The organism is Listeria sp. ILCC796 (assembly GCF_900186175.1).
Taxonomy (GTDB): domain Bacteria; phylum Bacillota; class Bacilli; order Lactobacillales; family Listeriaceae; genus Listeria; species Listeria goaensis.
In genome coordinates, this window is sequence record NZ_FYBV01000010.1 from 1 (window position 1) to 115,343 (window position 115,343).

Below are 115,343 nucleotides of genomic sequence, written 5' to 3' on the forward strand. Positions count from 1 at the left end.
TAAGTATCAGTTAAGTGATAACAAAGCGGCGGCGGTTCTCGCACTGGACAAACAGGCGGATAAAGTGGTGGCCAATTTAGGCACATTGATCGCCCAACTAAAACGCGGGAGCATCGACGTATAGAAGGGGTAGCGAAGAACTCCTGAGAGAATTAAAGTTAACGATTGTACAAGAATATCTAGTTGGAACAGGTGATGTGGATTATGTTGCCGATGAAACAACAAGACGAACCAGACAAATTGGTTGGCAAAGTTTGCTAAAGGAAGCAATCTACCACATGAAAAAGTAGAGTGGGAAAAGCCACTCTACAGAAGTCTAACTTTTGGGAGTTGCAAGATGCCGCAACTCCTTTTTTTATTTCAATTTCAATTTCTGCCCAACATAAATCGTGTTGCTTGTTAGTTTGTTGAGGGACTTCAATTTGGTGACGGAAGTTTTGTTCTTTGAGGCAACACCCCATAACGTGTCACCTTTTTTTACGGTGTAGCTTGCTGTACTTGGTTTTGAACTAGACGGTGTGTTAGCGGATTTTGAAACGATGAGCTTTTGCCCAACTCGTATGGCGTCTGACGGTAGTTTATTCCAAGACTTAATATTTGCGACAGTCGTTTTGTTGGCTGTTGCGATTTTCCAAAGTGTGTCACCTTTTTTAACGGTGTACGTGGCAGTGGTTGAACTTCCGCTTCCGCCGGTATTTGTACTACCTGCGCTCACTTTTAAAACTTGTCCGACACGAATGGTATCGGATTTTAGGCCGTTCCAAGCTTTAAGATTGGCGGGTGTCGTTTTGTATTTTGTAGCAATTCGCCAAAGCGTGTCGCCAGAAACTACTTTGTATGTCGTGGCCGATGTATTGCTGCTACCACTAGGTGTGCCTTGTTTTATGACGAGTTTTTGCCCGATGTGAATGGTGTTGCTCTTTAAGTTGTTTAATGATTTTAAATTCGAGACAGACAATCCGTGGCGCGTAGCTATGCTCCACAAGGTGTCGCCTTTTTTCACAGTATAATAAGTACTGCCGACGATGTTTCCTGAACCTGTTCCGCTTCCGGGTGTGTCGTACTGAGTTAAGTTATAAGTTTTGATCAGGTTGTTTAGTTTGACGGAGTAGCTTGTGTCGGTTGCGTATGTTCCGGTCAGTGCTTGGGTGGCGCCGAGATAAGATGATGTGTTGCTTTTCCAAGCGCCGGCATAGTAGTTCGGGTTCCATGACGGACCGTTTCGGATGACGCGCGCATAGTCCTGCAAAGATTCGTGGTATGACGGATATTTGCGGAAATGAGCGTTAATAGGATAATAATTGCCATTGCCGTCATCTTCTAACGTTTGTTTTAAAACGGATTGTCCGTTGTATGTGCCTTTTATGCCGAATAAATTGTAATTTGGCGCTGAACCGAGGGCGCTTGTTCCGTAGGCGCTTTCTAGAATCGCTTGTGCAATCATGACGGAAGCATACAAGTCATTTGCAGTAGCAATTTGGGAAGCACTTAAACTAATCTGATTGATAAAACTTTGAACCGAAGCTGTGCTTTTTAGTGTCGTTTTTTGAAAGTTACTAAACGTTGCGCCTGAAGAATAACTTACGAGTGGTTTAACGGAAACCGTTTCTTTTCCTCCGGTAGCGGCACGCTGATTTTCTAATGTTTTCGCAGGTGTCTTATCGTTTTGACTGTTGTTTGCGACTTCATCTGCACTCACTACAGTTGAAAACGCAGGGACTAAAGCTGTACTCGCGATAGCTGTAAAGCTTGCAACTTTCGCTCCTGTTTGTAGAGCGCTTTTCTTTTTATTTAACTGTCCGTTTTTGCGGGCAGCTAAAATCCTCTCTTTTCTTGTTTTGTTCAAACATGGTCACTCCTTTTGAGGGAAATCTTCCCGGGCTAGGTACACTAATTTAGTTATCATTATCCCATTTTTCCCTTTCAGTTGCTATTTCAAACAGATTACAGTTCTGTGATTCTGCAGACTATTAGTCAAAAGAGGACACCTCTTGAACAACATTTCATCCTCTGCTATACTTTTGTTAAGTAAGTACTTGCTTTGTGTGCAAGGAAGGAGAAAACAAGTGATTACGAAAGAGTCAATTATGGAGGCAACGCTTAAAATGCTTGCTCAAAATGGCATTAAAGGTTCCACTACGCGCCAACTCGCTGAAGCGGCGGGAATTAATGAGGCGACCATTTTTAAAAAATTTAAAAGCAAAGAAAATTTGATTCATATGACTCTTGAATTCCAATTTGAGATGATGCAAGAGGAAATCAATCGCTTTTTTGAGCGCGATTTTGAAGACAGTCACAGCTTTTTAAAAGAGGCCAGTGAATTTATTCTCGCTCTTTATGATAAATACCAAGCGTTTATGGTTATTTCGGTGAAAGAAATGGGCAGTAAGGACATGAAATTCATCAATCCGACCATAATTGAATATTTATATCTAAAAGTTGGGGAGAAAATTAAGCAATTCATGCGCGAAAAAGAGAAATCGGAACAATCGGAAACAATTTCCCTTGTTTTAAACAGTGTGATCTTATTAACGATGGTTGAGCGGGTCAATGATACGATTTATGCGAGACCGCCTAAAATTACGATTAATGCGGAACTTTTAACAAATGTTTTGGATAAATTAATGAAATAGAGGCGAATGGGAATGAGAATAGTGAACAATGGACCGAAAATCGCGCGTGAACGTCAGACGGTTACGGCAATGATTGAGCTATATTGCAAGAAAAACCATCATACGCCGTGCTTATGCGATACTTGTCAAGACTTGCAAAATTATGCGATGAAACGTTTGGATTTTTGCCGTTTTGGTGAAGAGAAAGGCACGTGTGAGAAGTGTAGTGTTCATTGCTACCGCGCCGACTATCGCGATAAAATCAAGCAAGTTATGCGCTTTTCAGGTCCGAGAATGCTGTTTCACCACCCAATTTGGGCTGTTCGCCATGTAATTAAGAATATGAGGAGTTAAAAAACGCCAGGGAGACCTGGCGTTTTTTATAACATCGCTTTATAAAGTGATAAAATGTCCTCTAAACTAGTTTCACGCGGATTTCCGCCAGTGCAGACATCTTTAAGGGCATCTTTTGCAATGGCTTCTAAATCAGTTTCTAGAACGCCGAGTTCGGTGATGTTTTGTGGGATGCCAACTTGTTTGCCGAGTGATTTCACGGCTTCTACGGCTTTTATGCGAACCTCTTCAATTGGGGAAGCTTCAACATTTGGAATGTCCATGACACGGGCAATTTCTCGATATTTTTCCCCCGTAAAGTCTTTGTTGTAGTCCATCACAATCGGAAGAAGTGCGGCGCAGGCAACTCCGTGAGGTACGTTATACCAAGCGCTTAGTGGGTGAGCCATGCCATGAACGAGGCCAAGCCCCACGTTTGAGAAGCCCATTCCAGCCATATATTGACCGAGCGCCATTTTTTCGCGTGCAGCTGAATCACCGTCTACAGAAGCAGGAAGGGCGTGACTAATTATTTCGATGGCTTTTAAGTGCAAGGTGTCGGTTAGCTCCCAAGCCCCTTTTGTAATAAAACCTTCGATGGCGTGGGTTAAAGCGTCCATTCCTGTTGCGGCACAAAGCGCTTTCGGCATGCCCATCATCATGTCGCTGTCAATAAAAGAGCATACAGGGATATCGTGCGGGTCGACGCAAACAAATTTGCGGTTGTTGGCCTCGTCAGTAATCACATAGTTAATCGTCACCTCGGCAGCAGTTCCTGATGTTGTCGGGACAGCCAAAATTGGCAAGCTCGGGTTTTTAGTTCCAGGTTCTCCCTCTAGGCTTAAAATGCCCGCGTGTTCTGGATTTGCGTAAATGATGCCAAGTGCTTTGGCCGCGTCAATTGGGGAACCTCCCCCGAGCGCCAAAATGTAGTCAGCGCCAGACGCTTTTAGGGCAGCGACGCCGGCGTTTACGACCGCTAAATTAGGGTTTGGCGTGATGCCATCAAAAACCGTATACGGCAATTGGTGTTCATCCAGAATGTCCGTTATGCGTTTGGCCACGCCCGCATCAACTAGGCCGCTATCCGTCACCAAAAAGCCTTTTTGAAATCCACGTTTTTGAACCTCATCCGCAATTTTATAAATCGCACCTTTCCCAAAATACGAAGTTTCATTTAAAATCATGCGGTTTACCATAAAAATCCTCTCCTTTGTTCGAAATATCACAAAAAACAATGCGCGAAAGGGCCGCAACTGGCGACCCGTAACTCGCTAGGCTAAATAAAATACTTCACGTAAATCTTTTGTGACAGGACTGTTATCCTCATTTGTTTTCATTATCTGCGCCATGTATGCCCACCATTTTTTGCAAATTTCAGTGTCCGCGATTTTGTTGTACCGCGAAAGATCACTGACCTCCAGATACGCAAATAAAATGTCGGTGTTTTTGTCCAAAAAAATGGAGTAATTACTTGCCCCGTGCGCTTTTAATGCGGCTTCAAGCTCAGGCCAAAGCTCGTCGTGGCGTTTTTTGTATTCCTCTTGCTTGTCTGGGTACAAATACATGAGTTGTGCAATGCGTTCCATGTGGATTCCTCCTTATATGTTCAAATAACCGGCTTTTGGGGTGACGCCAAAGCGTTCGCCGAGCAAGTGCAATTGTTCATCGGTAATCGTTTGTAAAACGTCGCCTTGTGCGCGGACAATCGTGTAAACTTGCGCGGCTTTTTCTGCGGTTTCAATTAGACCGAATGTTTCGTCCATCGTTTCGCCGGCCCCGTAAATACCGTGATGCGGCCAAACGACGAGGCGAGTTTCCTTCATCTTTTCCGAAGTCGCCGTGCCAATTTCGTTCGTCCCCGGGATAAGCCAAGGAATGATGCCAACACCATCTGGAAAGACGACCAGACATTCTGTACACATTTGCCAAAGTGTTCTGGTGAAGAGGCGTTCATCTAAATTGTGCGTGAAAGTCATCGCCAAAAGATGCGTCGCGTGACAGTGCATGACAACGCGATTATTTGGGTTGACAGCGAGGCGCGCGATATGGCTCATAAAATGAGAAGGAAGTTCGCTTGTTGGCACAGCTCCGTTTTCAAGTCCCCAAAGGAGGTCTACGCTTCTCCCGTCATTTGCAACGCGGATAATACCAATATTTTCGCTAGGCGCTTTTCGCACATTTTTGAAATATTTGCCTGATCCCGTTACTAAAAAATATTTGCCGATTAGAGCACTGCCATCAAAATCCATTGGAATGTTGCGGACAGTTTTGCTAGCATCCAAATAAGGCGCGATTTCTTCCTCGAAAAGCAAGTAACTAATATTTCCGCCGTTTCGTTCATCCCAGCCTAGGCGGTACAAATTGCTTGCCGTTTCGACCATTTCTTCTACAAAAGGGGCAGTTTCAATTTTGTTTACTATTTGATTCACCATTTTTAAGACTCCTATCGTTCTAAAATTGCGTTTCGTTTTAACAGCGTACTTTCTTCGTAATCACGCACGTCCGTAAGCCAGTTAAGCCCAACTGGAACGCCGTTTTGCTCGCAGAAATAATTCCATACATCCCCGTAAGGAAAGTCTTTTAGTTCCTCTGTGAAAACTAAACGCGATGTAAAGTCGTTTGCAAGCTCCATTTTTTTCAAATCAGCGGTCGGTTCAAGGAGTGCTTTTAAAAGTGCTTTTTGGGTGTTGCGAACGCCGACAACCCAGGCAGCGACACGGTTAATCGTCGCATCAAAGAAATCGAGCCCGATATTTGTAATCGGCAATAAGTCATTACGCACAAGCTCACGGCCAATCTCGACAAGCTCATCGTCCATGAGCACAACATGATCGCTATCCCAGCGCACTGGCCGGCTTACATGGAGCATAACCCCTTTGCTGAATAAAGCTAAGGAGGAAAGTTTATTTGAAATGACTTCGGTTGGATGGAAGTGCCCAGCATCTAAACAAATTAATTTATCACGTGTTAAACCGTACCCCATATAAAACTCATGAGAGCCAACTGTATACGCTTCAGCGCCCAAACCGAAAAGTTTGCTTTCCACTGATTCTTGCGTGAAATTTTCATCCAATTTTTCCGCAAAAACTTCATCAAGTGCCTCCATTAGGCGTTTCCGAGGTGTCAGACGGTCAATTGGATTGTCTTTCATACCATCTGGAACCCAGAAATTGTTAATGCTCGTTTGCCCTAATTCGCGCCCGAAATATTCCGAGATTTTCCGTGAACGTTTCCCGTGCTCAATCCAAAAATCGCGAACCGTTTGATCAGGAGAAGCAAGCGTATAATTGTCTTTAAACATCGGATGCGAAAAGAAAGTCGGATTGAAGTCGAGTCCAAGCCCGTGTTCCTTCGCCCAGTTCACCCAACCTTCAAAATGTTTTGGCTCAATCTCATCTAAATCCACTTTTTCATCCGTATCCACGTACATCGCGTGCAAATTCACTTTATGTTTCCCGGGAATTAACGAAAAAGCCTTCTCTAAATCAGCGCGGAGCTCATTCGGCGTTGTCGCCACACCAGGGTAGTTGCCCGTTGCCATAATGCCGCCAGTCAGTTCGCCGCCAGGATTTAAAAACCCTTTCACATCGTCGCCTTGCCAGCAGTGCATCGAGATTTTGATTTCTTGCAGCTTCCGAAGAGCCGCCTCCGTATCTACACCAATCGCCGCATAACGGCTTTTTGCGCTCTCATAACGTTTTTCTACTTCACTCATTGATTTTCCCTCCTAAAATTAAATCGCTCGTTTTTGGAACATATTTTTTTATATGAAAAGAAGAACGAACGATGTTTCTTGCGTGAGACATATTTTTTAAGACGCCTTTTGTTATCATTTGCACGCATAAGTTCCCGGTGGCCGTCGCCTCGCTTGGTCCAGCGTAAACGGGAATGCCCGCAAGATCAGCTGTCAATTGGTTCAAAATGGCAACATTACTGCCTCCGCCAACAATGTGGAGCGACTGAACTTGTTCGCCGGTAATTTCAGCTAGCGTCTTTAGTGCGTCCCGGTAACAAATGGCGAGGCTCGAATAAACACAGTTTGTCAGCTCCCCAATTGACTCCGGCACCGGCTGCCCATTTTCCCGACAATAATTTTGAATTTCTACAATCATATTTTCCGGATTGTTAAAACGGGCGTCGTTCACATCAATAACGCTCGTAAAATACGGATAACGATTTGCTTCCTCAGCCATCTCCGCAAACGAAATCGAATGCCCCGCCTGACGAGCAATTTCCTGCACAATCCAAAGACCCATAATATTTTTCAAAAAGCGATACGTCCCGTATGCGCCCCATTCATTTGTATAATTTTCCTGAAAGGCGCGGTCGCTTGTAATGGGCGCAGATAATTCCGTGCCAAGGAGTGACCATGTTCCACTACTTAAAAAGGCGGAATTACTACCAGTAAGCGGCGTTCCAACGACTGCTGAAGCGGTATCATGCGTCGCCACTGTAATGACCTCGCAAGTTGGAATGTCGAATTCGTCGTACCATTTTGGAAGCAATTCGCCAAGCGTCGTTCCCGCATCCGTCAATTTGGCAAACTTGTTCGGGTCGATATTTAAGTGGGCGAGAAGCTCAGCGTCAAACAATTGTTCCCGCAAATTAAGCATTTGTGTTGTAGACGAATTCGTCGTTTCAGCGACCATTTTACCCGTTAATACGTAGCCAATATAATCAGGGATGAGCAAAATTTTGTCTGCCTTCTTAATTTGGTTTTTGTCCTCCGCGTACAATTGGTAGAGTGTATTTAATTCCAAAAACTGAATCCCGGTTTTTTTGTAAATAAAGTCTTTTGGGTAAAGCGCGGTCATTTCGGTCATTTTATCCTCGGTCCGTTTGTCGCGATAACTAATCGGATCGGCCAGTTTCTGCCCTTCCTCTGAAATCAAAACATAGTCGACGCCCCACGTGTCAATGCCAAGGCTACACTCTGCGATGCCTTCTTGTTTTAATTTCGTAAGCCCGGCGAAAATTTCGCGAATCAATTGGTCGATTTCCCACCGGTCATGGCCATCTCGGAACGTAAAACCATTTTTAAATCTGTGCACCTCCCGTAAAACGAGTTTATCTTGCGCGATTTCTCCCAAAATAAGTCGCCCGCTCGATGCCCCAATATCAACTGCTACATAGTGTTTCACATCAATCACTTTCCTTTGCAAGAGTTGCTTTCACTTCTTTTTTGTTTAAAGCGCCGTAACGTTCCTCCGTGATATCATCAAGTGTCCGCCCGCGAGTATTTGGTGTCCAAATGACGCCAATGAATAGCGAAATAGCGAGTAAAACAATCATGATAGTTCCTGCTACAGTGAAACCAAGGTTGGTGAGAATAACTGGGAAAATAATCGACCAAATGCCGGCGCTTCCGCGAACGATAAAGAACATAATGCCTTGGACTCCGCCGCGGTACTGCGTCGGGAAGAGTTCGGTTGACCAAAGTGCATAAAAAGCTTGCGCCCCGATGCCTGCTGAAATCCCCCAAAGGATAACGAACGTCCAAAGACCAACCCAAGACATGCCAACATAAGTAAGTACAACCCATGAGGCAACAGCCATTGCGGCTCCGACGAAAAATAACCATCTGTGACTGACACGGTCGCCAAATTTGGCAAATCCGAAATAAGTAGCTGCGGCTGTTAGAATCCATAAAACAGCTTGAAGTAAGTTTGCTTGCGTATTTGTAAGTCCGCCAACTGTTTCATAAACAAACGGCATGAAAAAGCCCATTGCACCAGCAACCAAGTTCCAAAACATGTAAACGCCAACTAAAAATAAAATCGATTTAATGTTTATCATATTTGAAAAAGCGTGTTTGAATGGATGCGACTGTTTTGTGCCCGCCGCTTTTAATTTCGCTTGCTCGGCTTCCCAGTCTTTCGATTCATCTAAACGGCGTTGCAGCGACCAAGCTACAATAGCTACAATAAGTAGTGATAAAAATAGTAAGCGGTTTCCAAAAAGCCCAAGTGGCGAAACTAAAATGCCAAGTGTAAAGATAATCGCTGGGCCACATGACCAAGCAAATTGTGAAATGCCGATATTTCTAGCTCTAATTTTCGGGTTCGCCATTTCAGAAATATACGTCCACGAAGCGGGAACGCCTGCCCCAACAGACAATCCAGTAACTAAAAATCCAAGCAATAACATCGTAAAGTTCATCGCAAACATAATGATTGCAACACCTAAAATGTAAACCAGCATATTGTATGTGTAAATGAATTTCCGACCATATTTATCGGCCAAATGACCGCCAATTAACGCTCCAAAAGCAGAACCAAACGCATTCGCACTCACCGCACCTAGTAATCCTACAGCAAAACTATCTAAACCAAATTCGCTGGCCCATAAAGTTAAGCCACTTGCACCTGCAACAATACAACCTGAGTCTAAGTAATTTGTTAAGGATACCGCGATGGTTCCTTTTTTGCTCTCCTTTGCAACTGTACTCATAATTAACCCTCCTACGTATTTTTGTTAAGCGCTTACTTATAATATATTCTTGAATGATTGCGTTTACAATAACGTAGGATTATAATAATAGTATCAAATATACAGGTGGTGAGCATCGTGGATGAGGTCATTAAATCAAGGTTATACCGCATGAACAGTAAAGAAAAGGTTCAAAAAGAAACAGGCGATTTCATCATGGATTACCCGAAAAAATCGTTTTCTGAAAAAGATGGCAATATGAATTTGCTAAATGAATACTTTTTTCGAAATAAAGACATTTACATCAGTAAACATAACCGCTTTGCCGATTATCCGAACCACTCTCATCAATTTTTAGAGCTCAATTATATGCTCCGCGGACAGTGTCATCAAACGATTGAAGGAAAACCCGAAGTTTTAAACAAAGGGGAACTTCTGCTACTCGACAGTGGTTGTCATCACTCAATCGGAGCGATGGGCGAGGAGGATATTTTGATCAACATTCTTTTTCGGGATAAAAATATTAACCTAGAGTGGCTGACCGGAATAAAGAAGAAAAACAGTCTCGTGTATGATTTTTTGTTAAACTCCAGCGTTTCTGGCAACCGTATGAAAAAATATATTATCTTCAAAAGCGCCAATATCCCGCACATCCAGCAAATTTTAGATCAAATTATAACCGAATATTTTCGTGATGAAGAATTTTCAACCAAAATTATCACACTATACTTGCCGATTTTATTTACTGAGCTCGTCCGAAAATGTGATACTTACTTGTCGGATGAGGTGCGCAGTTTGCACTCGGAAACGGACAACGTAGCGCTTAATACGCTACACTTAATTGAAAAAGAATACCGTGATATAACGCTTACAACAGCTGCTGATACGCTCGGCTACAATAAAAATTATTTAAGCAATGTCATTAAAAAGAAAACGGGCCAAACATTCACCGAACTGGTCAACAAACAAAAAATTTTCGCCGCCAATTTATTAATCGAAACAACGAACATCCCCATTAACGCTATTATCGAACAAGTCGGCTTCCAAAACAAAACGCATTTTTACTCGCTCTACAAAACAAAATATGAAGCGCTCCCGTTAGAAAGGCGAAAAAAGAAAGTATCTCCGTGATACTTTCTTTTTTTGAAAAGCTATTGACAAATAAAATGCAAGCGATTACAATGAAGTTGGTATTAAAAATATATTTAGCTGTATCTTTTTAGGAGGTGTCGCCATGGAGTACAAAGACATATCGCCGGCTATTCAAAGCGAGGAGCAGTTGCGGTTTCTTGTGCAAGAAAAAACAGCTAGTGGTGAAATCGATATGCCATCGGAACGCGCGCTTGAAACAGAGCTAGGCGTAAGCCGGACAACGCTCAGGCGGACGCTTGATACGCTTGAAAAAGAGGCCATCGTGCAAAAAAGAAATCGCAAAGGCATGGTCATCAACACGAAACAAACCATTAATATTTTGAAAATGAATTCAATGAGTAGCCAGCTCCCCGGTGAGCAAATCATTACAGTGGTTTCAAATGAAGTAGCGAACGGGGTTCCTGAAGTCAACCAATTTCTTGGACTCGATTTAAATCAGCCGGTTTTCAAATTAATTCGTTTGCGGGAGGTTTCTGGAAGGCCGTTCTCTTTCGAAATATCGTACGTAGACATTCGGCGATTTGCGGGTATTGCGGCAATCGATTTTAACAATAGATCGCTCTACCATGTTTTAGAAAAGGAATTTAAAACGCGGCCAACCTACGGGCGAGAAGAGTTGCGCTTTGTGTCGGCGGACGAGGAGCTTTCAGATAGCTTGAAAGTCCCGCTTGAAACGCCGCTTTTCGAGGTTGTGAGTAAGGCGTTCGACCAAAATGATGAGCCAGTGGAATATAGTAAACAGTATCTTATTGGTAATCAAATTAAATATAAAATCAACGCGAAACATATTTTTGATTACTTGGAGGATGAGTGAAGATGGGCGTAAAACAGCCACTTTTTGAGAAAATCGCGCAAGAAATAAAAGAAAAAATTAATCGCGATGAATATAAAGCGGGAATGCTAATGCCAAATGAAACGGAATTGCAGGACATTTTTTCGAGTAGCCGAACTACGATTCGCCGCGCGGTGGATTTACTTGTAAATGAAGGGCTTGTTATGCGAAAAAATGGTGTCGGACTTTATGTGCAGCCAAAATTAACCGCGCAAAACATTCTAGAGATGACAGGTGTTATGAAAAATAACACCAATGAGGACTCGAAAAAGGAAATAAAAGACTTTTATGTGCGTAAAGCAGGGAAGTTTTATGCGGCAAAATTAGGCGTTAAGGAAAATGAGCTTATTTATTACATTAAATTTACTCAAAAAAATGAGCGCGCAACAACGCTAGACATACTTGTTTTACCAATGCGTTTATATCCTGATTTACAAGCGAATGATTTTCAAATTATTAATGTCATAGAGCTTGTCAATTCAGGTAAATATAAATTGTTTGAGCTTGAGCAGGAACTTCAACTTATTTTAGCCGGTAATGAGCAAATAAAATCAATGCATGTGCAAGAAAATGCCCCCGTATTCAAATTAAGTAGCCTGTTTTTTGCAGAAAACGGAGTGCCCATTGCCATTCAAAATCGTTATGAAGATGCCCAGTCAACCAAATATGTAGTCGATTTTAACTAAGGAGGAAGAAAAAATGATTCAATTTCTACGAGTGGATCACCGCTTGCTTCATGGACAAGTAGCGGTATCCTGGTTTAATGCACTAGACGTAAACACGATATTGGTCGCCAATGATAGCGTTGCCGCAGATGATTTTCGAAAATCTGCCATTCGTTTGGCTAAACCTGAAGCGGCGAAGTTAGTAATGAAGAGTATAGAAGAGAGTGTCCAAGCTATTAATTCCGGAGTCACAGACAAGTATAACTTGCTCATTGTAGTGGAATCGGTTGAAGACGCTTACAAACTAATCGAAGGCACAAATGGCAAAATTCCAATGTTGAATTTAGGTGGAACGAAGCAGCGAGAAGGCACGACCAATTTTTCTAAGGCGGTAAATCTGACGGCGAACGAAGTTGAGCGCTTGAACGATTTGAAAAAACGGAATATTGACATTTTTATCCAACAAGTACCGAACGAAAAGAAAGTCACTTTTGAGGCATAAACTTAGAAAGAAGGGCTAAATTATGGAAAATATTGTAACAGCAATTTTGTTGGCACTGGTTGCAATGCTTGCAAATGGAGAATACTTACTTGGTTCATCCATGCTATCAAGGCCACTTGTAACATGTACGCTCGCAGGTCTTATTATGGGGGATGTTCAGATGGGCATCATTATGGGAGCCACTTTAGAATTAGCGTTTGTTGGTTCCTTTTCCATCGGTGCGTCGATTCCGCCGGAGATTATTTCAGGCAGCATCTTAGGAACTGCTTTTGCGATAGCGACTGGGGAAAGCACAGCGGTAGCATTAGCGCTGGGGATTCCAATCGCTTCCCTTGTTTTAGTCGTAAAAAATCTCTGTTTTATCTTTGTTCTACCTTATTTTGTGCATAAAGCTGACCGCTATGCTTTGGAGGGGAATTCCAGTGGGATAAGTCGAATGCAGCTTCTGGGAGGCTTCTTATCCATTAACTTGCCGATAGGGATTATCGTCGCGGTTTCTTACCTTGTCGGGAGCCCTGTTATTCAAACAGTTCTTGATGCTATTCCGCAATTTGTTATTACGGGTCTAGGGATTGCGACAGGACTTCTTCCCGCTTACGGTTTCGCGTTACTACTTAAACTAATGATTAATAAAAAGAATGCGGTATTCTTTGTTTTCGGTTTTGCTTTAGCCGTTTACTTAAAAGTACCTGTTACTGGTGTTGCGATTTTTGCCGCTTGTTTAGCGCTAATTTTAACTGGCTATGCGACACTCAAAAATGATAATTCGCCAAAAAATGACCAGACAAAACCAGCTCTTGCAAATGATGGGGGGATTAACTATGAAGATGAAGAATTCTGATGTACTTACTAAAAAAGATTTGATGAAAGTTTTCTGGCGCTCATTCACAATGGAATGGTCGTGGAACTATGAGCGGCAATCAAATCTCGGTTACGGATTTTCAATGTTACCAGCACTAAATAAGATTTTTAAAAATGACAAAGATCAAAAAATCGCTTCTTATCAAAGGCATTTAGAGTTTTATAACGTCACACCGTGGCTCTCTACATTTCCGCTAGGGATTTCAATCGCGATGGAGGAACAAGCTGCCAAAGAAAAAGATTTTGACACAGACTCCATTAATAATATTAAAGTGGCGCTCATGGGCCCATTAAGCGGAATTGGCGACTCGTTCTTTTGGGGAACATTACGCGTTATTGCAACGGGAATCGGGACTTCACTTGCCCTGCAGGGAAATATTTTAGGCCCCATTCTGTTCCTTCTTATTTTCAATATTCCGGCTATTCTGACTCGTTATTACGGTTTGTTTGTCGGCTATAATATTGGAGCTAACTTTATTGAGAAAATCCAAAAGACAGGTTTAATGGATAAATTATCTTATGGCGCGTCCATTATTGGGTTAGGTGTTGTTGGCGCGATGGTAGCCACCATGGTAAGCATAAATATGCCGTTTAAATTCGGTACGGGAAAAGAAGCCGTCAGTATTCAAAGTATTTTTGATGGCATTGTTCCAGGGATTCTAGCGCTTGGCTTCACTTTCTTCATCTTTTGGCTAGATAAAAAAGGACTTAAAGCGCATTGGATACTCCTTTTAATCGCAGGAATTGGAATTTTAGGAGCCTTTACAGGATTATTAAAATAAAGCGGGTGAAAAAATGAAAAATATGGAACATTATATTCATGCAGAACCAGAAATATATACAAATATTATGCGAAATCGCAAACAAATTTTAGCAGAAATCATTCAAATGGAGCATAAAACGTATCATTCCATCGTCATTTTTGCTACAGGATCAAGTTCGAATGCGGCTTTCGGGGCACAACTTTATATGAGCGCGAAACTAGGTATACCCGTTTATATAGAAGAGCCGTCTATTTCTGGAAATTACATGCTTCATTTGGATAAAAATACGTTATATGTGGCGATTTCGCAAGGCGGCCATAGTTATTCTACCATCCATCTTGTGGAAGAAATTCAAAAACGAGGCGGTACAATTTTTACGGTGACAAGTGATGTGACTAGTCCAATCGCAAAAGCGGCTGAGCACGTCATTGAAATGGGCATGGGCATTGAAGAAATGCCATATGTGACGGCAGGCTACAGCGCGACGATTCTCATCTTGAATTTACTGGCGCTTGAAATGGCATTAGCAACTGGAAAAGTAACGACCGAACAATATGAATTTGATTTGGCTGAAATGCAAAAAATCGCTACCAAATTGCCAGCGCTTATCACGAAAGCGACCAAATGGGTAGACGAACGCACGCCTGAATGGTTAAAGGCGAACCGAATTTTCTTTATTGGCTACGGAAGCACGTATGGTGTAGCGCGCGAAGGAGAAACAAAAGTAACCGAAACCATTCGAATTACGGCGTTTGGCAAAGAGTTAGAAGAATACATGCACGGACCATATATTGGTTTATCTGCAGATGATTATGTGATTTTCTTGGAACCGGAAGGGATACTTTTGGAACGCGCGGATAAATTGAAGGAGTTTTTGCAAGGACATGTTTCGCGTGTAGAGACCATTTATGCGAATGGGGACAAAGCTAAACGTGGAGATTTAGCGCTGGACATTCAAACAGAGGAACTACTCGCCTCGCTATTTATGACGGTGCCTGTTCATCTGCTCGCGTTTAAAGTGTCGCAGGAAAAGGGCATCAATTTGGAAAAATCCGCATTCCCGGAATTTGACACAATTACAAAATCGAAAATTTGAAGAGAAAGGCAGGACTAGCAATGCTAAAATTTGACGAAGGAAAAGTATTAAAAAATATGGAGGGGGCGTTAAAATTACGTCCGCAAATTAATGAGGTTATTGATCATGTCTTTAACCGAGGCTTTAGTAACATATGCTGGTTAGGTATTGGAGGCACTTACGCGTCAGCTATGCAGGCGGTTGTGCACATGAAAGAGAGAACGGAGCTTGAAACTTTTTATGAAAACGCCGCCGTGTTTCTAACGACAGGGAATAAGCGAGTGACGAAAGATACGTTTGTTGTGGTTTCATCGGTCACAGGTAGCACAGAAGAGGTTGTGCAAGCCGTCAAAAAGTGTAACGCGCTTGGCGCAACGGTTCTTGGTTTCATTGATAAAGCCGATGCGGAACTAGCTTCGCTTGTTGACCATTTAATTTCCTATCCGCTAAACGAACAATTGAAATTCTTCATGGTGGGGGACCGCTTTATGCATTTGGCTGGCGAGTTTGCCGAGTATGACGAGTTTTATAATGAAATGGATCAACATTTTGCAAAAGGCATTGTTGAAATTGAAAAATCCGCCGACGCATTTGGGCGTGAATTTGCCGAAAAACACCATCGCGATGACATTCATTATTTTGTAGGCGCCGGGAACCAGTGGGGCGCAACGTATTCCTACGCCATGTGTTACTGGGAAGAGCAGCACTGGATTAAAACGAAATCAATTGAGGCGCATGAATTTTTCCACGGCATGTTCGAAATTGTTGAGCGTGATACACCAGTAACGATTTATGTAACCGAAGATAGCCAGCGCGCATTAAGTGAACGAGTCGCCCGTTTTATTCCACAAATTTGCGGCAACTATACAATCATCGATGCAAAAGACTACGCTTTGCCTGGCATTTCAGAAAAATTCAGAGGCATCTTATCCCCGTTCATCATTCATGCTGTAAACAACCGAATTGATGTGCATATCGAGCGTTTAAATCGCCATCCAATGGAAATCAGACGCTACTATCGTCAATTAGACTATTAAAAAGGCGGTTTTGAAAATGACAGCAATTTTTGTTTGCACGCACGGGAATGCCGCAGAAGAATTAATTCGCTCAGCGGAAATGATTTGCGGCACGCAGAAAAATACCAGTTTTGTCCCATTCGAAGTGGGAGAAACGCCTGAAAACCTACAAAGCAAAATCATGCAGGAAATCAGCAATTTAAATGTAGAAGAAGGCGTTTTATTCCTCACTGATTTAAAAGGAGGCACCCCCTTTAATGTGCTAGTCACGCTTCTTCTGAATTTTAGTCAGACAGAACTTGTAACGGGCGTGAATATACCGCTACTGCTAGAAGCATTTATAAACCGAGAGAGCTTACCGCTAAACGTGTTAGCGAATCAAATTATTGAAGCGGGAAAACAAGGTGTTTATCAATATGTGGCGCCGGTCGATCAAATGGAAGATGATTTTTAAGTTCGATAAATTAAAAAGAAGCAAGCCAGTTGGCTTGCTTCTTTTCTTACCTTATTTTGTACGATATAACTCAACAATTTCTTTTGCTAAATCCTTGAAAGTGATAGCGTTCATTAAGTGGTCTTGAGCATGAACAAGAAGTAGTGATACTTCTGTTTTTTCACCACGAGCTTCACCTTGGATTAAAGCAGTTTGAGAATGATGAGCCTCGAGTAAAGCGTCTTCGGCAAGTTTAATTTGCTCGTCAGCTTTATCGAAATCTCCCTTTTTAGCGGCATCAATTGCGAGCATTGCATCGCTTTTAGCATTACCACCAAAAACGATTAGCCCCATAATTGTTTGTTCTAGATTTTCAGAATTCATGTTCAACACGTCCTTAAAGTGTAGAGTTCAAGTTGAAATTATTTTGCTTCCTCAGCAGCAGCCTCTTTTTCACGTTTAAGCTCTTGAACTTGAGCCATTTTCGCGAATGGAAGGTAGATAATAACAGCGACAACTAAGTTCACTGCGGCTAAAATACCACCTGACAAGCTTTGTGTTGCTAAGGCACCACCAATAATTGGCGGAGTAGTCCAAGGTGTGATAACTGTTGCAGCTGGAACAAGTCCAAGTACAGTTGCAAAGTAAGCAATTGTTACAAGAATCATTGGTGTCAAGATATAAGGAATGAAGAAGATTGGGTTTAACACAATTGGTAAACCAAACATCATCGGTTCATTAATCATGAACACACCTGGTGCAGCAGATAATTTAGATACTGTCATGTAAGCTTTATGTTTACGAGCTACTAGGAAAATCGCAATGATAAGACCTAGAGTCGCCCCTGTACCACCTAAGTTTACGAAAGAATCGAAGAAAGGTTTGTTAACGATATAAGGGATTTTGTCGCCTGCTTCTAGAGCTTTTACGTTAGCTTCGATTGCAGGAACGTTAATTGTTTGCATAAATGGATCGATGATGTTTGCACCATGCAAACCAAAGAACCATAGGAATGAAGAAATAAATGCTAATAGTAAAGCAACTGGCAACGAGTTAGCAAGACCCATGAATGGTTCTTGAACAAGTTTGTAGAATTCGCCAACTAAATCTGTAATACCTGCAGCTTGGAAGAAAGCTGTAATTAAAGCGAAAATTGAAACGGTAATCATCGAAGGGAATAATGCAGCAAATGAACGAGCAACTGCTGGTGGAACCCCTTCAGGCATTTTGATAATCAGTTTTGAGTTTCCACTTAAACGAGTGAAAATTTCAGTTGAAATTAAAGAAATAATAAGTGCTAAGAATAAACCAGCAGATCCAAGACCCGCGACACTTCCAGCCCCGTCAGTAACGGTAACGAATCCAGCGCCGATTGCAAAGAAAGAAGCTACAGATACGACACCAGAAGATAAAGCATCTTTGTCATAAGATTTGGCAAGGTTGTAAGCTACTGTAAAAGCAATAAAAAGACCTAAAATAGCGAAAGTACCAGCCCAAATGTTACCACCGAAGGCTTGCCATTTTCCTTCCCCAAAAATGTTATTCATCATCGGGATATAACCAGGGATTGGTAAGTTGTTAATTAGTACGGCGAACGAACCGAGAATCATTAGTGGCATTGTCGCGATGAAACCATCACGCACGGCTACTAAATGACGTTGTGCACCGATTTTAGCTGCGTATGGAATGAAGTGCTTCTCCATAAATGCAATAAAACCATTCATTTAAAAAATCTCCTTTTTTGTGGCCTTTAAAAGAACCATTAATTTATAGTAAGGGTTGCCCCTTTGCTAACAAAATTATTTCATTAACTCTTTAGCTTGTTCTAAAACTTTGTCGCCTTTCATCATTCCGTAGTCAATGCTGTTAATCACGCCTAGTGGAATACCTTTTGGCTCTAATTTTTTCTTCATGTTTCCTTCTAAGAAACGAACTTGTGGACCAAGTAGTAAAACATCGATTTCATCTAAGTGTTTATCAGCTTCCGCTTCAGCAACAGCAAAGATTTTTGCTTCCATACCTTCCGCTTCAGCAGCTTTTTCCATTTTAGTTACAAGCAAGCTAGTGGACATACCAGCGGAGCATACTAACATAATCGTTTTCATTGTAAACCCTCCTATAGGTTGAATTCTTATAGTTATAATATATGCAAAAACCGTGCCAACTTTTTGAAACTATGAAACCGCTATATAATAACGTTTTCATTCTGTAGAAATGTGTACACAATGTGTGTGATGTGTGTAAACTTTACACAGACTACCCCCTTTACAAAATCTTTATACCCTAATAAATAGATTTAACACCGTCTTTATACCTTAACTGATAGGATTAGGATAGAAAAAGGAGTTGAGAAAAATGAGCGTGGTCATTGGTGTTCTAGGTGTGCTAGCCCTTATTTTGATGGCGTATTTATTTTACGTTTTATTCCGAGGTGAAGACTTATGAGTCAAGCGATATTAAAAGATGTTATTTTCATTGTTGTCTTAATTGGTCTGGCGATTCCTCTTGGACGTTATATGTATGCGGTAATGCAAGGCCGGCATACTTTTTTATCGCGTGTTGTTGAACCAGTTGAAACGTGGATTTATAAAGGGATGGGTGAAAATAGTACGGCGAGTATGTCGCCAAAAAAATATGCTCTTTCGGTGTTAATTTTTAGTGGAATTGGGTTTATTTTTTTGATGGCCATTTTAATGATGCAAGGATTTTTGCCGCTTAACCCAGAAAATATGAAAGGGATGTCAATTGGGTTGGCGTTTAACACGGCGGCGAGTTTTGTATCAAATACGAATTGGCAGGCCTATGCGGGGGAAACTCAGTTGTCCTATTTTTCGCAAATGATGGGGCTGACCGTGCAGAATTTTGTGTCGGCAGCAACTGGTATTGCCGTTTTATTCGCATTAATTCGTGGGTTTATTTTAAAAAAGGAACATACTATAGGTAACTTTTGGCAAGATTTGACGCGGATCACGCTTTATGTGCTGTTGCCGCTATCAATCGTGCTTTCGATAATTTTAGTTTCTGGTGGCGTTGTGCAAAATTTATCGGGCTACAGTGTTCAGACGACGCTTCAGGACGGGGTAAGTCAAATCATTCCGATGGGACCAGCGGCGAGTCAGATTGCGATTAAGCAGCTTGGAACAAATGGCGGCGGGTTTTTCGGAACCAATTCGGCGTTTCCGTTTGAAAATCCTACGGCAATTACGAATTTTTTCGAAATGCTGGCGATTTTAATTATCCCAGCGGCGCTAGTTTTTATGTTCGGTCATGCGGTTAAAGAGCGGGGGCAAGGAAAAACCCTATTTTTAACCATGATAATTGTTTTTGTAGTGGCGCTTGTTGGCATCACGGCGGCGGAATATCAAACTGTTCCAAATTACGCTGGTGTAGACGTGAGTGCGGGGAATATGGAAGGCAAGGAAGCGCGTTTTGGGGTTGCGGATTCGTCACTTTTTGCAACGTCAACTACGGCGGCATCGAATGGCTCAGTGAACGCGATGCACGATAGTCTGACGCCGCTCGGAGGCTTTATACCGCTGTTCTTAATGCAACTCGGGGAAGTGATTTTTGGCGGAGTTGGTAGCGGGCTTTACGGGATGATTGCTTTTGTCATTTTGACCGTGTTCATTGCAGGACTTATGGTCGGGCGGACTCCGGAGTACTTAGGCAAAAAAATCGAACCTTATGATATGAAAATGGTCTGTCTGATTATCCTTGGGCCGCCACTATTCACGCTTTTCGGCACGATGTTTGCGGTGATGATGCCAAGTGCTACGGGTTGGCTGACAAATAGCGGCGCGCACGGCTTTTCGGAAATCTTATACGCTTTTACTTCTATGGGAAATAACAATGGGAGTGCGTTTGGAGGCTTTTCGGCCGATACAACCTTTACGAATTTGATTGGCGGAACCATCATGCTCATTGTGCGTTTCTTACCGCTTGTCGCTGCGCTGTTCTTAGCGGCAAACTTGGCGAAGAAAAAGCCTGTTGCAGCAAGCAGTGGCACGCTAAAAACGGATACAGGGTTGTTTGTTGGCCTTTTAATTGGCGTAATTTTCTTAGTCGGCGCTTTAAGTTTCTTGCCGAGCCTGGCGCTTGGTCCAATTGCCGACTTCTTCACTACAAAATAGGGGTGAGTAAAAATGAAACAAGAAATCAGTCAAAAAAATGTATATATGGACGCGACAAAGCAATCTTTTAGAAAACTTGCGCCTAAAATTCAAATTAAAAATCCAGTCATGTTTGTCGTTTATCTTGGCGCCGTTTTAACGACCATTTTATATTTTTTAACGTTCATAAATATTGGTGATGAAGCGCGGTGGTACACATTTGTCATTGCGATGGTACTCTGGTTCACCGTTTTGTTCGCCAACTTTGCGGAGGCGATTGCAGAAGGCCGCGGCCGGGCACAGGCGGATAGTTTAAGGAGTGCTAGGAAAGATGTTTTGACGCGGAAGTTGAAATCGGCTGATAACCACGAAGACTTTACCGAAGTTTTATCCAATACTTTGAAAAAAGGCGATGTGGTCATTGTCGAAGCTGGTGAGCAAATTCCGATGGACGGCGAAGTGATTTTTGGTGCGGCTTCGGTGGACGAAAGCGCGATTACCGGTGAATCGGCACCCGTGATTCGGGAATCTGGTGGCGACAGAAGCGCCGTGACAGGCGGGACAACACTAGTTTCGGATTCGCTTGTCATTGAAATTACGACAGAAGCGGGTGAAAGCTTTTTAGATAAGATGATTGCGATGGTAGAAGGCGCTGCGCGGAAAAAAACACCGAATGAAATTGCGCTACAAATTTTACTCGTGACGCTAACGATTATTTTTCTAGCCGTTTCGGTGACTTTACTTCCGTTTTCCGATTTTTCCAGCAAACTAGCAGGAAATGGCTCGGCCGTTTCGGTGACAAACATTGTCGCACTGCTCGTCTGTCTGGCACCAACAACCATTGGCGCGCTACTTTCTTCCATTGGAATTGCTGGCATGAGCCGCTTAAATAAAGCGAATGTACTTGCGATGAGCGGTCGGGCAATCGAGGCGGCTGGTGATGTGGACGTTTTACTACTCGACAAAACTGGGACAATTACACTCGGAAACCGTCGTGCAAGCGAGTTCCTACCTGTAACAGGCGTAAGCGAACGTGATCTTGCAGATGCAGCGCAACTTTCCTCACTCGCTGACGAAACTGCTGAAGGACGAAGTATCGTTATTTTGGCTAAAGAAAGGTTTGATATTCGCGGGCGTGATTTTAGCGGGACGCAAGCAGAATTTATTCCGTTTACAGCTAAAACGCGTATGAGTGGCATTGATTACGCGAATGACGCGATTCGAAAAGGGGCCGCAGACGCGGTAAAAAAATATGTGCAGGAAATTGGTGGCGCGTATCCAGATGAATGCGACGAACTCGTTTCAAAAGTAGCGAATGTCGGGGGAACTCCGCTTGTCGTCGTTAAAAACAAGCAAGTGCTAGGCGTTATATTCTTAAAAGATATCGTTAAAAATGGCGTCAAAGAGCGTTTTGTTGACCTTCGGAAAATGGGGATTAAAACGATTATGATTACCGGGGATAACCCGATGACTGCGGCGGCAATTGCAGCGGAAGCGGGGGTGGATGACTTCTTGGCGGAGGCGACACCAGAAGCGAAACTCGATTTAATTCGGAGCTACCAGCAAGAAGGCCACCTTGTTGCGATGACCGGTGACGGCACAAATGACGCCCCAGCGCTTGCGCAAGCAGATGTTGCAGTGGCAATGAATTCGGGAACGCAGGCAGCAAAAGAGGCGGGGAACATGGTGGATTTAGATTCGAGCCCGACCAAACTGATCGACATCGTTCGCATTGGCAAGCAGCTTTTGATGACGCGGGGAGCGCTCACGACATTTAGTGTAGCGAACGACATCGCCAAATATTTCGCGATTATTCCCGTCCTGTTTTACGGCATTTATCCGGAGCTAGCGGCGCTAAACGTCATGGCCTTAACGAGCCCTAAAACGGCGATTTTATCCGCGATAATCTATAACGCTCTGATTATTATTTTCTTAATTCCTCTTTCGCTTAAAGGCGTGAAATATACGGAGATGCCGGCGCAAAAATTACTTGGACGCAACCTTTTGATTTACGGGTTAGGCGGACTCATAGCGCCATTTGTGGCGATTAAGTTGATTGATTTGATTTTAACGTTTATTGGTATTTCATAGGAGGCGATGGAAATGAAACCACTTTTTAGACAGGCACTGGTCGTGTTTGCTGCCCTAACAATTGTGTGCGGCGTCCTCTACCCGGCCGTCGTAACGCTTGTTGCACAAGCTGCTTTCCAAAACAAAGCAAATGGCAGTATAATAGAAGGAAATAAAGGTTCCAAATTGATTGGTCAAAACTTTACAGAAGCAAAATATTTAATTGGTCGCCCTGATAGCGGTTCGCCCTCCAACTTGAATCCATCAAGTTCAGAAGAGGAAAAATTAGTTGCGGAGCGTGTGGCTTTTTTCCATAAGCTCGATTCGGCGAATACAAAACAAATTCCGATTGATTTAGTCACAAGTTCTGCAAGTGGTGTGGATCCGAACATTTCGGTCGCTGCGGCGGAATACCAGGTGGATAGAATCGCGAAAGCGCGCGATATGTCCCCGTCTGCTGTGGAAAAAATCATAAAAAATAACACGGAAAACCGTGCGTTAGGATTTATGGGGGAACCTGTTGTAAATGTTCTTGGCGTGAATTTGGAGCTTGATCAAAAGGTTAAATAAAAATGGAAAAAGAACTCGTTTCGTGTTAAACTAAACGAGCAGAGAAGTGAAGATGGTGGCGAAATCCCTACTAAGGGGGTGACGCCTATGTTTATTCAGGTTTTTCTCCTAGAGAGGAGTTAGCCGTGTCGGTGTATGAGGCGCTGGTACTGATGATTGCATTTGCATCATTAGTGCTAGCCATTCGTAACTCGAACGATAAACAAGAAAAATAACCATCTTTCCACTTGGCGAGTGAAGATGGTTATTTAATAAATCATTAGAAACTGCCACCGTCTTAACGGCTCTGTACGGGGATATGTTGACGCATATCCCTTTTCAATTCAAATTATAACATAAACAAATAAAAAATACACGCTTTTTTCACTCATTTTGAGTCTAAAGGAGGTGCTAGCAATGCAAGATGATCGGCCAAATCCAGATGCGTTACTACAAGAGGCACGGGAGGCTTCTTCAGGAAAATTGAAAATTTATTTTGGCTATGCAGCAGGCGTAGGCAAAACGTTTGCGATGCTAAATGATGCCCGCGAAGAGCTTGAGCGCGGAGTGGCGGTTGTCGCCGGTTATATTGAGCCACATAATCGCAAAGAAACAATGCGGCTTTTAGACGGCGTACCTGCAATTCCGAAAAAATCGATGGCATATAAAAATATGAGTTTGGAAGAACTCGATGTTGATGCGGTTCTCTTGCGGAAGCCGGATATTGTGTTGGTCGATGAGCTTGCCCATACAAACGCACCCGGTTCGCGGAACAAAAAGCGCTATCAAGACGTGCAGGAACTGCTTGACGCCGGCATTGATGTGTATACGACGGTCAACGTCCAACATATTGAAAGCCTAAATGATATTGTGGAAAACATTACGCAAATTGCAGTCAAGGAAACGGTTCCGGATCAATTTTTTGACCAAGCTGATTTTGTCAAATTGATTGACATTGAACCAGACGAGCTGTTGAAGCGGTTTAGCGAAGGGAAAATTTATGAAGCGGAACGCGCCGCGCTTGCGATGCACAAGTTTTTCACAAAAGAGAATTTGAAGTTGCTTCGGGAAATTGCGATGCGGAAAGTGGCTGACCGCATTAGTTTTGAGAATGAACAGACGATTTCCTATGCGGAGAAGCGCGCGAGTATGAAGATGCTCGTCTGCATTAGCGCCTCAAAGTCATCGCAAAAATTGATTCGCTGGACGGCGCGTGCGGCAGAGGCTTTTCACGCGACTTGGACGGTGCTTTATGTGGACGATGGGGATACGGAAAGCTTGCCGTTCGCTGAGAAGAAGACGCTGCAAGAGAACATCGCGCTCGCGGAAAAATTAGGCGCGGATACGGTCACGATAAACGGTCACAATTTGGGCGAAACAATCGCCGAATACGCCAAGCTGTCGGGTGTGACGAATATCGTTCTCGGAAAATCCAAACGCAAATCTTTTCTTTTGGGAAAATTGGGGACCGATTTGGAAGACGAACTAATTGACTCCCTGCAAGCAATTGAAATCCACATCATTCCAAGCGGCCGCAAAGAAAAAGCAAAACCGCATGCGTGGACATTTAAAAATATACTTACGTGGCACGACACCGCCAAAATGTTCGCAGCCCTCATTTTAGCCACCTTAATTTCGGCTGGTCTATCCGAGCTTGGCATTGGCGATCAAAATATCATTATGGTGTTCATTTTATCCGTGCTCGTCATTTCCCGAATGACGTCAGGCTATTTATACGGAATTATCGGGTCGCTTCTTGCCGTACTTATGTTTAATTTCTTCTTCATGACGCCGCTATACACCTTCAATACCGTTCAAGCCGGCTATCCAGTCACATATGGCATCATGCTACTTGTCGCCTTAATCACAAGTGCGCTCACGGTTCGAGTGAAAAAAATTGCCAAGCAAGCCGTTGTCAGGGAGCGCCGTACGGAAATTTTATACGAGCTCAATCGGAAACTGCTTGTCACCCGCCAACTAGACGGCATTTTAGAGCTAGTCACAACCTATCTTGTCCGCCTGCTCGGTCGCTCGGTCATCGTGTACGCGGAAGACCCGAAGGAACACGGATCGGGGACCTTTTTACAAGAAGAAGAGGAAGCCGGTGCAATCGCAATGCTCTCAGAAGATGAGCGCGCCGTCGTGCACTGGGTGTTTAGAAGCGGCAAAGAAGCAGGGCAGGCTACGGACACGCTTTCTGGGGCTGCAGGCTTTTATTTACCCGTTATTTCTGGTGGGAAAATTTTAGGTGTCATTGGTATTTTTTGCGACCCTAAAAAAGAAGCGCTCACACAGGATAATCGATTGTTCTTGCGAATGGTCAGCTCGCAGGTGGCCACTTCGCTCGAACGGCAGAAGCTCTCAGACGAACAACGCGAAATCCTAATTGAAGCCGAAAAAGAACAAATGCGCAGTAATTTGCTGCGCGCCATCTCGCATGATTTGCGCACGCCGCTCACCGGCATTCTAGGCGCCAGCTCGGCGCTACTTGAAAATAAATTGGACGAAGAAACGCGCACGAAGCTCGTCTTGGATATTAAAGAGGATTCTGAATGGCTCATTCGAATGGTCGAAAATTTACTTTCTGTTACACGGATAAACGAAGGAATGCTCACGGTAAACGCCGACTTGGAAGCGCCTGAAGAAGTAGTAAGCGCAGCGGTAAGACGAATTCGTAGCCGATTTTCAAACCGAAAAATCACCGTTCGAGTCCCAGACGAAGTCGTTCTCATTCCCATGGACGGTACTTTAATCGAACAAGTTTTAATAAACTTAATGGAAAACGCGCTTAGACACGGCGGCGCGGATGCTGAGGTTTGGGTGAACGTGATTTTGGCTTCTGATGAGGTCGTGTTCACGGTGAAAGATGACGGCATCGGCATTCCGAAAGAGCGCTTTAGCCAGCTGTTCAATAATTTTGGCGTGGAGGAGCGCGACCGTGTGGATATGACGCGCGGTCTTGGCATCGGGCTTTCTATCTGCATGTCGATTATTCGGGCGCACGGTGGTAAAATGGAAGTGGCAGAAAATCCTGGCGGAGGGGCATTATTCCGCTTTACATTGCCATTAGGAGGGAATTCGCATGCAAAATGACAAGCTCATTTTAATTATTGAAGATGAACCGGGTATCAGCCATTTTATGAACGCTATATTAAGTGCCAGCGACTATAAAACACTTGAAGCGCGCACAGGTAAAGAAGGTCTAAGCATGGCGGCTTCGCACGCCCCCGATTTAATTTTGCTTGATTTAGGACTGCCAGATACGGACGGGCTCACTTTGCTTAAAACCATTCGTTCCTGGTCTGACTTACCCGTAATTGTTGTGTCGGCACGACTTCATGAGCGCGAAAAAGTCGAAGCCCTCGACCTTGGTGCGGACGACTATATCACAAAGCCATTCGGCACGTCCGAACTGCTAGCCCGAATCCGAACAGCCCTAAGGCACAGTGCGCGCAAAACGCCTCGTGCGACTTCCGGCACCATTCAAATCGGCGACCTCCAAATTGATGCCGACAAACGCCTCGTCACCGTATCTGGCGAAGTCGTTCACCTCACTCCAATTGAATATAAAATCCTCCAAATGCTCGCCCAGCACGCCGGAAAAGTTTTAACGCACGACTTTCTAATCCGCGAAATCTGGGGCCCGTACGCCAATGAAAACCAAACTTTACGGGTTAATTTAAGCAATATCCGCCGCAAAATCGAACAAAATCCAGCAGAACCGCGCTACATTCTAACAGAAGTCGGCGTCGGCTACCGAATGGTGGAGGAGTGAAAAATGAAAATTTCAGACATGCAAAATTTAGGTAAAATCAACGAAGAAAAATTAAACGAAGCCGGAATTATGACCGCTGAACAACTTATTTCAGTCGGTACGGAAACCGCGTATTTAAAAACGAAACACCTTGTTGATGAGGGTGCCTGCCTACATTTCTTATACGCGCTAGAAGGCGCCATTTCGGATATCCCTAAAAAAGAAATCAGCTCAACTCGAAAAGCTGAATTAAGGGCGTTTTATAAAGCGAATGAACACTAAAAAGCAGAATTTCATGAATCCGCCATTCAAAAAATGGTTAGACATGAAATTCTGCTTTTTAATTAGCCTTATTTAAAACTCGTAATTTCTGTGGCATCCAAACGATAAGAAGGATAACCTGCATCTTTTGCTTTCCCAATTGAAAGAATCATAATGGGTGTGTAGCGTTTTGTGTCCATATCAAAGGCTTCAGCCACTTCATCGCGTTCAAAGCCGCCGATTGGATTCGTGTCGTAGCCGTAAGCGCGGGCAACGAGCATGAATTGCATCGCAACGAGGCCGCCGTCAATTAGGCTGGTGCGTTCTAGTTCGCTTTCAGGAGCGCTTGCAAACATTGCTCTTAAAGCAGGAAGTTGCTTGTCTTTCACTTCTTGCGGCATCAAACCTTTTGCAACCGCCGTACCGTAAATTTTTTCGCCATTTTCGAAAGCATTTTTATCCCCAAAAAGAATAATCATCGCAGAAGACGTGTCGTTTTGCGTCGTGTTAAAGCGCACTAGCGGGCGAAGTTTTGCTTTTGCTTCGGCCGTATCCGCCACGACAAAGCGCCAAGGCTGCATGTTAACCGAGCTAGGTGCAGTTGTCGCCTCATTTATCATTTCGAGCATTTCTTCGTGCGAAATTTTCACATTTTCATCGTAAGCGCGAATCGAGCGGCGATTTTTCATTAAGTCTTGAAAATCATTATTTTTGTACATCTGTATGCCTCCAAAGTTCTAATTTTATCGAACTATTGTACTTTAGCACAGAATGTTTTTATCGGCAAATAAATCGTCCTGTGATAAGATGGTTTTATGAAAACTTTATCTGAGGAAAATTTATTAATGATTTTGCAAGCACTCGCTGACCCGATTCGCTTGAAAATATTTCGTTGCCTGTTAAAAAACGGTGAGCGCTCCGTAAATTGCAGCGAATATCATATCGCCAAATCCACCTTATCGCACCACATTAAAATCTTAAAAGATGCCGATTTAATTCAACTACGAAAGGAAGGAACGACGCATATTTATTCAGTCAACGCGGAACTAATTGATGGTGCGCAATCGTTTTTTGATGTTTTAAAGTAGAGGAGGCCACCAATTGAATTATTTAGCCGATTTAGAAGAAGCGTACGCGCTAGGCTGTCATGATGCGCGGATTATCGCCGTGTTAGACCGTGTCATTTTAAGCGCCGGCGTCTACCAAGATCAAGCTGCCATTTTAGAAGCTCAAAGTTTACTATTTGAAGCAGCGACTTGCCAACAATTACGCGCCAAACAATTGCAAGCCTATGAGTGGTTGCGCGCAGAGTATCAAGATGGCAATCCAGAAATCGACTACGACGAATTAACCAAAAAATTAAACACCCGTCACTTTTCCACAAGCTGAAAAGTGACGGGTGTTTTTATCCACAAGTATAAAATATGTTACATCAGCCAATTGGATAAGCGTTTGTGGATAATGTGGATAACTATGTGCATAAGTATGCTAACGGAAGCGATAAAATCCTTCGCCAATTCGAAATTCTGTTTGGCTGATAACGTCTGATGTAGCGTCAAACACAAGCGCATGTAAGCGATTAGCTGACCCTTTTGTAAAATTCACAGCAATATCATCAAAAAACAACGAATTGTGGATAACCTGTAGATTAAAAAGTTCTGCCCAGTATTTCAACACGTATTTGGGGTTATCCACACGAATGTGGATTTCTTTAAGTGTGTGGTGAATTTTCGGCGGCGTCACCGTCTTTTTTTTCTGAATAAGTGGATATGCTAAACCATGTAATGAGCCTGGAATGGCATAAAGCGGTTCAGCTTCATCGGCCGTTGAAATGAGTGTCAATTCGTGTCCTTTTTCAAAAAGGCGTTTGCGTAGGCCGTTTAAATCATCGGTTTCGAGGACAAGGTGCCCTAAAATTTGTTTGACCGGCAAAAAGGTGAGCGCCTCTTTTCCAAGGAAACTTTTAGATGCGGCTGTTTTTTCGGTAATACTTAGAAATTTGATATGTGGAAAACTAAATTCGGTTAAGGCAGACTGGGTGCCGGGTAGGCTACGCTCGTTGTTCGTATACAGTTTTAACCCAAAATGATGCAACTGAGTGCGGACCGCTTCTAAATCATGGACGAAGTGGACGGCATGACTAACGGATAATGAATTCATTTTATTTGCTCCTTTCGACAAAAGAAAAACTCTCCTTTCAGAAAAAGAAGAGCGCCTAAAACAAACTCTTCTCATCTGCCAAGCTTTGCGCCTGCTGGATTTAGCACAGTGCCCGTAGGTCTGTTGCTGAGATTTCAACGGGCCAAGTCCCTCCATCTCTCTTGATAAGAATTCCGAGTATTTCCATTTGATTTATAAACATTAAACCATCTTTTTGGGGAAAAATCAACTTTGAGTGTTTTCGAATTGTTCAATTTGACTAAGGCGATTTGCGTGGCGCCCGCCTTCATAGTCCGTTTCAAGCCAAAGTTTCACGATATCGAGTGCAAGTCCCGGGCCGATAACACGGGCACCTAGTGCAAGGACGTTGGAATCATTATGTTCTCGTGTAGCATGCGCCGTAAAAGTATCCGAAACGAGCGCACAGCGAATGCCGTGTACTTTATTTGCGGCAATGCTCATACCGACGCCAGTCCCGCAAACTAAAATGCCGCGTTCGACTGCTCCGGTAGCGACTTTTTCAGAAACAGTGAATGCCAAATTTGGGTAGTCTACAGATTCTTTAGTTTCTGGGCCAAATTCTTCAAAATCGATTTTCTGTTCTTTTAAAAAGGCAATGATATTCTTTCGAAGTGCTATACCGCCATGATCGGAAGCGATGGCCACTTTTGAGATGTTCATTTAGATTCCTCCTAAAGGTTATTTATCTACATTATACACGTAAAAAATAATTTATAAAATGGAAGTTTTAAAAGTAGAAAAGTCGTCATAAGCCAGTCTGGATAACAATTGATAAAAGGTTTCAATTCGAATTAAATAAAGTATGAAATGTTCAATTTATTGTCACAAATACGATGAGTATATATGGTATAATTATACAGTGGGTTTATATCCATAAAAACATAAGAGGAGATGAAGAAATATGTCAGGACAAATTAGAATGACCCCTGCAGAACTTCGTGATCGTGCTAAAACATATGGCCAAAGTGGTCGCGAAATCGAACAATTGTTACAACGTTTATCTGGGCTTCAAGAAACTTTACGTAGTGAATGGGAAGGTCAAGCATTCCAACGCTTTGATGACCAATTCAACCAATTGCGTCCAAAAGTAACAGAATTTGCAAACTTAATGGACCAAATTGAAAACCAATTACAACGTACAGCACAAGCTGTCGAAGAACAAGACCAACAATTGTCTCAAAACTTTGGATTCAATTGATTTCCAAATTTCTATTTGTGTAGCTTAGTAGTACATATTCTGCTACGTAAGAAAAGCTGTGTAGCATTTGTTACACAGCTTTTTCTGAAAAATATACAATCTGACATTAAATTGAATACAATGAACGACATTATAGATATAAAAATAACAGCGGGAGTGAATTAAACATTATGAAGCGGAAAGTAAAATGGAACATTTTACTATTTTTAGTTTTGGCTGTTTTGCTTACGGCAGGAATTTCCTATCTGGGGCTTAGTCAAAATTTAAGTAAAGAAAAGACTACTCCGGATAAAAAAGACACACATAAAATGAGTATTGCCTTCGTTAATGAGGACCAAGGCGCGATGCTTTCGGGTAAGAAATATACATTCGGAGATGATATTCAAACGAGTGTTTTAAAAGATACAACACATGACTGGGCGACGGTAAGTCGGGGCGTGGCAGAAAGCGGCTTAAAACGAGATGTGTACAATTTAATGATTATCATTCCGGATAATTTTTCTGAAAAAGCTTTATCGCTTACTTCTACGTCGCCAGAAAAAATTCAAGTAAATTACAAAATTAATGATGTGGGTAATAATGATTTAAAAGTAGAGGCAGAAAAGACGGCATCCAATTTGGTGGCGGATATTAATCAGCGGGTTATCGACGTTTATTTTGCTAGTATACTGACAAACTTACAAGAAGCGCAAGATAATATTAGTACGCTCGTTGCGAAAGAAAAGAAACATACTTCGCGCTATGATAGCGCGGTGAAAGACCCGCTTTCCAACTATACAGATCAGTTTGGAACGGTTCAAAGTTATACAGGTTCTTCGAAGGAAAGTTTTTCTGGTTTTGAAGAATTATTAAAAAATCAGGAATCTTCTCTTGCAGACGCAAGTAAAGAAAATGCGGCATACCAAGAGTCTTTGAATAGTTTGGTTGCGATGCAGGAAAAAAATGCACCGTTTGGAACTACTTTTACGGATAACTTGCAAAAATATTCTGCTAGTATTTCGGCGGATTCTGTGCAAGGGCAACTTGCAGCGCTAGAACAAGCAAATGCCGTTTTATATGCGGAACTTCAAACCATGCAAGATTCTAATTCGTTAATGTCACAAACGCAAGCTCTGCAAAACTATATACAAGATGTCAACAGTCGGATTACTGATTTGGATAATCAGCTTAACACGACGATTCAAGCGGATATTCAAGAAGATATACAGAAGGAGCTTGCGCAAATTTTATCTGGTTCAGCAGGTGGCGAAAGCAAAAACTATACCATTCAAGAGCTACGTAATGACATTAATAATCGCTTTAAGAGTAAGCTAGAAGAAGAAATTAAAGGGTTGCAATATTTCACTCCAGAAGATGCTGCGATTCTTGGGATTGATACGGATGAGTACAATAATATAAAAGCATTAGCGGCGAAATTTATGTCGGAAAATGCTGATGATTTTTCGGACACGGAGTTGAATCAGACAGTCACTGATTTAACGATTACTAAACCAGTGGAAGATACATATAGAGCGATTCAGCAAAGGCTAGCGACGGAAGGTATACCGGTTAGTTCGCAAACTTTCTCGTTACCAGCGACGACAAAAAATACAGAAATTAAAATCAATCATGAAGACACTTTTCGTTTAGATAATATACAGGTATTTAAGATTGTTGATGGGGTAAGACAAGAAGTTTCTTATAGAAAAAAACTTGACTTAAAAGACGATGAAACGACGCTTACTTTTTCTCAAGAGGATGAGGCTGGAGATTATGAAGTCACTTTTACAGCATTTCTAAAAACGCCTGTACCAGAGGGATTCCGAATGTTTGGGACATTTGATGTGAGCATGATGGCAATCCAGTACACAGATCAAAATGTTGCTGTTACTGATAGTGGACTCACGCTAAATAAAACATTCATTCAAAAGGTTACACCGATTAAAATGAACGAACAGAGTTCTTATTACACAGAAGAAGATTTAACTGAAGATGTTACAAAGATGTTTAAAGAATTCCAAAAGATTTCACAGTCTTATGACCATACAGCGACTTTATTCCAAGTTTATTATGGTTTAGACCCGCTGGATGTGGGTTTTAATTTAGATGGGAAGTCACTAGCTGAACAAGCTACGGATGATTCTTACTATGCGATTTTTAATCGCGATAATTTGCTGGACAGTATTGCCGCAATGGCATCTGGGAATGTTACAAAGGCTTATAAAGAAAGTTTAGCGAGTTTTGAAGCGCAAATTGCTGCGTACAAAGAAACGATGGCCGAAGTTGAAACGCGTTCAAAAGATGTGGCAGAACGATTAGTGCATACAAGTTCAGAAGCGGCATCTCAAAATGAAAATTTAACCAAAATGTTAGAAGAAATGGCGACTTGGCAAGAGACGAGTCAGGCACTGTTAGAAGAAAATCAAGTCATTATGTCGAATGGTTCAGATGCTAACTCTGCAATTACGTCGATAAATGGTGACTTTAGTGGTCTTCTTACGCGAAGCCAGAGTTTGGCAGAGGCAACTAGCAGTAATTTGAAGTCAGCAGACGGCGTGTATAAAACGTTTGACTCACTTGATCAAGAAGCAAAAAATATTAAGTCAAGCGGTGAAGATTTAATTTCAGATGCGGGCACATTATCGAAAGACTTGGCGAAGAAGCTCACGGCTGATGAAACATTTTCTGATAATTTTTCGGATGTAATGTCGAATAGTCGTGTGGGAGATCGGCAAAATGAAAGCTTATATAATTTCTTGAGTAGTCCAGTTGAAAAAGTAAATGGTAAAACAATTGCGGCTGGCGATAAGGCGACGCCGTATTATATGGTGCTTATCATGACGCTCATCGCGCTTTTCACAAGTTATGTGATTTCTAGTCAGGAGAAAAAACGAATGCAGCGTGATGCGTTTAGCGAGGAACTTTCGATTGCATCGAAAAACTTACCAGTTACGTTCCTGACGGCTTGTGTGGCCATCGTAGAAGGTCTTATTATTGGCGTGATTTCTGGAAATATTTTTGATGCTCAGCAAATTGGGCTGTTCCTTTGGATCGGGATTTGTATCATTTTGATGCTCGTGTTGGTTATGGGATTCACCTATTTACTGCGCCAACTGCAAATGCTCGGCATGTTTATCATTTTATTCCTAGTCGGCACCTACCTTTTCCTAACAGATGCAGTGGGGTTAAATGTTGACCGTACTTCTCTTTTTGGGACGCTACAAAAGTATTCGCCGCTCCAGTATATAGAATTGCTGTTAAATCGTATTTTGAACGGAGAAAACAACTTTTTAGTTCTAATGTACATTTTTATTGGCGCAGCGGCAGTTTTTGTTGTACTCAACTTATTTGTTGTTCGAAAAACAACTCCGGAAAGTGAGGAAGTTGCTCATGAAGATATGTAAAAGCGTCATTTTTTCTCTTTTGCTATTAATGTTTGTGTCTGTTAGTGGCGCAACGGTTTTTGCGGAGAATGGTTATTTGGAAAATGACGGCAAAATGGAAATGAAAGCGGACCGTCTTCAAAAATCCGAGGAAGAAAAAACGCAAACAACCGAGCAAGAAAAAACAATGCTTGATGAACTCGGCTTACCACTTTTCACAGATGAGCTGGATAAGAAAATAGAGCAGCAAGAAAAGGCGCAAAAAGAGAAATATAAAGAGTTGCAAGATAGTTTATTTACAGGTAAAGAAGTGACAAATCAAACGGCAAAAGACACGCAAAAGAAACTTTTTGAGGGAAACTATGCTTTAAAGGCTGATGAGGAAGTAGTGGAAGACACGAAAGAAGATAAAACTTCAAACTCGATGATCGCCATTATTGGCGGAATCGTTTTAGCGCTTGCGGGCGGCATTTATTTTGCTAGCCGGCACGTGATGGAATAGGAGGAAGAACATTGGCGAAACAAACACATCTAAACGTTACAGTTGATTTCACAAAGTGGGGTGCCACACAAAAGGATTTGCGCATCCCCATTCATCAGCCGATTAAAGCGCTGATTTTAAATTTGGCGGAGACGCTTAAATTTGAGGGTGCGAATGATACGAAATATTCACTAAAGGCAACGAATAAAGGCATTTTATTAAGTGACGATGACAAATTAACAGATTACCCAATTACTGACGGGGACATTTTAGAAATTTTATAAATGAGGGAGTAGAGATAATGAAAAACAAGATTGAGATTGGCGGAGTTTCTTACGAATACAACTATGAGGATACAGTGTGGTCTGTTAGCTTTACTGAGTCGCGGACGCGCATTAAAGACGATGCAGAGCTGGAAATTTTGGCAAAGCCTTCCTCGTATTTTGTTCCAGTAGAGATGGAACATGCGAATGATACATATACATTTAATTATACGATTGCAAAGGAAACGTACAGTTTTGACGAGCTGAAAAATTTTGAACGAAAAGATAGCTTGCGCGCGCTGCGAAACGTGGCGGAACTTGAGGCGCTAATTGGCACGCGCTTCACTTTTTTCCTTCACCCGAGCAATATTATTTTTGACGAAAACTTAATGCCCAAAATCGTTCATCGGGGATTAAAAGGGATTTTGGAGCCTTACGATTTAACGCGCGAAACATTTTTCAAACAGTATCAATCGCTTATTGTGGCGATGTTCCAGAAAAAATATGACTTTGACAATTTATACGCGGGATCTGTTCAAAATGCACGCGGAACGGCCTTTTTGAAGGCGATTGTAGATGCAAAAACGACCGCGGAATTAGTGGGCATTTTAGATGAGGCGTTTCAGAAGGAGAAGGAAAGTTCTGGCAAGAAGATGGCGCTCGTCCCTAAAAAGACGTTTAGAACGTATAAAGGTCTTGCGGTTGGGTTTATTATTGCGGCTGTGTTGCTTGCTGCGCCGCTCATTTACTTGGCGTTTATGAAAGTGCCCTATCAGAACGAGTTGCTTACGGCGAATGAAGATTTCTTGAAAACGGACTATTCGAAGGTGATTGCGGATTTGGAAAATGAAGATCCAGAGAAATTGCCACAAGCCTCTAAATACATTTTGTCGTATTCGTACTTGCAAGGTGAAAAATTGGACGATAAGAAAAAAGAAAATATCATGAAGAATTTAAGTTTGAAGTCTGACGAGCAGGCACTATTATATTGGATTTATAACGGGCGCGGGGACTTTGATGAGTCGCTTGATGCGGGACAACGATTACAGGACGATGTGCTGATTACTTATGCGCTTACGAAACAATTGGAAGAAGTTCGCGCGGATAAGACGCTTTCTGGGGATGAATCAGTGAAGAAACAAGCGGAAATTGAAGCGGAACTGAAGAAATACATGGAAAAACTAGAAGGCTCAGATAAGGGAGAACAGACAGATGAAGGATAAAACTTTACTTATTGTTAGCAACGGGAGAGAAATTCATAAACAGCATTTAAATCGCGACAAAGTGATTCAAATCGGGAGTTCGAAGGATGCGAACATTTTTTACCCGGGACTCGCGGAAAATTTAGATATCAAATTCGAAAATGAAACTTGGTTCGCTGGAAGTACGGCGCTTGCTTTGGATGAAAAGCAAGATTTCCACACGGAAGAAGAAGAAAAGCTGTCACTTTACGTGACGGAAAACATGGTGCCGCGGTCCTATGATGTGGCAGGCTTATTTGTTGTGACATTTGGCGCGGGAGACTTCCAAGATGTTGCCATTGCAGGCACAAAAGCCGATTTTGTTTTCCTGCGTGACAGCACAGAAGAGGCGTTTTCTGTCCAAGTTTCTGCGGGTGAAGTGTACCACAATTTGGAGCGCGTAACTGGGAAAGTGTCGCTTCAAGTTGGTGACCAGCTTTATGTTGACGGTGTGACGATTACAGTTGGTCAAGATGACATTACGGTTTTAGGGCGCGATAATCGGGTGCAGGCAAAATTGGGCTCCTTAGTTGCTGCTGACAATGCGTACAGTGTGGACTATCCAGATTACCACCGGTCGCCGCGCATTATTTACCGTGCACCGGAAGATAAATTTACACTGGCGAAACCAGCAAACAAACCAGCAAAACCAACTGACGGCCTTTTGAAAATCATTTTGCCGCCGCTCGTGATGATTGCCATCACCGTTTTAATTTCGATTTTCCAACCTAGAGGAATTTACATTTTCATGACGCTTGCGATGACTGGTATGACGGTTATCATGTCTACAGTAGCCTATGTCAAAAATCGTAAGGAATATAAGGTCGGAACGAAGGAACGCGAGGAAAGCTACGATTTATACCTAAAGAGAAAAACGAAAGAACTTCACAGTGCGAGCGAAGAACAACGTCACGCGCTGCTGTATCATTATCCGAGCATTGAGGAAATCCGCGACATGGCGGTTAGTGTGGATTCACGGATTTATGAGAAAACGATGCTTCACCATGATTTCCTGACATTTCGTGTGGGGACGGGAACGGAGCCGATTAGTTTTTCGGTGGATTACAAAGAAGAGGAATTCACGCAAGAAAAAGATGAGCTGCTAGAAGCTGCCACAAACTTGAAGGCGCAGTACTATGAAGTGAAAAATATTCCGATTGCAACCGACCTAATGAATGGCCCAGTCGGCTACATTGGCCCGCGTCGTCTTGTGCTGGAGCAATTGCAAATGCTCGTGATGCAAACAGCACTTTTCCACAGCTACTTCGATTTGCAATTTGTCACGATTTTCCCAGAAGAAGAAAAGAGCGAATGGGACTGGATGCGCTGGCTGCCACATGCGAATGTGCGTGATGTCAACGTCCGCGGCTTTGTGTATCACGAACGCTCGCGCGATCAAGTGCTTAATTCGCTGTACCAAATTTTAAAAGAACGAAAACAAGCGCTTACTGAGCGTCCAAATAAGAACGAAAAAATGTACTTTGCCCCACATTACGTGGTTTTAATTACTGACGAAAAACTAGTTTTAGACCATACCGTGATGGAATTCTTTAACGAAGATCCAGCCGAACTTGGCGTATCGCTCGTATTCGTGCAAGATGTGATGCAGAGCCTACCTGAACACGTGAAAACGGTTGTCGATATTCGCGATTACAACAGCGGGAACGTTATTTTGGAAAAAGGTGAGCTCGTAAATCGCGCCTTCGTTCCAGACCACTTGCCACACGATTTTGACAAGGAATCCATCTCCCGTGCGCTCGCACCCCTGAATCATTTGCAAAATCTGAAGAATTCAATCCCAGAGTCCGTCACATTCCTCGAAATGTACGGCGTGACGCGCGTTGAAGAGTTAAACATCGCTACTCGCTGGCAACAAAATGAAACATATAAAAGTTTGGCGGTGCCACTTGGGCTTCGCGGAAAAGACGATATTGTTAACTTGAACTTGCATGAGAAAGCGCACGGACCGCACGGCTTAGTGGCCGGTACAACAGGTTCCGGTAAATCGGAAATCATTCAGTCGTACATCATTTCGCTTGCTGTCAACTTCCATCCGTATGAAGTTGCTTTCTTACTCATTGACTATAAAGGCGGCGGGATGGCGAACTTATTTAAAAATATGCCACATTTGCTTGGAACGATTACAAACTTAGACGGGGCTCAGTCCATGCGGGCACTAGCTTCAATTAAAGCGGAGTTACAAAAGCGACAACGCTTATTTGGCGAACATGATGTGAACCATATCAATCAATACCAAAAGCTGTATAAAAAAGGTGAGGCGAGTGAGCCAATGCCGCATTTATTCCTCATTTCAGATGAGTTTGCGGAATTGAAATCAGAACAACCTGAATTCATGAAAGAGCTTGTCTCGACTGCGCGTATTGGACGTTCACTCGGCATTCACTTAATCTTGGCAACGCAAAAACCGAGCGGTGTTGTCGACGACCAAATCTGGTCAAACTCGAAATTTAAACTCGCGCTGAAGGTTCAAAATGCGAGCGATTCAAACGAGATCTTGAAAACACCAGATGCGGCCGATATCACCCTACCTGGACGTAGTTACCTCCAAGTGGGTAATAACGAAATTTACGAACTTTTCCAAAGTGCATGGAGCGGCGCGGATTACGTGCCCGACAAGGAAGACGAGGACTACTTGGATACAACGGTCTACGCGATTAATGACCTCGGCCAATACGAAATTTTAACGGAAGATTTGAGCGGTCTTGACAAAAAAGAAGACTTAACAAAACTACCGTCCGAACTCGATGCTGTCATTGACCACATTCACGAATACACAGAAGCAGAACAAATTGCACCACTACCAAGACCTTGGTTGCCACCGCTTGAAGAGCGTATCCCGCTTTCAAAATTAGCGAATGTGGATTACAAGTTAGAATGGGGGGGGAAGAAGAAAAATTTAAATGTAACTCTAGGAATGCTTGATCAACCACAATTACAAGCTCAAAATACTTTCTCTTTTGATTTAGCTGAAGAAGGACATATGGCGGTTTTCTCAAGTCCGGGTTATGGAAAATCAACATTTATGCAGACGATTTTATTTGATTTAGTCCGGAAAAATTCTCCAGAAAAATTACATGCTTATTTACTTGATTTTGGAACAAATGGTTTATTGTCGCTTAAAGGATTACCTCATGTCGCTGATACTTTGACAATCGATGATACAGAAAAAACATTAAAACTAATTCGTCGCTTATCACAAGAAATTAAAGAGCGTAAACGTCTACTTAGCGAGTTTGGTGTTGCAAATCTGAAAATGTATGAAGAGGTGAGTGGTTCAGAAAAACCTATTATTTTACTTATTATTGACAACTATGATGCAATCAAAGAAATGAATGATTTTTCAATGCAGGTGGAACCGTTTATTATTCAAATTGCACGAGAAGGCGCAAGTCTAGGGATTCATTTAGCGATATCTGCAGGAGGCCAAAATGCTTTACGCATCCAGTTACTTTCTAATATTAAAAAACAGATGGCATTACACTTGCTGGAAAAAAATGAAGTGAGCAATATTATAGGCCGTACAAGCCTTATTATTGAGGAAATTCCTGGTCGAGCAATTGTTAAATTAGATGAGCCTACCCTCTTCCAAACAGCGCTACCAAATGAAGGAGTAGATGCAGTTAATATTATTCAACTAAACCAAAAAGAAGCAAAAGAAATGTGCGAATTCTGGACGGGAGAGCTTCCAAAACCTATTCCAATGGTTGCAGATGTACTGTACCTTAATGACTTCGTTAAGTATCCTAAAACAATTGAGATGCTTGATAATCCGAGTTTGTTACCACTAGGGTTAGAATTTGAATTTGCTGATACAATTGGGGTATCATTATTAGAGCACAATGTGTCTATTGTCACAGCAACCAATGAGCAAACTAATTCATTGCTTCAAACAATTGGGAAAATCGTTTCAAGAAAGACGGTTAAGGAAGCTGTTGTGTTTGATACGCCTTCTTTAGAATTGATGGAGTTAAAAGAGAGTTCACTCACATATATATCGAGTCTTGACCGAATTGAAGCGAAAACAGGATTATTGTATGAGGAATTCAAACGGCGTGAACAAGCTTATATCGAGGAAGTAGAATCTACAGGGGCCGCTTTATCAAGAAAAGATTTTTTCAAAGATATGGAGGGAATCGTTACGATTATAGGTTCGGTAGTAACGTTGTTTAATCAGCTTTCTATGGATACTCAAAATAAACTAATGGAACTTTTGAAGTCAGATGGACGTGTAGGGATACATTTTATCGTTGGCAATGATTTAGGATCGCTTGTAAAAGAATACAGTGCAATCGGTGATTATATTCGAAGTAGCAAGACAGTCTTGTTAGGTGTAAGATTTGCAGACCAAGCTATCTTTACCCCGGCAATTCGTATTTTGCAAGAGAAACCATTACAACAAAATGAAGCATATTTGTTTAGTGAAGGTGCTTCGGAAAAAATTAAAACACCTAAAAGTTAGGCGCACTAGCCTAGCTTTTGGATGTGTTTAGAACACAACCAAGAACAACGGATGAAGAGAGGGATAAAATGAAGGGTGTCTTACTGGGCTTATTAGTAACATTAGTTATGTTGTCGGGTTGTTCTGAAACCAAGGAGAAAAAAGAGGCAAAGGGTACTACTCCAGTACAAGATTATGTAGGTCAAGGCTTTATTTTTGTAGATGGAGACAAATCGAAAGACATTGTGGAGAAAAATGAAGCTGAAATAAGTAGACGAGCAATCAAATACATGAAAGAAACGTATAAAACCAATGTAAAAGTGAATAATGTAGTACCAGCGAGAAGTGCTGCTGTAGTCATGGTGGAAGCAGAAGAACCGATTCAATTTCATACATCTGTCATTGTAGGGCTGGATATGAAAAAGAAAGCGTTAGACCCAGAGGAAGCGAATGTGGTACGGTCAGAAGAAGGGGTTGTCGAGAATGCTATTCTAGGAGGATTATTCCACAAAGCATATTCATCCAATTTTCAGACCTTAGATTCTACACTAATTAGCCTTTTAAAGGAAGAGAAGGTAGAGCATTATAACCAAAAAGCGATTGATAGAACGGAGAACTCCGGGTATGCTAATCAGTTTTATTTTGTTAGTTTTTTTGAGAATTATAATGAGATTTTAAATGCTTATTTAGGAAATATTAATATTTCGTCAGAAGATATAAAGAAAATGTTCGAAACGCATCCTGACAATAAAAATATTTCTATAAATGTAAGACTGTTTATGGGAGATGGTCAGAAGCCAAATCAAGAGATTGTAAATAGAGCAGTTAAAGAACTAGAAAAAGTGAATGAGATTCCTATAGCAACATATAATGTAATCCTCTATAAAAATGAAATATTGAGTAAGGTAGGGCTTCCAGATGGAGAAAATGCTTCAAAAGAAATTTATCTAGACAAATTAAGTAGCTAAAAAGTTTGACTTAAAATGAACTAACGCTACTAAGTTTGTAGAGGAAAATAGGGAAAGAGTGATGAAATGAAAAAAATTGTTTTAAGTTTATTAGTTGGAATTATGATATTAGGAGGATGTTCAAAAATGGATGAAAAGAAAGAAAAAGAAACAAAAGATACCACTCCAGTACAAGATTATGTAGGTCAAGGTTTTATTTTTGTAGATGGAGATAAATCGAAAGACATTGTAGAGAAAAATGAAGCGGAAATCAGTAGACGAGCAATCAAGTATATGAAAGAAACATATAAAACCGATGTAAAAGTGAACAATGTAGTACCAGCAAGAAGTGCGGCTGTGGTGATGGTAGAAGCGGAAGAACCAATTCAATTCCATACGTCCGTCATTGTAGGATTAGATATGGCGAAGAAAGCATTGGATCCAGAAGAAGCGAATGTGGTACGTTCGGAAGAAGGGGAAGTAGAGAAGGCGATTGTTAGTGGCTTGTATGCGAAGGCTTATAAAGAAGAGTTTGAAAATCTAAACCAATTTTTAGCAGAGTTAAGTAAAAAATATGGTTTTTTAGGAAAAAGACAGGAAGCTGTTGATAAAACAGCGAGTTCGGGATATCAAACTGAGTATTTCTTCATCTCTCTTTCAGCGTTAAATTATAATGATTTGTACAACAAGTACATGGCGAACACACAAGTTGATGCAAAGGCCTTACAGCTTTTGTTTGAAGCAAATAGAGAGAAAGGAATTCAACCGCTTATTTCAGTGAATTTTTATTCTAAAACTGAGCATTTGCCGAAAGTGGAGAAGGCACAAGAGATGCTTGCAGGCTTAGAGGAGGAACCTAACATCCCTTTAGGAAGATATAAGATAAATATTTTTAAAAATAATATTATAAATAGAGTAGGTTTGCCTGATGGAGAATCGGTATCTGTAGAAAATTAAATGGTCATGAGCAAAAATAGAAAAGAGCGGGAATATGATGAGAAAGATTGTGTCAGTGTTATTGATACTATTAGTTACGTTATCAGGTTGTTCTGAAACCAATGAGAAAAAAGAGGCAGAGAGTACCACTCCAGTACAAGATTATGTAGGTCAAGGTTTTATTTTTGTAGATGGAGATAAATCGAAAGACATTGTAGAGAAAAATGAAGCGGAAATCAGTAGACGAGCAATCAAGTATATGAAAGAAACATATAAAACCGATGTAAAAGTGAACAATGTAGTACCAGCAAGAAGTGCGGCTGTGGTGATGGTAGAAGCGGAAGAACCAATTCAATTCCATACGTCCGTCATTGTAGGATTAGATATGGCGAAGAAAGCATTGGATCCAAAAGAAGCGAATGTGGTACGTTCGGAGGAAGGGGAAGTAGAGAAGGCGATTGTTAGTGGCTTGTATGCGAAGGCATATTCTAGTGAATTGCAAAATTTAGATAAATTTATTCAAAAAATGAGTGAAGAACATGGATTATACGGTCAAAAAGAAGAAGCAATTGATAAAACGGCAAGTTCTGGCTATCAAACTGCACACTATTTTATTTCTTTATCTGCATTAGAATTTCCAGAAGTGTACAAAGAGTACCTAATGAATCAAGATGTTTCGAATATGGAAGTACGTGCAATGTTTGAAAAGAGAAACCCAGAAAACATACTTATTCCCATAAGTTTTTATTCTCAAACTGACAAACTTCCGAGTGAGAGTCTGTCAAAAAGTATATCAAATGAACTACGTAAACAAACGGAGATTCCTAAATGTAGATACAATATACAAATTTATAAAAATTCTGTTGTCAGTAGAGTTGGATTACCAGATGGTGAAGGTGTTTTTGAGGATGATATAAAAATACAATAATTGAGGTGAGGCGAAGATGGGAACGAAATTAAAAGAAACATCTGATTTAGATTTAATCGAACTAAGCGGTAAATGGGTTTATAAAAGTCCTCAAGAGGATGATGAATTAACGGTAAATGGGAATATATATATTGTCAAAGAAGGCGTCTACAACACGTCAAATGGTTTGGATTACATGATTGTTGAAAACGTTGCAACAGGTGAGATTAGTATGGTATTTCAAGGGACTCAGGGATTTCAAGATATGGTTACAGACGGAACTTTGCCAGGGGCTGTTCCAGATGCGCAATTAAAGGATGCAGAGGCAGCCTTTAACACTATGAGTGAGAAATATAATATTACTAATGTTTCAGGTAACTCATTAGGTGGTGGGCTTTCTAATTATGTTGCCACAAAGCATGATGTAAATAGTGTCACTTATAATCCAGCTATTTTACCAGAGGGAAGCTATAATACGAACAATCCAAGAATCACCAATTATATGAGTGAATATGATCCTTTAACTTTAGGTGAGAGATCAGCGGGATATATGTCACGATTGCCAGGTAATAATGTGATTTTACATAATAATATGCCGTGGATGAAAACGATGATTTCAAACCATGTGGGTTATGATGACGATGTTGTCATTAATGGGCAGAAAATTCAAGTTGATGCAGATGCTTATTTGCCTGTAGGTGTTTGGAGTGGAGAAATTTTATCTGGTAGTAAGGGGCAAAAAATTGATATTAACCCTGAGAATATGCGCATTTTAGCAACGACTTTATCTACAAGAATGAATAGTCAAGTGAAAACGGCTCAAACCTATTTAGACGAGGCAGTGGATATTGTCAATCATGAGGGAGCTAAGCTTGATGATCGGCAGACAACTTTACAACAATCATTTGATGACTTACTACAACAAAATAGCTTTGGGGGAGTACTGGTTTTTGTAGGGCAGTACGAGGCGCTTCGAAATGAACTTGAAGAAATTAATCCAAATCTAATGGGAGTTATCGATGTGGTGCAAGAAATTAGAACGACACCAGTAATATCCGAAATATTAGATTTTGTTTCAACAGGTGCTTTTTCTGGTGTTATTAGTTGGCTGTATGAAATTCCTTGGGTTATAGGGGATACAATTTTAAAGCTGGACGAGGTTTTTGATCGGGTTAGCCACCTTAAAAATAATGCTATTCCTAAACTATTTAACGGAATTACAAATGATTTTTTTAATGATGCAATGATAGCAGAGCTAAAGGCACATTATAATGTAATTGATAGCAATAAAGATATTGTAACAAGTCAAATTATAACATTTAGTACGCAAGTGAAATATGTGTCTGATGAAATTGAGAAGGCGGATAAATTGCTAACGGAAACAGAACGAGTGGAAAAAGCTGGTCCGCCGCCTGTTACTTCCAATTTTACCTTGGAGGAATCTAATGCTTTAAAAGATGGTATGGGGAAAAAGCAATTATTGCTGGATGAGAATTTTAAGGAATTTTGTTCGGCAACAAGTACTTCACTTAAGCCTGCATTAGCTAATTTAAAAAGCACTATGAATCAGTTGTATGGGCTTGTAAAAGATGCTCTTGTGACACTTAAAAATATTCGAAGTGCATTGGGATTAGCAAAGATACCTTTTACAGATATTGATAATAATGCAAGGGAGGCCTTGGACGGTTATATTGCAAGCATAGAACAATGGAAAATGATGTTAAAAGGTGTAAAGAAAGCTGTAGGAGATTTGGAAGGGAACCTGGACAATATTTTAAATGCTTACCGCCCGTATATTGATACAGCACTTTTTGAAGGCACTAAATTCCATGATGTTATTTTGTTAAATAAAGCTAGTTATAATGCTTTTGAAAGTGCGGAGATGGTGTTTCAAGATATTCAATATCAATTGAGCGGCAATAAAGCACAGGCTGTAACAGCGCTTGATGGACTTGCTAATCGAGTTGTAGTCAACTTGGAAACACTCTTGGATCAAATAAAACGTGGAAGTATTACCATTTAGTTTGAGATTAATTTTTAGATTTTTATATTACATAAAAACGTATTTTTCAAGTTGAAAAATACGTTTTTTGTTTCTTAAACATCCTTTTTCGCATTCCACGGTTTCCCCCGGACAACAATAACATCGCAGCTCGCGTGTTTGGCGACGAATTCGGTGACGCTGCCGAGGATAAGTTGTTCAGATGCGGTGAGGCCGGTTGAACCGACGAGCACAAGGTCGGCGCCAAAATTTTTAAGTATTTTTTTCACGAATGTGGTTTTGGGTGTTCCAAAGTGGACGAAAGTTTCGACGTGTTTGACACCGGCTTTTTCGGCCTCATTTTTGTAGATTTCTACAAGTTCTTCCCCGTAGGCTTTGGCTTTTTTTGCATAGGTTTGTTCGTAATCAATGAGTGGGGCGATGCGGCGAATGTCTGCGATGAAGCCGATTCCGAGTGTGGCATCGGCTTCTTTTGCGATGGTGATTCCGCGTCTTAGGGCTGCTTCTGCTTCGTTGGAACCGTCTACGCCAACTAAAATTCGTTTATATGTTGTCAATTTTCTCACCCTTTCCTATATTGTTTTATACCCAGATTAAGAGATTTTTAGACGTTATTTGTTTAAAAGGGGATGTGGTGTGACATTTTAGGGTAGAATAAGTTTATGGAGGTGTGAATGAATGATTAGAAAATTTGAAGGTGTGAATATTGCGGGGCCGAGCGCGGCTAAATTGGTCGATTTTTATCATGAGAAGCTTGGGATTCCAATTGTTTTTCCGGGGCACGGGGATAGCATTGGGGCGAAACTTGGCTTTACGCTCGCTGAACCGGGCATCATTGTGTGGCAGGAAGAGGCGAAGAGCGCGCCAGTTGAGTTTGTTTTTTCGTGTGAAAGCTTAGATGAAACTTACGCGGAACTAAACGCGCGCGGGGTGACAGACACGCCGCCGAGGCTTGCCGAGTGGGGCGGCCGCGAATTAAATTTCATCGACCCGATTGGTAATAAGATTATGATTTTGGAAGGCGATTACGCATAATAAGACGATTGCTTTTTTCAAAAATTAGATTGCTTTTTGTAAGTGGGGGTTTGTATAATAAGTGTAGGCACAGCGTTTTGAACAGCAAAGCGCGGTGTCTTTTTTTGTTCGTTGGTCCCATGGTGCACAAAACGGTTAACAAACTTTGAGAGAGGATTGCTTATTCATGCGGTTTTTAGCGGTGCAGCATGTGAAAATTGTTAATAAATACACAAGTAAAGTCCAAAGATGTACACGGCTTCCACGAATTTTGGTGATGAAAGCGTGTACATTTTTGTTTGGCTAAGAATTATAATGAAGTAGAACAGGAGGGAACGACATGTATTTGGATGAACGTAGCGACACGCTTCTAAAAGAGATTTTGAGACATCCAGATGTTACAAATGCGGAGCTGCAAGAGAAATTTGGGCTTAGTCGCAGGCAAGTCGATTATAGTTTCTTGAAGATTAATAATTGGCTGGAGGAGCAAGCTTTTCCTAAAATTCATCGTGGTGCTGGCGGGCGATTTGTTACCTATCCTGACCTGTTTAAAATTATTGGTGAGGATGAGTTTGAAAAAGCTGATTGGTACATTCCTTCAGAGAAAGAACGAGCGAGTTTAATCATTCTTATGCTCACAACCCGAAATGAGGAATTATCGTTAAACCATTTTATTAGTGAACTGGAGGTGAGTAAAAATACGGTTTTACGCGATTTGAAAGCTGTTCAAAAGATGCTGGATAAGTTCCACCTTGAAGTCAAATATTCACGCATGAAAGGGTATTTGGTTGTGGGAGATGAGTGGAATGTGCGAACGGCGATGCTTATCGCGGCGGAACATGTGATTGAAAGTTACGGCGGCGAAGATTATTTAAAACGGTTTATGCAGATGGAAAAAGCGGAAGTTGAAGGGTTGCGGTTGAAACTCGAACAAGTAGAAACGCATCTCAATCTCCACTTTATTGATAGCAAGATGCAGATTTTGCCGTACATTTTAATTGCAATTTTTAGAAGAATTAATAGCAACCAGACGATTACGACAGCTTTCCAAATTGATTATAGCGAACTTTCGGATACGCGTGAGTACGGGGCGGCGGAAATTTTAATAAGCGGTTTGGGAAATGTATCGAAAGAAGAACGGATGTACATTACACTTCAAATTTTAACAACAAATGTTCTTTTGAAGGACCATCTAAAATCGGAGGAAATGCCGAAACTTAGGCTGGCATTGGCAGAATTTTTAACAGAGTTTGAGAAAAAAGCAGTAGTTCAGCTTGTGGATAAAGAAACGCTACTAGAAAAGTTATTTGCCCATATCAAACCAGCTTATTATCGTATCAAATACCGTTTAACAACGGATTACAGCATTTTAGACAGGATTGATGAGGAGTTTCAGGCGGTGCACTATATTGTGAAACAGTCGCTTTACCCTTTGGAAAAATTTATTGGGACGCGAGTTCCTGAAAACGAAAGTATTTTCATCACACTTTTTGTTGGCGGCCATTTAATTGAAACGACAGAGAAACTGCAAACGCGTATGAAAGCTGTTGTGGTTTGCCCGAATGGACTTTCGATTTCACGTCTGATGGAAAAAACACTTCGAAGTTTGTTTCCAGAGATTTTCTTTTACCAAGCGATGTCTATTCGGGAATTTGAGCAGACGAATTTACTTTACGATATGGTGTTCTCAGCAGTTCCACTTACGACTAACAAAAAATTCTTTTTAATAAGTCAATTGATGGATGAAAAGGAAAAAATTGAACTTAGAAGGCGAGTTCTACGCTCGGTTTATTTGATTGAAGACTATTTAAGCGTGGATAGTTTAATGAAAACCGTCCAAAAATATGCGGATATTCGTGATCCGGAAAAACTAGAACGGGCGCTTGCGGAAAAGCTGCACCCGACGGAGGAGAAAAAGCTGGACGACCGCGACGCGAAACAAAATCTAGCTGATTTAATCCCAAAAGAACGCATTATTCGTTTGAAAAATATTTCAAGTTTTGAAGATGCGATTGAAATCGCGGCGAGTCCTCTTCTGGCCTCGGGTTCAATCACGAATGAATATATTCTTGAGATGCAAAAGCAACACGGGGTGCCTTCGCTCAATATTGTTCTTGGGAAAACGATTGCAATCCCTCATGCGGAAACAGAAAAAGGTGTTTTGAGTCTTGGCATGAGTATGCTTTTTGTGGAAGAAGGATTGTTTTTGGAGGACGGAACGCCGCTGCATTTTATTGTTGTGATTGCGGCAGTGGATAAAAACGCGCATTTCACGGCGCTTCGTCAACTGATGGAGCTTTCAGGTAAAAAGAGTGAGCTTGCCAAACTTAGCGCAGCAAAAAACACAGAAATGATGCATGCAATTATTAAAAATAATACGGGAAACGAGCTACAGGAGGAGTCGTAATGGATTTAGTGAAATTTTTGTACAAAGAGCTGATATGGACAGATACAACTTGCGTCACGCAAGAAGATGTTTTTAAAACGGTAGCGGATAAAGGGGCGGAACTCCACTATGTGACGAATCATTTTCTAGGAAAACTGATGGAGCGTGAGGCGGTCTTTCCCACGGGATTAAAACTCGATGGATATGGCGTGGCGCTTCCGCATACCGACCCAGAATGTGTGAATGAACAATTTATCGCCGTTTTGACGAGTAAAGAAGGCATTCCGTTTCAACTCATGGAAGATAAAAACCAACATGTAAAAGCAGAGGTGATTTTTGTGCTCGGTTTAAACGAGCCACACAGTCAACTTGAAGTATTGAGGCAACTAATGGGCATCATTCAAGATAAGGGGAATATTCGCGCGCTTCATGCGGCTAATTCAGCGGAGGAAATCATTCAAACTTTGGAAAAAATAGCGATAGGAGGAATTTAAAATGAGTCAATATACAATTTTAGTAGCATGTGGGGCAGGAATTGCAACATCAACGGTGGTAACTGATAAGGTGGAAAATTTGGTGAAGGAACATCATATTGATGCGACAGTGAAGCAAATTAAAATTTCGGAGGCAGCAGGGCTTCAAGACGGGGCGGACTTGATTGTGTCGACAACGATTTTGCCGACGACGTACAAAATTCCGGCAATCATTGCGACAAGCTATATTACAGGAATGGGTATGGAGGAATTGGACGAAGAAATTTTATCGTATTTAAAGTAACTGATGATTAAGGGTTGTCTAAATCTTCGGAATAGATGACCCTTGTTATCAAAATAAAAAGACTTGCTTTAGGGAGGAAAAAGAAAATGGATAAACTACTAGCAGGAGTACAGTACGTACTTAATCTCGGTCCAACTGTTATTTTACCGATTATGATTTTCTTTATTGCACTTATTTTCCGTGTGCCAGCTAAAAAAGCGGTTCGTTCGGCAATTACAATTGGTATCGGTTTTGTTGGGATAAACTTAGTTATTAGTTTGCTTTCTGACAACTTGGGCCCAGCAGCGCAACAAATGGTTGAACGCTTCGGCATGAACTTAACGATTATTGATGCGGGCTGGCCAGCAGCAGCGGCGGCTTCATGGGCATCACCAGTTGCGGCGATTTTAATTCCAATTTGTTTGGCGGTTAACTTATTACTTATTTTGATGAAGGCAACTAAGACGCTCGACATCGACATTTGGAACTATTGGCACTTCATTGCAGCGGGTGCGACAGGTTATATCGTAACGGGCGGCAGCTGGTGGTTCGCGATTCTCTGCGCCATCATTTACGAGGTGCTCGTACTTTGGATGGCAGACAAAACGCAACACATGGTAGAAGATTTTTACGGGTTAAAAGGGATTTCGTTACCAACAGGCTCCACAGCGGCATTCGGGTTTGTCGGAATTCCAATTGGGTGGCTGATTGCTAGAATTCCGGGGATTAAAAATATTCATATTGATCCGGAAACGATTCAAAAACGCTTTGGTATTTTCGGTGAGCCAATGATGATGGGCCTCATTCTCGGGATTGCGATTGGACTTCTTGCTGGCTACGACGTCGGCGCTACAGCGCAACTTGGGATGTCAATGGGCGCCGTGATGTTCCTCATGCCACGGATGGTTAAAATTTTGATGGAAGGCTTAATTCCGATTTCCGAATCGGCGCGTGATTTTATGAAATCTCGTTTTAAAGGGCGCGAACTTTATATTGGGCTTGACGCGGCGCTTTCAATTGGGCACCCGGCCAACATTTCAACTGGTTTAATTCTCGTACCGATTACACTTTTCCTAGCGGTTATTATTCCGGGGAATAAGGTTTTGCCTTTTGGTGACTTAGCAACAATTCCATTTTACGTATCGTTCGTTGTAGCTAGTCGAAAAGGGAACATTTTACACTCCGTTTTAGCCGGAACAGTGGTTATCGCTCTTGCGCTTCTGATGGCGACGGACTTTGGGCCTGTGCATACGGAAATGATGAGCGGTGTATATGAGTTCCCTAAAGGAGCATCTGAGGTGAGTACGCTTGATATGGGTGGTAACTTCTTTAACTGGATTATCTTGAAATTCTCCCAAATGTGGGCGGCAATTTTCTAAGAAATATGTAACCGAGGTGACGGATTATGAGAGCAGCTGTGCTCTATCAGAACAATGAAATAAAGGCGGAAGAAATTGAAGAAGCTGTTTGTCATGCGGATGAAGTTCGCGTTAAGGTGATGGCGGCTGGGATTTGCGGTTCGGATATTCATAAGATGCAAACGAGATGGAAATATCCGCTGCCAGCTGTCATGGGACATGAGTTTTCGGGTGTGATTACGGAAGTTGGTCGTGATGTGACGAATGTTGCTGTCGGCGACCGTGTGGCGGGTATTCCGCTTGAACCGTGTGGCAAATGTACGTACTGCAAATCAGGCGAGTTTTCCTTATGCGACAATTATCGCATGATTGGTTCACACTTTTACGGCGCTTTTGCGGAAAATACCGTTTTGAAGGCGGAAAATGTCATTAAAATTCATGACCTCGATTTTGAGGAGGCGGCAATGCTAGAACCGCTTGCGGTTTCGATGCACGGGGTACTAGGCATTCGGCCGAAAGTCGGCGATACGGTGTTAGTTTTTGGTGTTGGGACGATTGGGATTTTGACGGTGCAATGCTTGAATTTGACGGGTGTAAAGGACATCATTGCGGTGGACATTAGTGACAAGAAACTGGAAGATGCGCGTCAGTTCGGATGCACGCACACAATTAACCCCCTAAAGGAAGATTTGTTGGCGCGCGTTTTAGAGCTAACAAATGGTTTAGGTGTTGATATTGCGATGGAATGCGCGGGTTCGAAGGTGACGCAGGAGCAGTGTTTGCTTGTGACGAGGAAGAAGGGCAAGATTGGTTACCAAGGAATTGCTTATGCGGACGTGCTCTTGCGTGAGGAAGCGTTTGAGAATATTTTCCGTCGTGAGTTGACGCTAAAGGGTTTTTGGAATTCGTATTCGGCACCGTTTCCGGGGAAAGAGTGGCAGAATTCGATTGAGTTCGTGCGGCAAGGGAAGATTAAATTGAAACCGCTTATCTCGCATCGCTATGCTGTTCAGGATACGGCAGACGCTTTTGAAATGATTTTAGGTCGCAAGGAAGATTACAACAAAGTGCTGATTTTACCACAGAAGGAAGTGTTATAAATGAAAGCGGTAGTGAAAACAGAACCTGGTTATGACAAAATGGAACTCCGAGATGTGCCTGTTCCAGAGGTTTACGGCGACCGTGTCACAATTAAAGTTGCGTATACAGGGATTTGCGGATCGGATATTCATACGTTTAAAGGGGAGTACAAAAATCCGACAACGCCAGTGACGCTCGGCCACGAATTTTCAGGTGAGGTGGTTGCGGTTGGTCCTTTGGTTACGAAATTCAAAATTGGTGACCGGGTGACGAGTGAAACGACGTTCGAAACTTGTGGCGAGTGCGTTTATTGCAAAGAGCGTGATTACAATTTATGTAGCAACCGAAAAGGAATTGGAACGCAAGCTAACGGCAGTTTTGCGGAGTATGTGTTGTCGCGCGAGGAGAGCTGTCATTTGCTCGCAGATAGCATTTCATACGAGGCAGCGGCGCTAACGGAACCACTTGCTTGTTGTGTGCATGCGGCTTTGGAAAAAACGGAAGTGGGTGCGCGTGACACAGTCCTCATTTTTGGACCGGGACCGATTGGACTCCTACTTGCGCAAGTTGCGGTGGCACAAGGTGCGACAGTCATCATGGCGGGGATTACAAAAGATAAGGCGCGACTTCTTCTGGCACTTAAACTAGGCGTAGACAAGGTTGTCGATACGCTAACCGATGATTTAGAGGATATCGTTCTAAGCATGACAGACGGCTACGGTGCGGATAAAGTGTTTGACTGCTCTGGCGCGGTCCCAGCGGTTAATCAAGGCCTTCCGTTAACAAAGAAAAAAGGCGATTTCGTTCAAGTTGGCTTATTTGCTGAAAAGAAAAATGCAATTGATGAGGAAGCAATTATTCAACGTGAAATAGCTTATATTGGCAGTCGTTCACAGAAACCAAGTTCGTGGATTCTCGCGCTTGATTTACTCGCTAAAGGTCAAATTAACGCAGACGAAATGATTACAAAAGTCTATGATTTAGACGACTGGCGCGCGGGTTTTGAAGCAGTGATGGCCGGAAATGAAATCAAAGTATTAGTGAAATCAAATTAAGTAACCATAAGGAGGATGACTGTTTTGCAACCTTTTACAAAAAAAGGACAACTTTTACAAAACCAAGCTGGCGGGCTGGGGAATTGTAAGCAGTCATCCTTCTGATTATTATAGCACAGAAGGTGGATTAGGATGAAAATAACAATTGGTTGTGACCACGGCGGTCTTCGTCTGAAGGAGACCATTGTGCAGCATTTAAAAGAACGCTATGAAGTAACGGATATTGGGACGTACAGTACGGAAAGCGTCGATTTCCCGTCTTATGCAGAGGAAGTTGCGCGCAGCGTCACAAATAAAGAAGCGGATTTAGGCATTTTAGTTTGCGGGACGGGCATCGGTATGAGTATTGCGGCAAACAAAGTACCGGGCATTCGAGCAGCGGTCGTTTCAGACTGTTTTTCGGCGCAAGCGACGCGCGAACATAACGATAGCAATGTGTTGTGTTTAGGGGAGCGGGTGCTAGGCGAGGGGCTCGCGCTTCGAATCGTGGATACTTGGCTTTCCGCCGAGTTTAGCGGCGGTCGGCATTCAAAACGGCTTGCTTTAGTCGAAAATATCGAAAGAAGTGAGGGGTTACGGTGAGGCAAATTGCGGCATCGATTATGTGTGCGGACCAATTTCATTTGGCAGATGAGCTTAGGCGCCTAGAAGCAGCGGACATTCAGCTTTTGCATTGTGATGTTATGGACGGCGTGTATGTGAACAATTTGGCACTCGGACCGGAATATTTGACGGCGCTTCGTGCGGCAACGTCCATTCCGCTTGATATTCATTTGGCGACGGTAACGCCACTTAAATATGTGGATATGTTTCAAGTTGCAAAGCCGGAATACATGTCATTCCACGTGGAGGCTGCGAGTGATGCGATGGAGGTCATTCGGAGGATTAAATCGTACAACATTAAACCTTCGATTGCGCTCAATCCCGAAACGCCCGTTGAGGCCATTTTTCCGTATTTGGATCACGTGAATATGGTTCTCATGATGACGGTAAATCCAGGCTTTGCGGGGCAGGAATTTAACAAGAACGTCCTAACTAAAATCGCTATTTTAAAAGAAAAAATAAAAGATAATCCGTATGCTCCGCTTATAGAAGTCGACGGGAATATTAACGGCCATACGGTGGGGCTCATGCGGGACGCGCTTCCAGATGTCTTTGTGCTTGGGACGTCGACGCTTTTTCATCAAAATGATACGTATGATTATGCGACGCGGTCTTTAAAAATTTGGTCGGAAATTGATTAGGAGGGAAAAATGATGATGCAACTCACATTTCAGGGAGGTGAGCGCGTATGACGCTTCTAGCTCCGTCGCTCCTTGCGGCGAATTATATGCAGCTGGGCGAATCGATTCGCGAAGCCGAAATTGCTGGCGCGGACTATTTGCACATTGACGTTATGGACGGCCATTTTGTGCCCAATTTGACGTTTGGGATTGATATGGTGGGGGCAATTGCTGGCGTGGCGAACATTCCGCTCGATGTGCATTTGATGCTCGCGAATCCAGATTTGTATATCGAAAAATTTGCGGAAGCAGGGGCAAAAATTATTTCGGTGCATATCGAAGCTTGTCCGCATATTCATCGTGTCATTCACCAAATTAAAGAAGCGGGCTGCCAGGCGGGTGTCGTTTTAAATCCGGGTACGCCGGCCGAAAGTTTAGTGAGCGTTTTAGCGGAAGTGGATCTAGTGCTACAAATGACGGTCAATCCAGGCTTTGGCGGACAACGTTTTATTCCAGGAACGCTCCACAATATGACTTTTTTAGACCAATATCGAAAAGAAAACGATTTAAATTACCTAATTGAGGTCGATGGTGGTATCAATCAGGAAACGGCGGATTTATGCAAGGCGGCGGGTGTCGATATTCTTGTCGCAGGCTCGTATTTCTTCCAAAGTGCGGATAAAAAAGTGACGGCAGATTTTTTGAAAAAATGAGTTTTTCTCCAAGCTGAAATCCCTTCTATCAGAAGGGATTTTTCATGTATAATGAGAAGATGAAGGGAGCGGTTAGAATGATGCATTACCAAAACTTAAACGGCGTCTCCGTTGAAACGATTTACGCGACATTTTTAGATGCTTTTTCAGATTATGCGCTTCCGATGAAGCCGAGTCTGGATGCCTTTCAGAAGATGCTTGTCGGCAAGGGATTTCATGCGGATATTTCCGTTGGCGCCTTTTGTGGCACCGACCTGGTCGGGTTTATTTTAAATGCTGAACGCGAAAACAACTTTTATAACCTCGGGACGGGTGTGAAAGTGGCATTTCGGGCGCAAAAAATCGCTTCTAAGATGCTTGACGCAAGTATTCGAACGCTAAAGGAGCGCGGTGCAGCGGTGTATGTCCTCGAGGTTTTGCAGGAAAATCGAAAGGCTTTCGCGCTTTATGAGCAAAAAGGCTTTCAAGTCGCGAGGCGTTTTTTGTGCTTCCGCCTAGACGCCCCACAAGTTCAGCCACAACTGTCAACTCATGTCACGACAGAAGCGGTAGACCAAGTCGCAAATTTTGAAACCACGCTTGAATTCCCGCCGTCATGGCAGAACAATCAGCACGCAATTTTAGCTTTGCGCGGTGACTTCCAGTGTTTTGCGTACCGAAAAGGGGAGGAAGTGCTTGGGTACGCCGTCATAAATCCGACCAGCCAGTCGCTTGTTCAGATGGGGGCGCGCACGAAAAAAGCCGGCGCGGCCTTACTTGCGCATATTTTGGCGCTGTTCGCTTTTGAAACGCTAAGCACGATTAATGTGGATGCTAGAAATGAGTCGCTTATCCAATTGCTTACGGAAGTTGGGTTTGTGAGAACGTTCGAGCAATACGAGATGCTTTTTAACCCTTGATAGGTTCTTATTCGCGCTCAGGCGGTAATTCCGTTATACTGAAAGAAGGGAAAATTGAACATGATTTTTTGAGAAAGTAGGGGTTTTTTATGAAGTGGGATCAACTTTTAAATGACAAAAGGCGCCGGGAATCTTCTGTGACGCGCACGAAAAGCACCGATATTCGTAGTGCTTTCGAAAATGACTATCAACGAATTGTAATGAGTGCGTCTTTTCGACGTTTGCAAGATAAAACACAAATTTTCCCGCTAGAAAAAAGCGATTTTGTGCGGACGCGGCTGACGCATTCGATGGAAGTGGCAACGATTGCGAAATCAATGGGTAACATGGCATCTCATACAATTTTAACGGAAAAATTAGATGATGCATTTACGCGTGAACACGCTGAAAATATGGCTGATATTCTATCTTGCGCTGGATTGCTTCATGACATGGGAAATCCGCCGTTTGGCCATTTTGGCGAAGAATCGATTCGTGAATGGTTTAGGGAAAACATGGCGGAGCTTGAATACGACGGTCAAGTTTTAACAGACATTTTAAACGAGCAAATGCAACAAGACTTTTATAATTTTGAAGGGAATGCGCAAGTTTTACGCGTAGTTTCAAAGTTGCATTATTTGTTTGATGAGTACGGACTCAATTTGACTCACGCCACACTGAACTCGATTATTAAATATCCGGTTTCATCTTTAAAAATAAATAAGAAACAAATTCGGAGTAAGAAATTGGGCTATTTTTATGCCGATGAAGCGATTTTTCACGAAGTGACAGAGGCTACTGGTGCGGGGAATAGTCGCCATCCGCTGACGTTCTTGCTTGAAGTCGCCGACGACATCGCCTATTTAAACGCGGATTTAGAAGATGGTGTGAAAAAAGGGACCATCACGATTCCGCAAATTTTGCGCGGCTTTGAAGAGGTTCCAGAACACAATTGGGTAACGTCCGCTTGCTTTAATGAGCTAAAGAAAAAAGCCGATCGTTATGCGGGACAAGAAGACGGATTTATTGCGCAGCAGTGGCTTGCGTCTAACGTCCGCGGGCATTTAATCAACCGTTCGCTTGAGAAGTTTTATGAAAATTACGCGGCAATTATGGCGGGAACGTTTCAAGATTCACTTCTCGACGTGTCCGAGGCGTTTGAACTTGTACAAGTGTTGCAAAACCTTTCCGCTACATATATTTACACGAATCAAGGCGTTGTCGAGTCCGAAATTGCCGGCAACAAAATCATCACATCGCTACTAGACAGCTATATTCCGGCAGTGCTTTATTACGACAGCCCAATGCCTGAAAAAATTACCGCCAAGGATAAGCGTCTGCTATCGCTCATTTCAGACAACTACATCGGGTGTTATCGCAAAAACGCTACCGGGCAAGACGAAACGGTCAAACTTTACCTGCGCTTACTTCTTATCACCGACTTCATATGCGGCATGACAGACAGCTATGCGAAAGATTTATACCAAGAATTAAATGGCTTACGCTAAACAAAAAGGAGAGAACCATTTTGAAAAAACTTTTAACCACAGCTTTAATTTACTGTATTTTAGGACTAACTTCGGGCGTTTATTACCGCGAAATTACGAAATTCAATGATTTTACCGGCGATACACAACTTTCCGTCCTACATACGCACCTTTTAATGCTCGGCATGTTCACATTCATCATCGTCCTCTTACTCGAAAAAAACTTCCACATCATGCAAAGCAAAAAATTCAACATCTTCTACTACACCTACAACGCGGGGCTGCTCCTAACGGTCGGCCTAATGACGTTTCACGGAACGATGACCGTCATCGGGAAGGAAACTGGCGCCGCCGTGTCAGGCATTGCAGGATTGGGACATATTCTGCTCGCAGTCGGTCTGATTGCACTCTTCCTAGTGATGTATGAAAGATTGCGCGTGGAGAAGTAAAATTGCAGCTGAAATTAAGTAACTTCCTAAAACGGAATTTACTTAATTTCAGTTTTTTGTCTATTAAATTGTCTAAATAAAGAGAAAAGTTCATAAAATAGGCACAAAAAAGACGGCGCTTCCATGATATAATAAAGCCAGAGATATAACAGTTAAGAAAGTAGTTTCAATTTTTTTGTGATTATATTCACAAATGTATTTTAAAAATAATTAAAGAGAATGGAAGGAGATGTTTGGAATGATGAGAAAAATTGAGTGGCTAAGAATGAAGAAGATTATGGGAGCATTTCTTGTAGTGCTAATGAGCGTAGTAATGTTTGCTCAACCAGCAAGTGTTGATGCAGCTCTATATTTAAAGATATATAGAGTAGACGATTTGCAAAAAGTAAACGGGATATGGCAAATAAGATGCAACTCTCTAGTTCCAGTTGGATTTGACTGGACTGATAATGGTATTGGGGTTGGAGATGTAGATGAAGTATATTTAAACGGGGATAGAACACTAGACCAAATTTTAAGCAAAGGTAGTTATTTTACTTTTAACACCTCGAATCTTATAAGTGCATCATCTGCTATGAAAGGTACAGGAGGATACTACTGGACGCAATTTAATATGAAATATAGTGGGAAATTTTGGTTGAGAACATCAGGTTATTATGAGTTGTTCTATACAACACATTTAATATACTGACATATTATCTAATTAAAAAACCGCAAATCACTTAGAAAGTGTATTTGCGGTTTTTGATTTATTTACACATTCTCCCTCAAAACCTTCTCCATATTTTTCACAAGTTGGATTTTCTCCTTGTTCCAAGCAGGTTTTCAATATCTATTTTTACAAAATGGATATATACTACTAAAAGAGATACGAAACATGTTATACTATTTTGGGAAGGGACACTTCACTAAAAATAGAAAGAATAGATTACAAAACCTAGAAAAATAATATCAACTCTGCCTTGCTTATACAACTTAAAAATTTTTTTTACTCAAAAGCTGTGGTGCATTTGATTGTGACATTGAAGACATCATGGGAATCTGAAACTAGAGGGGAGATAATAAATGCATACAAGGACCTACGGTTGGGTTCAAAATCCTTCAGATTTTTCAAAATTAAAGCTCGTCGTTCAAATCTTTGATAATACTTCTATCCATTATCAAAATTTAAAAAGTAACTTAGTTAAAAACTATATTCCTTTCACTGATATCAAAAAGAACTTACTTAGCAAACTTAACGCAGGAATCGAAGAATTCACTTACTCAGAATTAGTTGGTTCTTCAAAAGATATAAATGGAAAAAGTGTTGGCAGTACAAAAACAGATGGTAGCAAAGTAAAACGTGCAGATGCAGTTGCTGATGGACTCATCCAAGTTACGATACAGCCACAGTCTATAACTACAAAAGGAAAATACTGGACTGATAACTGGACTTCTGACGGGTACTTAAGATGGGCTTTAAGTCTAAATTTTCTTAAGCATGATAGAAATACAGATACTTGTACTATTACTGAATTAGGGAACCAGTTCTCAAAAGTAGTTGATGGGTCAACAACTGAAAAAGACATACTCCAAGATGCGTTACTTGCCTATCCACCTGCCACTCAGGTGTTAAGCATTCTTGATAATTCAGTAGCTCCTATAACTAAATTTTTTATCGGTAATCGGTTAGGTTTCTCTGGCGAAAAAGGTTTTACATCATATGATGAATCCCTAATGCTTGATTGGTTTAGAACTGGAGACAAAAATGAGCTAGATAAAATCAAATCAAATATTGAGGGTACAAGTGATAAATATGCGCGTATGATTTGTACTTGGCTAGAAAAAGTAGGATTTATTGATAGACATTCCAATAATATCTTAACTGTTAATAGCGGGGAACGAGCCGGCTTTCAAACCTATTCAATTACTGGTCGAGGGAAACATGCATTAAAACAGGCTCATGGAAGTTCTAAAAACTCTCGTATAGAAAAATACTTAACGTGGGAATTTCTTGCTGTTGAAGGAAGAAACAAGAACTATATTCGTTCAAGAAGAGCATACATTTTAAAATTTTTACAAGAAACGAAGTCATACATAAAATTACTTGAAAAACTAAAACAACTTGGTTTTAGTGATGCTCCTCAAGTTATTGAAAATGATATTGCTGGACTTAACACCTTTGGAATACGAATTGAGAAAATAGGAAACACTGTAACTCTTAAAGATCGAATCTTTGATTTTTCAATTCCTCAATTGAATTTAACCCAAGAGTTAAAAGATGCTGCATTGGAGGAGAAGAAGCTCAAATATCAGCAATTAACAAAACTTCCAATAAAATATATAGAATTGCTGGAAATTGCTTATGATGGTAGGAGGAATAGAGATTTTGAGATATTGGTAGCTGACATATTTAAAAATATCTATAAATTTCACTCTATTCTTTTGGGTGGTGGAAGGAAACCTGATGGATTGATTTTCACTGATAAATTCGGTGTTATTATTGATACTAAGGCTTATGGGGAAGGATATGGGAAATTAATAACCCAAGAAGACGAAATGGTTAGATATATCGAAGATAATCAACAAAGGGATAAAAATAGGAATTCTATAACCTGGTGGGAGAAATTTAATGATGCAATTCCTGCCAATAGTTATTATTTTATGTGGGTTTCAAGCAACTTTACTGGTAACTTCCAAGAACAGCTGAATAGTACTTCAAATAGAACTGGTGTTAAAGGGGCTGCTCTTAACGTTGAACAGTTATTACTTGGCGCTGCAAATGCACAGCAAGGCATATTAGACATTTCAACATTTCCAAGCTATATGAATAATAAAGAGATTATTTGGTAAAAGTAAACCTCTCGGGGAATAAGAATCTCGAGAGGTTTGTTTTATATCAGGGTGCTGATTTCTTTCATGAGTTCACTTGTTTGTTTCAAAATTTTATGTGTTTCTGCATCATAATTAGTAACCAAAACTTCAACACTTCCAGCACCTTTTGAATTATGTGATGAATTATTATAATTGAAATCTAAATAATGAACTTCAACATTATGAGTTTCAATGTACTCTTTCAACAAATCATTTGTTTTGCCTTTATGATTGCTCACATTACTCAACGCAAATCTGACTCCCTGGTTCGTTAATGTATCCATCAAGTTATACATTACTTTCTCCTGATCCTCACCCCAATTGAGAAAACCACGATTCCCATCATTATAATTCCCTGTAGTGATTAAATATGGAGGATCTAAGTAAACAAAATCGCCATCTCGCAATGATGATAGGTCTACTTGATTAAAAAATTTATCTGTAAATGTCGCATCTATGGTCCTAAGCTTTCTGACGAACTGGCGCAAATTCTTTTCCATATTCTCACTAAATCTACTTCTATCACGTCCAAATGGATTATTGAATTCCATCGAATTGTTAAATCTAAATTGATAATTATAGCTATAAGATACTAGAACATATAAATCTAAAGGATTAGGATTTGAGTTATATTGAGTTCTGAAATTTAGATATCCCTCTTCATTAGTTTTACTTAAGTTATACTGTGATATCCTCTTATTAATTTTTGTTACCAACTCCTCCTCATCTTGCGTAGCAAAATATCGGAACATCTCATTAATACGATTATTCATATCATTGAAAATATATTTATTCGCATTAACATTGATTCCCACATTTGCTCCTCCGCTAAACAGGTCAACAAATGTATCAATAGTTGATGGGAATAATGGGATTATTTGCTTTAATAGTTTGTATTTTCCACCGATATAATTAAGGGGGCTCTTTATATAATGTTGCCTTTCACCAACCCACTTTTTCTTTCCATCAGGTTTAATTATTTCTGACTGCTTAACTTCATTAGTTGTAGGAATTGCTTTTTTTTGAATGTAAATTAATAATTCATATAAATCATATGAATCAGACGGATTTTTAGATTTATACTTTCTGTAAGGTATTTTTTCAACCTGAATTTCACCATTGAACGATTGCTTCTTCACCAATTCTATCAGCTCATTTTCTTCAATGATTCCCTCGTTGTTATAACTTAACACAATATGAGTTGCATCAATATTGTTTAGCAAATCAGACATTGCTCTCATTGCATTTCGCTTCATAGCATACTCGCTACGCAGTGGTGACCAGTCAAAAATGCGAGTTTTCCCGGATAACTCAGGCTTGTTGTTTTTTGCAACATTTTCTAACAGATGATAATTTGAAGCATATTGTCTATTATTATACGGAGTGTCTATATAAACAATATCAACAGATATTTTTGTAACTAAATCATTTGCATCTTGATTAATAGCTTTATTATATTTCCCATTATTTTTTACTTCGAGTGGTATCAATTCTAGTGGATTTAAAGAACGCTTATCCCAATGTTTCAGAAATGCCCCGTAAGTACCAGTAATGTTGCTTACATATGGAATCGCCTCAATTAAAACAGAAACTAAATAAAAGTATTCGGATACTTTTAGTATTCCTTCAGAATTCCAACTATCAATTGTATCTCTTATATAATCAATACGTTTCCCGTTTTCAGTAGTCAGATACATTGCTCCACCAGTCGGGGTGTAATTTTCTTCGTAATATCCTATAACATTTGACAGAACATACTTTTCAGCATTTTCTTGTAGAAAATCTAACGGAGATGCTATTCCTATCGTTTTGAGACCTTCAAATGTTAAGTGTCCATTATTCTCAATGATTGCTTTGGCATTCACAAAACTAAAATATAACAAATCGTTAGAATATACCGTAAAGTAATCCTTAAAATAATTGCCTACCACATTTGTTCCTGCAAACAAGTCAAGGAACGTCTCTTCTTTGCCTGTTAACTTATCAGCCAAAATATTATCTATATTTTTTAGTAAAGTAGCTTTTGAGCCTATAAACCTCAAAATCAACATCCCCTTTCATCCTTATATGATACAGAGAACTAACGAAAAAGTCAATCCTGATATGGGATTAGAGCAACTACTCAACTAATGAAGTTTAGAATAATTATACTAAAGCAGACAGAAAAAACAAGCAGATTTGAGAATGAATCCCTCGCTATAAATGTTCCATCTTTTTATACTTGTTTAAACTATTCAGGTACTTCCTTGAAACACTTTAAACAGAATAATCCATAAAAGTATGTTTTCCCTTCTCCCCGTTTAAACGCTCAGCTAATAATGGTTAAAAATCCCCAAAAGCTAGACCAAAAATCTAACTTTTGGGGTCGGCTCAACTTGAATAGTGTATTTGCGGTTTTTGATTTATTTACACATTCTCCCTCAAAACCTTCTCCATGCTCCTCCCCTTCGCAAGCTCGTCCACCAGTTTATCCAAATAGCGAATTTTTTGCATCAAAGGGTCTTCGATTTCCTCCACGCGAACGCCGCAAATGCTTCCTTTAATGAGCGCCACCTTTGGATTCATTTCGGGTGCTTTTTCAAAAAAAGTTTCAAAGTCAACCTGCTCCGCAATTTGTTTATCTAAAGCCGCCTGGTCGTACCCTGTTAACCAGCAAATTGTTGTGTCTAATTCTTCTTTTGTGCGATCTTTGCGTTCAATTTTCGTCACATAGAGCGGATAAACGCTCGCAAAACTCGTTGTGAAAATACGGTGTTTTGTCATTTAAAATCCCTCGCTTTCACATTAATTTTCTCTATCATAGCATATGCTTTTAATTAAACATAGATTATGAGATTCCATTTAGTTCTTGATATAAGCTTTTTGCATAACTATCTGTCATGCCGCAAATCGTATCAGTTACAAGAAGTAATCGTAAATACAATTTTTCGGTATCATTATCTGGCTTATATTTATTATAGGCGTCTATATAGTTTTGTGACAGTAGTGTCCTCAATCTTTTATGTTCATCTTTGTTATCTTCTTTCAAAGGTGAATCAAAATATAGAACAGCTGGAATAAGAGTATCTAACAAATTAAAAATTATTTTCTTTCCCGCCAATTCTACTTTCTGAATATCGCAATTGGTAAAAATATATTTACAGCAGATTTCACCAAGTAAGGAAGATAAAGATGAAACTTTGGAAGCTTCGAGTAAGCTACTTTCGAAATGTCCACTCATTATGTCAGTGTAATTGTTGATAAACGTATCAATAGTATTATTTATTAATATCCCACGTACTTTTACTGTAATCCATTGTTGGAAGGAGAGTAGCTCATTACTATATCTAGCTTTTTCTTCTAAGTACTCGTAACATGCACTTAGTTCTTTGTGAGGACTATCTTTCAAGGGACTAAGTTCTGTTATTAATTGGTTTAGCGAAAAAAGTTTTTTCTTCATGCCATCTTCTAAGTCTGCTAAGAGGTAACTAATATCATCAGCAGCTTCAAGCAAAAATGCAGCTGGATGTCTGTTATCGCCGGCTGTAGTAGCCTCTGTGATTTCAGAGAATGTATCTTTATCCGCATAAAAGTAACCCATCTTATGTAATTTCACATCACTTTCTTTATTTTTGTCTATTTTTACTGAGGGAGTAGGGTATTTAAATAACGAGTTAACTGTTGCACAAGTTAGATTCATACCATGAGTACTTTCGAATAATTGATGAAGTTTTGTTAGTAATCGAAGAACTTGCGCATTGCCTTCGAAATGAGTGAAATCTTTCTGCATTTGCTCAGTCAAAAGTTTTCCAAGGGTATCATTTCCGTACTTTATTTTACTTAGGTTCTTCGAAAACCATTGTCGAATCGCGCATTCTCCAAAATGCCCAAATGGTGGGTTACCCATATCGTGTAAAAGTCCGGAGCAAGCCAATAAATCAGAAAGTTCTTTAATATTTTTTTCAGTAAAGCTTGGGTCTAATCTTTCATTGATTATTTTTGTTCCTACCCGTGTGCCAAGAGACTTTGCGATTTGTGAGACTTCTAGTGAGTGAGTTAAACGAGTGCGAACAAAATCATTTTTCTCCAAAGGGAAAACTTGAGTTTTATCTTGAAGGCGTCTGAATGAAGCGCTTATAATAATTCGTTGGTAGTCATTTTCAAAAGCATTTCGTAGATCATCAGGAGATACAGTTTTACTTGGATTACTAGTTCTTTTAACAGTAAGTAAATCTTGCCATTGCATTGTTTTCAAATCAAAAACCCCTTTTTAATTATATAATACCAATAAAATATAAGAAAAGGAATTGTATTCTTTTTAGGGGGGATACAATTCGCTATGTAATTATACATTGAAAGACGGAAGACCTATTCATATGCTGCGGTTTTCTAGCTAAAATAAAAGTAAAACTTCTTGTTCAGACTTCGTGACAAAAGAAGTTATATGCGCAATTGAAAGCGTTTTTATTTGCGTGTAAGCTAAATTTAAAGAGTTGGTGGGGGATAAAATTGAAATTAGATAGACGTTGCATAGATATACTCGATTTACTGTTGACTCGTGATGATTATGAGAAAGTGAAGGAACTTGCACTCGTTTTTAAAACTTCTGAACGCAATATTCGCTATAGTTTGGAAAAAATTGATGCCTTTTTGGTGGAACTAAATGGGGAAAAGCTGAGCAGGCACCCTAAAAAAGGCGTAATGATTGAAAATCGCAACAAAATTAGCGGAAGTTTTAAAAAATTCAAGCAGCAAATGACACCAGAAAAATATAAATATGATGCTGAAGAAATGGAACAATTTTTATTACTCAAACTACTTTTAGAGGAAAAGCCCGTTTCTGTGCAATATTTTCAGGACATCCTATTTATTTCTAGGTCAACGGTGCTCAATCATTTGCGCGCGATTGACGGAGATGTGTTTCTAAATGACATGGCGCTTGTGCACAAAACGCGCATCGGATATCAAATTGCTGGTGATGTTGTTTTGAAGTGTACACTTTTTGCTAGAAAGCTGCTTAAATTCATGAATATGCGCGAATTTTATCAGTTTCTCGAATCAGAACAAAGTTTATCCAAAAAAGGAGAGCTCTTTTTTTATAATCTTTTTGATCTTTCTCTTTTGGAAGAAACGGTGTCGGAAGTGGATGCGATTACGCAAAATTTAAGAAGGACTGTGGATGACCAGCTCTACCTTACCATTTTGGTCATGCTTCTTAAAATGCGCGGAGTATCTAAGGATTTTCGTTATGATACGTGGGAAAATAACGGGAGTGTGTATGATAAAGGGCTGGAAACGGTTATTAATACGGTGAAGCAGTTTAAAGATGCGGGTCAGGTTGAGCATGTCATTGGATTTGCCGAGCGCCTTTGCATCAAAATGGGTGAGCTTTACCATACCGATTTTTTGACAGACAATCAGGCGTTTTTTAACCAAATTACGTCGCATATTAGTTTAATGATTAGACGAATTCGTGGTGGCATTAGCGTAGAAAATCCAATTTTTTCAGATTTTATGCGCGACAACAAAGAAATTTTTCTAGCAACTAAGCGGATTTGCGAAGAACTAGAAGATGAATTTGAGTTTTCTACAAGCGCGCAAGAAGTTTCGTTTTTAGCCATTTATTTTGCTTCTGAACTTGAACGAAGCCTTGCTGTAGAACGAAATCGTCCAACGTTATTAATTGTTTGTGCAGAAGGGATGGCTGTATCGAATATGCTTCAAGTTCAGCTAAATCAGCTGTTTGAGTTTTCGGCTATTTCGACAACCTCCCTTCGAAAATTCAACCAAAAAATGTTGGAGCAGTTCGATTATGTCATTACAACCGTTAAAATTCCCGATATCACATCGAAAAAAATGATTCGCATCCATAGTTATTTGCAAAAAGAAGATATGCAACTGTTGCAAGAGCATTTCCAAATGAAACTCGTAACAAACAGAAAACAAGCGATTGATAAGTTTAGCGAAATCATGAATATCATTAGTGAAAACACGCAAATTATCAATCTTAGCAAGCTAGAACTGGATTTGTTAGACGTATTAACTAAACAGCCTAAAAAAGAACATGTTGAACTACCTGAAATCGAGTTCAAAGAGCAGCTTATCGTCACTAAAAAGCATGTGAATACGTGGCAACAAGCCATCAGGCTCGGAACAGAAGTTTTATTCCAAAAAGGTTGTATTGAAAAACGTTATACGGAGAAAATCATCCAGCATTTAAAGGCGTTCGGTCCGTATATGGTCATTGCTCCCGGAATTGTTTTAGCGCATGCGAGTCCAAAAGACGGCGTTTTAAAAGACAGTATGGCAGTGACCGTTTTAGAAGAGGGAATTTCCTTTTTTGATCGCTACGGCGAGCCCGTTCGTTTGATTTTTACGCTTGCCTTTGAATCGAAGGAAGCAAGACGTTTAGTCGAGCAGCTGATGAAAGTAGTGCTAAACGAAGAACAAGTTAGCCGAATTCTTTCAGCCAAAAGCCACAAAGATATTTATAGTTATGTGAAATCTGCAATTTATGAATGAGAGAAGGTAGTTTTATGAAAACAGAAGAAATCGCATTTTCATTAATCTCACTTGCTGGAGATTCCTTTTCGCAGCTTGTTGAAGCATTACAATGTGCAAAAGCTGGCAAAAAAAGTGAAATGGAAGAAAAGTTAGCGGGAGCTGAACGATTGATGAATGAAGCACATAAAGTGCAAACAGAATTGATGGTAGAAGAAATCCGCGGGGATAAAACGGAATTTTCCGTCTTGCTTGTACATGCACAAGACACTCTAATGAACACGATTTTAGCTTCTACGCTAATCCGTGAAATGATTGATATGTATATCGAATTAAAAGGAAATCAGGAGGCGACACAAGATGAATTTTGATAGACTACACGTTTTATTAGTTTGTAACTTAGGAGCTTCAACAGGTGTGATGGTCACAAAAATGAAAGAAATTGCAGCGGGAAGCGAGAAGCTGAAAAATACAGACATTCGCATTGAAGCGCATCCTGCTGGCGAGCTACGCGAATATATTGAAGACTTTGATGTTGTCATGGTAGGTCCGCAAATTAAACATCAATTTAAAATGTTGAAAGAAATTGCGGATGCAGCGGGGAAACCCATTCAAGTCATTGACACGAAAGATTATGGCACAGTAAATGGCGCGAATATTTTAAAAGACGCCATCATTCTTAAAACAAGCCATTAAAATTTAGGAGGAAAAGTCATGAGTACGAATAAGACATCAATCATGGAGCGCTTTATTGCATTCATGGAAAAGTATTTTGAACCAATTGCTGCCAAAATTGAAAAACAACGACATATCCAGTCCATCAAAAATGGTATGATTGCCCTTATTTCAGTCCTTATCATTGGCTCATTTTCACTGATTATCTCCGCTATCGGAAATATGTTTCCAGAAGGCACTGCCATTAAAACGTTCTTCGTTGATAATGCCGAAATGTTAAATTTACCTTTCCAATTCACATTCGGTCTGTTATCACTTTATGCGGCCGTTACGATTTCATATAATCACGCCAAACAATTAAAAGTGCCTATTTTACATAGCATTCTAGGTGCTGTAATGACGACCATAGTTTTAAACACGAAGTTTATTGATGGAAAACTAAGCACGGAATATTTAGACTCACGCGGCTTGTTCATCGCAATTTTTGGTTCGCTTCTTGCCGTTGAAACGATTCACTTTTTTATTAAAAAGAAAGTCACGATTCGAATTAAAGGCTTACCAGACGGGATTGCTCAAACGTTTGAAGCCATCGTGCCGCTCGTTGTTATCCTCTTTTTATCCGTAGTCATTAGCATTTTAATGCAAACGGTTACAAAAGGGCAAATTATTCCAGAAGCATTTACAACTATGCTTGCGCCAGCAATTAATAGCATCGACACGCCGTACGCAGTCTTTTTAATTTGCTTCTTCGAAATGCTATTTTGGTTCATCGGCTTAAACGGATATGCCATTTTAGTCGGCTTCGTTATGCCATTTATGACACAATACTTGGGCGCGAATGCGGCGGCTTATGCTGCAGGCGAACCAATTCCGCATGTTTTTGCCCCCAATTTTTGGGACTATTTCATGGGCTTCTCCGGTTCTGGGATTACCGGTGCGCTCGTGTTACTCGCGCTATTTAGCCGCTCGAAAGAACTAAAAGCCGTCGGGAAAGCTTCCGTTGTGCCAGCCGTCTTTACAATTTCTGAGCCAGTCGTGTTCGGATTGCCAATCTGTTACAACCCATACTTATTCATTCCGTTTGTTCTCGGAACGCCGATTATTGCGGTAGGACAGTGGTTTGTCTTCCACTTAGGTTGGGTTCGCCCTCCAATTGCAAACGTAGGCGGAACGCCGATTCCACTCGCACAATATTTAGCGACGATGGACTGGCGCGCCATCATTTTAATCGTTTTCGTACTGGCCGCGGCGACCTTGATGTACTATCCGTTCTTCAAAATGTATGAAAGAAGCCTCGTCAAGCAGGAGTCGGTCGTTTCAGAACGGCAAGCTGCACACGAAGCGTTAGACCTTGATTTTTAGGAGGAAAAAAGATGTTAAAAAAATTTGATGACGACAAGGCGGTAGCAATCGCTATCAGCAACCAAATTGAGTCCCTCTTACAAGAAAAGCCAGATGCGCTTATTTGTATCGCGGGAGGCGACACGCCGCTCAAAACGATGGCGGAACTTGTGCGCCGCAATAAAAACGGCCAAATTGATTTCAGCAAGGCGTATTTTGTCGGCTTAGATGAGTGGGTTGGGCTCGGCCATGAAACAAAAGGTAGTTGCCGCCAGACGCTCTATGATTATTTTTATGACCAATTGGAAAATATAAATCCTGACCATATTTGCTTTTTTGACGGAAAAGCGAAAAATTTGGCGGTCGAATGCAAACGAATCGATCATTTTATTGACGAAAGAGGTGGCATTGATTTCATTTTGCTTGGAATCGGCATGAACGGCCATATTGGCTTCAATGAACCAGGCGTGCCAGTCGATGTGAACGCCCACGTGGTCGAACTTGATGACGTCACGAAAAAAGTGATGAGCAAGTATTTTGATCAAGATTTGCCGCTTACAAATGGAATTTCACTCGGCATGAAGCAAATTAAACAGGCGAAAGAGATTATTGTAGCCGCAACCGGCAGTAAAAAAGCGGAAATCGTCGAATTAACAATGAATAGCGAACCAACCGCAAATATTCCAGCTACTTTACTTAAAAACGCAACAAGTACTCAGTTTTTCGTAGATCAGGAAGCGGGCGCACGCGTTTAGACTTGCAAACTAATTTTAATCAAAAAAGAAACAGGTGGCGATAAAATTGAAACAAATTCAAGTAAACGGAAAAAAAGATGGAAGAAACATTTTAATCCCATGTGCAAACCTTGTCATGGGCGCAGGCGACTTCTTGCGAGCAGACAACATGGACGTGGCGGCGCAAATTTTAGACCGCTACTTCGAATGCGGCGGCAACATTTTTGATACCGCAAGACATTACCGTCATAGTGAAAACGCCATTGGCATCTGGATGGAAGAACGCAAAAACCGCGACCGAATTATTATCCAAACGAAAGGCTGCCACCCAGTGCGTGGCGCGCTAGACGTGCCTCGGGTGACACCAGCTGCCATTCATGAGGACATTTCAACGAGTTTAGAGATGCTTCGAACCGACCATGTGGAACTTTTTGCGCTTCACCGCGATGATGAAACTGTCCCAGTTGGGCCGCTCATGGAGGCGCTCCACAAAGAAGTAGAAGATGGCCGCGTCTATGCGATTGGCGTTTCCAATTGGGAGCTAGCGCGAATCATTGAGGCGAACGAATATGCGCAAACGCACGGTTTGACCCCACTTAGCTTTAACAGCCCCAATTTAAGCTTGCCAAAAGTCAATCGTCCGCGCTGGGAAGACTGCGTTTCGGCAGACGACACGATGATAAAATGGCACGAGCAAACTGATTTGCCGCTCTTTTCTTGGTCAAGTCAGGCAGGTGGCTTCTTTTCAGGTAGGTTCACGAGAGATAATTTGGAAGACACCGAAATGGTCGAAGTGTATTACAGCGAAAAGAACTGGGAACGTTATAGCCGAGCAGAAAAACTGGCACAAGAAAAAGGCGTGACACCGATTCAAATTTCACTCGCCTACGTCTTGCATCAATCATTCCCAACAGCCGCAGTTATCGGCCCAGAAACGACAAGCGAGCTGAATTCTTCCATCGAAGCCGCTGATATTCACTTAACGCAACTGGAGGTCGACTGGCTTGACCTAAGGAGGGACAACCGATGAGCTTCCACGACAAGATTGCCATTCAACTTTACTCCGTTCGGAAAGAAATGGAAGCAGATTTGGAAGGAACACTGCGCCGTGTGAGTGAACTCGGCATCAAACATGTTCAGCTTGACGGCATGCGTAATAACCCGCCGCTTGAAGTTGCGAGATTGCTGAAAAAGTACGACTTAAATGTTGTTGGCATGCACATTAAACACGATCGTTTCTTCGACGATTTGGACGGCATTATTTACGAAGCTTGCCTATTCGATTGTAAAACAATTTATGATAAATACATCGAAGAAGAAGACCAAAATGAAGTAGGGTACAGGAAAACAAAGCGGGCTTTGCTAGACGTGGCGTATAAACTGGCGCCGCTAGGATTCCGAGTCGGCCTCCACAACCCCGAATACGATTTTAAATCGGAAATTGATGGCCGAATGATGATGGATTTCATTACCGACCCCGAAGCGGGCGTTTCAATCTACGCAGAACCAGACACATATTGGATTTCGGCGTCTGATGTGGACCCGGTCGAATATATCAAACGCTACTCCGGGCGCGCCCCAATTGTTCACATGAAAGATTATATCCCGGGTTTTGAAATAACCGATATGGATCATAACTTAACGGAAATCGGTTCTGGCGCTGTCGATTTTAAAAGCATCATCGAATGGGGCGAACAAAACGGCGTTGAGTTTTACTGCATCGAACAAGATCGTAGCAAGCTAGACATGTTCGAAAGCTTAGCAACTAGCATCAAAGCCTTAAAAGCGATTCAGCTTTAAATAGAAACACGCGCAACCCCCTCTTTTGAATAAATACAAGTGGATATCTAAAGAGACTTTTTTTATCATTTGTGTTTAGATGAACAAGACTTGTAAACAGTCATAACATCATTAGAAAAGAGGGATTAAGATGAAAAGATTTATTAAAAAAGCTATTTTAACGACAATTATTGCTCTAGCTTTGATGCAAGTAACAGGGACACAAGTAAGGGCATCTGCAATTGGGTAGAGGAGACGGGGGATATCCTTAGTGATTTGGATAGTTATTTAGATAACTACTCTGTAGAAACAGCAGAAGAAAATGGGGTGGAAAATGCCAATAGTGAAACTATTCGAAATGATATCAATGAACTCAAAGAAGAACTTGCTAACTTAAGTGAAGAAGAACAAGAAAAGCTAGCATATTATTTCAGTGATCCAGAGGCAATGCAAGCTGCAATCGAAGATGATGCTAATGAGGATGTAATTATTGAATCAGAAGATGTGTTTGAGTCAACAAAACCTTTATTAAAAGCTGGAGTAACTAAAACTCGTAATGCTACACATAGCTATTCGATGAAATTTTTCGGCATTACTATGACTAAATATGTGGTTTCAGTTAAGTATACAACTAGTGGAGGGACGGTTAAATCTATAGTATCTTCCTCGGGCTACGTGGATAAGAATTATAACCCAACTGTTAAAACAAGCCGTATCGAAAAAAATGCTTGGATTGCAAACAATCGAGCAAAAACGACATCACGTTTTAAATATAGTTTAGTTCATAAGGAGTACGGGGTTCAGTTAGGGACTATAACAGTACATGTAGAAGGAACCTCAGGTGGTGGTAAGTATAACGGATATGCTAAGATTAGTTGAATAGTAAGTTTTTTGTAATTAAAAACACGCACTCTCCAATGGTTGGTCAGTGCGTGTTTTATTGCTGTTAACTTGAAATCTAGTGTACAGGGTTGCAGCAGGTGTCGGCTATCTATATTTTATAGTTTCCGCTTTGCGCATAGTGATTACTATAACTTAGATATTGGTCAATTAATTTTACCTTTTGATAGAAAAAAAGTTATGGCACCAACTAACATTAGTACAATGATGACAGTTGATAATACAATACTTATAATGGAAATGATTTTTGTACTCTTATTAATAGTGTTTGGATTAGTCCGCACTGCGTTTCTGCTAATTATTAATGTAGGGATTGCAATGATTAGTCCAAATGGTATAAATAAAGAAATAATAGAAAAAAAACATGGTCCAAAGTTCTTTTCTTTTTTGTGTTAAAGCCATCTTGAGCCTCCAATGTATGTTATGTCTAAGCCTATTTTACTTTCTTTCAATTTCTTTGGCAAGATACAGAAGGAACTCACGTAAAGCACTTGACATGAAACCCGTCAAGTGTTACTATATTCAAGGTGCCTCACCTATAGAGGTCTTGAAATAATGAATGTTGTAGTACACATCTACAGCAGTTTTATTTTTTCGAAAAAATGAACCACCTGGATGTGTGGAACTACTAAACCGAGAAAGGAGGAACCTATCCAATGCCTACTATTAACCAATTAGTTCGCAAACCGCGTCAATCTAAATCTAAGAAATCTGACTCTCCAGCACTTAACAAAGGGCTTAACACTTTCAAGCGTGAACTTACTAACGTGAATTCACCGCAAAAACGTGGTGTTTGTACTCGTGTTGGTACAATGACTCCAAAGAAACCTAACTCCGCGCTTCGTAAATATGCTCGTGTGCGCTTAAGTAACGGTATCGAAGTAACGGCTTATATCCCAGGTATCGGACACAACTTACAAGAGCACAGTGTTGTTCTTATTCGTGGTGGACGTGTAAAAGATTTACCAGGGGTACGTTATCATATCGTGCGTGGTGCTCTTGACACTGCTGGTGTTGAAAATAGAGGACAAAGTCGTTCTAAATACGGAACGAAAAAACCTAAAGCAAGCAAATAATTTTTTAAAATTCTATCCTTATGAAAGGAGGATATCCAATGCCTCGTAAAGGTCCTGTTGCTAAACGTGACGTGTTGCCAGATCCTATTTATAATTCGAAATTGGTAACTCGCTTAATTAATAAAATGATGGTTGATGGTAAACGTGGAAAATCCCAAGCGATTTTATACGCTGCTTTTGACATCATTAAAGAAGAAACTGGTAATGATCCGATGGAAGTTTTTGATCAAGCGATTAAAAACATCATGCCAGTTCTTGAAGTAAAAGCTCGTCGTGTCGGTGGTGCAAACTATCAAGTTCCAATCGAAGTGCGTCCAGATCGTCGTACTACTCTTGGTCTTCGTTGGTTAGTAAACTATGCACGTCTTCGTGGTGAAAGAACGATGGAACTTCGTCTTGCGCGCGAAATCATGGATGCTGCTAATAATACGGGTTCTTCTGTTAAGAAACGTGAAGATACTCATAAAATGGCAGATGCAAACAGAGCATTCGCTCATTATCGTTGGTAATATTAAGTTTTATCAGCATAAATTAAACTCGAAAAGGCTAATCGCCTAAAAAACGTTTTATGGAAGGAGAAAGAAAACATGGCAAGAGAGTTCTCCTTAGAAAAGACTCGTAATATTGGTATTATGGCGCACATTGATGCGGGTAAAACTACTACTACTGAGCGTATTCTTTTCTATACAGGGCGTATTCACAAAATTGGTGAAACGCATGAAGGTGCCTCCCAAATGGACTGGATGGAGCAAGAGCAAGAACGTGGTATCACTATCACTTCTGCTGCGACAACAGCACAATGGAATGGTTACCGCGTAAATATCATCGATACACCGGGACACGTAGACTTCACAGTTGAAGTTGAACGTTCACTTCGTGTACTTGATGGCGCTGTTGCGGTTCTAGATGCACAATCTGGTGTAGAACCACAAACAGAAACTGTTTGGCGTCAAGCTACTACTTACGGGGTTCCTCGTGTAGTATTCGTCAACAAAATGGATAAAATTGGTGCAGATTTCTTATATTCTGTAGGCACTTTACATGATCGTCTTGATGCAAATGCACATCCAATTCAATTACCAATCGGTGCTGAAGATACTTTCACTGGTATCATTGATTTAATTGAAATGAATGCACTATTTTATGAAGACGATTTAGGTAACGATCCTCATATTAAAGAAATTCCTGAAGATATGAAAGATCTTGCTGAAGAATATCATGGTAAACTAATCGAGGCAGTTGCTGAACTTGATGAAGAACTTATGATGAAATATCTTGAAGGTGAAGAAATTACGAAAGATGAGCTTAAAGCAGCGATCCGTAAAGGAACACTTGCAGTTGAGTTTTATCCAGTAGTATGTGGTACAGCATTTAAAAACAAAGGTGTTCAACCAATGCTTGATGCTGTTATCGATTACCTTCCAGCACCAACTGACGTTCCTTCTATCAAAGGTGTTTTACCTGATGGTGAAGAATCTGAACGTCATGCAAGTGATGAGGAACCATTCTCTTCTCTAGCATTTAAAGTTATGACTGACCCTTATGTAGGTCGTTTAACTTTCTTCCGCGTTTACTCTGGTACTTTGAACTCTGGTTCTTACGTACAAAACTCAACTAAAGGTAAACGTGAACGTGTAGGTCGTATCCTACAAATGCACGCCAATCACCGTGAGGAAATCGATATCGTTTACTCTGGTGACATCGCTGCAGCTGTAGGTCTTAAAGATACTACAACTGGGGACACTCTATGTGATGAAAAGAACCAAATTATCTTAGAATCTATGGAATTCCCAGAACCAGTTATCTCGGTTGCGATTGAGCCTAAATCAAAAGCTGACCAAGATAAAATGGGTCAAGCTCTTGCTAAATTAGCAGAGGAAGATCCAACTTTCCGTACTGAAACAAATACGGAAACTGGACAAACTATCATCTCCGGTATGGGTGAGCTTCACTTAGATATCCTTGTTGACCGTATGAAACGTGAATTCAAGGTTGAGGCTAACGTAGGTGCGCCTCAAGTATCTTACCGTGAAACATTCCGCACATCAGCACAAGTCGAAGGTAAATTCGTTCGTCAATCTGGTGGTCGTGGTCAATATGGTCACGTTTGGATTGAATTCGCTCCTAACGAAGAAGGTAAAGGTTTTGAATTTGAAAATGCAATTGTCGGTGGGGTTGTTCCACGTGAATACATTCCAGCTGTCCAAGCAGGTCTTGAAGGCGCACTAGATAATGGTGTACTTGCAGGCTATCCGTTAATTGATATCAAAGCAAAACTATATGATGGATCTTACCATGACGTTGACTCCAACGAAATGGCATTTAAAGTAGCTGCAAGCATGGCGCTTCGTAATGCTGCTAAAAAATGTGATCCAGTTATTTTAGAACCAATCATGTCTGTTGAAGTTGTTATCCCAGAAGAATATCTTGGTGATATCATGGGTAACATCACAAGCCGTCGTGGACGTGTAGATGGTATGGAAGCTCGCGGAAACGCTCAAGTTGTTCGTGCTTTCGTTCCACTTGCTGAAATGTTCGGTTATGCAACTGACTTACGTTCTGCAACTCAAGGTCGCGGTACTTACACAATGCAATTTGACCACTACGAAGAAGTTCCTAAATCTATTGCAGAAGACATTATCAAGAAAAACGGTGGAAATAAAGACGAAGATTAATCTCTTCTGATTTAACGCAATGAATTGCATTTTTGCTCGATTTCTTGTATAACATTAGTTAGAAGTATCTACTAAATGAATTTCATTTAGTGACTTAAATATCATTTTTTCAAACATTGAGGAGGATTTTATAAAATGGCAAAAGAAAAATTTGACCGCTCTAAACCCCATGTTAACGTTGGTACAATTGGACACGTCGATCATGGTAAAACTACTTTAACAGCAGCTATCACTACTGTTTTATCTAAAAAAGGTTTTGCACAAGCTTCTGCATATGACCAAATTGATGGTGCTCCAGAAGAACGCGAACGTGGAATCACAATCTCTACAGCACACGTAGAGTACGAAACTGAAAACCGTCACTATGCACACGTTGACTGCCCAGGACATGCTGACTATGTTAAAAACATGATCACTGGTGCTGCACAAATGGACGGTGGGATCTTAGTAGTATCTGCTGCTGATGGCCCAATGCCACAAACTCGTGAGCACATCTTACTTTCTCGTCAAGTAGGTGTTCCTTACATCGTTGTATTCTTAAACAAATGCGACATGGTTGATGATGAAGAATTATTAGAATTAGTTGAAATGGAAGTTCGTGATCTATTATCTGAATACGAATTCCCTGGTGACGATATTCCTGTAATTAAAGGTTCTGCTCTTAAAGCTCTTGAAGGTGACGCAGCTTGGGAAGAAAAAATCTACGAATTAATGGATGCAGTAGATTCTTATATCCCAACTCCAGAACGTGATAAAGCTAAACCATTCATGATGCCAGTTGAGGATGTATTCTCTATCACTGGTCGTGGTACAGTTGCAACTGGACGTGTTGAGCGTGGTGAAGTTCGTGTTGGTGATGAAATCGAAATCATCGGTATCGAAACTGAAACTTCCAAAACAACTGTTACAGGTGTAGAAATGTTCCGTAAGCTTCTTGATTATGCAGAAGCTGGCGATAACATTGGTGCATTGCTTCGTGGTGTTGCGCGTGAAGATATCCAACGTGGTCAAGTATTAGCTAAACCAGGTTCGATTACTCCACACACGAACTTCAAAGCTGAAACTTATGTTTTATCTAAAGAAGAAGGTGGACGTCATACTCCATTCTTCAATAACTACCGTCCACAATTCTATTTCCGTACAACTGACGTAACTGGTATCGTTACTTTACCAGAAGGTACTGAAATGGTTATGCCTGGCGATAACGTAGAATTAACTGTTGAACTAATCGCGCCAATCGCGATTGAAGACGGTACTAAATTCTCTATCCGTGAAGGTGGACGTACTGTAGGAGCTGGCGTTGTTTCCAGCATTCAAAAATAATTAACAATAACTTAAAACCAGCGGGACAATAGTTCCGCTGGTTTTTTTACGTCTAAAATTGGTATACTTATTATGGATGCAAGATAAAGGAGTGTAGCGAATTGGCAAATGAATTAAGTTATGTAGATGAATTAACACAACTGCTTTCCGAAAACTATGAACGGATTCGGAAAAGTAAAGTAAACTTTGTAGATAAACGAATTCGTTTTTTAATCGCAAGACTTTTTACGGGGAAAAATGAGTTAGTCGATGCAGAACGATTTTTTGCCGCGGACCGCGCGATAAAATCTGAATTAGGCTTTTTTACCGCCCTGAATGGAAATGTTCGGGCGTCGCTAGCGGGGCTTTTAGTAGCCGATGGAACCGATGATAGGTCGGATGTGTTGCGCCTCATTCAGCATTACCGCGAACTGGTTGAGGTGAAATTTGGCAGGTCAGAGTTCACCTATTTTGCGGCATATTTACTTTTGAAACAGGAGAATGCGGATAGTGTAGCGACAGCAAAACGGGCGAAGGAAATTTATACATGCCTCAAAAAATTTCATCCTTTTTTAACCGGACCAGAAGATGCAACGGCAAGTGTGATGCTAGCATCGCTTGATACCTCGCTCTCGGCGCAAGAAATTGCTGACATTGTAGAGTTTTATTTCCAAGAGTTTGCGGACTTGGATTTCCATAAAAACAATGGCTTGCAGGCGCTTGCGGCAACAGCAGCCCTACTTTATGGTAAAAAGGATCGCATATTTGTGACGCGTGTCAGAACGCTTTTAAATGAGCTGGACAAAAAAGGGATTAAAGTGAAGGAACTATACTATAATACCATTGGAATTTTAGCGTATGTAAATGACGGGGCTAAACTGGATGCGCACTTTTTCGAACTCGTTTCAGAGCTTAGCCAAGTTTCGGGATTAAAGTTTTTCGGAAAAACATTTTATACGGCACTTGCGCTTAGTCTGTATACTGAAGAAGTGACTGGAAAAATGAACCAAGCGCAAATTGAAAATTTAATGGTCAGTGTGCACGTCTTAATTGCCATTGAGCAAGCAAGTGCAGCGGCCGCAGCCGCGGCGGCTAGCGCTGCAGCAGCAAATAGTTCGAGTAATTAAATTAAACCCGTTGTCATAAGTCTAGTATACGTTTTCTACAAACAAAACCTGTTCAATACTGAACAGGTTTTGTTGTGTCCTACTTTGGGAACTAATAGGAGGTGGCGCAATCACTGAATAAAGGAGGACTTTAGATGAAAAAGCTTTTTTATGTTGCGATTCTTATTTTACTTATAGGAATTGTTCTACCATTTCGTGCGCAAGCGGCGGTAGATTATGGGTCGCAATTTTTTACAAATGTGAGCTTAGAAAATGTTTCAGGCAAAGAAAGCTCAGAATTCCGCAAAACGGATAAGGTGAAAGTGGTGTATGACTTTAAGGTGAACCAGCAAGTGCATACGGGGGATCAAATGACGATCGCGCTGCCGGAACAGCTGACTATGGTAAGTTATGCGCCGTTTCAATTGAAGGATTCAGAGGGGAATGTGGTTGCGCTAGCGGAGACGAACTCTACAACGGGAATGATAACACTAACGTTTACTAATTTTGTTGAAACGCATCAAAATATTCAAGGAAGTATGTTTTTTTGGGCGAAATTCAATGTTGAAAAAATCCAATTGGGTAGCGAGAATCAGCTGACCTTCCCAGTTCAAAACGAGGCTGTCGTGAAATCCGTTTTAGTCAAAGATACAACAAGTGGTGGCAGTAGTGAGGGGACTTCTGTCATTTACAAGCAAGGACGCATCGACACGAAGCAGCCGGACCGAATCAATTGGACGGTGACAGTTAATAATGCGCTGCTTGACATTGAGAACGGCTATGTAATCGATACGATTGGCCCGGGACATGAGCTAATCAACCCTGTACAAGTACGTTATCGCGATGAAAATAAAAAAGTAGTGGCAACATATACGCAGACAGTAAACGTGCAAAACCGAGCTTTCCGCATTGATGTCGGGTCGCTCAGCAAGCAATCGGTTGTCATCACGTATCAAACGAAGGTGAACGGCGGCCAGACAAGTTATAAAAACAATGCAACGTTATACGGCGATAACATTAAAATTTACTCCCGAAACTCAACCGTGAATGATTATAGTAACGGCGGGAAAGGCGGGGGCGAAGCAACACCGCCACCAACGTCTACCCCAGAACCAAAGCCAGAAGTAACACCAACACCTAACATGGAAGAAGCCACAACCGAACCACCAACTACTACTGTGGAGAAAAACGGTGAAAAGATTTACTACTATGAAGTAAAAAAAGGCGACACGCTAAAAAGTATCGCAACTTCCTTTAAAACGACGCCAAAACAACTAATGACGTGGAACAATTTGCCGAGCGAAAACGTTTACGTTGGGCAAAAATTAATTGTGCGCATCGAAAACCAAACCACCGTTTCGCTGCCACATACAGGAGATAGCGCAGGCCTTCTCATAAGCCTATCCGGACTACTAATGCTCGGAACTGGCGGGCTTCTGCTAAGACGGAAATAACCAATTGAATATAAGAAAATCGAGCAGAAAAGGCAATTTCTGCTCGATTTTTATTCATCTGATGAAGCTGTCACCATCTAAAATGGCCTGTGACGAAGAGGCGTAATGATTAATCATTTCCCAGTCCACTCATCATTCGACCGTTTCGGTGCGCCACTTGTGCTGATAACGTACTTCTTCAGGAAACTATTTGGCGCGCTTTGCCATAGTTTTAACCCGTCCGATTTTGGCGGTGCAACACCAGCAAAATAAGAGAGATTGTTTAGCGCCATCGTATCGGCCATCGCCTCTTTTTCTTGCTCAGAATAGCTGTCAAAATCGTCGCTCGTTGCGAGGTCCTCCATCGCTTTTCCGTAACCATTTAAATAAAACTGATCATAATCTTTTTGGTTGAAAGAAAGGAATTTATCGCTCGTCAGATTATTTTGTTTGGCGTATTCCTCTAAATTAACTTTCCCCGTTTGATAATTAAAAAGAGCCTTTTCTCCCGAATAAGTGATTTTTCCGTACTTATGTGGGTAGACAGAAAGCGCGTTTGTTGTAATATCTGTGAGTTTGCCATCAGTCGCGATGTTTTGGGTATGAATGTGCCCGCTTAGTGCAAATGTAAAATTCGCTTTTTTGAACGCATTCTGGACGTCCTCTGCATAATTAATCGTATAACCTTGTTGCAGAATTTCGCTATGATTCATTAAATTGTGGTGCATCACCGGAACGATTTTTACATTATTCGCCTTTGCTAAATCAGCACACTCTTTAATCCATTCAAGCGTCCCCGTCGTTAAGCCGCCATCAGTTTGCGGTGAGCCAAGCTGCATATTGCTCTTATAATGGTTCGTATCAAGCATAAGTAGCCAGATATCTTTTGAAGCAGGCGCCAAATAACTAAGCGAAAATTTATCCTTTAAAACCGCCTCTTTTAGGCCGAAATTCTCGTAAATTTTTGCGAATTCCTCGGGTGTGATGCTGTCCGTTTTGTACTGCTTATCCGCTTTGAAACTCCGTGCCCACGGATTATTAATGTCGTGATTGCCTGGAATGACGTAAACATCGGTACCAGATTTCTCAACTTTTTCAAGCTTCTTCGCCAAGTTCTCATGGCTTTTCCGTTCCCCGTTATTCGTTAAGTCGCCACTCAAAATCAAAATATCCGCCTGGTCTTTTGACACATCAGCCAAAAAGGCATCGGTCATTTCATCGCTCACTTGAAGCGCCTTGCCATCACCAGAAGCTACATACGTTTTGAAAGCCTCGCCAAAATCGGTTAATTCAGGCGCCAAATAATGAACGTCCGTTGCGACCCGAATGGAAATATCCGTCTTATCTTTCACCGGCTTAATCGTTTCTGTTGCTTCGCCAGATGAACATGCAGAAAGGTAGGCGCATGTAAAAAGTAAAATAAAAAGAAGACTGAAACGTTGCATGCTAATTCCTCCTTTGAAAAATAATTCACAAACACATGTGTGCAGAAAAAATTAAATTTTCCGCGTTAAAATCTCGCTCGTCAAACGCTCAAGCGTCGTTTTATAGGCCCCGTCTGGCAATTTCGAAATTTCTTTTTGCGCTTTTTTCGTGTATTTTTGCGCTAAATCAAACGCTTTTTCAACACCCTCATGTTTTTCGATTAATTCGAGAAGCGCCTTCAAATCGTCATCAGTCATCGCTTCTTTTTTAGAGAGCAAAGGTTCAAACTCATTTTTTTGTCCGCGCATCGCATAAATAAGCGGGAGCGAATAAACACCTTGCAAAACATCGTTTAAAACCGGTTTCCCAAGCCCCGAGTCAGTACTCGTATAATCCAGAACATCATCAATAATTTGGAAAGCCATCCCCAAATAGTGCCCAATATTCCAAGCTTTTATCGCCATTTTTCGTGGAGCCTTACTCGCTGTCGCACCAGAATAACAGCTAAGCGCAAAAAGTTGCGCCGTTTTCCCAGAAATCCGCGATAAATACTCCTTCACCGACACATCAAGATTATAGCGCATTCGCATTTGATCCAGCTCGCCCATCAAAATCTTCTCGATATTGCGACTGCTAAACTCAATGTTTTGCAATGAATCCGAATGCTTCGACAAAATTTTAAAGCAAACCGTAAATAAATAATCTCCTGTATAAACCGCGTAATGGTTCCCGTAGCGAGAATGAATCGTAGGCTCCCCGCGTCTAAGTGGTGACTCGTCTACCACGTCATCATGAATGAGCGTAGCCATATGCAAAACTTCAAGTGCTGCCGCAACCGAAACCGCCCGTTCGCGTTCGTAATCCGGCCCAATTTCTGCCATCAAAAGTGCATATGCCGGACGAAGCAACTTACCGCCCGCATGAATCAGTGATTTTACATTTTGGTTAACACGCTTGTCGCGAATTTGAATGTTTTTTTCAATTGTAGTTAATACATCTTTTAAATCAGTTTCTAAATCTGGGTACGAAGCCCACATGGAATGAAGTTGCATCATGAAACTCCTTTTTTATTTATTAAAGCGCGTTCTTGTTTAGCATCGAAAAACGTGCGCAATGTTTGCACATTCTGAAGTAAATAGTTTGCTGCAATCCCAATTGCAATCCCCGATAAAATCCCAATAAACGAAAGTACCGGCAAATAAAGCATAACATTCCACGATCCAGCAATCCAACTGGCCACAACAAGTTGACCAACATTATGCAAAATCCCGCCAGTCGTACTCACGCCAATAATGCTGACGCGCTTTGGACCAAGCTTTTGAACCGCCCACATGCCCACGAAACTAAGCAAAGCCCCCGCCGCACTATATAAAAACGTCGAAATTGTCCCGCCTAAAAGCGTCGAAAGCACAAGACGAATACAGACAATCATAAAAGCATCTTTCGTCGATAACGTATAAAGTGAAATACACGTTATAATATTCGATAACCCCAGTTTAGCGCCAGGCGCAAAAGCAAACGGAAAAGGAATCGCTCGTTCTAGCAAGCTAATGACAACCGCTTGAGCCGCCAAAAGCGCTATATAAACAAGGCGTTTATTTTTAGTCATCAAAATTCACAATCCTTTTTTATAAAAATTAAGAAGAAATAATCATGTCGTCATCATTTGATGTCCCGTCAGTCGCTTTAACCTCAATGACCAACTTATGCGGCAAACAAACAATCGTTTCGCCTAGTTTCCCAACCGCGCCTGTGCGGACACAAACTTGATCCCCACAATTCGCCTTGCTAATCCTGATTTTTTCATCTTTAACTTCAATCGTATTGTAGTCGCCATCTTCTTGCGTAACCGTAAAAGTATCCGTTCCAGAGTGCCCCGTCAAATCAACGCGCTTATATTCTTTCCCGTCTACCGTAATAACCGCTACAAGCGTTTTATCCGCCCCGTTATTTGGCGCATTTGCTTGCACATAAGAAAAAATAGCTAGAGGCAGAAAAGAGAGCAGACTAAGCGTAATAACGATAATAACATCAAAGCGACGAATCATTTTTAAATATGGTTTCACATCTTTGCCCCCTCTAAACATTTTTTCTAACCTTATTGTAAAGGATTTCGTATAAAAAATATACCTTAAATGAAAAGAAAAGATAAGCGAAAGGACGAGCCTCTCGCTTATCTCGAAATCGTATCGTTATTTGCCTGAATCGCGATAAATAGCGCGAGGTTTACCATACCACCAGTGGCCTAGGTGTTTTTGGAACCAAGGAACAACCCAGTAGTCTAAACCAAATGTGCGTCCAGCACCGTTTAACATGGCGATAGAAGCAGGTAGCGCCCAGAATTTGTCCCAACCAAGCATAGCGCTTAATGTGAACATAGCTAGGAAACCGATACTTCCGATACTTGCTAACCAAGTAAATAGACCAACAACAAGTGCAAGACCAATGGCTAATTCCACGAAAGGAACTACTTTTTGCATAAATACCGCTACGTCTTGATTTGGCATGATAATTTTCATAATCCATTCAAACCAACCAGGCATGTGGCTGAAGATTGGAGTTGTAACGTTTTGCGCCGCTTCACCAGCTGCATCTCCAGCAGCTTGGCTCGCGCCTGATGTTGCTGCAGTTTGCAACCAAGAGAATGGCATTTTCGATGTTTCAGCAGTCAACCAAGAATCAGGACCTAAACCTTGGAATAATGGTTTTAAGTTTGTAAGGCTAACTTTGTCCCATGTGCTTTCACCATAAATTTTTGCAAGTGCTTCATCAACCCAGAACCAACCAAGATAAATACGTAGTGGTAAGCTCCAAAGTACGTTTCCGTAACGTGAAGTCCAGCCACGGAAAATGTTACGATGATCGCGAATGTGGAAGAACTCATGGACGATATACTGCCACATATAGTAACCGCTGCGAATCCCGAAGAAGTAGTACAAGTTTACCATGTGTTTCATAAAGATAGCGAACCAACCAGATAAATGCATGCTACCTAAGTGAGCAACGCCGTATTTGGCACCGATGGAAACCATAACACCGTGGTATTTACCGTGGAAAGCTTCTTTTTGTCCGCCGCTGATTTCAGCAATAATGCTTTTCGCAGCAGTCATACCTGTTTGTTCGGCTGCTTCAACGATTTGAGGAGTTGGTTTTCCTTCTTCGTCTTCGAAGTAAGCAAGGTCACCGATAACATAAGTGTTTTCGAATTTTTCAGCTTCCATGTATTGGTTAACTTTAAGTCGTCCAGCACGAGCTGTTTCCATACCGTAATCCTTCGTATCGGAGTTAGCACGAACACCCGCTGTCCAAATTAAAGTATGTGTCGGAAGTTCTTCGCCTGATTTTAAAACGATGCTCTCAGGTTTAACTTCAACAATTGCAGCTTCTTTAAGAATTTTAATGCCTTTTTTCACCATGTATTTTTCAGCTTTATCAGCATCACGGCGTTCAAGCATATTCAAAATTGTTGGAGCAGCTTCGACAACCATCAATTCAATTTCGTCTTTATCGATTTTGTTATCTTTTGCAAGACGGTCTTTCCATTCAAGTAATTCGCCGACCATTTCGATGCCGGTGAAACCAGAACCACAAACAACAAAACGAAGCATAGCTTTACGTTTTTCAACGTCTTGTTCGCGACTCGCTTTTGTTACAGTTTCTTCAATATGAGTGCGCAAGCGAACGGAATTTTCCCAAGACCATAATGTGAAGCCGTTTTCAGCAACACCCGGAGTACCGAAGTCGTTTGGTTCGCCGCCCATACCTAACACTAGATAATCGAACGGATAGCTACCATGTTCTGTTACAACGACTTTTTTGTCATGGTCAACGTTTGTCACGTTATCAGTAACAAGATTTACTTTCGTGCGATTGAATAAACGACGCAAATCATACTGAATAGCAGTTGGCTCTACACGTCCACCTGCAACCTCATGTAATTCAGTCATCATCGTATGATACGAATGACGGTCGATAAGCGTGATTTTAACATCTTTATCCTTTTTGTACTTCTTCGCTAATTTCTTAGCTGCATGTACACCTGCATACCCTGCCCCTATTAGAACGATATTTTTTTCAGGCATATGCTTTCTCAACTCCTTGTTTATTTTTTCACAAAAATAGTATTAGTTCAATAACCAAAATATAGTAATAACCTAACATAGTGTAACAGAAAACAGGGGGGATTGTCTACACAATATATAGGAATAAGTGCATAAAAAATAAAAATAGTTCTTTCTTATAAAAAAGCCAATTTTTATGGTTAAAAACTCCTCGTTTTATGTAGGTGAAAGGTCTATTTTGTTTTTTATATACAATTAAATCTGCAAAGTTGGATCAAAACATAAGTCTAACGTCATTTTTTGAAAATTTATGGAATTAAGTAATTTTAAAAAATCTAGACAAACTAAGTGCTAGATGTTATTATTTGTATGTATCGTGATATCGCTTTCGCAGTGCATCTTATATTGCTCGTGATATCACAAACATTTTAATTAAACCAAAAGGTGGGAGCAAATTATGAAATTGAAAAAAGTGGCAATGGGCCTTACAGTAGTTGCAGCGTCCAGTATGTTATTAGTAGCTTGTGGGAACGATAACAGTTCCGACAAAAAATCTAGTGAGGAACCAAAACAGTCTGAAACGAAAAAAACTGAAGCTAAAACTGATGGTACAATGACTGATGGAACTTACAAACTAGAAGAAAAAAATTATGATGATAAAGGCTGGAAAGCTTTCGCATCAATCGAAGTTAAAGATGGTAAAATCACTAAAGCTAACTACGATTATAAAAACAAAGACGGCGAATTGAAATCTGAAGACGCTGACTATGAAAAAGCAATGAAAGACAAAGTGGGTACAGGCCCTCAAGAATACTTAAAACAATTAAGCGATTCATTAGTTAAATCGCAATCTGCATCTGGTGTAGACATTGTAACAGGAGCAACTCATTCTTCTGATACATTCATCAACTATGCTAACCAATTAATTCAAGCTGCACAACGCGCTGATACTACAACAATTTCTATCAACAACGGTGCTGAACTTCAAGATGGTAAATATAACCTTGAAGAACAAAACTATGCACACGGATACCGCGCTGTCTTCGCTATGGAAGTTAAAGATGGTAAAATCGTAACTTCTGATTACAACTATGTAAACGAAGATGGACAAAAGAAAACTGACGACGCTGACTATGAAAAGAACATGAAAGCGAAATCTGGTACTGGTCCACAAGAATACATTCCAGCATTAAACAAATCTTTAGTTGACAAACAAAGCCCAGCTGAAGTAGATACAGTTTCTGGTGCTACAAGTTCTTCTAACCAATTCAGAATTTACGCTGCACAACTTGAAAATGCCGCTCAAAATGGCGACACTGATACAATTAAAGTGTATAACAAAGTTGAAGAAGAATAAGATCTAGCAATTGACTTAAAACATAGTGACACCCTTAAAGTTTATGCGAACTTTAAGGGTGTTTTAATATAGCGTTTGAACGGATTTTACGCTATAGTGTAAGAAGCAATAGAAAGTTTGAAAGGTGTTCGCGCATGAAGAAAATCGTTTTTTTAACAGGACTTATTTTTATTTTATTACTAAGTGCATGCTCTGGGGAAAAAGAACAGGTCGAGCTGCTCGATCAGCCATATTCGAAAACGGAATTTTTAATGGGAACAGTCGTTACGTTGAAAGTCTATGATAAAGGCAAAGAAGAAGCGATTGACAAGAGCTTTGAACGCATTAAAAAGCTAGCCGCTGAAATTACGACGAGTGATGCAGGCAAATCTGAAATTGATAAAGTCAATCAAAATGCAGGGATAAAACCAGTTAAAGTGACATCAGATATGTTTTATCTTGTTGAAGAAGGTATTAAATACAGCAAAGCTTCTGACGGCGATTTTGATATTACGGTAGGACCATTAACGGATTTATGGCACATCGGTTTTTCAGATGCCAAAAAACCAACAGAAGCTGAAATTCAAGCTGTCTTGCCGCTAATTGACTATAAGAAAGTTGAAATGAACAAGGAAGAACAAACCATTTATTTGCCTGAGAAAGGCATGGCGCTTGATCTTGGCGGTATTGCGAAAGGCTATATTGCTGATGAGGTAAACAAGGTCATGAAAGGCGAGGGCGTAACATCTGCGATCATTGATTTAGGCGGCAATATTTTTGTGCGCGGCGACAATCCAAAAGGTGGCAACTGGACGATTGGTATTCAAAATCCGTTTGAAACTCGCGGACAAACAATTGGGAAGCTGCCTGGTTCGGATATTTCGGTCGTAACCTCCGGCATTTATGAGCGCTATTTGGAAGTTGACGGGGTGAAGTATCACCACATTTTAAGCCCGTTCACAGGTTACCCGTGCAACAATGAACTGGCAGGTGTTAGCATCGTTTCGAAAAAATCAATCGATGGTGATGGACTTTCCACCGCCGTCTTCATGAAAGGCGTCAAAGATGGTATGGCATATGTCGATTCATTTAAAGACGTAGAAGCGATTTTCGTAACGAAAGATAAGCAAGTGTATGTCACAGATGGCTTAAAAGATAAATTTGAACTTACTGATAAGGCGTTTAAAATGGCCGAGCTAGATGGAAAGGGGGAGAAATAATTGTCGTTTCGGACGTTTTTAGAACTGGTTGAAATCCGCACGAAAATTGCAAGCGTATATCCATTTATGCTTGGGACGTTATACGTGCTTTATGAGTATCAAGTGTTCAACTGGCAAAATACCATTATTTTCTTCCTCGCAATGCTGATTTTTGATTTAACAACAACGGCCATTAATAATTATATGGACTACCGCAAAGCAACAAATAATCACGACTATGATTTTCGCAAAACAAGTAATATAATTGGACAAAAGGAAATTCCGGAACTTACGGTCATCATTTTAATTTTTGCGATGTTTTTCATCGCAACAGGGCTAGGTATTTGGCTCGTTTTTAGAACCGACTTGCTCGTCCTCCTAATCGGTTTTGTATGTTTCTGCATCGGGATTTTGTACACGTTCGGTCCTGTGCCGCTATCGCGCATGCCGCTTGGCGAAATTTTTTCCGGCGTGACGATGGGGTTCGGCATTTTTTTCCTCGCCATTTATGTGAACGCGTTTGACGCAGGAATTGCCAATCTCATCTGGCAAGGCGAGTGGATCAACATTCGCTTCAACCTGCTCGAAATTATTCAAATCGCCGTCGTTTCACTACCGTGCATTTTCACAATCGGAAACATCATGCTCGCGAATAACTTGTGCGATCTCGATGAAGACATTCGCAACCATCGCTATACACTTCCTTATTATATTGGAAGAAAAATGGGGGTTCTCTTGTTCAACGTGCTTTATTACGCGTCGTTTTTAGCCGTAGTAGTAGCCGTCCTGCTTGGATACCTGCACCCAGTCATGCTGCTTTCGCTTATCGTAATCCTACCAGTTTACAACAATTTGAAAAAATTCAATCAAGAGCAGGTGAAAGCGAAAACGTTTGTTATTGGCATTAAAAATTTTGTGATGATTAACGCATCGTTAACCGTCTTGATGGCGCTTAGTGTTGGCATCGTTTATTTCACGCACTAAAGGAGAGGGCGAAAATGATAGACAAACTTATATTTGGTCGTTTTGTTCCTGGTCAATCGCTTATCCACGTGTTAGATGCGCGAACGAAATTGCTAGCAGGTTTTTATTTCATCGGCATTCTATTTTTAGCGAATAACATCCAAACTTATGCGCTTATGATTTTATTTACGCTCATGGTCATTACGATGACGGGCATTAAAATCAAAGTTTTTATAAAAGGTGTCAAGCCGCTCATTTGGCTAATTCTGTTTACAGTCATGATGCAAATGCTGTTCACGAGTGGCGGCACGATTTATTTAGATTTCGGTCCATTCGTCATTTCTTCTTTTGGTATTATAAATGGTATTTATGTATTCATTCGTTTTACGCTCATCATTATTTTATCAACAGCGATTACACTCACGACAACGCCAATGGACTTAACCGACGCAATTGCGTATCTTTTACAACCTTTTAAATATGTTAAAATGCCAGTTCAAGATATCGCGCTCATGTTATCCGTCGCTCTGCGATTTATTCCAACTTTAATGGAAGAAACGGATAAAATTATGAAAGCTCAGCGCGCACGCGGAGTCGAATTCGGTGAAGGCAATTTGTTTGAGCAAATGAAAGTCGTCGTCCCCATCTTTATCCCATTATTTGTCAGCTCATTCAACCGGGCCGAAGAATTAGCAGACGCTATGGAAGTTCGCGGCTATCAAGGAGATAAAGGTAGGACGCGATTTAAAATTCTCCATTTCCATCTCAATGATTTAATCGCATTGTTTGTTCTTATTTTATTGACAGCCATGCTAATTGTATTGCGTACTTAAAATCTAAAAATCTTCACTTTTTGAAGATTTTTAGATTTTTTTTTGCGAAAATTGAGTTCAAATCCAAATACGATTGTGTTTTATAGCATGATTTTAAGTATACCTTATATGTAAAACAACTTTTTAGCTATAGCGCAAAACTCCAAAAACAACAGCTTTATGAACATTCTTTGTACAATTACATAAAAATCTGAAAAATAATCTGAAAAATAGGGTATATTTACACCTATATAGGTTTAAAGTATAATGTTTTGGCGGAGTAAGGAATATAAGAATGAGGAGTGTCAAATAAAAGATGGATAAGAAAAAATTAGCAAAGACGATAGTAACGCCATGCTTAATTGCGGGTATGATAGTGGCGGGTTCACCGGCTGGAACAGCCCTAGCTTCAGATAACGAGATGATTCAAGCTACAGGGATATCAGTTTATGAGCGTGGATCGCTAAAAATTAAAGGAACCGCAGCGAAATCAGGAATTAGCTATGATGCTAAAAATAATGCGACAGGAGTATTGTCCTTAAATTATTACGCACAGTATGGTTTTGGCGGGGGAGTTGCCGACCAAACCTACTATACGCTAAAATTACCGCAAGAATTTGAAGAAATCAGTAAAACGGATTCTTTCAAAAAAGCAGTAACGGCGAAATTCAGACAAAAAGCAACGGGAATCACAATGAAAAGTTACAAATATATGCAACAAGACTTTTCTATAGAAGATAATACTCTAATCTTTAAAAATCCGCGTTTCTCCTATATTGTAGAATCTCGTATCTTAGTAGATGTAGATATTGACCTTGGAAAAGTGATTAACGAAACGGGTATGCATATTCCAAAAGCAAATGAGACGACAAAATATCGCTTCATGGGACAAAATGTACAAAACGTAAATCTGATTAACTGGAATCTATTATTTGGTAGTGATAATGATGCCAAAACAACTTTTAACGTCATGGATTCTTTCGGTTTATAAAAAATAATTGCCCAAACTCCGCGAAAAGAGCCATATAGGCTCTTTTTTTAACTCCCTTCACCGTTTTGGCCGGCCTTAATTTGTGCGGAGCAAGCAATTACTTCGCGCCAATAGTTTATTAAAAAACAAGAAAGAAACGAACGCCTGTTTTTACAATGAAAAGAAAGTCAAACTTTTTTCAAAAAGCGGTTGATTACAAGCCTCAACACGTGTATAATAGATAAAGTGCAAATGAGTAGGCATCCGTCTGCCCTTTTGTATGAGCACCCCTAAGCTATTGGGGCGCAAGATGTGATGAAGTGGAAGGTTGCTGACACACCCGGCCGCTTTGCCATGGCGGGTACTCAGGTAATTTCCATGGAGAATGTCTATTTTAAAAGTAGGCGAGAAGGAGGGAAAATAATGGCAAAACAAAAAATTCGTATTCGTTTAAAAGCTTATGATCACCGTATCTTGGATCAATCAGCTGAAAAAATTGTGGAAACTGCGAAACGTTCTGGTGCTTCTGTATCTGGTCCGATTCCACTTCCAACAGAGAAATCTGTATACACAGTTTTACGTGCGGTTCACAAATACAAAGATTCGCGCGAACAATTCGAAATGCGTACGCATAAACGTTTAATCGACATCGTTAATCCAACACCACAAACTGTGGATAGCTTGATGCGTTTAGACTTGCCAAGCGGTGTAGATATCGAAATTAAACTCTAATAAACTCTTGGGCATGTTTTGTCCGAAAAAAATTAACTATTAACAGGAGGTGTGACTCATGACCAAAGGAATCTTAGGTAGAAAAGTAGGGATGACTCAAGTTTTCACTGAAAATGGAGAATTAATTCCAGTAACAGTAATTGAAGCGGCTAACAACGTAGTACTTCAAAAGAAAACTGTTGAAACTGACGGCTACGAAGCAGTACAAATCGGCTTCGAAGACAAACGTGAAGTTTTATCAAACAAACCCGAAAAAGGTCATGTAGCAAAAGCCAATACTACTCCTAAGCGCTTCATTCGCGAATTCCGCGATGTTAACTTAGACGAGTATGAGATTGGTTCTGAAGTAAAAGTAGACGTATTCGCAGAAGGTGACATCATCGACGCGACCGGCGTATCGAAAGGTAAAGGGTTCCAAGGTGTAATTAAACGCCACGGACAATCTCGCGGGCCTATGGCTCACGGTTCTCGTTACCACCGTCGCCCTGGTTCAATGGGTCCTGTAGCGCCTAACCGTGTTTTCAAAAATAAACTTCTTCCAGGTCGTATGGGTGGAGATCAAATCACTATCCAAAACTTGGAAATCGTTAAAGTAGACGTAGAAAAGAACTTACTTTTAGTTAAAGGTAACGTTCCTGGTGCGAAAAAATCATTAGTTCAAATTAAAACTGCTATTAAAGCAAAATAATTTATTTGGAAAGGAGGACTAACGAATGCCAAAACTAAGCTTACTTAAACAAGATGGTTCTAAAGCTGGCGAAATTACATTGAATGATGCTGTCTTCGGTATCGAACCGAATGAAAAAGTAGTTGTTGATGTGATTTTGAGCCAACGAGCTTCCTTACGTCAAGGAACTCATAAAGTAAAAAATCGTTCTGAAGTACGTGGTGGTGGACGTAAACCATGGCGTCAAAAAGGTACTGGTCGTGCTCGTCAAGGTTCGATTCGTTCCCCGCAATGGCGTGGAGGCGGTGTCGTATTCGGCCCAACACCTCGTTCATATGCATACAAATTACCAAAGAAAGTTCGCCGTTTAGCGATTAAATCAATCCTATCTTCTAAAGTGAAAGACGAAAACGTTCTTGTACTTGAAAACTTAGCGTTTGATGCGCCTAAAACAAAAGATTTTGCAGCTTTCCTTAAAAATATCTCTGTAGATTCTAAAGCTCTAATTGTAGTTGCTGGAGAAAGCGAAAACGTAGAATTATCTGCCCGCAATATCCAAGGCATTACAGTTATCCCAGCTGAAAGTATCTCAGTACTAGAAGTTGCTAGTCATGATAAATTAATCATTACTAAAGCAGCTGTCGAAAAAGTAGAGGAGGTGCTTGCGTAATGGATGCACGCGACATCATTAAGCGCCCAGTCGTAACGGAGGAATCTACAAGTATTCTTGATGACAAGAAATATACTTTTGAAGTAGACACTCGCGCGACAAAATCTCAAATTAAACATGCGATTGAAGAAATTTTTGAAGTTGACGTTGTAAAAGTAAACGTTATGAACTACAAAGGTAAAAAGAAACGCATGGGTCGTTACGTTGGCTACACAAACAAACGTCGTAAAGCGATTGTTACATTGAGTGCTGACAGTAAAGAAATTCAACTTTTTGAAGTTTAAAACGAACGTTTAGAATAAAAAAATCTAACGAGGAGGGAAAAAAATGGCGATTAAAAAGTACAAACCTACCACAAACGGCCGCCGTCATATGACAAGTTCTGATTTTGCTGAGATTACAACGAGTACTCCAGAAAAATCTTTACTACGTCCTATGAAAAAGAAGGCTGGTCGTAACAACCAAGGTAAGTTAACTGTTCGTCATCACGGTGGTGGACATAAACGTCAATACCGTGTGATCGATTTCAAACGTAATAAAGATGGCGTTCCAGGTCGTGTAGCAACAATCGAATACGATCCTAACCGCTCAGCAAATATTGCGTTAATCAACTACGCTGATGGAGAAAAACGCTACATCATCGCAGCAAAAGGTCTTGAAGTAGGCCAAACAATTTACTCTGGAGCAGAAGCAGACATTAAAGTCGGTAACGCTTTAGAACTTAAAGATATTCCAGTGGGTACAGTTATCCATAATATCGAATTAAAACCTGGTAAAGGTGGACAATTAGTTCGCTCTGCCGGCACAAGTGCACAAGTACTTGGTAAAGAAGGGAAATATGTTCTTATTCGCCTTAACTCTGGTGAAGTTCGCATGATTCTTGCTACTTGCCGTGCTACTATCGGTCAAGTTGGGAACGAACAACACGAACTTATCAACATCGGTAAGGCTGGACGTAGCCGCTGGTTAGGCAAACGCCCAACGGTTCGTGGTTCCGTTATGAACCCTAACGATCACCCACACGGTGGTGGTGAAGGTAAAGCGCCAATCGGACGTAAATCTCCAATGTCACCATGGGGTAAACCAACTCTTGGTTACAAAACACGTAAGAAAAACAATAACTCCGATAAATTTATCGTACGTCGTCGTAAAGGTAAATAATTTCTGGGTTAATATGATTAAATTAAAGTTAGCAGGACAGCACGGAGAAATGCTCCGAGCTGCCTGACTATACGAAGGGAGGTTCCGTCATGGGTCGTAGTTTGAAAAAAGGACCTTTTGTCGATGATCACTTGATGAAGAAAGTGGAAGCTGCTAATGAAAGCGACAAAAAACAAGTTATCAAAACTTGGTCTCGTCGTTCCACAATCTTCCCAGTATTTGTAGGTCAAACAATCGCTGTATATGATGGACGTAAACACGTTCCTGTTTATATCCAAGAAGATATGGTAGGACATAAATTAGGTGAATTTGCACCAACTCGTACTTACCGTGGCCACGCGGCAGACGATAAGAAAACTAGACGATAATTCGAGAGGAGGCTATCTAAATGGCAAATGAAGTTACAAGCGCAAAAGCCGTTGCCAAAACGGTACGTATTGCTCCTCGTAAAGCGAGAATCGTTATTGATTTAATCCGAGGTAAGCAAGTAGGCGAAGCAATCGCAATTTTGAAGTTTACTCCAAAAGCGGCTTCACCAATCATTGAAAAAGTATTAAAATCTGCTATGGCAAATGCTGAGCACAATTATGATTTAGACGTGAATAGTTTAGTTGTATCTGAAGCTTTCGTAGACGAAGGTCCAACTCTTAAACGTTTCCGTCCACGTGCACAAGGTCGTGCAAGTGCAATTAATAAACGTACTAGCCACATCACAGTTGTGGTATCTGAAGTGAAGGAGGGATAACGTTGGGTCAAAAAGTACATCCAATAGGTATGCGTATCGGTGTCATTCGTGACTGGGATTCTAAATGGTACGCTGAAAAAGAATATGCGGACTTCTTACATGAAGACTTACGCATTCGTGATTTTATCGCAAAACGTCTTGCTGATGCTTCTGTTTCACGTGTTGAAATCGAACGTGCAGCTAATCGTGTAAACATTACAATTCACACTGCAAAACCTGGTATGGTAATTGGTAAAGGTGGTTCTGAAGTTGAAGCACTTCGTAAATCACTTAACGAATTAACAGGCAAACGCGTACACATCAATATCGTTGAAATTAAACGTGCTGATTTAGACGCTAAACTTGTTGCAGAAAATATTGCTAGACAACTTGAAGGTCGTGTTTCCTTCCGTCGTGCACAAAAACAAGCAATTCAACGTACTATGCGCGCTGGTGCTAAAGGAATTAAGACTCAAGTATCTGGTCGTCTTGGCGGAGCTGATATCGCTCGTGCTGAACATTATAGCGAAGGAACAGTACCTCTTCATACATTGCGTGCAGACATTGACTACGCATGGGAAGAAGCTGACACAACTTACGGTAAACTAGGCGTTAAAGTTTGGATTTATCGCGGTGAAGTCCTTCCTACGAAGAAAAACAATGTGGAAGGAGGAAAATAATAATGTTAGTTCCAAAACGTGTTAAATATCGTCGTGAGTTTCGTGGTAACATGCGCGGACGTGCAAAAGGTGGAACTGAAGTAGCATTTGGTGAATACGGTCTTCAAGCGGTTGAAGCTTCTTGGATTACTAACCGTCAAATCGAAGCTGCTCGTATCGCTATGACTCGTTATATGAAACGTGGCGGTAAAGTTTGGATTAAAATTTTCCCTCATAAATCTTACACTTCTAAACCAATCGGGGTTCGGATGGGTAAAGGTAAAGGTGCTCCGGAAGGCTGGGTAAGCCCAGTTAAACGCGGCAAAATTATGTTCGAAATCGCAGGTGTACCTGAAGAAGTTGCGCGTGAAGCGTTACGTCTTGCGTCACACAAACTGCCGGTCAAAACTAAGATCGTAAAACGTGAAGAAATTGGTGGTGAAGCAAATGAAAGCTAATGATATCCGTGAACTATCCACTACCGAAATTAAAGATCAAGAAAAAGCGCTAAAAGAAGAGCTTTTCAACCTGCGCTTTCAATTAGCTACAGGACAATTGGAAAATACTGCACGTATTAGAGAAGTACGTAAATCTATCGCGCGCATGAAAACAATTGTTAAAGAAAGAGAACTTGCTTAAAAAGAAAATCGTAAGGAGGTTTTAATGCATGACTGACCGTAATCAACGTAAAATTTATACAGGTCGCGTAGTATCCGACAAAATGGATAAGACAATCACTGTAGTAGTTGAAACATACAAAAAGCATGGCTTGTATGGTAAACGCGTTAAGTATTCGAAAAAGTTCAAAGCGCATGATGAAAATAACACTGCTAAAGCTGGCGATATCGTTCGTATCATGGAAACTCGTCCTCTATCCGCAACTAAACGTTTCCGTTTAATTGATGTAGTAGAAGAAGCAGTAATTATCTAACGTTTATTATAAAAATAAGAAATTATTTCTTACCCGTTATTCTGGAAGGAGGGTGTCCTAATGATTCAACAAGAAAGTCGTATGAAAGTGGCTGATAACTCTGGCGCGCGTGAAGTGCTAACTATTAAAGTGCTAGGTGGATCAGGACGCAAAACTGCTAACATTGGCGATGTTGTCGTGTGTACCGTTAAACAAGCAACACCAGGCGGCGTTGTCAAAAAAGGTGAAGTTGTTAAAGCAGTAATCGTTCGTACTAAGAGTGGAGCACGTCGTCAAGATGGTTCTTACATCAAATTTGATGAAAATGCATGTGTCATTATCCGTGATGATAAAAGTCCTCGTGGAACACGTATTTTTGGACCTGTTGCTCGCGAACTTCGTGAAAACAACTTTATGAAGATCGTTTCTTTAGCTCCAGAAGTTCTTTAAAAAACAAGTTTCAAACCAAGGAGGTGCTAAGACTTATGCATGTCAAAAAAGGTGATAAAGTACAAGTTATTACTGGTAAAGATAAAGGCAAATCCGGCAAAATCCTTGCTGCATTTCCGAAAAAAGATCGTGTAATTGTTGAAGGAATTAACATGGTGAAAAAACATACGAAACCTTCCAACATCAATCCACAAGGTGGAATCTTGAATGTTGAGGCACCAATTCACGTATCAAACGTAATGCTTATCGACCCTAAAACTGGTGAACCTACTCGTGTAGGCTATGAAGTAAAAGGCGATAAAAAAGTACGTGTAGCTAAAAAATCCGGTGAAGTAATCGATAAATAAGTATTTGAGGAAGGAGGCAACATTACATGAATCGCCTTAAAGATCGCTATCTTAAGGAAATTGTTCCTGCTATGATGAGCAAGTTTAACTATTCTTCCGTTATGGAAGTACCAAAAATTGAAAAAATCGTAATCAACACTGGTGTTGGTGACGCAGTAGCAAACGCTAAAGTTTTAGACAGTGCTGTTGAAGAATTAGCTTTAATCACTGGTCAAAAACCTGTAATCACAAAAGCAAAAAACTCTATCGCTGGTTTCCGTCTTCGTGAAGGAATGCCAATCGGTGCTAAAGTAACGCTTCGTGGTGAGCGTATGTATGATTTCTTAGACAAATTAATTACTGTTTCACTTCCACGTGTACGTGACTTCCGTGGTGTTTCGAAAAAAGCTTTCGACGGCCGTGGGAACTATACGCTGGGTGTGAGAGAACAATTAATTTTCCCTGAAATTGATTATGATCAAGTATCTAAAGTTCGAGGTATGGATGTAGTTATTGTTACAACTGCCAAAACTGATGAAGAATCCCGTGAGTTATTAACTCTAGCTGGAATGCCGTTTCAAAAATAATCAATAATTAAAAGTAGGGAGGCGAAAACGTGGCTAAAAAGTCAATGATCGCTAAGCAAAAACGCGAACCAAAATTCGCAGTTCAAGCGTATACTCGTTGCGAACGTTGTGGACGTCCACATTCCGTTATTCGCAAATTCAAATTATGCCGTATTTGTTTCCGTGAACTTGCCTATAAAGGTCAAATTCCCGGCGTAAAAAAAGCAAGCTGGTAAGTTAAAGTTTAAGGAAGGAGGGTAATTACACATGGTGATGACAGATCCAATTGCAGATTTTCTAACTCGTATCCGTAATGCGAACATGGTAAAGCATGATAAATTAGAATTACCTGCGTCTAAAATCAAGAAAGAAATCGCTGAAATCCTGAAACGTGAAGGTTTTGTACGCGATGTTGAGTATATCGAAGACGACAAACAAGGCACTATCCGTGTTTTCTTAAAATATAGTCCGTCTGGCGAACGTGTAATCACTGGTTTGAAACGTATCAGTAAACCAGGTCTGCGTGTATACGCTAAATCAAATGAGGTGCCTAAAGTACTTAACGGTCTTGGTATCGCAATCGTATCAACTTCGCAAGGTGTTTTAACTGACAAAGAAGCTCGCGCTAAACAAGTCGGTGGAGAAGTTCTAGCATACGTTTGGTAAGAAATATATAACACAAGGAGGTGCGATAAATGTCCCGTATCGGTAAAAAGCCTATTACAATTCCTGCTGGTGTAACTGTTACACTTGACGGAGCTAAGGCTACAGTTAAAGGTCCTAAAGGTGAACTCGTTAAAGAGTTTAACCCAGACATTAAAATTGATATTGAAGGAAGCGAAATTAACATTTCCCGTCCAACTGATAATAAAACTCATCGTGCTCTTCATGGTACGACTCGTGCAATCTTAAATAACATGGTTGTCGGAGTATCTGAAGGCTACGAAAAAACTTTAGAATTAATCGGTGTCGGTTACCGTGCACAAAAACAAGGTTCTAAACTTGTTCTTAACGTAGGTTACTCTCATCCAGTAGAATTCGAAGCGCCAAAAGGTGTAGAAATTGATGTTCCTGCTAATACGAAAATTATCGTTAAAGGCTTCAATAAAGAACACGTTGGTGAACTAGCTGCGAATATTCGCGCTGTACGTCCGCCTGAGCCATACAAAGGCAAAGGTATTCGTTACGAAGGCGAATATGTACGCCGTAAAGAAGGTAAAACTGGTAAATAATGCCGCATAGGCTATTAGAGAAGAGGTGAGTCGTGTGATTACCAAAATCGACAAAAATAAAGTTCGTAAAAAGAGACATGCTCGTGTTCGTTCTAAAATTACTGGAACTGAAAGTCGTCCACGTTTAAACGTTTTTCGTTCTAATAAAAATATTTACGCTCAATTAATTGATGATGTAAATGGCGTGACACTTGTAAGTGCATCGAATTTAGATAAAGATTTCGCATCAAGCGAATCAAAAGTTGACGCTGCTAGCAAAGTTGGCGAATTAGTCGCAAAACGTGCTTCTGAAAAAGGAATTTCTGCTGTTGTATTTGACCGCGGAGGTTACTTATATCATGGTCGCGTAAAAGCTCTTGCTGAAGCTGCTCGTGAAAACGGATTACAATTCTAATAAGAAGGAGGGAAACCTTGCATGGCTGAAATTATTGATGGAAACAAATTAGATTTAGAAGAACGCGTTGTTACAATCAACCGTGTTGCTAAAGTAGTTAAAGGTGGTCGTCGTTTCCGCTTCACAGCACTTGTTGTTGTTGGTGATAAAAACGGTCACGTGGGCTTCGGTACTGGTAAAGCACAAGAAGTTCCAGACGCTATTCGTAAAGCTGTTGAAGATGCGAAGAAAAACATGGTATTCGTACCAACTGTTGACACAACAATTCCGCATACAGTTGTAGGTCACTTCGGTGGGGGAGAAATCCTTCTTAAACCTGCGAGCGCCGGTTCTGGTGTAACTGCTGGTGGTCCTGTTCGTGCCGTACTTGAGCTTGCTGGTGTTGCAGATGTATCTTCCAAATCACTTGGATCAAATACACCTATCAACATGGTGCGCGCTACAATCGACGGTATCAAACAACTTAAAAAAGCTGAAGAAGTTGCAAAACTTCGTGGCAAAACTGTAGAAGAATTGCTAGGATAAGGAGGGAATTATCATTATGGCTAAATTAGAAATCACTCTAAAACGTAGCTTAATCGGTCGTCCCGAACCACAACGTAAAACTGTTCAAGCGTTAGGTCTTGGTAAAACAAATTCCGTTGTCGTTAAAGAAGATAATCCTGCAATTCGTGGGATGGTTAACAAAGTTAGTCATCTTCTGGACGTTAAAGAAGTTTAAGCGAAATTTTCAAATGTAATAAACTAGAATTAGGAGGAGGTGCTTGACATGAAACTACACGAACTTAAGCCTGCTGAAGGTTCTCGCAAAGAGCGTAATCGTGTTGGTCGTGGTACAGGCTCTGGTAACGGTAAAACTTCCGGTCGCGGACATAAAGGGCAAAAAGCTCGTTCCGGCGGCGGTGTACGTTTAGGTTTTGAAGGTGGACAACTTCCATTATTCCGCCGTATACCAAAACGTGGATTTACGAACATCAACCGTAAAGAATTCGCAGTTGTGAATTTAGATGTTTTAAATCGCTTTGAAGAAGGTACAGAAGTAACACCTGAATTATTAATTGAAACTGGTATTGTGCGTAATGCAAAATCTGGTATTAAAATCCTTTCAAATGGATCTATTGAGAAAAAACTTACAGTGAAAGCAAATAAATTTTCCACAGCTGCTAAGGAAGCAATCGAAGCCGCTGGTGGGAAAACTGAGGTGATCTAATGTTTTCAACGTTAGTCAACTTCTTTAGAGTAGCTGATATCCGTAAAAAAATTCTTTTCACAATTGCGATGTTAATTATTTTCCGTATTGGAACATTTGTGCCCGTGCCTGGGGTGAATGCTGCTGCATTGCAACAAACGATGGAAGGCGGGATTTTTGGCTTTCTAAACACATTTAATGGTGGAGCATTAAAAAACTTCTCCGTTTTAGCAATGGGTGTTATGCCGTACATCACGGCGTCCATCATTGTTCAACTATTACAAATGGATGTTGTTCCTAAACTTACGGAATGGGCGAAGCAAGGGGAAATGGGTCGTAAAAAACTCAACCAACTTACTCGTTATTTAACAATCATTTTAGGTTTAGTAGAAGCGTTTGGTATGGCATATGGCTTTAACAGACTTTCAGGATCTACTTTGATTTTTAATGCGTCAATTCCACAGTACATTCTAATTGCGATTGTACTAATGACAGGTACAATGTTCCTTATGTGGTTAGGGGAACAAATTACAGTTAAAGGTGTCGGTAATGGGGTTTCCATTATTATCTTTGCTGGTATCGTTGCACGTATTCCTGATGGTGTTCGTCAAGTTTACGTACAACAAATCGAAGGAGCTGGAGATCAGCTTTTCCTACACATTTTAGTTCTTGCTGGAATCGCACTAGCTGCACTTCTAATCGTAGTAGTAGTTATTTACTTCCAACAAGCTTTACGTAAAATCCCGATTCAATATTCAAAACGTGTTGCAGGTAACAAGCAAGCTGGTGCTCAGGCAACTCATTTGCCACTTAAACTTAACTCTGCTGGGGTTATTCCGGTAATCTTCGCGAGTGCGTTTATTATCACACCACAAACCATTCTTACTTTCTTTGATAGTAGTAATGAAGTTGTTGCTGTGCTCAAAAATGTGTTTGATTATACGAAACCTATCGGCATGATTTTATATGTAGCACTAATTATCGCATTCACTTATTTCTATGCTTTCATTCAAGTTAACCCTGAAAAAGTGGCTGACAATTTGAAGAAGCAAGGTGGATATATCCCTAGTAAACGCCCAGGTAGAGAAACACAAGCATATCTTACTTCGGTACTTTACCGTCTAACATTTGTTGGTGCACTTTTCCTAGCGGCAGTTGCTGTAATTCCAACTATCGGTACGACCGCTTTTGGTCTTCCTCAAACGCTCGCTATCGGTGGTACAAGTCTTCTAATCGTAATCGGTGTAGCACTAGATACAACGAAACAACTCGAAGGTCAACTTGTGAAACGGAATTATCGTGGGTTCATCAAATAACACGCAGGCACTTGCTTAGGATTACCTAGCAGGGCCCCTGCGCGTAGCCGAGGAGCGAAACAGTTGAAATTAGTATTAATGGGACTACCAGGAGCTGGAAAAGGTACTCAAGCTGAGAAAATTGTTGAAAAATATAATATCCCTCATATATCTACAGGGGATATGTTCCGCGCAGCGATGAAAAATGAAACAGATTTAGGACTAAAAGCTAAGTCTTACATGGATAAAGGTGATTTAGTTCCCGATGAAGTGACAAATGGTATTGTTCGTGAACGTTTAGCTCAAGATGATGCAAGAAACGGGTTTCTATTAGATGGCTTTCCACGCACAGTGGCACAAGCTGAAGAGCTGGAAAACATATTGAAAGATTTAGGAACAGAACTTGATGCTGTCATTAACATTAATGTTGATAAAGAAATTTTGATGAAACGCCTAACGGGCCGCTGGATTTGTAAAACTTGTGGTCGCACGTATCATGAAATTTATAATCCACCCAAAGTTGCAGGTAAATGTGACGTGGATGGAACAGAACTTTATCAACGTGAAGATGACAAAAAAGAAACTGTTGAAAATCGTTTGAATGTCAATATGAAACAAACAGAACCTCTTCTTAATTTCTATAAAGAAACAGGTAAGCTTCACAACGTAAACGGTGAACAAGATATCAATGATGTTTTTGCGGATGTGGACAAGATTCTTGCTGCTTTCTAAGTGCGGAAAGTGCTTGCCCTGCTAACAAATTAATACGTGCAAATTCAATTGGATTGTAGTATAATGGATAATTGGCAGTGGAATAAAAGCATCATAGCAAATCATGATGAACGAGAGAACCATTTGAAGATCATCCGAAAGATTATATCGAGCTTTAACTTTGAGTAATGTTTGCTCAAAATCTCGGCATTACGGATTCACTCTGTGGGTTGTCTAAAAACACCGAAAACGTTGCAAATATGCGACGAGTTTTGGCTTGTTTACCGTTTTTTCATGTAATCAAGTTTTACACTGATAAAATTTAGTAACCAAGTGGTCTAGTAACCGAGAAGGAGGTAGCGAACATATGGCTAAAGAAGATGTAATCGAAGTGGAAGGCGTTGTTCAAGAAACTTTACCAAATGCGATGTTCAATGTAGAACTCGAAAATGGTCATAAAGTGCTTGCCACTGTTTCTGGTAAAATTCGTATGCACTACATCCGTATTTTACCTGGGGACAAAGTGACAGTTGAGCTTTCCCCGTATGATTTAACTCGTGGAAGAATCACTTATCGTTTTAAATAATTTGCACTCCGAAATTGAATTTATATACCGGTCTGGTTCGCCAGCTTAGTACGTATCGGTTTATAGAGACACTTTCTCTAATAAACAAGGAGGTATATGGAATATGAAAGTAAGACCATCCGTTAAACCTATGTGCGAAAAATGTAAAGTTATTCGTCGTAAAGGTAAAGTAATGGTGATTTGTGAAAACCCTAAACATAAGCAAAAACAAGGATAATATAAGGAGGTGCTTGACTAAATGGCACGTATTGCAGGTGTGGACGTTCCACGTGAAAAACGTATTGTTATTTCCCTGACTTACATTTACGGTATTGGTAAACAAACTGCTATTCAAGTTTTGAAAGAAGCAGGCGTTTCTGAAGATACTCGTACTCGTGATTTAACAGAAGAAGAATTAGGTAAAATCCGTGAAATCGTTGACCGTATTAAAGTAGAAGGTGATCTTCGTCGTGAAGTGAACTTGAACATTAAACGTCTGATTGAAATCGGTTCTTACCGTGGTATGCGTCACCGTCGTGGACTTCCCGTTCGTGGACAAAATACTAAAAATAATGCTCGTACTCGTAAAGGTCCTTCTAAGACTGTTGCAGGTAAGAAGAAATAATAAGTTAGTAAAGGAGGTAGTAAGTGAATGGCACGTAAAACAAATACTCGTAAACGTCGTGTGAAAAAGAATATCGAAAGCGGTATTGCACATATTCGTTCTACATTTAATAATACGATTGTAATGATTACTGACACGCATGGAAATGCTTTAGCTTGGTCTAGCGCTGGTGCTTTAGGATTTAAAGGTTCTCGTAAATCTACTCCTTTTGCAGCTCAAATGGCAGCTGAAAGTGCAGCTAAATCAGCTCAAGAACATGGTTTGAAAACTTTAGAAGTAACTGTTAAAGGTCCAGGTGCTGGTCGTGAAGCAGCTATTCGTGCTCTTCAAGCAGCAGGTCTTGAAGTTACTGCAATTAAAGATGTAACTCCAGTTCCCCACAATGGTTGTCGTCCTCCAAAACGTCGTCGTGTATAAGTAGTCGTATTTCTTATGCCACTCTATACTTCGATTGTTAAACTTGTAAAGAGGTTCGACTAGATTTAGGAAATAAGACGTTTTGAAGGAGGGTAAATTTGAATGATCGAAATTGAAAAGCCAAAAATCGAGACGATTGAGATCAGCGATGATGCCAAGTATGGAAAGTTTGTTGTAGAACCACTTGAGCGTGGATATGGTACAACTTTGGGTAACTCCTTACGTCGTATTCTATTATCTTCACTACCAGGTGCTGCAGTCACTTCAATTCAAATTGATGGTGCATTGCATGAGTTTTCTGTTATTGAAGGTGTAGTTGAAGATGTGACAACAATGATTTTAAATATCAAGAAACTTGCACTTAAAGTTTACTCTGATGAAGAAAAAACATTGGAAATTGATATGCAAGGACCAGGTGTTGTAACTGCTGGAGATATTAATTATGATAGTGATGTTGAAATTTTAAATCCAGATTTGCATATTGCTACATTAAGTGATAATGCGAAATTCCATGTGCGCTTGAATGCCACTCGTGGTCGTGGTTATACGCCAGCTGACCAAAACAAACGTGAAAGTATGCCTATTGGTGTTCTTCCAATAGACTCTATTTTCTCTCCAGTAATTCGTGTGAATTATCAAGTTGAAAATACACGTGTAGGTCAATCGACAAATTATGATAAGCTAACTTTTGATGTTTTAACTGATGGAAGCATTAGCCCAGAAGAAGCTGTATCTCTTGGTGCAAAAATCCTTTCTGAGCATTTGAGCATCTTTGTTAACTTAACAGACGAAGCCCAAAAAGCGGAAATTATGATTGAAAAAGAAGAAAGCCATAAAGAGAAAGTGCTTGAAATGACAATTGAAGAATTAGATCTTTCTGTTCGTTCTTATAACTGTCTAAAACGCGCTGGAATCAATACTGTACAAGAATTAGCTGACAAATCAGAAGATGATATGATGAAAGTTCGTAACTTGGGTCGTAAATCTCTTGAGGAAGTTAAAGTTAAGCTTGCTGACCTTGGCTTAGGTCTAAGAAACGAAAACTGATAGAAAAGTAAGGAGGGAATTCCATGGGTTACAGAAAATTAGGCCGTACGAGCTCACAACGTAAAGCGTTACTACGTGATCTTGCAACGGATTTAATCGTACATGAACGTATCGAAACAACTGAAGCTCGCGCTAAAGAGATTCGTAAAGTTGTTGAAAAACTTATTACTTCCGGTAAAAAAGGTGACTTGCACGCTCGTCGTCAAGCTGCTGCTTTTGTTCGCCATGAAGTTGCTGACGTTAAACAAGTTGACGTAACAAACAAAAAAGGCGAAACTGTGAAGAAAAACCAAGCGGTATACGCGCTTCAAAAACTATTTGATGATGTAGCACCTCGTTATGCTGATCGTCAAGGTGGTTACACTCGTATTTACAAAAAAGGACCTCGTCGTGGTGACGGTGCTCCAATGGTAATTATCGAGTTAGTTTAATAGAAAATGTATGAAAGCAAGTAGAGTGTCATGATAAGCAGGGAAACCTGACTTGTCTAGCTCTGTGCGCCTTCTTCTGTTTAAAACGGGGAGGGCGCAGGCTTTTTTTATTTCTGTCCAGACTCAAAGTCATTTACTTTGAGTTTTTTTGTGTTCAAAAACTAAATTGTTTCCAAGAAAAGCATGATTTTAAAACAAGCTTTGCGTGTTATGGCGCTTTATACTATAATAAATAAGGTGTAGCCTGTATGAAAGAGGTGCGAATAATGGCGGAAGATTTTGTGAAGATAGATCACGTTTTTTATAAATATGATGATGAGTCGAGCTATGCAGTGCATGATGTGACCTTTTCTGTCGAAAAAGGTGAATGGATGGCGCTAGTAGGTCATAATGGTTCAGGGAAATCGACTCTTGCTAGACTTTTGAACGGCTTGCTTTTCCCAGAAAAAGGGTTAATTAAAATCGGGCACTATGTTTTGTCAGAAAAGACGATTTGGGATATCCGTAGACAAGTCGGTATGGTTTTCCAAAATCCTGATAATCAATTTGTGGGCGCGACTGTGCAGGATGACGTCGCGTTCGGATTAGAGAACCACGGCGTGCCTCATGACGATATGGTGGAGCGTGTGAGCGAGGCGCTACGTGAAGTTGGCATGCAAGAATACAAGGAGCACGAACCGGCTCGTTTGTCTGGTGGTCAGAAGCAACGGGTAGCCATTGCTGGTGTGTTGGCGCTCAAACCGGATGTCATTATTTTGGATGAAGCGACGTCCATGTTAGACCCGCGTGGGAGAGCTGAAGTGATGGAGACTATTCGCAGGCTTAGGGAAAAGGAAGATATTACGGTTATTTCGATTACGCATGACTTGGATGAGGTGCTTTATGCTGACCGGGTCATCGTGATGAATGAAGGAGAACGTTTCAGAGAAGGCACTCCAAAAGAAATTTTTAAAAATGCGGAAGAAATGAAACAAATTGGTTTAGGTGTACCATTTATTGTTGAATTGGAAGGGCAGCTAGAACAGCAAGGGGTAGCAATTGGCGAGCCAGTTTTATCGGAAGGAGAGCTGTTAAATTTATTATGGGAATCAAACTCGAGCAAGTAGGATACTGTTATCAAAAAAATAGCCCTTTTGAGAAACGTGCGCTCACTGATGTGAATGTGACATTTGAAACTGGCAGTTATACGGCCGTCATTGGCCACACTGGGTCGGGGAAATCGACGCTCGTACAACATTTGAATGCCTTGCTTTTACCTACTGAGGGGAAAATAACGCTGTTTGATCGTGAAATGATTGCCGGTGTGAAGCAAAAAAAATTACGCGATATCCGGCGCCGTGTGGGCATCGTGTTTCAGTTTCCAGAAGCCCAATTGTTTGAAGAAACGGTGTTAAAAGACATTATGTTTGGGCCGCTTAATTTTGGGGCGACAAAAGAAGAGGCGGAAAAACGTGCGCGCGAAGTCATTCAAGATGTAGGTTTAACAGACGCGATTTTGGAACGATCTCCATTTGAACTTTCGGGCGGTCAAAAACGGCGTGTCGCCATTGCTGGTGTGCTGGCGATGGAACCGGAAGTCCTCGTGCTAGATGAGCCGACTGCTGGTCTTGATCCGCATGGGCGGCAGGAAATTATGGAAATGTTTTATGAACTGCATCAAAATAAAAAATTGACGACCATCTTGGTTACACATAGCATGGAAGATGCGGCGCGTTACGCTGAAAAGATTGTGCTTATGAAAGACGGCACGGTGAATCAAGTCGGGGATCCCCGTACGATTTTTACGGAGTCGGAAAAGCTTCTCAATTTAGGGCTTTTAGTACCAGAAGTGATTCGGTTTCAGCGGAATTTTGAGCGCAAATTTAATGTAACGCTATCCAAAACATGTTTAAATATGGAGGAATTGTTGCAGGAGATTGTGCCGTTTTTAGCTAAGGATGCGTCGCCGTTATGATGGATAAAATGATTTTAGGGCGGTACATTCCGAGCGATTCGTGGTTACATAAAATCGATCCGCGCGCTAAGATTACGGCTGTCATGGCATTTATTGTCATTGTTTTTTTGGCGAATAATTGGCTGACCTACGCGGTCTTGTTTGTATATGTTTTAGCATTAGTTTTGACCTCGAAAATTCCTTTTCTCTTCTTTCTAAAAGGCTTGCAACCAATCATGTGGCTGATTCTTTTAACATTATTACTTCAAGTTTTTTTCACACAAGGGGGAGAAACGTTATTTGCGCTTGGACCAATTAAAGTGACAACACTAGGGCTTATGAACGGGGTTAAAATGTTTTGTCGCTTCGTGCTAATTGTGTTCATGACAACGCTTCTCACGCTTACCACAAGTCCGATTGAACTTACAGATGGTCTTGAGAAAATTTTGGCGCCGTTCCGAATTGTGCGCCTTCCGGTTCATGAATTGGCTCTTATGCTTAGCATTTCGCTGCGCTTCATTCCAACTTTGATGGACGAAACGGAGAAGATAATGAAGGCTCAAAAAGCGCGTGGCGTTGAGTTTACAAGTGGCAAAATTAGCGACCGCATTCGAGCAATTGTTCCGCTGCTTATCCCGCTATTTATCAGCGCGTTTAAACGTGCTGAAGATTTGGCGATTGCGATGGAAGCGCGCGGCTACCGCGGTGGACACGGGCGAACGAGATTCCGCTTGCTCAAATGGCGTTTTGCCGATACAGGTTTACTCATTTCGCTTATCATTTTGACGGGTATTTTAGTATTACTTAGAAATTAGGAGGCGTTTTTGTGACGCGATATAAAGCGGTTATTGCCTATGATGGCAGTGACTTTTCTGGCTATCAAGTGCAGCCGAATGGACGCACAGTGCAAGAAGAAATTGAAAAAGCGCTGAAAAAAATGCATAAAGGTAATTTTGGGCGGATTGTTGCGTCAGGCCGAACGGATACTGGTGTTCACGCAACAGGACAGGTCATTCATTTTGATTCGCCGCTTCAAATCGAGCCGGAAAAGTTCCGGATTGCCTTGCAAACAGGAACACCGCGCGACATTAGCTTTCTATCCGTAGAAAAGGTTTCGGACGATTTTCACGCGCGCTTCGACGTAACTGGCAAGGAATATCGCTACGTTATCGATCGTTCCAAAATCTTTAATCCGTTTAAAAGGGATTTTGCGCTACATTTCCCGTATGCACTAGACCTTGAAAAAATGGGCTCAGTCGCAAAGCTCCTAATTGGAGAACACGACTTCACGAGCTTTTGTTCGGCGAGGGCGGAACAAGAAAGCAAAGTGCGGACGATTTACCATATCGAAATTGTCGAAGTCGATGAAACGACACTCATGATTTCGTATCAGGGAAGCGGCTTTTTATATAATATGGTGCGGATTTTAACAGGCGTTCTATTAGATGCTGGGCAGGGGAAGCTTAGTGAAGCAGATATTCTGCGTGCTTTTAATGCCAAAAGTCGTGAAGCTTTAAGAAGTAAAACAGCGCCTCCAGAAGGCTTATATTTGCATGCTGTTTTTTATGATTGATTGTTATATTCAAATAAAACATGATATACTTATAAAAGATATGACAAATTATAAAGGATGTATGGCATGAATGATACAAAGTACGAATTGATTGCAAGTGATATAAGGCGAAAAATCCAAGAAGGTGCCTATGAAGTAAACGAACAACTTCCTTTTGAGAAGGATTTATGTAAAGCATACAATGCGAGTAGAATTACGATTAGAAAAGCAATGGACATGCTCGTAAATGAAGGCCTTATCTATAAACGTAGAGGGTCAGGAAGCTATGTGAAAGGCGCTGAAATGAGCGCGCAGCTCCAAGCGACGACTTTAGAAAATTTTTCAGGGAAAGACATTACAACAGAGGTAATTGATTTCACGGTAATAAAATCACCCGATGATATTGCAGAAAAGCTTAAAATCTCCTCGTTTGATTTTGTTTATGATATACGAAGGTTGCATAAAAAGAATAATTCTCCTTTTGCGATTGAACAAAGTTACATGCCGATTCAGCTCATTCAAGGAATACGTTTGGACGTACTGACAACATCCATTTATAATTTTGTTAAAGATGAAATTGGTCTTGTTCCAAAAAGCGTGCATCGTCAGCTAAATGCCTGTCATCCTTCGGAAAATGATGAGAAGTTGCTTGAGGTTGACTGGAATTTTCCGCTGCTTGAGATGGAACAAATTGTGTATTTAGACAACGGAAAGCCTTGTGAATACTCTGTTTCTAAAATTAAAACGGGAGAATACAAATTCCAAACCGTGAATATTATTTAAAGAAAGCCAGATAGGTTTTCTTTTTTTGTTCCCTGATATGTTATAACTTATATAAATAAGTATTGACTTATATAGAAAAAACGTTATACTAATAATTAAGAAAACGTTTTCTAAACTAACATACAAGGGGTCTTTAACAATGAAAATAGCACTGTTTTGTAGTGGTGGCATGTCCACAAGTTTAGTAGGGTCGAAAATGCAGAAAGCTTATGATGCGCAAGGTGTTAAAAATGTGACTGTAGAGGCGTATGATTTTGCGATGATTGATGAAATTGGTCATGAAGTAGATGTCATCATCATTGCGCCACAAATTGCTTGGGCGTTTGAACAAGTCAAAGCTGCACATCCAGATAAAAAAGTTGTCGATTTAACAATGGCAGAGTTTGGGGCGATGGACGGAGTTTCTATTATTAAACGGCTTGAAAACGAAGGAGTGAATCCTGAATGACTAGCGGGAAATTTTCGAAATTTCAAACAGCGTTCACTCGAATTGTTGGAAAAATCGCAGCGAATAAGTTGCTTTTAACACTACGTGATACATTCATTTTAGTAGCTGCAGTAACCATGATCGCTGGTTTTGCGATAATGATTAGTTCCGTATTTCTTGATCCAAACGGGCTGATTTTTGGACAGCAAGGTTTACATTTAGGGAAGTTAATTAGCGGTTCATGGGATGCATGGGCAAGTTCAAACTTTGCTGAAACGCTAGTCTACATACAATCGCTTATCAATTTATTTTCTCAAGGGGCATTATCTGTATTCTCCTTGCTCATTGTAGTCGTGTTCTCCTATACTTTCTCTAAGAAATTTTTCCCGAAAAATAAAGAACACATGACATCGGTTTTATATGCGATGGCCGCATTTTTCATCTGCTTACCGTGGAACTATGATTATGTAGTAGGAAATAAACATGTAGAAATCACGGGAATGCTGAATTCCAATTTTTTAGGAACACAAGGTGTTTTTTCAGCACTATTAATTAGTGGCTTAGCCGTTTGGATTTATAACATAGTACTCGAAAGAAATATAGTTATTAAAATGCCAGATTCTGTACCACCAGCAGTTGCGAGAAGCTTTGAATCGCTTATCCCGGGAATCATTACACTAGCCGTTTTTGTTGCAGGAACAGGGCTTAGCGTGGGCTTGGCAGGTGTTTCACTTCCAGAATTATTGCTGCAAATCTTGCAAAAACCAGCCATGGCCATCTCAGGCACAGCTATCTTTGCGCTTGTCGTCCAAATCACTTGGCCGCTCTTGCAATGGTTTGGGATTCACCCGACATCGATTTGGGGCCCGGTATTTGGTGTAACTTGGAACGTGGCTGATACAGAAAACATGATGGGAACCGCCAAACATTTATATTCAACCATGTTCATGAACTTTTCAACGATTGCAGCCGGAACGTTTGCGCTTGCTCCGGTTATTGCATTACTTATCTTCTCTAAAGTAAACTCGGATAAAAAGGTGGCTAAAATTGCGTTAATGCCCGCTGTCTTTAATATTAGTGAGCCAATCACATTTGGTTTGCCAATTGTTCTAAACCCAATCATGTTTGTGCCGTTTGTTATCGTGCAACCCATTTGTTTTTATCTTGCCGTATTCTTTACGGAAATTGGTTTTATCGATGTTATCACAAATAATGTTCCGTGGACGGTGCCGCCGCTCATTTCAGGGCTTCTTTTCACCGGGACGATAAACGGTGCCATTGTACAGCTTGTCAATTTGGTTGTTGCGACATTTATTTATCTGCCGTTTATTAAAATCGCCAATCAAATGAATCAAAAGCGTTTAGGGGATGTTTAAATGGATGAAAAAAGACTAGAAGAAGCTATGCAACTAATTTTCATCGCTGGCAATGCTAAAACGCAAGCCATGAAAGCAATTTTAAAAGCAGAAGAAGGCGACGCAGTAGAAGCAGAAGCTATGCTGCAACAAGCGAAAAAGGAATTGCACGGCGCGCATGCGATTCAAACGAATTGGCTTACAAGCGAAATGAATGATACGGAAGTTGAAAAAAGCATTTTGCTTATCCATTCGCAAGATCATTTTATGGCAGCGACAACGACAATTGATATGGCAGAACGATTTTGCGTGCTTTACAAAAAATTGGAGGTAAATTGAATGAGTTTCCAACTTGCTAAAGTTTTTAAAAACCGAATGATTTTACAGCGTGACGAGCCACTGCGGTTTTTCGGGAAAGCTAAGCCAGGCGTAGTTGTGACAGTTCAAATTGGAGAGGAAGTTTGGTCGAGTGAGGCAGACCAAACCTCCTCTTTTGAAATTGTGACGAAAGCGTTCAAAACGGGCATATCGCCCGACATTTCCATCTCAGCTTTAGACAAAAAAGTGGTTTTGAGAAATTGTCTATTTGGTGATGTTTTCTTAGTTTCTGGTCAGTCTAACATCGAATATCGGTTGAAACAAGATGCTGAGTACGAAAAAGAGCAGCCGTGCTTCCGAAATTTGGGAAATCTGCGCTTTTACAACCTTTTAGCCCCCGATGATGAAAAAGCAGAGCCGTTTTGCTGGGAAGACGTGAACGGAAACATTTCTGCGGTAGCTTATTATTTTGCCAAACAGCTGCGCCTAAAAAATCCCGCTGTCCCAATTGGAATTGTCGGCTGCTTTAAAGGTGGAACCTCGATTTCAAGCTGGCTCCCGGAAGCCATGTTGCGAGGCAATTCGCTATTTAGCGAACGGTTTATTCAGCCATTTGAACGTGAAATTTCCGGCAAAAGCTCGCATGATTTTGAGCGCTTACTGGAAATCTACCAAGAAGCCGTCACCATTTATACGGCGAAACGAGAAAAATACATCGCGGACCATCCCGAATTGACACTCCAAGAAGTGAAACAAATTGTGGGGCACACGCCTTGGCCGCCACCCGCAACACCAGATAGCTACCGTGCGCCCGGTATGCTCTACACCAAAATGTTCTCGGAAGCGCATAAAATGAATTTTTCCGCTGTTCTATGGTATCAAGGCGAAGAAGACGCACAAAACGCAGACCTTTACGACTTTTTGCTAGAAAAATTGGTCCAAGAATGGCGTATCCATCTTGGAAATAAGCCGTTTTTTATTGTCCAACTGCCAAAATACCAGGACGCCCCAAAAGACTCTTGGGCGCTACTGCGCGAAAAACAAGAAAGCGTCACGCGGAAGTTCGCGAATTTGCACTTAGTGGTCACAATTGATTGCGGCGAATCGTACAACATTCACCCCATTTCAAAACGAGCCATCGGTGAGCGAATCTCCTTTTTATACGAGAAAAAAGAAAGCAGTCCCATGTTCGAACGTGTAGAGAAAATATCGGAGAACCACATCAAAATCACGATTAAACACGCAAAAGAACTAACGCTTATGGGTGAAAATTGCGTTTCTGCCTCTTTCCACTTAAAAGGAAATTGTCTGTTTGTGGACGTTTCCCCTGAAACGAAAAAAGTAACTTACGCGTACGAAAACCACCCTGAAGGTTATTTGGTAAATGAAGCAGGCGTTCCCGTGTCCCCATTTAAAGTATCGTTGCCATTGTAATTTTTTCTGGAATTTCCATTGACTTTTACCCTTAAAAATTGTATTATGGACTATGGTATTGTTTACCCCACAATATGCCCCGGAAGGTTGTTGTGTTGAATAAAACAATAGTAAGAAATTTTTATGATGTTTCGGAACAAGGAACGGTTCCGGGCGCAATTTTTAATTTATTAGGAGGGTAACTCATGCGTACAACTTATATGGCGAAACCAGGCGAAGTAGAACGTAAATGGTACGTGATCGACGCTGAAGGTGTTTCTCTAGGTCGTTTATCTAGCGAAGTAGCATCAATTCTTCGTGGTAAAACTAAACCACAATTTACTCCACATGTTGATACTGGAGATTTTGTAATCGTAATTAACGCTGGTAAGGTTGGTCTTACTGGTAAAAAAGCAACTGACAAAATTTATTACCGTCACTCTCAATATCCAGGCGGTTTAAAATCTCGTACTGCAGGCGAAATGCGTACGAACAATCCTGAGAAATTAATCGAGCTATCTGTAAAAGGTATGCTTCCAAAGAATTCTCTTGGACGTCAACAATTTAAAAAATTACACGTATACGGTGGAAGCGAGCATGAACATGCAGCGCAACAACCAGAAGTATACGAATTACGCGGTTAATTATTAAAGGAGGGAAATTATCGTGGCAGAAGTACAATATTACGGAACTGGTCGTCGTAAAAGCTCTGTAGCTCGTGTACGTTTAGTACCTGGCGACGGCAAAGTTGTTATCAATAATCGTGATTGGGAAGATTACATCCCATTCGCTGCACTACGTGAAGTAATCAAACAACCTTTAGTAGCAACTGAAACTTTAGGTAACTACGATGTATTAGTAAACGTTCACGGTGGTGGATACACTGGTCAAGCTGGTGCAATCCGTCACGGCGTTGCACGTGCACTATTACAAGTGGCTCCTGAGTACCGTCCTGCGCTTAAATCTGCTGGACTACTTACTCGTGACCCACGTATGAAAGAACGTAAAAAATACGGACTTAAAGGCGCTCGTCGCGCACCTCAGTTCTCAAAACGTTAATCTTATGCGTTGTAAACCCGCTTCCTATTTTTGGAAAGCGGGTTTTTTGCTGCTTATTTTACTTTGTGTGCTCATCTATTTAGTCAACTTTAAACTCCAAGTTTCTCCTTAAGCGCCTCTGTCAACGTCTGAGAAAAATTAATATTTTCTTCTTCGGCCATATCTGAAAGCCATTCTGGAATTGTTAAATTCTTCCTGATTTTTTTTGAATAATATTTTCTGCGATAAGCTGCTAAATCTAGTCCGATTAAGGCAACATCTTTGTCAGGGAATGATGTGCTCACTTCTTTAATTGTGCTAGCTTTTGGGAATGTATCGTAATCTTCCAAGCTGAAGCCAAGAATTTCCTCTGCCATTTCAAATGCTTCTTCTAAAGTTTCTCCTTGTGTTGTTGCTGTTGGAATGTCAGGGAAATCAACAAGAATATACTTTCCGTCTTGCTCTAAAGTGATTGGATAAACGACGTTCACGGTCATTACTATACGCCTCCTTGTTCATATTCATGTAATTTCCTGTAAGTATAATTTAGAGCACTCTTGCAAGCAGTCATTTTAGTCCTGCTTGCTTAAGAATGCTTTGTTCTAAGCCTTTTCCTAAGTCTTTATTGTGAATGGGAATGATAACCGTTCGATTAGACTCAGGATGGTACATCTTCAAATGACTGCCTCTTTGGGTTGCGATTTCGAACCCTTTCTTACCTAGAAGCCTAACCATCTGCTTAGCTGTCATCGGCATCTTGAAGACCCCATCTCTATGATATTTAATTAATTATACGCATAAAATACGCATTAGTCAAGAAGGGGATTTATATAGTAT

129 protein-coding genes and 1 riboswitch are annotated in these 115,343 nt (G+C 40.9%); of the genes, 105 read left to right on the forward strand and 24 right to left on the reverse strand.

Annotated features, from left to right (window positions below; genetic code table 11):
• Positions 1–355: 355 nt before the first annotated feature.
• The gene (locus tag CFS04_RS10325) at positions 356–1,846 is read right to left on the reverse strand and encodes a LysM peptidoglycan-binding domain-containing protein (RefSeq protein ID WP_088810624.1); all 1,491 of its coding nucleotides are present in this window, start codon (positions 1,844–1,846) and stop codon (positions 356–358) included.
• A 220-nt stretch (positions 1,847–2,066) separates the two neighbouring features.
• On the opposite strand from CFS04_RS10325, the gene CFS04_RS10330 reads away from it, so the two are divergent.
• On the forward strand, positions 2,067–2,633 hold the full coding sequence (locus CFS04_RS10330) for a TetR/AcrR family transcriptional regulator (protein WP_088810625.1): 567 nt from the start codon (positions 2,067–2,069) through the stop codon (positions 2,631–2,633).
• Positions 2,634–2,645: 12 nt separating this feature from the next.
• Positions 2,646–2,966 carry a nitrous oxide-stimulated promoter family protein gene (locus CFS04_RS10335; RefSeq protein ID WP_220387116.1) on the forward strand — a complete coding sequence of 107 codons (321 nt, stop codon included), beginning with the start codon at positions 2,646–2,648 and terminating at the stop codon, positions 2,964–2,966.
• Positions 2,967–2,992: 26 nt separating this feature from the next.
• On the opposite strand, the gene fucO is transcribed toward CFS04_RS10335, so the two are convergent.
• The 6 genes from fucO to CFS04_RS10365 all read right to left on the reverse strand — a co-directional run bounded on the left by fucO (position 2,993) and on the right by CFS04_RS10365 (position 9,398).
• The gene (fucO, locus tag CFS04_RS10340; protein WP_088810627.1) at positions 2,993–4,144 is read right to left on the reverse strand and encodes a lactaldehyde reductase; all 1,152 of its coding nucleotides are present in this window, start codon (positions 4,142–4,144) and stop codon (positions 2,993–2,995) included.
• 75 nt (positions 4,145–4,219) lie between these two features.
• On the reverse strand, positions 4,220–4,534 hold the full coding sequence (gene rhaM, locus CFS04_RS10345; RefSeq protein WP_088810628.1) for an L-rhamnose mutarotase: 315 nt from the start codon (positions 4,532–4,534) through the stop codon (positions 4,220–4,222).
• Between the two features lie 12 nt (positions 4,535–4,546).
• Positions 4,547–5,380 (reverse strand): rhamnulose-1-phosphate aldolase, encoded by an 834-nt coding sequence (gene rhaD, locus CFS04_RS10350; protein ID WP_088810629.1) that lies wholly within the window; start codon positions 5,378–5,380, stop codon positions 4,547–4,549.
• A gap of 11 nt (positions 5,381–5,391) precedes the next feature.
• A complete protein-coding gene (rhaA, locus tag CFS04_RS10355) occupies positions 5,392–6,663 on the reverse strand; it encodes an L-rhamnose isomerase (RefSeq protein ID WP_088810630.1) in 1,272 nt (423 codons plus the stop codon).
• Positions 6,656–8,089, reverse strand: a complete 1,434-nt coding sequence (gene rhaB, locus CFS04_RS10360) for a rhamnulokinase (protein ID WP_088810631.1) — start codon at positions 8,087–8,089, stop codon at positions 6,656–6,658. Before rhaB ends, rhaA begins: the two co-directional genes overlap by 8 nt.
• Before the next feature lies 1 nt (position 8,090).
• On the reverse strand, positions 8,091–9,398 hold the full coding sequence (locus tag CFS04_RS10365) for an MFS transporter (RefSeq protein WP_088810632.1): 1,308 nt from the start codon (positions 9,396–9,398) through the stop codon (positions 8,091–8,093).
• Positions 9,399–9,548: 150 nt separating this feature from the next.
• Between CFS04_RS10365 and CFS04_RS10370 the strand changes: the two genes are divergently transcribed.
• The 9 genes from CFS04_RS10370 to CFS04_RS10410 all read left to right on the forward strand — a co-directional run bounded on the left by CFS04_RS10370 (position 9,549) and on the right by CFS04_RS10410 (position 16,698).
• On the forward strand, positions 9,549–10,508 hold the full coding sequence (locus CFS04_RS10370) for a helix-turn-helix domain-containing protein (protein ID WP_255377368.1): 960 nt from the start codon (positions 9,549–9,551) through the stop codon (positions 10,506–10,508).
• A gap of 103 nt (positions 10,509–10,611) precedes the next feature.
• The gene (locus tag CFS04_RS10375) at positions 10,612–11,343 is read left to right on the forward strand and encodes a GntR family transcriptional regulator (protein ID WP_088810634.1); all 732 of its coding nucleotides are present in this window, start codon (positions 10,612–10,614) and stop codon (positions 11,341–11,343) included.
• 2 nt (positions 11,344–11,345) lie between these two features.
• Positions 11,346–12,047, forward strand: coding sequence for a GntR family transcriptional regulator (locus tag CFS04_RS10380; RefSeq protein WP_088810635.1), 702 nt, complete (start codon positions 11,346–11,348; stop codon positions 12,045–12,047).
• 13 nt (positions 12,048–12,060) lie between these two features.
• Positions 12,061–12,528: a PTS system mannose/fructose/N-acetylgalactosamine-transporter subunit IIB gene (locus CFS04_RS10385; RefSeq protein ID WP_088810636.1), complete on the forward strand. Its 468-nt coding sequence runs from the start codon at positions 12,061–12,063 to the stop codon at positions 12,526–12,528.
• A gap of 22 nt (positions 12,529–12,550) precedes the next feature.
• A complete protein-coding gene (locus CFS04_RS10390) occupies positions 12,551–13,369 on the forward strand; it encodes a PTS mannose/fructose/sorbose/N-acetylgalactosamine transporter subunit IIC (RefSeq protein WP_088810637.1) in 819 nt (272 codons plus the stop codon).
• Positions 13,350–14,171, forward strand: coding sequence for a PTS system mannose/fructose/sorbose family transporter subunit IID (locus CFS04_RS10395; RefSeq protein ID WP_088810638.1), 822 nt, complete (start codon positions 13,350–13,352; stop codon positions 14,169–14,171). The genes CFS04_RS10390 and CFS04_RS10395 overlap by 20 nt, the downstream gene beginning before the upstream one ends.
• A gap of 13 nt (positions 14,172–14,184) precedes the next feature.
• On the forward strand, positions 14,185–15,249 hold the full coding sequence (locus CFS04_RS10400) for an SIS domain-containing protein (protein WP_088810639.1): 1,065 nt from the start codon (positions 14,185–14,187) through the stop codon (positions 15,247–15,249).
• A gap of 20 nt (positions 15,250–15,269) precedes the next feature.
• On the forward strand, positions 15,270–16,265 hold the full coding sequence (locus CFS04_RS10405; protein ID WP_088810640.1) for an SIS domain-containing protein: 996 nt from the start codon (positions 15,270–15,272) through the stop codon (positions 16,263–16,265).
• Between the two features lie 16 nt (positions 16,266–16,281).
• Entirely contained in the window at positions 16,282–16,698 is a 417-nt protein-coding gene (locus tag CFS04_RS10410) for a PTS sugar transporter subunit IIA (protein ID WP_088810641.1), read from the forward strand.
• A gap of 51 nt (positions 16,699–16,749) precedes the next feature.
• Here the strand turns inward: CFS04_RS10410 and CFS04_RS10415 are convergent, their stop codons facing one another.
• The 3 genes from CFS04_RS10415 to CFS04_RS10425 form a co-directional block, all read right to left on the reverse strand.
• Positions 16,750–17,061, reverse strand: a complete 312-nt coding sequence (locus CFS04_RS10415; RefSeq protein WP_088810642.1) for a PTS lactose/cellobiose transporter subunit IIA — start codon at positions 17,059–17,061, stop codon at positions 16,750–16,752.
• A gap of 38 nt (positions 17,062–17,099) precedes the next feature.
• Positions 17,100–18,401, reverse strand: coding sequence for a PTS sugar transporter subunit IIC (locus tag CFS04_RS10420; RefSeq protein ID WP_088810643.1), 1,302 nt, complete (start codon positions 18,399–18,401; stop codon positions 17,100–17,102).
• 75 nt (positions 18,402–18,476) lie between these two features.
• On the reverse strand, positions 18,477–18,782 hold the full coding sequence (locus tag CFS04_RS10425; RefSeq protein WP_088810644.1) for a PTS sugar transporter subunit IIB: 306 nt from the start codon (positions 18,780–18,782) through the stop codon (positions 18,477–18,479).
• Positions 18,783–19,032: 250 nt separating this feature from the next.
• Between CFS04_RS10425 and kdpF the strand changes: the two genes are divergently transcribed.
• The 8 genes from kdpF (at position 19,033) to CFS04_RS10460 (ending at position 27,441) form a co-directional block, all read left to right on the forward strand.
• A complete protein-coding gene (gene kdpF, locus CFS04_RS10430; RefSeq protein WP_088810645.1) occupies positions 19,033–19,122 on the forward strand; it encodes a K(+)-transporting ATPase subunit F in 90 nt (29 codons plus the stop codon).
• A complete protein-coding gene (kdpA, locus tag CFS04_RS10435; protein WP_088810646.1) occupies positions 19,119–20,807 on the forward strand; it encodes a potassium-transporting ATPase subunit KdpA in 1,689 nt (562 codons plus the stop codon). The genes kdpF and kdpA overlap by 4 nt, the downstream gene beginning before the upstream one ends.
• A gap of 45 nt (positions 20,808–20,852) precedes the next feature.
• Positions 20,853–22,877: a potassium-transporting ATPase subunit KdpB gene (kdpB, locus tag CFS04_RS10440; RefSeq protein WP_369821526.1), complete on the forward strand. Its 2,025-nt coding sequence runs from the start codon at positions 20,853–20,855 to the stop codon at positions 22,875–22,877.
• 12 nt (positions 22,878–22,889) lie between these two features.
• The gene (gene kdpC / locus CFS04_RS10445) at positions 22,890–23,426 is read left to right on the forward strand and encodes a potassium-transporting ATPase subunit KdpC (protein ID WP_088810648.1); all 537 of its coding nucleotides are present in this window, start codon (positions 22,890–22,892) and stop codon (positions 23,424–23,426) included.
• 125 nt (positions 23,427–23,551) lie between these two features.
• Entirely contained in the window at positions 23,552–23,641 is a 90-nt protein-coding gene (locus tag CFS04_RS13055) for a putative holin-like toxin (protein ID WP_220387115.1), read from the forward strand.
• Positions 23,642–23,822: 181 nt separating this feature from the next.
• Entirely contained in the window at positions 23,823–26,498 is a 2,676-nt protein-coding gene (locus CFS04_RS10450; RefSeq protein WP_088810649.1) for a sensor histidine kinase KdpD, read from the forward strand.
• Complete coding sequence (locus CFS04_RS10455) at positions 26,488–27,180, forward strand: response regulator (RefSeq protein ID WP_088810650.1); 693 nt, start codon at positions 26,488–26,490, stop codon at positions 27,178–27,180. Before CFS04_RS10450 ends, CFS04_RS10455 begins: the two co-directional genes overlap by 11 nt.
• Before the next feature lie 3 nt (positions 27,181–27,183).
• Positions 27,184–27,441 (forward strand): TfoX/Sxy family DNA transformation protein, encoded by a 258-nt coding sequence (locus tag CFS04_RS10460; protein WP_088810651.1) that lies wholly within the window; start codon positions 27,184–27,186, stop codon positions 27,439–27,441.
• A 68-nt stretch (positions 27,442–27,509) separates the two neighbouring features.
• Here the strand turns inward: CFS04_RS10460 and CFS04_RS10465 are convergent, their stop codons facing one another.
• The gene (locus CFS04_RS10465; RefSeq protein WP_088810652.1) at positions 27,510–28,139 is read right to left on the reverse strand and encodes a nitroreductase family protein; all 630 of its coding nucleotides are present in this window, start codon (positions 28,137–28,139) and stop codon (positions 27,510–27,512) included.
• A gap of 96 nt (positions 28,140–28,235) precedes the next feature.
• Here CFS04_RS10465 and CFS04_RS10470 point away from each other — a divergent pair, with 96 nt between their 5' ends.
• Together CFS04_RS10470 and CFS04_RS10475 are read left to right on the forward strand one after the other, a co-directional pair.
• Positions 28,236–28,508 (forward strand): helix-turn-helix transcriptional regulator, encoded by a 273-nt coding sequence (locus tag CFS04_RS10470; RefSeq protein ID WP_088810653.1) that lies wholly within the window; start codon positions 28,236–28,238, stop codon positions 28,506–28,508.
• Positions 28,509–28,521: 13 nt separating this feature from the next.
• A complete protein-coding gene (locus CFS04_RS10475) occupies positions 28,522–28,809 on the forward strand; it encodes a hypothetical protein (RefSeq protein WP_088810654.1) in 288 nt (95 codons plus the stop codon).
• Positions 28,810–28,908: 99 nt separating this feature from the next.
• Here the strand turns inward: CFS04_RS10475 and CFS04_RS10480 are convergent, their stop codons facing one another.
• Together CFS04_RS10480 and rpiB (CFS04_RS10485) are read right to left on the reverse strand one after the other, a co-directional pair.
• Positions 28,909–29,580, reverse strand: coding sequence for a VOC family protein (locus CFS04_RS10480; protein WP_088810734.1), 672 nt, complete (start codon positions 29,578–29,580; stop codon positions 28,909–28,911).
• A 68-nt stretch (positions 29,581–29,648) separates the two neighbouring features.
• Positions 29,649–29,751: riboswitch (SAM riboswitch) on the reverse strand.
• 54 nt (positions 29,752–29,805) lie between these two features.
• On the reverse strand, positions 29,806–30,261 hold the full coding sequence (gene rpiB, locus CFS04_RS10485) for a ribose 5-phosphate isomerase B (RefSeq protein WP_088810655.1): 456 nt from the start codon (positions 30,259–30,261) through the stop codon (positions 29,806–29,808).
• 241 nt (positions 30,262–30,502) lie between these two features.
• Here rpiB (CFS04_RS10485) and CFS04_RS10490 point away from each other — a divergent pair, with 241 nt between their 5' ends.
• The 10 genes from CFS04_RS10490 to CFS04_RS10535 all read left to right on the forward strand — a co-directional run bounded on the left by CFS04_RS10490 (position 30,503) and on the right by CFS04_RS10535 (position 45,418).
• Complete coding sequence (locus tag CFS04_RS10490; RefSeq protein WP_088810656.1) at positions 30,503–30,799, forward strand: WXG100 family type VII secretion target; 297 nt, start codon at positions 30,503–30,505, stop codon at positions 30,797–30,799.
• 170 nt (positions 30,800–30,969) lie between these two features.
• A complete protein-coding gene (esaA, locus tag CFS04_RS10495; protein WP_088810657.1) occupies positions 30,970–34,182 on the forward strand; it encodes a type VII secretion protein EsaA in 3,213 nt (1,070 codons plus the stop codon).
• Positions 34,169–34,663: a type VII secretion protein EssA gene (gene essA / locus CFS04_RS10500; protein WP_088810658.1), complete on the forward strand. Its 495-nt coding sequence runs from the start codon at positions 34,169–34,171 to the stop codon at positions 34,661–34,663. Before esaA ends, essA begins: the two co-directional genes overlap by 14 nt.
• Before the next feature lie 11 nt (positions 34,664–34,674).
• Positions 34,675–34,926, forward strand: a complete 252-nt coding sequence (locus CFS04_RS10505; protein WP_088810659.1) for an EsaB/YukD family protein — start codon at positions 34,675–34,677, stop codon at positions 34,924–34,926.
• Between the two features lie 17 nt (positions 34,927–34,943).
• Positions 34,944–36,128 (forward strand): type VII secretion protein EssB, encoded by a 1,185-nt coding sequence (gene essB, locus CFS04_RS10510; RefSeq protein ID WP_088810660.1) that lies wholly within the window; start codon positions 34,944–34,946, stop codon positions 36,126–36,128.
• Positions 36,118–40,626: a type VII secretion protein EssC gene (essC, locus tag CFS04_RS10515; RefSeq protein ID WP_088810661.1), complete on the forward strand. Its 4,509-nt coding sequence runs from the start codon at positions 36,118–36,120 to the stop codon at positions 40,624–40,626. Before essB ends, essC begins: the two co-directional genes overlap by 11 nt.
• A gap of 68 nt (positions 40,627–40,694) precedes the next feature.
• Positions 40,695–41,573 carry a DUF1672 family protein gene (locus CFS04_RS10520; RefSeq protein WP_088810662.1) on the forward strand — a complete coding sequence of 293 codons (879 nt, stop codon included), beginning with the start codon at positions 40,695–40,697 and terminating at the stop codon, positions 41,571–41,573.
• A gap of 66 nt (positions 41,574–41,639) precedes the next feature.
• On the forward strand, positions 41,640–42,509 hold the full coding sequence (locus CFS04_RS10525) for a DUF1672 family protein (RefSeq protein WP_088810663.1): 870 nt from the start codon (positions 41,640–41,642) through the stop codon (positions 42,507–42,509).
• A 34-nt stretch (positions 42,510–42,543) separates the two neighbouring features.
• Positions 42,544–43,416 (forward strand): DUF1672 family protein, encoded by an 873-nt coding sequence (locus tag CFS04_RS10530; RefSeq protein WP_255377789.1) that lies wholly within the window; start codon positions 42,544–42,546, stop codon positions 43,414–43,416.
• 16 nt (positions 43,417–43,432) lie between these two features.
• Positions 43,433–45,418 carry an SA1320 family protein gene (locus CFS04_RS10535; protein ID WP_088810664.1) on the forward strand — a complete coding sequence of 662 codons (1,986 nt, stop codon included), beginning with the start codon at positions 43,433–43,435 and terminating at the stop codon, positions 45,416–45,418.
• 74 nt (positions 45,419–45,492) lie between these two features.
• Here the strand turns inward: CFS04_RS10535 and CFS04_RS10540 are convergent, their stop codons facing one another.
• Positions 45,493–45,954, reverse strand: a complete 462-nt coding sequence (locus tag CFS04_RS10540; RefSeq protein ID WP_088810665.1) for a universal stress protein — start codon at positions 45,952–45,954, stop codon at positions 45,493–45,495.
• 121 nt (positions 45,955–46,075) lie between these two features.
• Here CFS04_RS10540 and CFS04_RS10545 point away from each other — a divergent pair, with 121 nt between their 5' ends.
• From CFS04_RS10545 to CFS04_RS10615, 15 genes are all read left to right on the forward strand, one after another.
• The gene (locus CFS04_RS10545; protein WP_088810666.1) at positions 46,076–46,432 is read left to right on the forward strand and encodes a VOC family protein; all 357 of its coding nucleotides are present in this window, start codon (positions 46,076–46,078) and stop codon (positions 46,430–46,432) included.
• 319 nt (positions 46,433–46,751) lie between these two features.
• The gene (locus tag CFS04_RS10550; RefSeq protein ID WP_088810667.1) at positions 46,752–48,818 is read left to right on the forward strand and encodes a BglG family transcription antiterminator; all 2,067 of its coding nucleotides are present in this window, start codon (positions 46,752–46,754) and stop codon (positions 48,816–48,818) included.
• Entirely contained in the window at positions 48,818–49,291 is a 474-nt protein-coding gene (locus CFS04_RS10555; protein WP_088810668.1) for a PTS sugar transporter subunit IIA, read from the forward strand. Before CFS04_RS10550 ends, CFS04_RS10555 begins: the two co-directional genes overlap by 1 nt.
• 1 nt (position 49,292) lies before the next feature.
• Complete coding sequence (locus CFS04_RS10560) at positions 49,293–49,574, forward strand: PTS sugar transporter subunit IIB (protein WP_088810669.1); 282 nt, start codon at positions 49,293–49,295, stop codon at positions 49,572–49,574.
• Between the two features lie 86 nt (positions 49,575–49,660).
• On the forward strand, positions 49,661–50,932 hold the full coding sequence (locus tag CFS04_RS10565; RefSeq protein WP_088810670.1) for a PTS galactitol transporter subunit IIC: 1,272 nt from the start codon (positions 49,661–49,663) through the stop codon (positions 50,930–50,932).
• Positions 50,933–50,958: 26 nt separating this feature from the next.
• Positions 50,959–52,011: a galactitol-1-phosphate 5-dehydrogenase gene (locus CFS04_RS10570; RefSeq protein WP_088810671.1), complete on the forward strand. Its 1,053-nt coding sequence runs from the start codon at positions 50,959–50,961 to the stop codon at positions 52,009–52,011.
• The gene (locus tag CFS04_RS10575; protein WP_088810672.1) at positions 52,012–53,046 is read left to right on the forward strand and encodes a zinc-binding dehydrogenase; all 1,035 of its coding nucleotides are present in this window, start codon (positions 52,012–52,014) and stop codon (positions 53,044–53,046) included. It abuts the gene before it with no gap.
• Between the two features lie 132 nt (positions 53,047–53,178).
• Positions 53,179–53,628: a ribose 5-phosphate isomerase B gene (rpiB, locus tag CFS04_RS10580; RefSeq protein WP_088810673.1), complete on the forward strand. Its 450-nt coding sequence runs from the start codon at positions 53,179–53,181 to the stop codon at positions 53,626–53,628.
• The gene (locus CFS04_RS10585) at positions 53,625–54,290 is read left to right on the forward strand and encodes a ribulose-phosphate 3-epimerase (protein WP_088810674.1); all 666 of its coding nucleotides are present in this window, start codon (positions 53,625–53,627) and stop codon (positions 54,288–54,290) included. Before rpiB (CFS04_RS10580) ends, CFS04_RS10585 begins: the two co-directional genes overlap by 4 nt.
• 47 nt (positions 54,291–54,337) lie before the next feature.
• Positions 54,338–54,982, forward strand: a complete 645-nt coding sequence (gene rpe / locus CFS04_RS10590; RefSeq protein WP_088810675.1) for a ribulose-phosphate 3-epimerase — start codon at positions 54,338–54,340, stop codon at positions 54,980–54,982.
• Between the two features lie 44 nt (positions 54,983–55,026).
• Entirely contained in the window at positions 55,027–55,881 is an 855-nt protein-coding gene (locus tag CFS04_RS10595) for an N-acetyltransferase (protein ID WP_255377790.1), read from the forward strand.
• A gap of 89 nt (positions 55,882–55,970) precedes the next feature.
• Positions 55,971–57,368 carry a deoxyguanosinetriphosphate triphosphohydrolase gene (locus tag CFS04_RS10600; protein ID WP_088810677.1) on the forward strand — a complete coding sequence of 466 codons (1,398 nt, stop codon included), beginning with the start codon at positions 55,971–55,973 and terminating at the stop codon, positions 57,366–57,368.
• A gap of 20 nt (positions 57,369–57,388) precedes the next feature.
• Positions 57,389–57,796, forward strand: a complete 408-nt coding sequence (locus tag CFS04_RS10605; protein ID WP_088810678.1) for a DUF2871 domain-containing protein — start codon at positions 57,389–57,391, stop codon at positions 57,794–57,796.
• Positions 57,797–58,034: 238 nt separating this feature from the next.
• A complete protein-coding gene (locus CFS04_RS10610) occupies positions 58,035–58,487 on the forward strand; it encodes a lytic exoenzyme target recognition domain-containing protein (RefSeq protein WP_208611160.1) in 453 nt (150 codons plus the stop codon).
• Between the two features lie 374 nt (positions 58,488–58,861).
• The gene (locus tag CFS04_RS10615; protein ID WP_088810680.1) at positions 58,862–60,628 is read left to right on the forward strand and encodes a restriction endonuclease FokI C-terminal domain-containing protein; all 1,767 of its coding nucleotides are present in this window, start codon (positions 58,862–58,864) and stop codon (positions 60,626–60,628) included.
• 41 nt (positions 60,629–60,669) lie between these two features.
• Here CFS04_RS10615 and CFS04_RS10620 read toward each other — a convergent pair whose 3' ends face one another.
• The 3 genes from CFS04_RS10620 to CFS04_RS10630 form a co-directional block, all read right to left on the reverse strand.
• Complete coding sequence (locus CFS04_RS10620; RefSeq protein WP_088810681.1) at positions 60,670–62,700, reverse strand: Dam family site-specific DNA-(adenine-N6)-methyltransferase; 2,031 nt, start codon at positions 62,698–62,700, stop codon at positions 60,670–60,672.
• 355 nt (positions 62,701–63,055) lie between these two features.
• On the reverse strand, positions 63,056–63,412 hold the full coding sequence (locus tag CFS04_RS10625; protein WP_088810682.1) for a DUF2200 domain-containing protein: 357 nt from the start codon (positions 63,410–63,412) through the stop codon (positions 63,056–63,058).
• Between the two features lie 64 nt (positions 63,413–63,476).
• A complete protein-coding gene (locus CFS04_RS10630; protein WP_088810736.1) occupies positions 63,477–64,874 on the reverse strand; it encodes a deoxyguanosinetriphosphate triphosphohydrolase in 1,398 nt (465 codons plus the stop codon).
• A 263-nt stretch (positions 64,875–65,137) separates the two neighbouring features.
• On the opposite strand from CFS04_RS10630, the gene CFS04_RS10635 reads away from it, so the two are divergent.
• From CFS04_RS10635 to CFS04_RS10705, 14 genes are all read left to right on the forward strand, one after another.
• Entirely contained in the window at positions 65,138–67,150 is a 2,013-nt protein-coding gene (locus tag CFS04_RS10635) for a BglG family transcription antiterminator (protein ID WP_088810683.1), read from the forward strand.
• Positions 67,151–67,164: 14 nt separating this feature from the next.
• Positions 67,165–67,500 (forward strand): PTS lactose/cellobiose transporter subunit IIA, encoded by a 336-nt coding sequence (locus CFS04_RS10640; protein WP_088810684.1) that lies wholly within the window; start codon positions 67,165–67,167, stop codon positions 67,498–67,500.
• Complete coding sequence (locus tag CFS04_RS10645) at positions 67,490–67,825, forward strand: PTS sugar transporter subunit IIB (RefSeq protein ID WP_088810685.1); 336 nt, start codon at positions 67,490–67,492, stop codon at positions 67,823–67,825. Before CFS04_RS10640 ends, CFS04_RS10645 begins: the two co-directional genes overlap by 11 nt.
• A gap of 18 nt (positions 67,826–67,843) precedes the next feature.
• Complete coding sequence (locus CFS04_RS10650; RefSeq protein ID WP_088810686.1) at positions 67,844–69,166, forward strand: PTS sugar transporter subunit IIC; 1,323 nt, start codon at positions 67,844–67,846, stop codon at positions 69,164–69,166.
• Positions 69,167–69,177: 11 nt separating this feature from the next.
• Entirely contained in the window at positions 69,178–69,900 is a 723-nt protein-coding gene (locus CFS04_RS10655) for a glucosamine-6-phosphate deaminase (RefSeq protein WP_088810687.1), read from the forward strand.
• A gap of 46 nt (positions 69,901–69,946) precedes the next feature.
• Positions 69,947–70,909 carry an aldo/keto reductase gene (locus CFS04_RS10660; RefSeq protein ID WP_088810688.1) on the forward strand — a complete coding sequence of 321 codons (963 nt, stop codon included), beginning with the start codon at positions 69,947–69,949 and terminating at the stop codon, positions 70,907–70,909.
• Positions 70,906–71,679: a sugar phosphate isomerase/epimerase gene (locus CFS04_RS10665; protein WP_088810689.1), complete on the forward strand. Its 774-nt coding sequence runs from the start codon at positions 70,906–70,908 to the stop codon at positions 71,677–71,679. Before CFS04_RS10660 ends, CFS04_RS10665 begins: the two co-directional genes overlap by 4 nt.
• Before the next feature lie 255 nt (positions 71,680–71,934).
• Complete coding sequence (locus tag CFS04_RS10670) at positions 71,935–72,537, forward strand: hypothetical protein (RefSeq protein WP_088810690.1); 603 nt, start codon at positions 71,935–71,937, stop codon at positions 72,535–72,537.
• A gap of 677 nt (positions 72,538–73,214) precedes the next feature.
• On the forward strand, positions 73,215–73,634 hold the full coding sequence (gene rpsL, locus CFS04_RS10680; RefSeq protein WP_007474870.1) for a 30S ribosomal protein S12: 420 nt from the start codon (positions 73,215–73,217) through the stop codon (positions 73,632–73,634).
• A 38-nt stretch (positions 73,635–73,672) separates the two neighbouring features.
• Positions 73,673–74,143 carry a 30S ribosomal protein S7 gene (rpsG, locus tag CFS04_RS10685; protein WP_088810692.1) on the forward strand — a complete coding sequence of 157 codons (471 nt, stop codon included), beginning with the start codon at positions 73,673–73,675 and terminating at the stop codon, positions 74,141–74,143.
• Between the two features lie 78 nt (positions 74,144–74,221).
• Positions 74,222–76,309, forward strand: coding sequence for an elongation factor G (fusA, locus tag CFS04_RS10690; RefSeq protein ID WP_088810693.1), 2,088 nt, complete (start codon positions 74,222–74,224; stop codon positions 76,307–76,309).
• A 135-nt stretch (positions 76,310–76,444) separates the two neighbouring features.
• Positions 76,445–77,632 (forward strand): elongation factor Tu, encoded by a 1,188-nt coding sequence (tuf, locus tag CFS04_RS10695; protein WP_088810694.1) that lies wholly within the window; start codon positions 76,445–76,447, stop codon positions 77,630–77,632.
• Between the two features lie 101 nt (positions 77,633–77,733).
• Complete coding sequence (locus CFS04_RS10700; protein WP_088810695.1) at positions 77,734–78,738, forward strand: DUF4003 family protein; 1,005 nt, start codon at positions 77,734–77,736, stop codon at positions 78,736–78,738.
• 134 nt (positions 78,739–78,872) lie between these two features.
• Entirely contained in the window at positions 78,873–80,171 is a 1,299-nt protein-coding gene (locus CFS04_RS10705) for a LysM peptidoglycan-binding domain-containing protein (protein WP_088810696.1), read from the forward strand.
• Positions 80,172–80,284: 113 nt separating this feature from the next.
• Here the strand turns inward: CFS04_RS10705 and CFS04_RS10710 are convergent, their stop codons facing one another.
• The 5 genes from CFS04_RS10710 to CFS04_RS10730 form a co-directional block, all read right to left on the reverse strand.
• Positions 80,285–81,595 carry a metallophosphoesterase gene (locus CFS04_RS10710; RefSeq protein ID WP_088810697.1) on the reverse strand — a complete coding sequence of 437 codons (1,311 nt, stop codon included), beginning with the start codon at positions 81,593–81,595 and terminating at the stop codon, positions 80,285–80,287.
• Positions 81,596–81,646: 51 nt separating this feature from the next.
• Positions 81,647–82,627, reverse strand: coding sequence for a polyprenyl synthetase family protein (locus tag CFS04_RS10715; protein ID WP_088810698.1), 981 nt, complete (start codon positions 82,625–82,627; stop codon positions 81,647–81,649).
• A complete protein-coding gene (gene eetB, locus CFS04_RS10720; RefSeq protein WP_088810699.1) occupies positions 82,627–83,184 on the reverse strand; it encodes a flavinylation system FAD exporter subunit EetB in 558 nt (185 codons plus the stop codon). Before eetB ends, CFS04_RS10715 begins: the two co-directional genes overlap by 1 nt.
• A gap of 28 nt (positions 83,185–83,212) precedes the next feature.
• Positions 83,213–83,641 carry a NusG domain II-containing protein gene (locus CFS04_RS10725; RefSeq protein WP_088810700.1) on the reverse strand — a complete coding sequence of 143 codons (429 nt, stop codon included), beginning with the start codon at positions 83,639–83,641 and terminating at the stop codon, positions 83,213–83,215.
• A gap of 126 nt (positions 83,642–83,767) precedes the next feature.
• Positions 83,768–85,657: an FAD-dependent oxidoreductase gene (locus CFS04_RS10730; RefSeq protein WP_088810701.1), complete on the reverse strand. Its 1,890-nt coding sequence runs from the start codon at positions 85,655–85,657 to the stop codon at positions 83,768–83,770.
• A 436-nt stretch (positions 85,658–86,093) separates the two neighbouring features.
• On the opposite strand from CFS04_RS10730, the gene pplA reads away from it, so the two are divergent.
• The 45 genes from pplA to rpsI all read left to right on the forward strand — a co-directional run bounded on the left by pplA (position 86,094) and on the right by rpsI (position 114,527).
• Positions 86,094–86,993, forward strand: coding sequence for an extracellular electron transfer flavoprotein PplA (gene pplA / locus CFS04_RS10735; RefSeq protein ID WP_088810702.1), 900 nt, complete (start codon positions 86,094–86,096; stop codon positions 86,991–86,993).
• A gap of 134 nt (positions 86,994–87,127) precedes the next feature.
• Positions 87,128–88,192, forward strand: coding sequence for an FAD:protein FMN transferase (locus tag CFS04_RS10740; RefSeq protein WP_088810703.1), 1,065 nt, complete (start codon positions 87,128–87,130; stop codon positions 88,190–88,192).
• Positions 88,193–89,155, forward strand: a complete 963-nt coding sequence (gene menA / locus CFS04_RS10745; RefSeq protein ID WP_088810704.1) for a 1,4-dihydroxy-2-naphthoate polyprenyltransferase — start codon at positions 88,193–88,195, stop codon at positions 89,153–89,155.
• 14 nt (positions 89,156–89,169) lie between these two features.
• Positions 89,170–89,967, forward strand: a complete 798-nt coding sequence (gene fmnA / locus CFS04_RS10750; RefSeq protein WP_088810705.1) for an FAD export ECF transporter transmembrane subunit FmnA — start codon at positions 89,170–89,172, stop codon at positions 89,965–89,967.
• A gap of 295 nt (positions 89,968–90,262) precedes the next feature.
• On the forward strand, positions 90,263–90,937 hold the full coding sequence (locus CFS04_RS10755; protein WP_088810706.1) for a hypothetical protein: 675 nt from the start codon (positions 90,263–90,265) through the stop codon (positions 90,935–90,937).
• Positions 90,938–91,339: 402 nt separating this feature from the next.
• A complete protein-coding gene (rpsJ, locus tag CFS04_RS10765) occupies positions 91,340–91,648 on the forward strand; it encodes a 30S ribosomal protein S10 (RefSeq protein ID WP_007474836.1) in 309 nt (102 codons plus the stop codon).
• A 58-nt stretch (positions 91,649–91,706) separates the two neighbouring features.
• Positions 91,707–92,336: a 50S ribosomal protein L3 gene (rplC, locus tag CFS04_RS10770; protein WP_088810707.1), complete on the forward strand. Its 630-nt coding sequence runs from the start codon at positions 91,707–91,709 to the stop codon at positions 92,334–92,336.
• 25 nt (positions 92,337–92,361) lie between these two features.
• On the forward strand, positions 92,362–92,985 hold the full coding sequence (gene rplD, locus CFS04_RS10775) for a 50S ribosomal protein L4 (RefSeq protein ID WP_088810708.1): 624 nt from the start codon (positions 92,362–92,364) through the stop codon (positions 92,983–92,985).
• Positions 92,985–93,269 carry a 50S ribosomal protein L23 gene (gene rplW / locus CFS04_RS10780; protein WP_007474831.1) on the forward strand — a complete coding sequence of 95 codons (285 nt, stop codon included), beginning with the start codon at positions 92,985–92,987 and terminating at the stop codon, positions 93,267–93,269. The genes rplD and rplW overlap by 1 nt, the downstream gene beginning before the upstream one ends.
• 43 nt (positions 93,270–93,312) lie before the next feature.
• The gene (rplB, locus tag CFS04_RS10785) at positions 93,313–94,146 is read left to right on the forward strand and encodes a 50S ribosomal protein L2 (protein ID WP_007474829.1); all 834 of its coding nucleotides are present in this window, start codon (positions 93,313–93,315) and stop codon (positions 94,144–94,146) included.
• A gap of 89 nt (positions 94,147–94,235) precedes the next feature.
• Positions 94,236–94,514, forward strand: coding sequence for a 30S ribosomal protein S19 (rpsS, locus tag CFS04_RS10790; RefSeq protein ID WP_007474827.1), 279 nt, complete (start codon positions 94,236–94,238; stop codon positions 94,512–94,514).
• A 20-nt stretch (positions 94,515–94,534) separates the two neighbouring features.
• Positions 94,535–94,891, forward strand: a complete 357-nt coding sequence (gene rplV / locus CFS04_RS10795; protein ID WP_007474825.1) for a 50S ribosomal protein L22 — start codon at positions 94,535–94,537, stop codon at positions 94,889–94,891.
• Positions 94,892–94,893: 2 nt separating this feature from the next.
• Positions 94,894–95,550 carry a 30S ribosomal protein S3 gene (rpsC, locus tag CFS04_RS10800; protein ID WP_007474823.1) on the forward strand — a complete coding sequence of 219 codons (657 nt, stop codon included), beginning with the start codon at positions 94,894–94,896 and terminating at the stop codon, positions 95,548–95,550.
• 2 nt (positions 95,551–95,552) lie between these two features.
• Positions 95,553–95,987, forward strand: coding sequence for a 50S ribosomal protein L16 (gene rplP / locus CFS04_RS10805; protein ID WP_007474821.1), 435 nt, complete (start codon positions 95,553–95,555; stop codon positions 95,985–95,987).
• On the forward strand, positions 95,977–96,168 hold the full coding sequence (gene rpmC, locus CFS04_RS10810; RefSeq protein ID WP_007474820.1) for a 50S ribosomal protein L29: 192 nt from the start codon (positions 95,977–95,979) through the stop codon (positions 96,166–96,168). Before rplP ends, rpmC begins: the two co-directional genes overlap by 11 nt.
• 28 nt (positions 96,169–96,196) lie before the next feature.
• Positions 96,197–96,460, forward strand: a complete 264-nt coding sequence (gene rpsQ / locus CFS04_RS10815; RefSeq protein ID WP_088810709.1) for a 30S ribosomal protein S17 — start codon at positions 96,197–96,199, stop codon at positions 96,458–96,460.
• A 60-nt stretch (positions 96,461–96,520) separates the two neighbouring features.
• On the forward strand, positions 96,521–96,889 hold the full coding sequence (gene rplN, locus CFS04_RS10820; RefSeq protein ID WP_003723686.1) for a 50S ribosomal protein L14: 369 nt from the start codon (positions 96,521–96,523) through the stop codon (positions 96,887–96,889).
• Positions 96,890–96,924: 35 nt separating this feature from the next.
• Positions 96,925–97,236: a 50S ribosomal protein L24 gene (rplX, locus tag CFS04_RS10825; RefSeq protein WP_007474807.1), complete on the forward strand. Its 312-nt coding sequence runs from the start codon at positions 96,925–96,927 to the stop codon at positions 97,234–97,236.
• Positions 97,237–97,262: 26 nt separating this feature from the next.
• Entirely contained in the window at positions 97,263–97,802 is a 540-nt protein-coding gene (gene rplE / locus CFS04_RS10830) for a 50S ribosomal protein L5 (protein ID WP_007542993.1), read from the forward strand.
• A 29-nt stretch (positions 97,803–97,831) separates the two neighbouring features.
• Positions 97,832–98,017 (forward strand): type Z 30S ribosomal protein S14, encoded by a 186-nt coding sequence (locus CFS04_RS10835; protein WP_007474803.1) that lies wholly within the window; start codon positions 97,832–97,834, stop codon positions 98,015–98,017.
• Positions 98,018–98,048: 31 nt separating this feature from the next.
• Positions 98,049–98,447: a 30S ribosomal protein S8 gene (gene rpsH, locus CFS04_RS10840; protein ID WP_007474801.1), complete on the forward strand. Its 399-nt coding sequence runs from the start codon at positions 98,049–98,051 to the stop codon at positions 98,445–98,447.
• 29 nt (positions 98,448–98,476) lie between these two features.
• Positions 98,477–99,013 carry a 50S ribosomal protein L6 gene (gene rplF / locus CFS04_RS10845; RefSeq protein WP_088810710.1) on the forward strand — a complete coding sequence of 179 codons (537 nt, stop codon included), beginning with the start codon at positions 98,477–98,479 and terminating at the stop codon, positions 99,011–99,013.
• 34 nt (positions 99,014–99,047) lie between these two features.
• On the forward strand, positions 99,048–99,407 hold the full coding sequence (gene rplR / locus CFS04_RS10850) for a 50S ribosomal protein L18 (RefSeq protein ID WP_088810711.1): 360 nt from the start codon (positions 99,048–99,050) through the stop codon (positions 99,405–99,407).
• Positions 99,408–99,428: 21 nt separating this feature from the next.
• A complete protein-coding gene (gene rpsE, locus CFS04_RS10855) occupies positions 99,429–99,932 on the forward strand; it encodes a 30S ribosomal protein S5 (RefSeq protein WP_007474795.1) in 504 nt (167 codons plus the stop codon).
• Positions 99,933–99,948: 16 nt separating this feature from the next.
• Positions 99,949–100,128 (forward strand): 50S ribosomal protein L30, encoded by a 180-nt coding sequence (gene rpmD / locus CFS04_RS10860; protein WP_088810712.1) that lies wholly within the window; start codon positions 99,949–99,951, stop codon positions 100,126–100,128.
• Between the two features lie 48 nt (positions 100,129–100,176).
• Entirely contained in the window at positions 100,177–100,617 is a 441-nt protein-coding gene (rplO, locus tag CFS04_RS10865; RefSeq protein ID WP_088810713.1) for a 50S ribosomal protein L15, read from the forward strand.
• Complete coding sequence (gene secY / locus CFS04_RS10870; RefSeq protein WP_088810714.1) at positions 100,617–101,912, forward strand: preprotein translocase subunit SecY; 1,296 nt, start codon at positions 100,617–100,619, stop codon at positions 101,910–101,912. The genes rplO and secY overlap by 1 nt, the downstream gene beginning before the upstream one ends.
• Before the next feature lie 63 nt (positions 101,913–101,975).
• Complete coding sequence (locus CFS04_RS10875) at positions 101,976–102,623, forward strand: adenylate kinase (RefSeq protein ID WP_088810715.1); 648 nt, start codon at positions 101,976–101,978, stop codon at positions 102,621–102,623.
• A 346-nt stretch (positions 102,624–102,969) separates the two neighbouring features.
• On the forward strand, positions 102,970–103,188 hold the full coding sequence (gene infA / locus CFS04_RS10880; protein ID WP_003720929.1) for a translation initiation factor IF-1: 219 nt from the start codon (positions 102,970–102,972) through the stop codon (positions 103,186–103,188).
• Positions 103,189–103,291: 103 nt separating this feature from the next.
• Positions 103,292–103,405, forward strand: a complete 114-nt coding sequence (gene rpmJ / locus CFS04_RS10885; RefSeq protein ID WP_003720928.1) for a 50S ribosomal protein L36 — start codon at positions 103,292–103,294, stop codon at positions 103,403–103,405.
• A 21-nt stretch (positions 103,406–103,426) separates the two neighbouring features.
• The gene (gene rpsM / locus CFS04_RS10890) at positions 103,427–103,792 is read left to right on the forward strand and encodes a 30S ribosomal protein S13 (protein ID WP_007474664.1); all 366 of its coding nucleotides are present in this window, start codon (positions 103,427–103,429) and stop codon (positions 103,790–103,792) included.
• A gap of 27 nt (positions 103,793–103,819) precedes the next feature.
• Positions 103,820–104,209, forward strand: a complete 390-nt coding sequence (gene rpsK / locus CFS04_RS10895) for a 30S ribosomal protein S11 (protein ID WP_007474662.1) — start codon at positions 103,820–103,822, stop codon at positions 104,207–104,209.
• A gap of 102 nt (positions 104,210–104,311) precedes the next feature.
• The gene (locus CFS04_RS10900; protein ID WP_007474660.1) at positions 104,312–105,256 is read left to right on the forward strand and encodes a DNA-directed RNA polymerase subunit alpha; all 945 of its coding nucleotides are present in this window, start codon (positions 104,312–104,314) and stop codon (positions 105,254–105,256) included.
• 23 nt (positions 105,257–105,279) lie between these two features.
• Positions 105,280–105,687 carry a 50S ribosomal protein L17 gene (gene rplQ / locus CFS04_RS10905; RefSeq protein ID WP_088810716.1) on the forward strand — a complete coding sequence of 136 codons (408 nt, stop codon included), beginning with the start codon at positions 105,280–105,282 and terminating at the stop codon, positions 105,685–105,687.
• Positions 105,688–105,953: 266 nt separating this feature from the next.
• Positions 105,954–106,793: an energy-coupling factor ABC transporter ATP-binding protein gene (locus CFS04_RS10910; protein WP_088810717.1), complete on the forward strand. Its 840-nt coding sequence runs from the start codon at positions 105,954–105,956 to the stop codon at positions 106,791–106,793.
• Complete coding sequence (locus CFS04_RS10915) at positions 106,769–107,641, forward strand: energy-coupling factor ABC transporter ATP-binding protein (RefSeq protein WP_088810718.1); 873 nt, start codon at positions 106,769–106,771, stop codon at positions 107,639–107,641. The genes CFS04_RS10910 and CFS04_RS10915 overlap by 25 nt, the downstream gene beginning before the upstream one ends.
• Positions 107,638–108,435 (forward strand): energy-coupling factor transporter transmembrane protein EcfT, encoded by a 798-nt coding sequence (locus CFS04_RS10920; RefSeq protein ID WP_088810719.1) that lies wholly within the window; start codon positions 107,638–107,640, stop codon positions 108,433–108,435. The genes CFS04_RS10915 and CFS04_RS10920 overlap by 4 nt, the downstream gene beginning before the upstream one ends.
• Positions 108,436–108,446: 11 nt before the next feature.
• Positions 108,447–109,193 (forward strand): tRNA pseudouridine(38-40) synthase TruA, encoded by a 747-nt coding sequence (truA, locus tag CFS04_RS10925; RefSeq protein WP_088810720.1) that lies wholly within the window; start codon positions 108,447–108,449, stop codon positions 109,191–109,193.
• A gap of 66 nt (positions 109,194–109,259) precedes the next feature.
• The gene (locus CFS04_RS10930; protein ID WP_159457899.1) at positions 109,260–109,955 is read left to right on the forward strand and encodes a GntR family transcriptional regulator; all 696 of its coding nucleotides are present in this window, start codon (positions 109,260–109,262) and stop codon (positions 109,953–109,955) included.
• A gap of 139 nt (positions 109,956–110,094) precedes the next feature.
• Positions 110,095–110,403, forward strand: coding sequence for a PTS sugar transporter subunit IIB (locus CFS04_RS10935; RefSeq protein WP_088810722.1), 309 nt, complete (start codon positions 110,095–110,097; stop codon positions 110,401–110,403).
• On the forward strand, positions 110,400–111,758 hold the full coding sequence (locus CFS04_RS10940) for a PTS sugar transporter subunit IIC (protein WP_088810723.1): 1,359 nt from the start codon (positions 110,400–110,402) through the stop codon (positions 111,756–111,758). Before CFS04_RS10935 ends, CFS04_RS10940 begins: the two co-directional genes overlap by 4 nt.
• Entirely contained in the window at positions 111,759–112,076 is a 318-nt protein-coding gene (locus CFS04_RS10945; protein ID WP_088810724.1) for a PTS lactose/cellobiose transporter subunit IIA, read from the forward strand.
• Complete coding sequence (locus CFS04_RS10950; RefSeq protein WP_088810725.1) at positions 112,077–113,489, forward strand: sialate O-acetylesterase; 1,413 nt, start codon at positions 112,077–112,079, stop codon at positions 113,487–113,489.
• Positions 113,490–113,674: 185 nt separating this feature from the next.
• Positions 113,675–114,112 (forward strand): 50S ribosomal protein L13, encoded by a 438-nt coding sequence (rplM, locus tag CFS04_RS10955; RefSeq protein ID WP_088810726.1) that lies wholly within the window; start codon positions 113,675–113,677, stop codon positions 114,110–114,112.
• A 22-nt stretch (positions 114,113–114,134) separates the two neighbouring features.
• Positions 114,135–114,527 carry a 30S ribosomal protein S9 gene (rpsI, locus tag CFS04_RS10960; protein WP_007474648.1) on the forward strand — a complete coding sequence of 131 codons (393 nt, stop codon included), beginning with the start codon at positions 114,135–114,137 and terminating at the stop codon, positions 114,525–114,527.
• An 89-nt stretch (positions 114,528–114,616) separates the two neighbouring features.
• Here the strand turns inward: rpsI and CFS04_RS10965 are convergent, their stop codons facing one another.
• Positions 114,617–115,003, reverse strand: coding sequence for a type II toxin-antitoxin system HicB family antitoxin (locus CFS04_RS10965; RefSeq protein WP_088810727.1), 387 nt, complete (start codon positions 115,001–115,003; stop codon positions 114,617–114,619).
• 70 nt (positions 115,004–115,073) lie between these two features.
• Positions 115,074–115,262, reverse strand: coding sequence for a type II toxin-antitoxin system HicA family toxin (locus CFS04_RS10970; protein WP_088810728.1), 189 nt, complete (start codon positions 115,260–115,262; stop codon positions 115,074–115,076).
• Positions 115,263–115,343: the final 81 nt, after the last annotated feature.

Coding starts and splice junctions, on each gene's coding strand:
- CFS04_RS10335 (WP_220387116.1), top strand. CDS start 2,646: ATGAGAATAGTGAACAATGGACCGAAAATCGCGCGTGAACGTCAGACG.
- fucO (WP_088810627.1), bottom strand. CDS start 4,144: ATGGTAAACCGCATGATTTTAAATGAAACTTCGTATTTTGGGAAAGGT.
- rhaM (WP_088810628.1), bottom strand. CDS start 4,534: ATGGAACGCATTGCACAACTCATGTATTTGTACCCAGACAAGCAAGAG.
- rhaD (WP_088810629.1), bottom strand. CDS start 5,380: ATGGTGAATCAAATAGTAAACAAAATTGAAACTGCCCCTTTTGTAGAA.
- rhaA (WP_088810630.1), bottom strand. CDS start 6,663: ATGAGTGAAGTAGAAAAACGTTATGAGAGCGCAAAAAGCCGTTATGCG.
- CFS04_RS10365 (WP_088810632.1), bottom strand. CDS start 9,398: ATGAGTACAGTTGCAAAGGAGAGCAAAAAAGGAACCATCGCGGTATCC.
- CFS04_RS10370 (WP_255377368.1), top strand. CDS start 9,549: ATGAACAGTAAAGAAAAGGTTCAAAAAGAAACAGGCGATTTCATCATG.
- CFS04_RS10375 (WP_088810634.1), top strand. CDS start 10,612: ATGGAGTACAAAGACATATCGCCGGCTATTCAAAGCGAGGAGCAGTTG.
- CFS04_RS10380 (WP_088810635.1), top strand. CDS start 11,346: ATGGGCGTAAAACAGCCACTTTTTGAGAAAATCGCGCAAGAAATAAAA.
- CFS04_RS10385 (WP_088810636.1), top strand. CDS start 12,061: ATGATTCAATTTCTACGAGTGGATCACCGCTTGCTTCATGGACAAGTA.
- CFS04_RS10390 (WP_088810637.1), top strand. CDS start 12,551: ATGGAAAATATTGTAACAGCAATTTTGTTGGCACTGGTTGCAATGCTT.
- CFS04_RS10395 (WP_088810638.1), top strand. CDS start 13,350: ATGAAGATGAAGAATTCTGATGTACTTACTAAAAAAGATTTGATGAAA.
- CFS04_RS10400 (WP_088810639.1), top strand. CDS start 14,185: ATGAAAAATATGGAACATTATATTCATGCAGAACCAGAAATATATACA.
- CFS04_RS10405 (WP_088810640.1), top strand. CDS start 15,270: ATGCTAAAATTTGACGAAGGAAAAGTATTAAAAAATATGGAGGGGGCG.
- CFS04_RS10410 (WP_088810641.1), top strand. CDS start 16,282: ATGACAGCAATTTTTGTTTGCACGCACGGGAATGCCGCAGAAGAATTA.
- CFS04_RS10415 (WP_088810642.1), bottom strand. CDS start 17,061: ATGAATTCTGAAAATCTAGAACAAACAATTATGGGGCTAATCGTTTTT.
- CFS04_RS10420 (WP_088810643.1), bottom strand. CDS start 18,401: ATGAATGGTTTTATTGCATTTATGGAGAAGCACTTCATTCCATACGCA.
- CFS04_RS10425 (WP_088810644.1), bottom strand. CDS start 18,782: ATGAAAACGATTATGTTAGTATGCTCCGCTGGTATGTCCACTAGCTTG.
- kdpF (WP_088810645.1), top strand. CDS start 19,033: ATGAGCGTGGTCATTGGTGTTCTAGGTGTGCTAGCCCTTATTTTGATG.
- kdpA (WP_088810646.1), top strand. CDS start 19,119: ATGAGTCAAGCGATATTAAAAGATGTTATTTTCATTGTTGTCTTAATT.
- kdpB (WP_369821526.1), top strand. CDS start 20,853: ATGGACGCGACAAAGCAATCTTTTAGAAAACTTGCGCCTAAAATTCAA.
- kdpC (WP_088810648.1), top strand. CDS start 22,890: ATGAAACCACTTTTTAGACAGGCACTGGTCGTGTTTGCTGCCCTAACA.
- CFS04_RS10450 (WP_088810649.1), top strand. CDS start 23,823: ATGCAAGATGATCGGCCAAATCCAGATGCGTTACTACAAGAGGCACGG.
- CFS04_RS10455 (WP_088810650.1), top strand. CDS start 26,488: ATGCAAAATGACAAGCTCATTTTAATTATTGAAGATGAACCGGGTATC.
- CFS04_RS10460 (WP_088810651.1), top strand. CDS start 27,184: ATGAAAATTTCAGACATGCAAAATTTAGGTAAAATCAACGAAGAAAAA.
- CFS04_RS10465 (WP_088810652.1), bottom strand. CDS start 28,139: ATGTACAAAAATAATGATTTTCAAGACTTAATGAAAAATCGCCGCTCG.
- CFS04_RS10470 (WP_088810653.1), top strand. CDS start 28,236: ATGAAAACTTTATCTGAGGAAAATTTATTAATGATTTTGCAAGCACTC.
- CFS04_RS10480 (WP_088810734.1), bottom strand. CDS start 29,580: ATGAATTCATTATCCGTTAGTCATGCCGTCCACTTCGTCCATGATTTA.
- rpiB (WP_088810655.1), bottom strand. CDS start 30,261: ATGAACATCTCAAAAGTGGCCATCGCTTCCGATCATGGCGGTATAGCA.
- CFS04_RS10490 (WP_088810656.1), top strand. CDS start 30,503: ATGTCAGGACAAATTAGAATGACCCCTGCAGAACTTCGTGATCGTGCT.
- esaA (WP_088810657.1), top strand. CDS start 30,970: ATGAAGCGGAAAGTAAAATGGAACATTTTACTATTTTTAGTTTTGGCT.
- essA (WP_088810658.1), top strand. CDS start 34,169: ATGAAGATATGTAAAAGCGTCATTTTTTCTCTTTTGCTATTAATGTTT.
- essB (WP_088810660.1), top strand. CDS start 34,944: ATGAAAAACAAGATTGAGATTGGCGGAGTTTCTTACGAATACAACTAT.
- essC (WP_088810661.1), top strand. CDS start 36,118: ATGAAGGATAAAACTTTACTTATTGTTAGCAACGGGAGAGAAATTCAT.
- CFS04_RS10520 (WP_088810662.1), top strand. CDS start 40,695: ATGAAGGGTGTCTTACTGGGCTTATTAGTAACATTAGTTATGTTGTCG.
- CFS04_RS10525 (WP_088810663.1), top strand. CDS start 41,640: ATGAAAAAAATTGTTTTAAGTTTATTAGTTGGAATTATGATATTAGGA.
- CFS04_RS10530 (WP_255377789.1), top strand. CDS start 42,544: ATGATGAGAAAGATTGTGTCAGTGTTATTGATACTATTAGTTACGTTA.
- CFS04_RS10535 (WP_088810664.1), top strand. CDS start 43,433: ATGGGAACGAAATTAAAAGAAACATCTGATTTAGATTTAATCGAACTA.
- CFS04_RS10545 (WP_088810666.1), top strand. CDS start 46,076: ATGATTAGAAAATTTGAAGGTGTGAATATTGCGGGGCCGAGCGCGGCT.
- CFS04_RS10550 (WP_088810667.1), top strand. CDS start 46,752: ATGTATTTGGATGAACGTAGCGACACGCTTCTAAAAGAGATTTTGAGA.
- CFS04_RS10555 (WP_088810668.1), top strand. CDS start 48,818: ATGGATTTAGTGAAATTTTTGTACAAAGAGCTGATATGGACAGATACA.
- CFS04_RS10560 (WP_088810669.1), top strand. CDS start 49,293: ATGAGTCAATATACAATTTTAGTAGCATGTGGGGCAGGAATTGCAACA.
- CFS04_RS10565 (WP_088810670.1), top strand. CDS start 49,661: ATGGATAAACTACTAGCAGGAGTACAGTACGTACTTAATCTCGGTCCA.
- CFS04_RS10570 (WP_088810671.1), top strand. CDS start 50,959: ATGAGAGCAGCTGTGCTCTATCAGAACAATGAAATAAAGGCGGAAGAA.
- CFS04_RS10575 (WP_088810672.1), top strand. CDS start 52,012: ATGAAAGCGGTAGTGAAAACAGAACCTGGTTATGACAAAATGGAACTC.
- rpiB (WP_088810673.1), top strand. CDS start 53,179: ATGAAAATAACAATTGGTTGTGACCACGGCGGTCTTCGTCTGAAGGAG.
- rpe (WP_088810675.1), top strand. CDS start 54,338: ATGACGCTTCTAGCTCCGTCGCTCCTTGCGGCGAATTATATGCAGCTG.
- CFS04_RS10595 (WP_255377790.1), top strand. CDS start 55,027: ATGTATAATGAGAAGATGAAGGGAGCGGTTAGAATGATGCATTACCAA.
- CFS04_RS10600 (WP_088810677.1), top strand. CDS start 55,971: ATGAAGTGGGATCAACTTTTAAATGACAAAAGGCGCCGGGAATCTTCT.
- CFS04_RS10610 (WP_208611160.1), top strand. CDS start 58,035: ATGATGAGAAAAATTGAGTGGCTAAGAATGAAGAAGATTATGGGAGCA.
- CFS04_RS10615 (WP_088810680.1), top strand. CDS start 58,862: ATGCATACAAGGACCTACGGTTGGGTTCAAAATCCTTCAGATTTTTCA.
- CFS04_RS10620 (WP_088810681.1), bottom strand. CDS start 62,700: ATGTTGATTTTGAGGTTTATAGGCTCAAAAGCTACTTTACTAAAAAAT.
- CFS04_RS10625 (WP_088810682.1), bottom strand. CDS start 63,412: ATGACAAAACACCGTATTTTCACAACGAGTTTTGCGAGCGTTTATCCG.
- CFS04_RS10630 (WP_088810736.1), bottom strand. CDS start 64,874: ATGCAATGGCAAGATTTACTTACTGTTAAAAGAACTAGTAATCCAAGT.
- CFS04_RS10640 (WP_088810684.1), top strand. CDS start 67,165: ATGAAAACAGAAGAAATCGCATTTTCATTAATCTCACTTGCTGGAGAT.
- CFS04_RS10645 (WP_088810685.1), top strand. CDS start 67,490: ATGAATTTTGATAGACTACACGTTTTATTAGTTTGTAACTTAGGAGCT.
- CFS04_RS10650 (WP_088810686.1), top strand. CDS start 67,844: ATGAGTACGAATAAGACATCAATCATGGAGCGCTTTATTGCATTCATG.
- CFS04_RS10655 (WP_088810687.1), top strand. CDS start 69,178: ATGTTAAAAAAATTTGATGACGACAAGGCGGTAGCAATCGCTATCAGC.
- CFS04_RS10665 (WP_088810689.1), top strand. CDS start 70,906: ATGAGCTTCCACGACAAGATTGCCATTCAACTTTACTCCGTTCGGAAA.
- rpsL (WP_007474870.1), top strand. CDS start 73,215: ATGCCTACTATTAACCAATTAGTTCGCAAACCGCGTCAATCTAAATCT.
- rpsG (WP_088810692.1), top strand. CDS start 73,673: ATGCCTCGTAAAGGTCCTGTTGCTAAACGTGACGTGTTGCCAGATCCT.
- fusA (WP_088810693.1), top strand. CDS start 74,222: ATGGCAAGAGAGTTCTCCTTAGAAAAGACTCGTAATATTGGTATTATG.
- tuf (WP_088810694.1), top strand. CDS start 76,445: ATGGCAAAAGAAAAATTTGACCGCTCTAAACCCCATGTTAACGTTGGT.
- CFS04_RS10705 (WP_088810696.1), top strand. CDS start 78,873: ATGAAAAAGCTTTTTTATGTTGCGATTCTTATTTTACTTATAGGAATT.
- CFS04_RS10710 (WP_088810697.1), bottom strand. CDS start 81,595: ATGCAACGTTTCAGTCTTCTTTTTATTTTACTTTTTACATGCGCCTAC.
- CFS04_RS10715 (WP_088810698.1), bottom strand. CDS start 82,627: ATGCAACTTCATTCCATGTGGGCTTCGTACCCAGATTTAGAAACTGAT.
- eetB (WP_088810699.1), bottom strand. CDS start 83,184: ATGACTAAAAATAAACGCCTTGTTTATATAGCGCTTTTGGCGGCTCAA.
- CFS04_RS10730 (WP_088810701.1), bottom strand. CDS start 85,657: ATGCCTGAAAAAAATATCGTTCTAATAGGGGCAGGGTATGCAGGTGTA.
- pplA (WP_088810702.1), top strand. CDS start 86,094: ATGAAATTGAAAAAAGTGGCAATGGGCCTTACAGTAGTTGCAGCGTCC.
- CFS04_RS10740 (WP_088810703.1), top strand. CDS start 87,128: ATGAAGAAAATCGTTTTTTTAACAGGACTTATTTTTATTTTATTACTA.
- fmnA (WP_088810705.1), top strand. CDS start 89,170: ATGATAGACAAACTTATATTTGGTCGTTTTGTTCCTGGTCAATCGCTT.
- CFS04_RS10755 (WP_088810706.1), top strand. CDS start 90,263: ATGGATAAGAAAAAATTAGCAAAGACGATAGTAACGCCATGCTTAATT.
- rpsJ (WP_007474836.1), top strand. CDS start 91,340: ATGGCAAAACAAAAAATTCGTATTCGTTTAAAAGCTTATGATCACCGT.
- rplC (WP_088810707.1), top strand. CDS start 91,707: ATGACCAAAGGAATCTTAGGTAGAAAAGTAGGGATGACTCAAGTTTTC.
- rplD (WP_088810708.1), top strand. CDS start 92,362: ATGCCAAAACTAAGCTTACTTAAACAAGATGGTTCTAAAGCTGGCGAA.
- rplW (WP_007474831.1), top strand. CDS start 92,985: ATGGATGCACGCGACATCATTAAGCGCCCAGTCGTAACGGAGGAATCT.
- rplB (WP_007474829.1), top strand. CDS start 93,313: ATGGCGATTAAAAAGTACAAACCTACCACAAACGGCCGCCGTCATATG.
- rpsS (WP_007474827.1), top strand. CDS start 94,236: ATGGGTCGTAGTTTGAAAAAAGGACCTTTTGTCGATGATCACTTGATG.
- rplV (WP_007474825.1), top strand. CDS start 94,535: ATGGCAAATGAAGTTACAAGCGCAAAAGCCGTTGCCAAAACGGTACGT.
- rplP (WP_007474821.1), top strand. CDS start 95,553: ATGTTAGTTCCAAAACGTGTTAAATATCGTCGTGAGTTTCGTGGTAAC.
- rpmC (WP_007474820.1), top strand. CDS start 95,977: ATGAAAGCTAATGATATCCGTGAACTATCCACTACCGAAATTAAAGAT.
- rpsQ (WP_088810709.1), top strand. CDS start 96,197: ATGACTGACCGTAATCAACGTAAAATTTATACAGGTCGCGTAGTATCC.
- rplN (WP_003723686.1), top strand. CDS start 96,521: ATGATTCAACAAGAAAGTCGTATGAAAGTGGCTGATAACTCTGGCGCG.
- rplX (WP_007474807.1), top strand. CDS start 96,925: ATGCATGTCAAAAAAGGTGATAAAGTACAAGTTATTACTGGTAAAGAT.
- rplE (WP_007542993.1), top strand. CDS start 97,263: ATGAATCGCCTTAAAGATCGCTATCTTAAGGAAATTGTTCCTGCTATG.
- rpsH (WP_007474801.1), top strand. CDS start 98,049: ATGGTGATGACAGATCCAATTGCAGATTTTCTAACTCGTATCCGTAAT.
- rplF (WP_088810710.1), top strand. CDS start 98,477: ATGTCCCGTATCGGTAAAAAGCCTATTACAATTCCTGCTGGTGTAACT.
- rpsE (WP_007474795.1), top strand. CDS start 99,429: ATGGCTGAAATTATTGATGGAAACAAATTAGATTTAGAAGAACGCGTT.
- rpmD (WP_088810712.1), top strand. CDS start 99,949: ATGGCTAAATTAGAAATCACTCTAAAACGTAGCTTAATCGGTCGTCCC.
- rplO (WP_088810713.1), top strand. CDS start 100,177: ATGAAACTACACGAACTTAAGCCTGCTGAAGGTTCTCGCAAAGAGCGT.
- secY (WP_088810714.1), top strand. CDS start 100,617: ATGTTTTCAACGTTAGTCAACTTCTTTAGAGTAGCTGATATCCGTAAA.
- infA (WP_003720929.1), top strand. CDS start 102,970: ATGGCTAAAGAAGATGTAATCGAAGTGGAAGGCGTTGTTCAAGAAACT.
- rpmJ (WP_003720928.1), top strand. CDS start 103,292: ATGAAAGTAAGACCATCCGTTAAACCTATGTGCGAAAAATGTAAAGTT.
- rpsM (WP_007474664.1), top strand. CDS start 103,427: ATGGCACGTATTGCAGGTGTGGACGTTCCACGTGAAAAACGTATTGTT.
- rpsK (WP_007474662.1), top strand. CDS start 103,820: ATGGCACGTAAAACAAATACTCGTAAACGTCGTGTGAAAAAGAATATC.
- CFS04_RS10900 (WP_007474660.1), top strand. CDS start 104,312: ATGATCGAAATTGAAAAGCCAAAAATCGAGACGATTGAGATCAGCGAT.
- rplQ (WP_088810716.1), top strand. CDS start 105,280: ATGGGTTACAGAAAATTAGGCCGTACGAGCTCACAACGTAAAGCGTTA.
- CFS04_RS10910 (WP_088810717.1), top strand. CDS start 105,954: ATGGCGGAAGATTTTGTGAAGATAGATCACGTTTTTTATAAATATGAT.
- CFS04_RS10915 (WP_088810718.1), top strand. CDS start 106,769: ATGGGAATCAAACTCGAGCAAGTAGGATACTGTTATCAAAAAAATAGC.
- CFS04_RS10920 (WP_088810719.1), top strand. CDS start 107,638: ATGATGGATAAAATGATTTTAGGGCGGTACATTCCGAGCGATTCGTGG.
- CFS04_RS10930 (WP_159457899.1), top strand. CDS start 109,260: ATGAATGATACAAAGTACGAATTGATTGCAAGTGATATAAGGCGAAAA.
- CFS04_RS10935 (WP_088810722.1), top strand. CDS start 110,095: ATGAAAATAGCACTGTTTTGTAGTGGTGGCATGTCCACAAGTTTAGTA.
- CFS04_RS10940 (WP_088810723.1), top strand. CDS start 110,400: ATGACTAGCGGGAAATTTTCGAAATTTCAAACAGCGTTCACTCGAATT.
- CFS04_RS10945 (WP_088810724.1), top strand. CDS start 111,759: ATGGATGAAAAAAGACTAGAAGAAGCTATGCAACTAATTTTCATCGCT.
- CFS04_RS10950 (WP_088810725.1), top strand. CDS start 112,077: ATGAGTTTCCAACTTGCTAAAGTTTTTAAAAACCGAATGATTTTACAG.
- rplM (WP_088810726.1), top strand. CDS start 113,675: ATGCGTACAACTTATATGGCGAAACCAGGCGAAGTAGAACGTAAATGG.
- CFS04_RS10965 (WP_088810727.1), bottom strand. CDS start 115,003: ATGACCGTGAACGTCGTTTATCCAATCACTTTAGAGCAAGACGGAAAG.
- CFS04_RS10970 (WP_088810728.1), bottom strand. CDS start 115,262: ATGCCGATGACAGCTAAGCAGATGGTTAGGCTTCTAGGTAAGAAAGGG.